We start from the raw sequence: 115,343 nt of genomic DNA, 5'->3' as shown, positions 1-115,343 counted from the left end.
CGAAGCGTGAGCTGTCCGCAACGGCCTCAATCACCTGTTCCACGTCGATGGTCTGGTTGGGGTAGAGCAGGCTCAGCTTGTCCAGCTCCTGCCGGGCGGCCAGCAGGTTGCCCTCGATCCTGCTGCCGAGCAGCTGCACCGCATCGGCGCTCAGCTCCAGTCCCAGGCCGCGTGCGCGCTGGCTCAGCCAGCCAGGCAGCTGGTCGGTTTCGATGGGCCAGATCTCCACCACCAGTCCCGCCTTTTCCACCTGTTTGAACCAGGCGCTTTTCTTGGCGCCGGCATCCAGTCGGTCGGCCATGATCAGCAGGGCGTTGTCGGGGGCAGGGTTGTCGAGGTAGCGCTGCAGCAGTCCGCTGGCCTTCTTGTCCAGCTTCTGACTGCCCAGGCGCAGTTCGATGATCTTGCGTTCGGCGAACAGGGACAGGGCGTTGGCGCTTTCCAGCAGGCTTTCCCAGGAAAAACTGGCGTCCACATGCATTACTTCGCGCTCGGTAAAACCGGCGTCACGCAGTGACTGACGGATGCGGTCGCAGCTTTCGGCGTGCTGCAAGGGCTCGTCGCCGGTCACCATGTAGACCGGCAGGTTGCCCTTGAGCTTTTTCAGCTGGCTGGCCAGCTGGTCGGGCCTGGTTTTCATGTCGCCCGCTTCACGCGTCGGTCTTGATGCTCAGGTACTGGCGCACGATCTGCTGTGCCAGGTCCTGCTGCATCTGGTGTCGAATCAGGCTTTCCTGAGACGAGCTGGCGGTGATGTTGTCACGCTGGTTGGTGTAGACACGTTCGGTCATCAGCGTGCGCTCCGGGATCAGCTCCAGGCCGTCGCGCTGGCGATCGATCACGCGGAAGCGGACTTCCGAGCGCAGCTCGTACTCGTCCGCATCGGCGTCACCGGTCAGCGTGGCGGTACGCCGGGTGTGGCGTTCGCTGAGGATTTCCAGCTGATAGCGGGTGGAGCCCAGGATGCTGATGCCGTTGATCTCCAGCGCCCGGCGCAGTTCGGGTTCGAGCTGGCTGGGCTGCTGGCTGGCAGAGACCAGCGCCACCTGACGCAGGGCTTCGGGCACCTCGTAAAGGCCACGCAGCTTGAAGCCGCAGGCACTGAGCATCAGGCTCATCATCAGGGCGAGCAGCGGCAGGGTCAGGCGTGTGCGCATGGCGGTCTCTCCTTAACCGACAACGATGTTGAGCAGCTTGTTGGGCACGACGATCTTCTTGCGAATGGTCTTGCCTTCGATGTGCTTCTGCACGTTCTCGCTGGCCAGGGCCGTGTGCAGGACCACGTCCTCGTCGGCATCCGCCGGCACGGTGATCTTGGCGCGCACCTTGCCGTTAACCTGCACCACCAGCTCGACGCTGGCACGGGCCAGGGCCGCTTCATCTACGACCGGCCAGTCACTGTGCAGCAGGTCATCGCTGTGGCCCAACTCAAGCCAGAGCTGGTGGGTCATGTGCGGCACGATCGGCGCCAGCAGGCGGATGGCGGCTTCCAGCGCTTCGCGGGTCACGGCACGGCCCTGATCGCTGACATCGACGAAGCGGCCGATGGCGTTGGACAGCTCCATCACCGCGGCGATAGCGGTGTTGAAAGTCTGGCGGCGATCCATGTCATCGCTGACCTTGGCGATGGTCTCATGTACCTTGCGGCGCAGGTCGCGCTGGTCATCGGTGAGCGCATCCAGGTCCAGTGCCGGGCGGTCGTTGCCGGTCTGCAGGTGGTCGTGTACCTGTTTCCACAGGCGGCGCAGGAAGCGGTGAGCACCTTCGACACCGGAATCCAGCCACTCCAGTGACTGCTCCGGCGGTGCGGCAAACATCATGAACAGACGTACGGTGTCGGCACCGTAACGATCGATCATGATCTGCGGGTCAATGCCGTTGTTCTTCGACTTGGACATCTTCGACATGCCGTCGTGGTTCAGCTCACGGCCTTCGGCATCGGTGGCACGGATTACACGGCCCTTGTCGTCCTTCTCGGTGTTGACGTCAGCCGGAGAGATCCAGACCTGACCGCCTTTCTCGTCTTCGTAGTAGAAGCTGTCGGCCAGAACCATGCCCTGACACAGCAGACGCTTGAACGGCTCGTCGGAGTCGACCAGGCCTTCGTCGCGCATCAGCTTGTGGAAGAAACGCGAGTAGAGCAGGTGCAGGATGGCGTGCTCGATACCACCGATGTACTGGTCCACCGGCAGCCAGTGGTTGGCCTGTTTCGGGTCCAGCATGGCGTTCGGATTCATGCTGGCGTAGCGGGCGTAGTACCAGCTGGATTCCATGAAGGTATCGAAAGTGTCGGTTTCACGCTCGGCGGCGCCACCACATTTCGGGCAGGTGGTGTCGATGAATTCGCGCATCTTCTTGATCGGTGAACCGGAGCCGTCGAACTCGACGTCAGTCGGCAGAACCACCGGCAGCTGATCTTCCGGCACCGGTACGGCACCGCAGCAGGCGCAGTTGATCACCGGGATGGGAGCACCCCAGTAGCGCTGACGGGAAACACCCCAGTCGCGCAGACGGTAGTTGATGGTGGTGCGGCCCTTGCCCTTGCTCTCCAGTTCCTTGGCGATCGCCTTGAACGCCATGTCGAACTCAAGATCGTTGAAGTCGCCGGAATTGACCAAGGTGCCTTTTTCGGTGAAGGCTTCCTTGTCCAGGTCGACCACCACGTCCGGGTTGGTCGGGGCGATTACCTGCTGGATCGGCAGGCCGTACTTGCGGGCAAACTCCCAGTCGCGCTGGTCGTGGCCCGGTACCGACATCACCGCACCTGAACCGTAGTCCATCAGTACGAAGTTGGCGGTCCAGACAGGAACGGTCTCGCCGGTCAGCGGGTGAACCGCTTCGATACCCAGCGCCATGCCCTTCTTTTCCATGGTGGCCAGGTCGGCCTCGGCTACCTTAGTGTGACGGCATTCCTCAATGAAAGCGGCCAGCTCCGGGTTGCTTTCGGCGGCTTTCAGCGCCAGCGGGTGCTGGGCTGCCACGGCCACGTAGGTCACGCCCATCAGGGTGTCCGGGCGGGTGGTGAACACTTCCAGCTCGCCGTAGCCGTCGACGTGGAAATTCAGCTCAACGCCTTCGGAACGGCCGATCCAGTTGCGCTGCATGGTCTTGACCTGCTCCGGCCAGCCATCGAGCTTGTCCAGGTCGTCCAGCAGCTGATCGGCATAATCGGTGATCTTGAGGAACCACTGCGGGATCTTCTTGCGTTCGACCAGGGCGCCGGAACGCCAGCCGCGACCATCGATGACCTGCTCATTGGCCAGTACGGTCTGGTCCACCGGGTCCCAGTTAACCTCGGCTTCCTTCTTGTATACCAGACCCTTTTCCATCAAGCGGGTGAAGAACCACTGCTCCCAGCGATAGTACTCGGGGTGGCAGGTGGCCAGTTCACGAGACCAGTCGTAACCGAAGCCCATCTGCTTGAGCTGGTTGCGCATGTAGTCGATATTTTCGTAGGTCCACTTGGCCGGCGGTACGTTGTTTTTCATCGCCGCGTTTTCAGCCGGCAGGCCGAAGGCGTCCCAGCCCATTGGCTGCAGCACGTTACGGCCCTTCATGCGCTGGTAGCGGGAGACCACGTCACCGATGGTGTAGTTACGAACATGCCCCATGTGGAGTCGACCGCTGGGGTAGGGGAACATGGACAGGCAGTAGAAAGGCTCGCCTGCGGCCTGTTCATCCGCCTTGAAGCTGTCCTGGGCTTCCCAATGTTGCTGTACCTGGGGCTCGATATCCTGGGGATTGTATTGTTCGTTCATTGTGCTCGATTGCAACTCGCTGCTAGCTGGAGGGCCGGGGTATGCAGCGTCGCCTGACAGGGACGGAGCCGGCACCATAAATAAGGATGAATGGCGCATAGCATACAATATTCGGCCAGCTGTCAACAGAGCGGGCCGTGCCTGATCAAGGTGTCATATTGGTGACATCATGATGACGTAGCTTGGTGGCAACAGCCTTATGCAGAACGCGTGTTGCAGCGGCCTGCGTCCGATCACCAGGGAAGAGTCAAAGTGAATACTACGTTTTTTGATCTGTTGTGGCAGCTCAAGCAGGAGCTGGAGCTCAAGGGGGCGGATACGATCGATATGCCGACCTTTATCGAGGATCTGGAATATCGTCGCCAAGTGCTGAAGAATATCGATCTGAAGACGCTGAACCCCGCGTACCGCCAGATACTGCCTGAACTGCTGGAAGGCAGCAAGCTCGATATTACCCGCCAGGTGCGTACCTTGCCGCCGGTCAAGAAACCGCGTGCGGGCGGCCCTGTTCATACCGTGGAGAGTGGCCGTAAGGGGCCCGGCATCATGACGGGCGTGTTCATCGTGCTGTTCCTGCTGGTGGGAGTGGCGGCCCTGGTGGAGCTGACCGGTGACAAGGTGGCCTCTGACCTGGTCAGCACGGCGGGTATCAAGGGTGGCGCGCAGGAACCTGTTGATGAGACGTCGGTGCCGACGGCACTGGTGAGTGCAGTTGCAACCTTGGCAGCTGCCGGTTCGGGCGGGGCTGAAGCGACCGTGCCGACCGAGACGCTGTTCCGCCTGCACGGTTCCAATACCATCGGGGAAACTCTTGCGCCGGAACTGCTGAAAGCCTTCTGGCGCCAGCAGGGCGCTCAGAGTGTTCGCGTCGAGCAGAGCGCTGTAGAGGTGGAGCGGGACATTCTGTTTTCACTGCCCGGCAAAACCGCACTGCAGCGGGTGGAGCTCAAGGCGCATGGCTCCAGCACCGGCTTCAAGGGACTGCTGAGCCGTGATGCGGACCTGGCGATGGCGTCGCGTCGGATCAAGGACAAGGAAAAGACCCGCCTGGCACCCTTGTACGGTGATTTGAGCAGCGTACGTACCGAGCACGTGGTGGGCATGGATGGCCTGGCCATCATCGTACACCCGCGCAATCCGATCAGCAGTCTGAGCACGGCCCAGCTGGCCAGGCTGTTCGCCGGCGAGATCCGCAACTGGAAGCAACTGGGCGGTCTGGATGAGCCGGTCCGCATCTACAGCCGTGACGAGAACTCCGGTACCTGGGACTCGTTCAAGAGCATGGTGTTGAAGAAGCATGGCGTAAAGCTCGCGGCTACGGCACGTCGTTTTGAATCCAGCATGGAGCTGTCGGACCGCGTCAGCCAGGAACAGGGCGCCATCGGCTTCATCGGTCTGCCCTATGTGCTGCGCGCCAAGGCACTGGCCGTGGCCGATGAGGAAGGTGCGCTGCCGGTATTCCCGACCACCTTTACCGTATCGACGGAAGACTACCCGCTGACGCGCCGTCTCTACATGTACGAGCCGATGACCCTGTCGCTGAACAGCCCGGCGCACCAGTTCATCAGCTTCGTCACCTCGGAAGAGGGGCAGGATATCGTGCGCAAGAGCGGTTTCATCTCGCAGAATATCCAGCGCATTCAGCCGGTGCTGAGCGACGAGCTGCCGCAGGAATATCTGGCCCTGACACAGGGCGGCAACCGCCTGTCGCTGAACTTCCGCTTCAACAGCGGAACCTTCGACCTCGATAACAAGGCGCAGCGCGACCTGGAGCGTGTGATCCGCTTCTTCGAGAAAAACCCGGGGCAGCGCGCCTTCCTGATCGGCTTCTCCGACAGTACCGGTCAGCCTGAACACAACCGCAAGCTGTCGTTGCAGCGTGCCCAGATCGTGCGTGATCAGCTGTTGGCCCGTGGCATCAATGTGGCTGAGGTACACGGTCTGGGTGCGCTGGCGCCGGTGGCCTCCAATGCCACGGCTGCTGGCCGGGAGCGCAACCGACGCGTTGAGGTCTGGGTTCGCGGCAATACCCAGGACAGGACTCAGGCGGCACGCTGATCCGCTGTCAAATCGGGTGCAGGTCACGCCCTGTTGACCTGCGCCCCTTCAGTCCCTTCAAATCGGCTATATACTGAATCATATTCAGGCTGCACCCAGCGGCCGAGGATGTTCAGGAGTCGCCGATGAGCAAGCAAGAACCCAATACCCCCAAACACTCCGAAAATGCCCCTGCGGCCTATGATCGGATACTGGAACAGTTGCGCCAGCGGCTGGACAAGGCTGGTGAAGTCAGCTGGGAATACCTGCAGGAGCAGATTGAGGAAGCCGCTGAGGTCGAACTGGCCGCCGAGGAGATGACGCGGGACGAAGTCGACCTGCTCAAGGCCTATCTGCGACGTGACCTCAAGCAGCTCGGCTACTACGCCCACGAAACCGGCGAAGGGGTCGCCGCCTGGCTGCATTTCGATCTCGATATCCTGGAGCAGAAGGTGAAACAGAGCCTGCTGGACCTGGCTGACAAAACTCGGGTGCAGCATGAGCTGCTGCGTGAGCAGCTGGCGCACTCGGAAGATCAGTATCTGGCTGGCGAGGTCAGTGCACCAGGTACCCTGCGCTGCCTGCAGTGCGGTGAACAGCAGCAGCTGAAGGCGACCGACCGGATCCAGCCCTGCTCACGCTGTGGTGCCGTGGTATTTGAGCGAGTGTCGCTGCCCTGGTCGCCAGTAGGCCAGTAACCCCAGCAGCAGCCCGAGCAGCGTCACCGGCCAGAGACCAAAACGCTGCCAGGGCGTCAGGCCGCTCATCGGTACCACTGTGTGGCGCAGCTGGGTTGCCTGATCCACCGGGGCCTGGGCTGCAATACTGCCGTCGGGACGTACGAAGGCGGTCAGCCCGTTATTGGTACCACGGATCAGCCAACGACCGTTCTCCAGCGCCCGCATGCGTGCCAGCTGCAGGTGCTGATCCGGTGCGATGGAGCGACCGAACCAGGTGTCATTGGACACCGTCAGCAGAATGTCGCTGTCACGAGCCAGTGACCGAACCAGCTCCGGATAGGCGATCTCGTAGCAGACGGCCGGTGCAATGCTCTTATTACCCAGCTTCAGCGGGGCCGTGTCCTGTGTCGGCAGGCTGAAGCTGGACATCGGCAGATCGAAGAAGGCGATCAGACCGCGTAGCTGGTCCTCGAACGGCACATACTCACCAAACGGCACCAGCCGCTGCTTGTGGTACAGATCCTGTCCGGCGCTGAACACCCCGATGCTGTTATGGAAACGCTGGCCGCGCGGATGGCTCGGGTCTGCCTCGGCGAAGGGGAAACCACTGATCAGTGCGGTGCCGCGGGCGTCAAGCAGGTCCAGGAAAGGGGTCATGATCGGCGCGGCGCGGTCGAAGGTGGCCGGGATCGCAGTTTCAGGCCAGACGATCAGGTCGGCATCGGCGAACGGCAGACTGAGGCTGATCTGGTGCTGCAGGATGCGCTGCAGGTTATCCGGCTGCCACTTGGCCAGCTGAGGAATGTTGGGCTGGATCAGCGCCACATCCAGTGCTTCAGCGTCACGGGGCTGGCTCCAGCTGGCAGGCAGTACAACGGACAGGGCTGCCATCAGTACGCCGGGCAGCAGTGCCAGCGGTTTGCGATCGACCAGCAGGCGCACAAGGCCGGTGGCCAGCAGCAGGGTCAGCAGTGACAGCAGCCAGACGCCGCCGATCGGGGCCCAGGCTTGCAAGGGCGTATCCAGCCAGACGTAGCCGAGCAGCAGCCAGGGAAAACCGGTCAGCAGCCAGCTGCGCAGCCACTCAAAGCCAACCCAGACCAGCGAGAACACCAGCCAGCGTTGCCGGGCCGGCGCGGCCAGCTTGGCAAAACACCACCCCTGCAGGGCGAACAGCAACCCCAGGGCGATGACGAACAGCGCCGTGAGCAGGCCGGCCAGTGCCACCGAGGCGTTGCCGTAGGTGTGGATGCTGACATAGACCCAGGAGACGCCGGCGCCCCAGAAGCCGGTGCCGAAGGCCCAGCCGGTGAAGAAGGCGGCACGACTGTTCTGGTGGCGTTGCAGCCAGTACAGCAGAGCGGGGCCCAGCAGGGCAAAGGGCAGCAGGTCAAAAGGTGCCAGTGACAGGGTAATGCCGGCCCCGCCAGCCAGGGCCAGCAGGGCGGTCAGCCAGCGGGGGCGTTTGGCAAGCCTGGCCACGTCAGCGGCGGGTGACCTGCAGCAGACGGAGGCGACGGTTGTCGGCAGCCAGCACCTTGAAGCTGAAGCCGTCGATATCAACCTGTTCATCCTTGGCCGGCAGGTGTCCGAAGTGTTGGGTGACGATGCCGCCGATGGTGTCGAACTCGTTATCGGAGAAGCCGACATCGAAGTAGGCGTTGAAATCCTCGATCGGGGTCAGTGCCTTGACCAGGAAGCCGTTGTCGTCGAAGGGGCGGATATTGCCGTCGTCGTCATCAGCATCGTGTTCATCTTCGATTTCGCCGACGATCTGCTCCAGCACGTCCTCGATGGTGATCAGGCCGGCAATGCCGCCGTATTCATCCACTACGATCGCCATGTGGTTACGCGTGCCACGGAACTCGTTGAGCAGCACATTGAGGCGTTTGCTCTCGGGAATGAAGGTGGCCTTGCGCAGACACTGGCGGATATCGAACTGGTCCAGAGTGCCCTCAAGCATGTAGGGCAGCAGGTCCTTGGCGAGCAGAATACCCAGCACCTCGTCGGGGTTTTCACCACAGACCGGAAAGCGGGAGTGGGCGCTGGAGATGATTACCGGCAGGAACTCGCGCGGTGTCTGGTTCACCTGCACCATGGTCATCTGCGAGCGCGGGATCATCGCATCCCGCACCTGCATCTCGGTGACCTGCATGGCGCCCTCGATAATGCCAAGGGCGTCGTTATCGAGGATGCCGGATTCGTTGGCCTGCAACAGAATCTCGCGTACGTCCTCAAGACTGCGGGGTTCGTCGGAGAAGGCCTGGGTCAGTTTATCCAGCCAACTCTTTGACGTGCCGCCCGATCGGTCTTCGCTCATAGGGGTCCTCTGAAAGGCATCTCGGCAGATCGCTGAGCCCGGTTATCGTTGCCGGCTCAGGCGTCAGCCTGATAGGGATCGGCTATATCCAGCCGGGCCAGAAGGTTGCGCTCCAGCGCTTCCATCTCTTCGGCTTCGTCGTCATTTATATGATCGAATCCGAGCAGATGCAAGGTCCCGTGCACGACCATGTGAGCCCAGTGGTGCAACAGCGCTTTCTGCTGCTCTTCGGCTTCACGGGCGACCACCTCGGCACAGATCACCAGATCACCCAGCAGGGTGACCGGCACACCCGGCGGTACCTCGAACGGGAAGGACAGCACGTTGGTGGGCTTGTCCTTGCCACGGTACTCGGCATTCAGCGCCTGGCTTTCGTCGGCGTCGACGACACGGATGCAGACTTCGCCGTCGACCTTAAGCTCCTTGAGCACGGTGCCCACCCAGAGGGTGAAATCCGCATCGCGGGGCAGGTCGGGGGCTTCAATGGCGTACTGGACATCAACGGCAATGCTCATCGCTCGTCTCCATTCTGCTGGGCTTCTTCATGACGTTCATAGGCTTCGACGATGTGCTGCACCAGCGGGTGGCGCACCACATCCTTGGAGCCGAAGTAGGTAAACCCGATCTCATTGACCCCGTCCAGCACCTCCATGGCGTGCAACAGGCCCGACTTGACGCCCTTGGGCAGGTCGATCTGAGTCTTGTCGCCGGTGATCACGGCGGTGGAGCCGAAGCCGATGCGAGTCAGGAACATCTTCATCTGTTCGCGGGTAGTGTTCTGGCTCTCGTCGAGAATGACGAAGGAGCCGTTCAGGGTGCGGCCGCGCATGTAGGCCAGCGGGGCGACCTCGATTACGTTGCGTTCGATCAGCTTGGCCACCTTTTCGAAGCCGAGCATTTCGTACAGGGCGTCGTACAGCGGGCGCAGGTAGGGGTCCACCTTCTGGCTCAGGTCTCCGGGCAGGAAGCCCAGCTTTTCGCCGGCCTCAACCGCCGGGCGTACCAGCAGGATACGGCTGACCTCTTCGCGCTCCAGCGCTTCCACGGCACAGGCCACGGCGAGGTAGGTCTTGCCGGTACCGGCCGGGCCGATGCCGAAGTTGATGTCGTGGGTGCGAATCTGCTGCACGTAGTCCTGCTGTTTGCCCGGACGCGGCTTGATCAGCACCTTGCGAGTACGGATGGCGTAGCGCTTCTCTTCCTCGCTCTGCGCCTTGTCGCTGCGCTTGGGCGGCTGTTCGATACCGCTGTCCTGCAGCTGCAGGTGGATGCTCTCCGGGCTCAGGGTGTCGCCGGCCAGTGCCTGCTGGTAGAGCTGCTCCAGCAGGCGGCCCATGGCGCGGGCGGCGGCTTCGGGGCCGACCAGCTGGAAACGGTTGCCGCGGTTGCGGATCTCGACGCCGGTACGCTCTTCGAGCAGCTTCAGGTGGGCGTCGAACTGGCCGCTCAGGTTGAGCAGGGCGGCCGGGTTGTTCGGTTCCAGAATCAGAGTGGTGGAGTGGTTAGGGGTCAAGTCACGCTCCTGTGGCGAAAATCAGGCATCCAGCTCGGAACTGACCAGTTCACCGAGCAATGAGTTGGCATAGGCTTCGACGATGCGGACATCGGCAAAGTGGCCGATCAGATCCGGATTGTCGCAGCGGAAGTTGACGACACGGTTATTCTCGGTGCGGCCGGACAGCTGGCCCGGGTCCTTCTTGGAGTAACCGTTGACCAGGATACGCTGGGTGCTGCCCACCATGCGACGGCTGATCTGGAACGCCTGTGCCGTGATACGGTCCTGCAGGATCTTCAGGCGCTGTTTCTTGGTTTCTTCGTCGACGTTGTCCGGCAGGTCGGCGGCCGGGGTCCCCGGGCGACGGCTGTAGATGAAGCTGAACGAGGCATCGAAACCGATGTCGGCGATCAGGTTCATGGTGGCTTCGAAGTCGGCCTCGGTTTCGTTCGGGAAGCCGATGATGAAGTCGGACGAGAAGCTGATTTCCGGGCGCAGTTTCTTGATGCGTCGCAGCTTGGACTTGTACTCCAGTGCCGTGTGGCCACGCTTCATCGCCATCAGGATACGGTCGGAGCCGCTCTGCACCGGCAGGTGCAGGTGGCTGACCAGCTCAGGCACTTCGGCGTAGACATCGATCAGGCTATCGCTGAACTCCACCGGATGCGAGGTGGTGAAGCGGATGCGGTCGATACCGTCGATCGCTGCCACGCAGCGGATCAGTTCGGCCAGGTCGGCGGTGTCGCCGTCATGGGTGGCGCCGCGGTAGGCGTTGACGTTCTGGCCCAGCAGGTTGACTTCGCGTACGCCCTGTTCGGCCAGTTCGACACACTCGGCCAGCACATCATCCAGCGGACGGCTGACTTCCTCGCCACGGGTGTAGGGCACCACGCAGAAGGTGCAGTACTTGCTGCAGCCCTCCATGACGGAGACGAACGCTTCGGCGCCTTCCACCTTGGGCGCGGGCAGATGGTCGAACTTTTCGATCTCCGGGAAGCTGACATCGACGATGCCGACGCCGCCGTTGCGGCTCTCGGTGATCATTTCCGGCAGGCGGTGCAGGGTCTGCGGGCCGAAGATCATGTCCACGTAAGGTGCGCGATCACGGATCGCTTCGCCTTCCTGGGAGGCCACGCAGCCGCCGACACCGATCATCAGGTCGGGCTTCTCCTCTTTCAGTTTGCGCCAGCGGCCCAGCTGATGGAACACCTTCTCCTGCGCTTTTTCACGGATCGAGCAGGTGTTCAGCAGCAGGACATCCGCTTCATCGGGATTGTCCGTCAACTCCAGCGCGTGGCTTTCGCCCAGCAGATCCGCCATGCGGGAGGAGTCGTACTCGTTCATCTGACAGCCATGTGTCTTGATAAACAGCTTTTTCGCCATGAATCACCTGTAAAACCTGTGGAAATAAAAAGAGAGCGGGTCTCGAAGAGGGGCAAAATTATACCGCAAGGGCGGGCGGTTAGGCCACAAACTGGTTAAAAATTATCCAGCCTTGTTTTCCGGCAAGTAGTCCCCATATTCGCATCAAAAGGTTTATCGGGAGAAGGGCGCCTCATGGCGAATGAAGCACGTCTGTATCGAGTCAGTTTCGTCAATCAGGACAAGGTGTACGAGGTCTATGTACGCCATGTGTATCAGAGCGACATGTGGGGGTTCATCCAGCTGGAAGATTTTGTCTTTGGCAGCCGCTCAGAGCTGTTGGTGGATCCAGGGGAAGAAAAACTGAAGCAGGAGTTTGCCGATGTGAACACCTGCTATGTGCCGATGCAGGCGATCATCCGCATCGACGAGGTCAAAACCGAGGGCGTCGCGCGGATCAGCGAGGCCAAGGGAAACATTGCTGCCTTTCCCCTGACCCCGCCACGCAAGGACAGCTGAGGCTTACTGCGCGGCCGTACGCACGCCCTTGCCGCCGCAGGAGGCGTTGCGCATGGCGCTCTGGTTCAGCATCGCAAAGCGGTCAGTGGTGTGATACTCCACGCTCTGGTCTGCGAAGATCAGCTCGGCACCTTCGATCTTGAAGCAACCCAGGTTGGGGTGCCGCCATACCTTTTGCCACACCTTGTCGCCCACGCTCTGGCCGGGCGCAAAGGGACCGGCAACCCGCAGCCAGGCATTGCGGCGGCCACTCTTCTTCGAGTTCACCGGCTTTCCTTCGCGGGTGAAAGCGCTGGTTTTGAACATCACGTATTGCAGCGTCTGGCCGGTGTTGTTGGTAAAACTGATGCTGGCATCGCTGCTGCCGCGGGTATGGTGATCACTGATCAGCAGAACCGGCTTGGGTTCGGGCTTGGGGGCAGGCTTGGCAACGGGTGGCGGTGCCGGTTGCTTCTGGGCGCAGGCAGCCAGCAGTACGCTCATGGCGAGTAGGCTGCCGAGGCGCAAGGTGGAAAAACGACCTGTGCTCTGACCTTGATTCAACATGGATATCCAAATCCTTTCATTCTGACATGACCCGACCCGAGCTGGGGGCGGGGTGAGGCGTTAGGGTGACGCCGGCAATCTTAACGCAGGCTGACCAAAGATTCAGATACTGGCGCTCTCCCTCGGAGCAACGGGCAGCAGCAGGGTCTTGGACGGGCGGCCGGGTATTTCCCGGGCCAGACGGGGCACCAGATAACCGGGTAATACCGTCTGTAATTCGCCCACCAGTCGGCGCGCTTCGTCATCGCTGATATCGAAATGAGCGGCGCCGGCCACTGCATCCAGTACAAATAAATAATAGGGCAGGATGCCATCAGTGAACAGGCTTTCGCTGAGTGCTTTTTGTACAGCGACACTATCGTTGATGCCTTTCAGCAGTACTGCCTGATTGAGCAGGGTCACACCGGCCTGGCGCAGGGGGCGCAGACCGCGGCGAACCTGGTCGTCGACTTCCTGCGGGTGGTTGATATGCAGCACCAGCGTGCAGGCCAGGCGGCTGTTGCCCAATGTTTCAACCAGCTCAGGGGTGACCCGCTGCGGGATCACCAGTGGCAGGCGGGAGTGGATGCGTAGCCGCTTCAGGTGCGGGATGCACTCCAGATCGGCAATCATCCGGGCCAGCCGCCGGTCCGGCGTGGCCAGAGGGTCACCGCCCGAGAAGATCACTTCGCTGACCTGTTCATGGTCGCGAATATACGCCAGTGCCGCCTGCCAGGCATCGCCACCCAGCTGGTTGTCGCCATAGGGGAAGTGGCGGCGGAAACAGTAGCGACAGTTGATGGCGCAGGCGCCTGACAACACCAGAAGTACCCGGTCGGTATATTTGTGGATCAGCCCCTGAGACTTGTTGGCGGCTGCTTCGGCCAGCGGGTCGGTACCAAAGCCTGGTACTTCGAGCAATTCTTGCTGCAGCGGCAAAATCTGGCGCAGCAGGGGGTCATCCGGGTCACCCTTGCGAATACGGCTCAGATAGGGGCGCGGCACCTTGAGCGCGAACTGGCGGTCGGCCTGCAGGGCACCTGCCAGCAGCTCGGTGGGCAGTTCCAGTTCGGACAGCAGTTGGGCCGGGTCGGTAATCGAGTGGCGCAGTTCGCTCTGCCAGTCGGCATCAACGGGGTGCAGCAGGTTCATCGGGGCGTGTCGCTCGGAGGGTTGTGCGTATGTTTGCCTGCATTCTGCTTTGCAGTAGAATGGCTGTCAATTTACGGGCCGCCTGTCCGCTGGACGGTTGCCTGCCTTCGAAATTTCAGATCGCGGAACTTTCCAACTATGGCTAACTACTCCAGCAACCAGTTCAAGAACGGCATGAAAGTGATGATCGACGGCGACCCGTGCAGCATGGTCGACGTGGAGTTCGTCAAGCCGGGTAAAGGCCAGGCGTTCACCCGTGTACGTCTGCGTAACCTGCTGACCGGCCGTATCTGGGAGCGTACCTTCAAGTCCAACGAAACCGCCGAGAGCGCGGACGTGATGGATACGGATATGGAGTATCTCTACAACGACGGCGAAATGTGGCACTTCATGGACCCGAAAACCTTCGAACAGGTCGCCGCTGACGAGAATGCCGTGGGTGATGCTGCCAAGTGGCTGAAGGAACAGGACAAGATTGTTGTGACCCTGTGGAACAACAACCCGATCAGCATCACGCCGCCGAACTTCGTTGAGCTGGAAGTGGTTGAGACAGATCCGGGCCTGAAAGGCGATACCGCCCAGGGCGGCTCCAAGCCGGCAACCCTGAGCACTGGTGCCGTGGTTCGTGTGCCGTTGTTCATCGAGCAGGGTGAAGTGCTGCGCATCGATACCCGTACCGGCGAGTACGTTAGCCGCGCGAACTGATAGGCGTACGGCTGGCGTCGAATGAACCTTACGGGCATGCCGTGAATACATCCTTGTAGGCTTGACTGCGGCCGCTGACCACCAGGGCCGCAGACAGTCCGTAAGCTCCACTCGGCCCACCTTACGACCACATAATGGCAGCTTCGGCTGCCGTTTTGCGTTTATGGGCAACGTTCATTGAACAAGGCAGCTTTAGCAAGCCTGACCATCACCAGGACCATTCATTGAGTAAGATGCAAAACGACCTCTGGCGCCCCAATGCCTCGATCGAAAACTTGCGTGCCCGTGCACGAATACTGGCGCAGGTACGTCACTTCTTTGCCGAGCGTGAGGTACTGGAGGTGGAAACCCCGGTGCTGTCCAAATGCGCGGTCAGTGACCCCTTTATCGACAGTCTCGAAGTCAGCTTCGGCTTCCAGCCGGGCATCGAAGACGAGCGTCTCTACCTGCAAACCTCGCCCGAATATGCCATGAAGCGCCTGCTGGCCGCCGGCAGCGGTGACATCTACCAGATGGCGAAGGTGTTTCGTAACGGAGAATCGGGGCGCAAACACAATCCCGAATTCACCATGCTGGAGTGGTACCGACTCGGCTTCGATGATCGTCAGCTGATGGCCGAGGTGGAAGCGCTGGTCACGGCCGTGGTTCCCGAGCTGCAGGTGCGTTACCAGAGTTACGCCGAACTGTTTGAGCAGGAACTTGGGCTGGATCCGCACGGTGCCACACTGGAGCAGTTGCAACAGGCCTGTCGAGCGCATGTGGATGCGCCCTTCGAGGATGATGACCGGGATACCTGGCTCAACCTGCTGATGTCTCATGTGCTGGAGCCACGATTAAGCGGTGCGGTATTTATCCACAGCTACCCGGCCTCCATGGCGGCGCTGGCGCAGGTGCGCGAGGACGAACAGGGCCGGCGGGTGGCGGCCCGCTTTGAGCTGTTCGTGGACGGCGTCGAACTGGCCAACGGCTACCATGAACTGACTGACGCCGCCGAGCAGGCGCGCCGGCTGGACGCCGATCAGCAGCAGCGGGCTGCCTTGGGTCTTCCAAAGCGCCCGTTAGACGCCCGTCTGGTACATGCACTGGAGTCAGGCATGCCGGATTGTGCCGGTGTGGCGCTGGGCGTGGACCGGCTGGTAATGCTGGCGCTGGGCGTGGACAGCCTGGATCAGGTGGTGTCGTTCATGCATGCGCGGGCATGAGCCAGGTTCCGGCATAGTGAACCTTTGCGCGAAGAAAAAAACAAAACTTCCGCTTCCGGGGCTCGGCTAACGTGCCCCGGTACAGCCCCTTTATACCCACAGGATGTAGCTTTTTATTCAAGGAGATCAATAGTGCTCAAAAGCATGATGGCTAAAATCGGTATCGGTGCCGCTCAGGTCGATACGGTGCCGGACAGCGTAGATGTGGCTCAGGGTGGCCAGGTGACCGGTAGTATCCGCATCAAGGGCGGAGACGTTGAGCAGCAGGTCGATCGCATTGAGCTGAAGCTGATGACCGAAGCCAAGGAAGAGGTGGATGATTCCACGGTACGTATCAACCATGTGCTGGCGCACTATGTGATCGACGAGCCGTTCACACTGGCTCCTGAAGAAGAGCGCTCCATCCCGTTCGCCATTGAGTTGCACCCGGAAACTCCGATCACCGTGGTCGAGGAAGGTCTCAGCGAGAGCAAGGTCTGGCTGGAAACCAGCCTGGATATCGACTTTGCCATCGACCCGCGTGACCAGGACTTCCTGCGGGTTCACCCGGCGCCGGTTGTTGCGGCCTGTATTCGCTGCATGCAGGAAGCGGGTTACCGTCAGGTCAAGGCTGATGTGGAAAAGGGCTTCCTGAATGGGCAGGGTTTTCGCTCTACCAGCGGTATCTACCAAGAGCTGGAATACAAGCCCGGCGGCTTCGGCCCGGGCTGGAACCGGATCAAGGAAGTGGAACTGTCGTTCATCTGTCGTCCGGATGCCATTCACCTGATTGTCGAGCTGGACCGTTCCTTTTCCGGCGATGGCTTCCGCTGCCTGACGTTGAGTCCTGAGGCGGGTGAAGACGAAGTGCGAGGTCTGCTGGCGGGGTTATTGCAGTAAGCATGTTGCTCAAGGATGCCGGCCGTAGAGGGTCGGCATCCTTGTATAGCCTCAAAGTTACAGGCTTTCGAGCATATCTGCCAGTTGGCTATCCCGAGTCAGATCTAATGTGCGATGTACTTCCTTCCCGCCTTTAAACACGATCAATGTGGGGTAGTGTTTAACATTATAATTAACGAATGCTTTATTACTGGTGTCAATCAGGCCTTTAATGGGGATGTCATATTTTTGCACATAATCGTCCAAATCGGATTGGGCCGTCCACAGCCTGGATACAACCAGTACCCAATTAACCGAATCATACTTTCTGACGAGCTTATTAAACTCGACTTGAGACCTCGAACAGTTTTCAGAAACTTCGGGCCTTGTATCCTTCAGGTACCAGTCACACCATGTGGAAGTGAAATATATGGCTGTTGGTTGCGGAGCGTGAATCGGCAGATCAAGTGCTTGCTCTTCTTCTGAAAAAACGGCGTGTGAGGCATGTTCCGTGTCTGACTGGCTGGCCAGCAACTGAAGCTTGTTTTCCAGGGACTCATCAGCCTTATGTCCCCTGTGTACCAGATTCATGTGCCTATCAAATAAAAGATGGTAAGGCGTACCAATAAACTTGAATGCCTGAGCAACCTCGCCATCGCTATCATAAGCGGAATCCATTGTAAGTCCGTACTTCAGGGCTACCTTATTCATATCCTCAATGGTGTCATTGATGCCAATGTTAATGCTGATAATCTTGATTTGATCTCCATACTTTTCTTGAGATTCTTGAAAATGGGGCATCTCCTTCAGACATGGCTGGCACCAGCTGGCCCAAAACTTCAGGTAAACCGGTTTTTTACCCTGGTACTCTTCTAATGTGATGGTATCGCCATTTAACAGTGAGATTGGGGTCTTGAGGATTTTGGCAGGAGTTTCTGCCATGGCTGAACATGAGATAAATACCAGAGCAGCAAGCATTAGTCTGAGTCTTAACATGTTTCAATCTCCCGGGGTAAATGACGTCTGTATGGGGGCAGGTCTTACACAGCATCTGACATTTTCATCAGGCTGAACCGGTCGTCTCCATAGGCCTTCCACAATGGCTGGCCAGGCTGCGCCACGCGTAATCGCCATCAACAGCAGCAACCCGCCGGGTATCAGTACCAGAGCCAGCAGGGGTCTTAGCACATAGCAAAATATGACGAGTGTGGGTCCCATGATCACCCACGCCCCGGTTTGGTGAATTATCGTTTTCATCATCGAGTCCTGTTAAAATTGAGCGCGCTCATAAAATATATTGAGCGCGCTCAATTTTCAACCTCTGACGGGTTACAACCGACATGCCGCCTGATAGGATCTGCCAGCGGAGGAAAAAACAGCATGCAGTCGAAGAGAGAGCGAACACGAGCCCGAATTTTAGAGGCCGCCTGGAATCTGTTTCGGGAAAAAGGCTATCAGACCACCAGTACGCGTCAGATCGCGCGCGCAGCTGGGATTGCGGACGGTACGGTATTCAGTCACTTCAGTACCAAGCTGGAGATACTGAAAGCCGGGATCCAGACTCAGATAGAGCAGGTAATAAAGCAGGCAGATGTGAGTCTCAAAGGCTGCACAGCTGAAGATCGTTTGCTGCATTATGCCGAGCACCTGTACCCTTTTTATGCCGCGCAGGCCGAATTCAGCCGTGAGCTGTTCAAGGAAATCCTGTGGCATCAGGATGAGTTGCGCCCACAGATAGAAGCATTCATTTTCAAGCTGTTTGACGCGCCTGTGTGCGCAAAGGATCAGGTGTACGGCCAAGTATTGATGGATTGTTACTTCATGACGCTACTGGAAGGACTTGGATCTGAAGAGGTCAGTGCACGTTGGATGCAGGAGCGACTGACACAGAAATTGGCAGGTTTTACTTCAATATAAGGCATTTCACCCCGCGGTTATGGTTGCGGCGACAGCGCACCGCACCACTCGGCGGGTTCCACTACGCTGAATACTCCCTCCTAAGGCACCGTTCTCCCGGCGAAAAATGCAGGCGGCAGATTCAGGCCGGGCAGGGGCCAAAGGCCTGGTTTGAGTGCAACGACATCACTCCGGAGTGTTTAATCAAGCCGGCAGCTCGTTCAACAGCGCCCGCCGCATCCGATCCACCGCCTGTTCCAGCAGCGCCCGCGGGCAGCCGAAGTTCAGCCGCATGAAGCGGTCGTCGCCGAAGTCGCGACCCGGTGACATGCCGACGCCGGCCTGTTCGAAGAAGTGGGGCGGGTTTTCCAGGCAGGCGGCGGAAACGTCGATCCAGGCCAGGTAGGTGGCTTCGATGGGGTCCAGTTTCAGGCCCGGGATGGCGTTGATCGCGTCGACCAGATAGTCGCGGTTGGTGCGCAGGTAATTGAGCTGGGCGCGGTTCCACTCGTCGCCATCGCGGTAGGCGGCCAGCGCGGCGGTGTAGCCGAGCAGGTTGACGTCGGGGACGATCCCCTTGCGCACGCGCTGGAAGCGCTGGCGCAGCTCCGGGTTCTGGATCACGGCAAAGGAGCAGCCGAGACCGGCGATGTTGTAGGTCTTGCTCGGTGCCATCAGGGTGATGGTACGGGCGGCGATCTCGTCGCCCAGTGAAGCGATCGGGGTATGAATCAGCCCCGGTTCCAGAATCAGGTCGCAGTGGATCTCGTCGGAACAGATGATCAGGTCATGGCGGATGATGATCTCGGCCAGGGCTTCCAATTCTTCACGTCGATAGAGGGTGCCGCCCGGGTTGTGCGGGTTGCAGAACAGCAGCAGTTTGGCCGCGGGCGTGATCGCCGCTTCCAGTGCTTCCAGGTCGATGACCGTACGGCTGTCCTCACCCCGCTTGAGCGGCACCTTGATCAGGCTACGGTCGGACAGGCGCGGCGCCGACATGAACGGCGGGTAGACCGGGGCGGGGGTGATCACGGTGGAGCCGCTTTCGCCCACCGTACGGCAGGCCAGGTTGAGCCCGCAGACCAGTCCGGGCAGCCAGACCAGGTCGTTGGCCTCGATCTGCCAGTCGTACAGCGCCTGCATCCGTTCGATCACCAGCCGGTTCAGTTCAGGCGGGGTGCAGGTATAGCCGAAGACGCCGTGGTCGATGCGCTGGTGCAGGGCCTCGATCACCGGCTGAGGGGCCATGAAGTCGGTATCGGCCACCCACATCGGCAGGATCTCGCTGTCGGCATATTTCTCCCATTTCTCGCTGGAAGTGGCGCGGCGATCGATCAGCTGGTCAAATCGGGTGGCAGTCATGTCCCTGGCTCCTTATCGGCGATGGCGTGTTTGGTGTTGCGGCTTGATGATACAATAGGACGATCTGTATCTGCCTTCCAATTTGTGTACCTTCAAGGCAGGCATTTTTATCGCCGGACAGGAGAGGTCCGGACCTGACGGGAGTAGTGAGCATGAGCCGCAATGATGACCGCGTGATTATTTTTGACACCACCCTGCGTGACGGTGAGCAGAGCCCGGGCGCGTCGATGACGCGTGACGAGAAGCTGCGTATCGCCAAGCAGCTGGAAAAGCTGCGCGTGGACGTGATCGAAGCGGGTTTTGCCATCGCCAGTCCAGGTGACTTCGAGTCGGTCAAGACCATCGCTGATACCATCAAGGACAGCACCGTCTGCTCGCTCTCTCGTGCGCTGGATGCCGATATCGACCGCGCCGGTGAAGCGCTGAAAGGTGCCAACTCCGGTCGTATCCATACCTTTATCGCGACCTCGCCGATCCATATGCAGTACAAGCTGCAGATGGAGCCGGATCAGGTGGTCGAGAACGCGGTGCGTGCGGTCAAGCGTGCGCGCAACCTGATCGACGATGTCGAGTTCTCGCTGGAAGATGCCAGCCGCTCCGAGCTGGATTTCATGTGCCGCATCATCGAGAAAGTGATCGATGCCGGTGCCCGTACCATCAACATCCCGGATACCGTAGGCTACGCGGTGCCTCAGGAGTACGGCAACACCATTGCTCAGCTGATTGCGCGCATTCCCAATGCCGACAAGGCGATCTTCTCCGTGCACTGCCACAACGACCTGGGGCTGGCGGTAGCCAACTCTCTGGCCGCGGTCAGCGCCGGAGCCCGTCAGGTGGAATGTACCATCAACGGTCTGGGTGAGCGTGCCGGTAACGCCTCGCTGGAAGAGATCGTCATGGCGCTGCGCACCCGTCAGGACGTACTGGGGCTGACCACCGGTATCGATACCACCCAGATCGTGCCGGCGTCGCGTCTGGTCTCCAGTGTGACCGGTTTCCCGGTACAGCCGAACAAGGCGATCGTCGGCGCCAACGCCTTCGCGCACGAGTCCGGTATCCACCAGGACGGCGTGCTCAAGCATCGCGAAACCTACGAAATCATGACTGCCGAGGATGTGGGGTGGAACACCAACCGCATGGTGCTGGGCAAGTTGTCCGGCCGCAACGCTTTCCGTACCCGCATGGAAGAGCTGGGCACCACCTTTGCGTCCGATGCCGAGCTGAATACGGCGTTCTCCCGCTTCAAGGAGCTGGCCGACAAGAAGAGCGAGATCTTCGACGACGACCTGGTGGCGCTGGTCAGCGATGCCCGTGCTTCGGCCGACCACGAAAAATACAAACTGAGCAGCCTGAATGTGACCTCCCAGACCGGTGAAACTCCGGTGGCCAGCCTGGTGGTTTCGGTCAACGGTGAAGAGCATGCGGTTGAGTCTTCCGGCAGTGGCCCCGTCGATGCCGCGTTCAAGGCACTGGAACAGGTGGCCAACTCGGGTGCCAACCTGCAGCTGTACTCGGTCAACGCCATCACCAGCGGCACCGACTCCCAGGGTGAAGTGACCGTGCGTCTGGAAAAGGCTGGTCGTATCGTCAACGGTCTGGGTGCCGATACCGATATCATCATCGCTTCGGCCAAGGCGTACATCCACGCGCTGAACATGCTGGATGCCAACATCCAGAAAGCACACCCGCAGGTGTAACGGACGTTGATGTCAGTACAGGCTCAGGAGCAGCAACGCCACCAGTGGCTGGAGGCGATCGGCATCGACAGCTGGTTGCCGCGCGCGCCTCTGCCCGGAGCCGCACCCTCGCCCGACTGGGTCGAGGCGTTCAGCTATCCCGAGGCCGAGGCGCAGTGGCAGCAGGACAGCGGTTTCGATGAGGGGGGCGATCAGCCGCCGTCGTCGCGGCCTTCCCGGCCTGCAGGACCACGCATCGATACGGCCGCGCTGCTGGATGAGCCCAAACAGCCCGTGGCCCAGACGCCGGCCGAACGTAGTGCGGCCGAGCCGACGCTGGCGGAGCCGCGTACGGCAGAACCGCAAGTGCATGCACCGGTCCGTGCGACCAAGCCTGAACCGGCACCCCGGTTCAAGCTGGCTTTCCTGGTACGCGGCGACCTGCTGATCGTCGATTCTCTGCCGCCGCATCAGGCGGACGGCTTCAGCCGCCAGCACCGACGGCTGCTGCAGGGCATCACCAATGCCCTGGGCTTGCCGGCGGATGCGGAACTGTCATCCCCGTTCATGCTGCCCTGGCCGATGCTGGCCGGTAAAACGCTGAACCAGGGGCCAGACGAAGCGCGCAAGGCGGTGCAGCGCAAGCTGAATAATACGCTGGCATTCACACCGGAGATCCGCCAGGTGCTGCTGCTCGGCGACGCGGCCAGTCAGTGGACGATTGAGCAGGAAACCGAGTTTGATGCATTGCAGGGCAAACAGTTGGAACTGGGTGAAGGGCGGCGTGCGCTGGTGACCCTGAGTCTCAGTGAACTGCTGCGCCTGCCGGAACGTAAGGCTGAGGTGTGGCGAGATCTGCAGCCGTTCAGGCGCGATCCGGGTTCGGACCTTGCTTGAACTGCGTACCCTGATAGCCGCTGATCTGGTGGCGGTACAGTCGCTGGACGCGGTCTGCTTTGCGGGTGAGCCTTTCGCGGCGAGCTGGTGGCAGAAGGCGACTTTCGGTCAGGGCGCCTGTGCCTGGCTGGCCTGGCAGGGCGATGAGCTGCTGGGTTACTGCCTGTTCAGCCGGGTGCTGGACGAGGCTGAGTTGCTGCGCATTGCCACATCACCCGCGGCACGGCAGCAGGGTGTGGCGGCGGCTCTGCTGCAGCACGCCGAAACGGCACTCCAGCAGGCCGGTGTTGAGCAGCTGTTTCTGGAGGTCAGGCTTTCCAACCTGCCCGCGCAGCGGCTCTATCGCCGTACCGGCTGGCAACAAAGCGGACGCCGCAAGGATTACTATCCGCTGGCGGATGGCCGTGAGGATGCGCTGATTTTCTGTCGCGCACTTTGAATTTTGGTCTGAACTGAACGGGTATTGCTATGAGTCTGACGCAGGGACTGATCAGCGGAGGCTGGCTCTGGGCCTCCACCCTGTTTTCGGCACTGGCCCTGTTGCTGGCACTGAGAGTTGCACCCTGGGGGGTACTGGTGCAGGAGCGGCGACTGCAGCATCTGCTGTTCGGCGCCACGGTGGCATTGATGCTGATGTGGACCATGCGCGCAGGCATCTCGCCCGGACTGGGCATTCATTTCCTTGGCATGACCACGCTGACGCTGATGTTTGGCTGGGATCTGGCGATCCTCTCCGGCACTTTGGCGATGCTGGGTATGACGCTGATCGGTCAGGAGAGCTGGGATACCTTCAGCGTTAATGTGCTATGTTCGGTGATTGTGCCGGCACTGGTCAGCCTCGGTGTGCTGCGTCTGGTTGAGGCACGGCTGCCACGCAACTTCTTTGTCTATCTGTTTCTCTGTGCCTTTTTTGGTGCCGGTGTGGCGACGGCGCTGGCGGGCATGGTGATGGCACTGCTGCTCTGGGCCGACGGCGTCTACCCCTGGGCCAAGATCTATCTGGAATATGTTCGCTTTCTGCCGTTGATCATGTTTCCGGAAGGGCTGCTCAACGGCATCATCATGACCGGCATGATGGTGTTTCACCCCGACTGGATCCGTACTTTCGACGCACGCCTCTATATCGACGAACAGTAGCACATGCCCACGGTTGCTCAGCGCCGAACCGGGTGCTTGGCCAGCTTGCGCTGCAGGGTACGCCGGTGCATCCCCAGCGCCCGGGCGGTGGCGGAGATATTGCCGTCGTGTTCGTGCAGTACCTTTTGGATATGTTCCCACTCCAGCCGGTTGACCGACATCGGCGTTTCGGGAATCTCGGTCGGCATTTCCTCGCTGTCGGCGTCGCTGTCCAGTGCGCGCAGGATCTGGTCGGCATCGGCCGGCTTGGGCAGATAGTTGTCGGCGCCGGACTTGATCGCATCCACCGTGGTCGCGATGCTGGCATAGCCGGTCAGTACCAAAATCTTCATCGCCGGGTTCAGCGCTCTTAATTCGGGAATCAACGCCAGACCTGACGGGCCCTCCATCTTCAGATCCACGGTAGCATAAGCCGGCGGCTGCTCGCTGGCCTGCCGGAGCGCATCGGGAACGTTGCGAGCCACGGCGACTTCGAAACCGCGCCGGGTCATAGCCCGAGCCAGTACCCGGGTGAACGTGGGATCATCATCGACAATCAGAAAGTGTTCGGGCATCCGTGGATTCCTTTTGCAGGGTGGCTACTGAGGCGGCAGCAGAGGCAGGCAGACCTCGGTCAGGGTGCCGCCGTCCGGGTGGTTGTACAGGCGTACCTCGCCGTGATGTCGAGCCAGGGTGGAGGTGGTCAGGAACAGTCCGATACCGAGGCCTCGTCCCTTGGTGGTGACAAAGGGCTTGCCCAGCTGATCGGCCTGTTCCAGCGGCAGGCCGGGACCCTGGTCACGGATACGCAGCTGAGCCTGTTCAGGAGATGGGTAGCTCAGCTCGACCTCAATGGCATCGGGGCAGGCATCCGCGGCGTTGTTGAACAGGTTCAGCAGTGCCTGGCGCAGCGCGGTCGAGTCCTGCACCCGTGCCTGATCATTGGCCGCGATCGCCTGCGTATGGCTGACCTCGGGGCGCATCAGCGTCCATTCCTCGATCACCGCCGCCAGCAGTGTACTGAGCGGGACCGCCGGGCCGCTGTCCTGCTCATCCCTGACCTTGTGTGCCAGCTGGCGCAGGCGCTGGCTGCACAGCTGCACCTGCTCCTGCAGCAGCGCGATATCCTCCTGCAGCTGATCATCGTCGGGATGATCGAGCGCCATCTCCTTCAGCGTTACCTGCATCGTCGCCAGGGGGGTACCCAGTTCATGGGCGGTGCCGGCGGCCATGGTCGCCAGTGACAGCAGTTGCTGGTCCTGAATGCGCTGGTCCCGCTCTTGTTGCAGCACCTGGGTTTGTACCTGCAGTGAGAGCTGCATCCGGGTGATGAACCAGCTGATCAGCAACACGGTAAACAGGAAGTTGATCCACATGCCGATGACATGCAGGTCGAACAGGTTAAGTAACTGGTGCTGATGGCTGCTGCCCGGTTCGATCAACGGCTGGAAATGACGCAGCAGAATGCTGTACAGGGCCACCACCATCAGTGCCATCAGCAGGGTAAAACGTTTGGGCAGAGTGGCGGCGGTGATCAGCAGTGGTACCAGCAGGGTGAAAATGAACGGGTTGGTGGCGCCGCCGGACTGGTACAACAAACAACCGTAGAGCGCCATATCGGCACAGACCTGGCTGAACAGTTCCCAGTCGGTGACCGGCAGTGGTGAATGCAGCCGGGCGAAGGTCATCAGGTTGAGCAGCAGCAGGGCCACGAGTACCGAGCCGAGCAGCCAGGCATTGAGGTTCAGATGCAGAAAGAAAAGCGCGAACATCAGGGCTGCGCTCTGCACGAACAGCACCAGCGTTCGGATATAGCTCAGTTGTAGCAGTGAAGCATGGTAGCCGTTCAGGGGATGCTCTCCATCATGCTCTTGATCAAGGGGGCGTCAGTATAGCGCTGTGTCAGGGGTTGAGCCCTGCGACCCAATGCCGCAGGTTGATTGTCGCATATATGCAACTTGATTAACCTGCAAAGGATCAAACATACTATTAAAGGAAGTGCCGGGGTCCGCCAGCAAGGGGGCACCGGCGAAAACCTTCTGCACTACCAACCTGAGGGAGACAGTCCATAATGGCTGACAATAAAGATCCTATGATCCCCGATGGTGATGTCAATCCTATCGATACGGATTACCAGATCGGTCAGGATAACATTGTTGTCAACGTGGGCCCGTTCGGGCTCGATATTCACAACCGCGTCTTTGCGATTTCCGGCTTTGCCGTCGTCGCCTTCGTATTTCTGACGCTGGCTTTTCAAAATCAGGTCGAGCCTCTGTTTACCGACCTGCGCAACTGGCTGACCACCAGTCTTGACTGGTTCTTCATCAGCGCAGCCAATATCTTCGTGGTGCTTTGCCTGGTGCTGATTTTTACGCCATTGGGGCGGGTGCGCCTGGGCGGCACCGAAGCGCAGCCGGACTACAGCTATCTGGGCTGGTTTTCGATGCTGTTTGCTGCCGGCATGGGTATCGGTTTGATGTTCTTCGGGGTGTCCGAGCCTCTGTCGCATACACTCAGTTCTTTTGGCGGCACCAGCCTTGAAAACGGTGTCCGTACCGACTGGGCGCCACTGGGCGCCGCTGTCGGTGACGAGGCCGCGGCTCGCCAGCTGGGTATGGCGGCCACCATCTACCACTGGGCGCTGCACCCCTGGGCGATCTATGCGGTGATGGCGCTGGGACTGGCGCTGTTCTCGTTCAACAAGGGGCTGCCGCTGACCATCCGTTCGGTGTTTTACCCGCTGCTGGGGGAACGGGTCTGGGGCTGGCCGGGCCATATCATCGATATTCTGGCAGTGCTGGCGACCCTGTTCGGCCTGGCGACTTCTCTCGGCTATGGGGCCTCTCAGGCAACCGCGGGACTTAACTACCTGTTCGGTATCCCGTTGGGCGATACCACTCAGATCCTGCTGGTGATCGGCATTACCGGCATCGCGCTGGTGTCGGTGCTGGCCGGCCTGGATGCGGGGGTCAAGCGACTGTCCGAGATCAACATGATTCTGGCGGTGCTGCTGCTGGCCTTTGTGATACTGGTTGGTCCCACGCTGCTGCTGCTGACCGGCTTCTTCGATAACCTGGTGGCTTACCTGCGCTATCTGCCCGAGCTGGCCAATCCGGTCGGCCGTGAGGACGTTAACTTTGCCTCCGGCTGGACCGCCTTCTACTGGGCCTGGTGGATCTCCTGGAGCCCGTTCGTCGGCATGTTCATCGCCCGTGTATCCCGCGGTCGCACCGTACGCGAATTCATCATCGCGGTGCTGCTGGTACCCTCGACCGCCTGCGTGCTCTGGATGACCGTGTTCGGCGGTACGGCAGTCAATCTGTACTTTGCTGAAGGTTATGCCGCAGTCAAGGAAGCGGCACTGCCGTTGCAGCTGTTCACCATGCTGGATGTGCTGCCGCTGGCGGAGATCACCTCCTTTATCGCTATCGTGCTGGTGGTGGTGTTCTTCGTCACCTCGTCCGACTCGGGCTCGCTGGTGATCGATGTGATCGCGGCTGGCGGCAAGGTGGATGCACCTACGCCGCAGCGTGTCTTCTGGTGCACCTTCGAAGGGCTGGTGGCGATTGCGCTGATCCTGGGTGGTGGCCTGGCGGCACTGCAGGCAATGGCGGTGTCGACCGGCCTGCCATTTACGCTGGTGCTGCTGATGGCGGCCTTCTCGATGATCAAGGGGCTGGCTTCCGAGCCACGCGCCTGATATTACCAGCGGCACAGCAGGCGGGGTCGGTGCAAGGCGGACCCCGCCTGTTTTCGTTTTGGCTTTGATGAGAGCGTTGTGATGCAAGCGGAGCATATAGAAATTGCCGAGTTTCTGGGGCGGCATCAACCGTTCAGTGAGCTGTCCGAAGAGCAGCTTGCGCAGATGGCGGCGCAGGTTGAGATCGCCTATTTCAAGGCCGGCAGCCAGATCCTCGAGTTCGGCGAGGAGATTCACGACTGGTACGTGATCCGCAGTGGTGCGGTGGAGATCTACCGGCGTAATGGTGATTTGTACAACCGCCTGAGTGAGGGCGGCTTCTTCGGCGAATTCGGTTTGCTGCGTAACGGGCGTGTCCGTTTTCCGATTAAGGCACTGGAAGATACGCTGGTCTATCTGATCCCCGAGGCGGTGTTCAACGAGCTGTTCGACAACAACGAAGCCTTTGCCGATATTGTCGAAGTGGAGGACCGCACCCGACTGCGCCAGGCCGTGGCTCGGCGGAGGGAAGATGCTAACGAGTTGATGACGGCCAAGATCGAGACCCTGGTCAAGCGTCAGGCGGTATGCCTGCCGATGACGGCGACGGCCCGGGATGCCGCGATCCGCATGAGCGAAGAGGGCGTCTCCTCGGTGCTGGTACTCGATGAGCAGACCGAAGGCCAGCCGGTGGCCGGGATCATCACTGACCGGGACCTGCGTAACCGTCTGATTACGCCGGGGTTGGGTTTCGATACGCTGGTCACCGAGATCATGACCGCCGAACTGATCGCCGTGGAGCACAACCAGTTTGTCTTCGAGGCGATGCTGCTGATGCTCAGGCACAATGTGCACCACCTGCCGGTACTCAAGCGGCAGCAGCCAGTGGCCGTGATCGCGCTGTCCGATATCATCCGCTATGAATCACAGAACAGCCTGTTCGTGGTCAGCAGCATTTTTCGTGCCCAGAGTGTCGATGAGCTGGTGGCGTTGCGCACTGATGTCAGTGCTTGCTTCAGTCGCATGGTCAACGAGGATGCCAACTCGCAGATGATCGGCACGGCGATGTCGGTGATCGGTCGCAGCTTCAAGCAGCGCCTGCTGGAACTGGCCGAGGAACAGCTGGGGCCGCCGCCGGTGCCCTACTGCTTCCTGGCACTGGGATCGATGGCGCGGGAAGAACAACTGATCGTGACCGACCAGGACAACGCCATGATCCTGGATAACCGGTTCGATCCCAAGCAGCATGATGACTATTTCAAGGCGTTGGCGACGTTTGTTTGTGACGGTCTGGATGCCTGTGGTTACAGCTACTGCAGCGGTGACATCATGGCGACCAATGCCCGCTGGCGACAGCCGCTGCGGGTGTGGGAGCAGTACTTCACCGACTGGATCGAAAAGCCGACGCCGGAATTCCTGCTCAACAGCTCGATCTTCTTCGACCTGGAGGGCGTCTGGGGTGAAGTGCGCTGGGCCAACATGCTCAACGACCTGATCCGGCGCAAGGCGCAGCGCAATCCGCGCTTCCTTGCCTGCATGGCACGAAATGCTCTGCAGCGCACGCCGCCGCTGGGCTTCTTCAAGGACTTCGTAATGGAGACCGACGGACGCCACAGCAACTCGATCAACATGAAGCGCCGGGGTACGGCGCCGCTGGCGGACCTGGTGCGCGTGCATGCGCTGGCTATCGGCTCCCGCGAGCACAACACCTTCGACCGGCTCAAGGAGATCACCGAGACCGATATCCTGCCCAAGGGGCGCGGGCCTGACCTGCGCGATGCGCTGGAGCTGATCGCCATGGTACGTATCCGTCACCAGGCGCTGGACCTGGAAGCGGGCAATGAACCGGACAACAACATCGAGCCGGAAAACCTGTCCGACTTCGAGCGCAAGAACCTCAAGGATGCGTTCCAGATCCTGTCCAATGCGCAGAAATTCCTCAAGTACCGCTACCAGCCGGGCCGGAGCAACTGATGTTCTACCTGGACAAGGAAAAACTGCAGAACGAGCCCTCTCTGGAGCAGCAGGACAGCGGTGTCAGCGACTGGTCGCTGCGTTTCCGGGAGTTGGCCGAGTCAGCCCGCTACCCGGCACTGAGGGCTTTCTATAGCGCCGGGGCAGTTGCTCCCGAGACGCCGCTGGCTGAAGTACCGCTGGTGGCGGTGGATTTTGAAACCACCGGCCTGGATCCGCGCAAGGGCGGCATCGTCAGCATCGGACTGGTACCGATGTCCATCAACCGCATTTACTGTTCGCAGGCACGGCACTGGGTGCTCAAGCCCCGGGCGGCGCTGAGCAGCGAGTCGGTAGTGGTGCATGGTATCACCCACTCCGAAATCGAATCGGCGCCCGACCTGTCACGTATTCTTGATGAGCTGTTGATGCAGCTGAGAGGCAAGGTGGTGGTGGTGCATCATCGGGGCATTGAACGCGCCTTCCTTAATGCTGCCCTCAAGGCGCGCTTGCGGGAAGGCATCGAATTCCCGGTGATCGATACCATGGAGCTGGAAGCTCGCCTGCATCGATGCAAGCCGCCGGGATTCTGGGCACGCCTGCTGGGACGCAAGCCGGCTTCCATCCGCCTGGCGCAGAGTCGGGAGCGTTACCATCTGCCGTTCTACCGGCCACACCATGCCCTGACCGACGCCATCGCCTGCGGCGAGCTGCTGCTGGCACAGGTGGCTGATCGTTTTGGACCGGAGACACCGGTATCCGAGCTGTGGAAGTGAATGGGGCGGTGCATTGTTTAACGCCGCCCGATCAGCGAAAATAGGCGCCATTTCCGATTAACATCGGGCGCGCGGTCTTGCCGTTCAAGCGCGCACCCTTGTCCATAACAGAAGATCCCGAATCCATGTCCATAGCTCAGGAAGTTTCCAAACGCCGCACCTTTGCGATCATCTCCCACCCCGACGCCGGTAAGACCACCATCACCGAAAAGCTGTTGCTGCTCGGTCAGTTGATTCAGGTCGCCGGTACCGTCAAGGGGCGTGGCAGTGACCGCCACGCCACCTCCGACTGGATGAGCATGGAGCAGGAGCGTGGTATCTCCATCACCTCGTCGGTGATGCAGTTCCCCTACAACGACCGTACCGTTAACCTGCTGGATACCCCGGGGCACGAGGACTTCTCCGAGGACACCTACCGCACCCTGACCGCCGTGGACTCGGCGTTGATGGTGGTCGACGGCGCCAAGGGTGTCGAGGAACGCACCATCAAGCTGATGGATGTCTGCCGTCTGCGTGACACGCCGATCTTCTCCTTCGTCAACAAGCTGGACCGTGACATCCGCGATCCGATCGAGCTGCTCGACGAGATCGAGGAGGTGCTGAAGATCGAAGCGGCGCCGATCAACTGGCCGATCGGTTCCGGCAAGTGGTTCAAGGGTGTATATAACCTCTACACCGACACCATCCACCAGTTCACGCCGGGGCAGGGGCACAAGCTGCCGGAAGACAAGCGGATCCAGGGTCTGGACTCCGACGAGGCGCGTGCGCTGCTGGAAGATGACTACGACGAATTCGTCGATGAGGTCGAACTGGTCAAGGGTGCCTGTCACGAGTGGGATCAGCAGGCCTACCTGGAAGGCAAGATGACGCCAGTATTCTTCGGCACTGCGCTGGGCAACTTCGGTGTCAAGGAGATGCTCGATGACTTCGTCGAGTGGGCGCCTGCCCCGCCTGCCCGTGCTACCGAGACCCGTGAAGTCGAGTCCGGTGAGGAAGCGTTCAGCGGCTTCGTATTCAAGATTCAGGCAAATATGGACCCGAAACACCGAGACCGTATCGCTTTCATGCGCATCTGCTCCGGTTCTTACACCCGTGGCATGAAGATGAAGCACGTGCGTATCGGCAAGGATGTGCGTATCGCCGATGCGGTGACCTTTATCGCAGGCGACCGTGAAAACGTGGAAGAGGCCTGGTCCGGCGACATCATCGGCCTGCACAACCACGGTACCATTCAGATCGGTGATACCTTCACCGCTGGTGAAACGCTCAAGTTCACCGGCATCCCGCACTTTGCGCCGGAGATGTTCCGCCGCGTGCGTCCGACCGACCCGCTGAAGATGAAGCAGCTGCAGAAGGGCCTGCAGCAGCTGTCGGAAGAGGGCGCGGTGCAGCTGTTCCAGCCGCTGAAGAACAATGACCTGATCCTCGGTGCTGTCGGCCAGCTGCAGTTCGATGTGGTGGTGTTCCGTCTTAAGGACGAGTACAAGGTGGAGTGCCTGTACGAGCCGATCAGCGTACAGACCGCCCGCTGGGTGGAGTGCGATGACCAGAAGATGCTGGATGACTTCCGTCGCAAGGGGCATGACAACCTGGCCCTCGATGGTGCCGGTTTGCTGACCTACCTGGCACCGACCCGCGTTAATCTGTCACTGACCGAGGAGCGCTGGCCGGACGTTCGCTTCCGTGCCACACGCGAGCACTGATTGCTCACCGGCACAGGCCGTTCAGGCCTGTGCCATACTGCCCTCATGTTGATCGATACCCACTGCCATCTCGACTTCCCGGATTTTGATGCGGACCGCGCAGCGGTCATTGCGCGGGCGCGCTCTGCTGGTGTTGAGCAGATCGTGGTGCCGGCGATTAATGTGGATAACCTTCAGCGCGTTATCGATCTCTGTGCCTCTTCGCCCTGTTTCCATCCTGCACTTGGGTTGCATCCCTGTTTTCCTCATGACACCGATGCCGCCCTGAATTCTCTGGCACAGGCGCTGGAAGTGAATAAGGTCGTGGCTATCGGGGAGATAGGACTGGATTTTCGTCCCGGGCAGGCTGAAGCTGAGGTGCAACAGCCACTGTTCGAGCAGCAGCTGCAACTGGCCCGTAAATATGACCTGCCGGTGCTGCTGCATGTGGTCAGAGCACATGATCAGGTGCTCAAACTGTTGCGCCGTTATCAGTTGCCACGGGCGGGTATCGTGCATGCCTTTTCCGGCAGTGAGCAGCAGGCGCGGGAGTATGCAAAGCTGGGGTTCAAGCTGGGGTTTGGCGGCGCGATCAGCTACGACCGAGCGCAGAAGCTGCGCCGTCTGGTGCTGGAGCTGCCGCTTGAGTGGCTGGTGCTGGAGACCGATGCGCCGGATATGCCGCTCGAACAGCATCGTGGACAGCCCAACGAGCCGTCCCGGGTTGCGGAAGTTGCGCAACTGATCGCCGCGCTGCGAGGCCGGCCGATCACGGAAATAGCCGCGATCACGACGGCAACGGCGCAGCAGCTGCTGCGCCTGCCGGCTTACTGATAGATGCTGTTGTACGCCTTGTCGACGGTATGCCAGACGGTATCGGTGTGGCGGTTGATCGGCACACGGAAGTAACGACCATCAGTGCCTACCGCTTCGCTGCTGTAGCTGCCATCCGGCGGGGTGAGAATCATCCGGGCCAGATCCGTTGGGTAGTTGGGACCCTGTATCTTACGACCGTAAATTTCTTCGATCGGCGTCAGCTGGGCACGAACCGAGACGATGGAGGTCAGGTCCTGGCAGCTTGAGGTTTCGCCGCGGCAGAAACGGTAGTAGCGGCTATCCAGCGTGTAGAACTGGTCGGCGGTGGGGTCTTCCTTCAGTGCCCCGGACAGGTTGACGCACCCTCCCAGGGCCAGTACGGCGGCCAGCAGACTCAAACGCTTCATGACAACGTCCTGTTTCAATCGATGGTTTGCGTGCGAGTGTAGCAGAAAACCGGCTTCAGCCTCAGCTGTTGTCTGAATTCACTCGTTGCGCTGCTTGCCGCCGCCGTAGATCTGGTCTTCCTCGAGCTTGAGGTAGCGGAACACCGTATCGGTAGCGCTGTTGGCGGGCAGGCGGTAGACACCCTGATCCAGCTGCTGTACCGGATACAGGTTATTTGGGGGCGCCAGCATCAGCCCGGTCAGCTGCTCCACAGACCAGCCTTGGGGTGTCACCTTGATGCCATACGCCTGGGCGATGCGCGGTTCATTGTAGGACGGACCGATCAGCTCAAGGTTCTGGCAGATGCCGGTTTCGCCCCGGCAGAGGCGGGTGGTATTGAGATCGAGGGTATAGAAGCGCGGCTGGTCAAGGACCGCACATCCGCCCAGCGTCAGCAGCAGGGCGGAGATGGGCAGGGCTTTCATCACGGGCCTCCTGAGCGAAGGCCCGCGCGTTCAGCACAGGTCTTCGTAGGGATTTTCGACTTTCAGCGAAATCGGATTGGCGTAACCCGGCAGGCGGATTTCGTCCGCACTGATCTGCAGGTCTTCACCGGTGAGTACATTATAGTCGTAGCGGTAGATCGGGCGAGCTTCGCCATTGATCGCAGACTGGTTGTAGGCCTCGGCCTGTTCACGCACCTGTTCGCGACGCTGGCGCCAGGCGTTCATGGCATTTTCGCCGTGACGCTTGCTCAACATCTGCTCGACCACGTGCGGGGCCAGGATGGCGGCGCTGGCGTTATTGCCGCCGAAGCCCTTGGCGTTGATCAGCACCGAATCCATGCCCTCGACGCCCACGTCCAGATGCTCGAGCGGCAGATTCAGGTTGGATGTATGGACATCTTCGGCCACTTCAGGGGTGGTAGTCAGACCTGGAATGATGCCGTACTTCCACACGCCCAGAGAGGCGAACAGCTGGTCACCACCGGCGGTGCCCTGGGAATGTCCCAGGTAGGCTTTCACGGCGCTGACCGGCCAGGCCGGGATATCGAACGCCTTGGCGGTTTCGTTGATCACGTGCGATTCGGTGACACGGTTCTGCGGCGTGCTGGTACCGTGTGCCTGCACGAAACTGCGCTGGCGCAGGGACTCTTCGCCGAGCAGGCTGGCCACCAGAGAGGCCGCCTTGCCCAGGGTCATGTAGTTGCCGATGCCCGGGGCCGAGATCGACTTCTTGTGGCCATCGGCATGGACGAACACATCGGCCACGGCGCCGTGTATATCTGCACCCAGCTCCAGTGCCAGGTCGTCACTCATCAGTACCAGGAACTGGCTGGATTCACCCATGGTGAAGCCGCAGTTGTTGCCGAACGGGCGGCAGGCCTGGCGGTAGTGCTCTTCAGCCAGCTCGGTCAGGTTGTCCAGCGCGGCCAGCTGTTTGTCTTCGGCCAGCGCGCCCATGGCACGGAAGCCTTCGATGATTTCCGGCGTAACCGGGGCGTCACTGCCACCCACCAACACCAGCTTGCAGCGGCCGCTGCGGATTGCATCGACACCGCTTTTCATGTTGTACAGGAAGGTAGCACAGGCACCCAGGGCACCGCCGGTGGTGCCGACGTTACCCAGCAGATAGGCGTTGATGAAGTCGGCCGGCATCTGTGCGTAGCCCAGCGGCATCTGCTTGGAGGTGGTGCGCTTGCCCAGCGCCGGGAACTTGGTCAGGCCGCCGAAGCCCAGGTCGTCCAGCTGGCCGATGGAGTTGCTGGCAAAGACGGCGATCTGATCCGGTGCCAGACGGTCTAGAATGCTGTCGTAGTCGATGCCGACTGAACGCAGGGCGTCAGAGGCGGCATATACGGCCATTTGCAAACCACGCGGATGGTTACGCGACTGGTACAGCTTGCCCGGCTCGAAACCGGTCGGCAGCATGCCGGCGCTCTGTACCAGCGCGGTCTTGCTGTCCGGGAAAATCAGTTCACAGCTGCCGTCCACGGTCACTTCGGTCTGGCCGCCGCCGATGTCGGTCAGGGTCCAGTTGTCCGGGATGACCTGGGGCAGGTGGCGGTTGCGCAAACGGAAGCGCAGCGGCTCGTCACCGCTCTTGGCGGTGGCGGGGCGATTGAACATCACCGCATTGACGTCAAACCAGTCCGGGTGAATGCGGCGAATCAGCGTGCGATCGCGGACTTGCTGCTCCACGGCTTCGGCCAGGGCGTCACGGCTCGGCAGGGTCTCTTCACCAAGCTGAAACTGTCCCTCTTCGTAGCGAGCCAGTCCCGTCAGGGTAGCCAGGTCGGTGAGGGTTTCCTGTCGACTGCGAGTATCCAGCTGATCGAGAACCAGACGGCGGTAGCCATGATGAAAAGAGGAACGACCAGCGGGGCTGATACCACCAAAACCGACAATGACAGGCAGCTGAGACAAGAGAAACTCCTCGGGATGGTGACGCGGGTGACAGAAAAAGATAACAGTGCATTTTATCGCCTGAGTGCAAGGCTGGCCAGCGCTGTGCACGGTTTTAATCCAGTGAAGTCGAACTGTTTTTCATCCACTATTCAGCTATTCTGGGTTACATAGACGACGTTTTGCCGGTGCCGACCAAGGAGCCGGGTATCCGAATTCAGGAGGGAAGTATGAAAAAATTGATGCTGGCAACCGCGATGAGCGCTCTGGTGCTGAGTGGCTGTACAACACTGGATCCCTATACGCAGGAATCCAAGACTTCCAACGCGACAAAGGGGGCGGGTATCGGTGCCTTGGCTGGGGCGGTGCTGGGAGCAGCGGTAAACGATGATAATCGTGGCAAGGGCGCGCTGGCCGGTGCCGCGATCGGCGGTGCTGTTGGCGGCGGTATCGGCTATTACATGGATCAGCAGGAGATGCAGCTGCGCCAGGAGCTGGAAGGCACTGGCGTCAGGGTCGAGCGTGTCGGCGACGACATCCGCCTGATCATGCCGGGCAACATTACCTTTGCCACTGACAGCGATCGCGTAGCACCGTCGTTCTATCCGGTGTTGGACTCCGTGGCCAAAGTACTGATGAAGTTTGATCGTACCCAGGTGGCGGTTGAAGGCTTCACCGACTCCACCGGTTCCTTCGAATACAACCAGCAGCTGTCCGAGCGCCGAGCCAGCAGTGTGGCCCGTTACCTCTCGTCAGTGGGCGTGAGCCACTTGCGCCTGGATGCCCGCGGCTATGGCGAACGCTACCCGATCGCGAGCAACGATTCGGCAGCCGGTCGTGCCGCCAACCGTCGTGTTGAGATCAAGATTCGTGGTACTCAGCGCTGATCAGCGCTGCTTGCCACGAAAACCAAAAAGGGGCGCCCACTGGACGCCCCTTTTTGTATCCCGACAGGTGCCAGACTTCAGAGATTCTCACTCTCCTGCAGGCGTTCGAACTTGCCCAGCAGGCGCTGCAGGCTCTGTTCGTTCTGGGAACGATCCTCTTCCAGGCTCTGCTTGGCCTGGCGCAGCTCGCTGACTTCGAGACGCAGCAGCTCGACCTCTTCGATCAATCCCTCAATTTTGCTTTCCAGTTCGGTAAAGAGTCCGCTCTGCATGGTGACTTGCTCCTGTGGCGCTAGATCAAAGGGCTCAAGACTAAGCCGGTCAATGCGCAATTACAATATCGTCCTGTTGAATGTTCAGCGTCTCGCTGTCCACTTCCAGTGTTCCCCGCGCCAGGGTGGGCTGGGTACGAGTGAGGGTGAGGCTGTGTTCGGTATTGATCAGCTCGTATTCGGGGCGCATCTGGCTGTCGTAGTGGGTCAGACGGCGATAGACGCTGAGGCGGTCGCCGGGCTTGAGACCGTCGAGGCTGCCGGCACTGATCCACACCTCCTTGTCGCGGGTGCGTGTGATGCGTGCGGTAAAGGGCTCGCAGGTCAGCTGCAGCTGGATATCGTTGCTGACCGCCCGAATGACCGCTCGCAGTTGCTGGCCAAACGGCTGGCGCCAGAACTCGGGCGTACCGAAACCGACCTTGGCGTGGCTGTCGGCATTCCAGTCGGCGCTCATGTGATAGCGTTGCTGGTGCTTGAGTGCGCCGGTGAAGGCGTCATGGATAAACAGGTCGAGTACGAAGTCGCGCTGGTGGTAGCGCTTTTCCAGGTCGGTCTGCCGATAAAGGTCGATCAGTACATTGGGCTCGCGCGGACCGGTGGCATGGTGCGGGGCCAGGCTGCGGATGACGCCGCTGACCAGGTACTGTACCTGGTGCTGTTCGCTGTTGTGCAGCAGGGTAGTCAGGGTACCCTCGGGCAACAGGCGAACGGGTGCCCGGGTCGGATCGCCGATGATGTTGAGGCTACCGGCATCCAGGGCGGCGAAGGTACTGCTCTGGCGCAGTTCATAGGCCAGCAGGGTGGCGAATCCCTGCTGGATATCCTGCAGGTGACCGTTACTGGCGTCGGCCGGATTTTCCAGCGGGAAGTGGGTAATCGCCAGTGACTTGCGATAAGCCGTTTCCGGCAGGCTGTCCTTGCAGCCCTGGGCGATGTCGACGTCGGCGATAATGGTGACGCTGATCTGGCCACCCTTGATCTGTTCGTCGATTACCCGCACGTTGCTGACTTTACCCAGGGTGTTCAGGCGCAGGGTATCGATCTCCAGTACCCCGTTGCGTGCCTGACGGCTGCCGCTGAGCCAGGCAGAGGCGCGGATCGAGGCTTGCTCCATGGCGCGCTGCAGCGCCTGCTGACGTGACAGTCCTGGGTCCTCATTCTGGTAGGGGGCCTGCCCGGTGGCTTCGACTGCCAGTGCCGATGCCTGGCTGGGCAGCAGGAACAGGGTCAGCATCAGGAGATGGCACAGGGCAGCAAAGTGTTTCATGAAGTCGAGTCCGGGCGTGGCTGGATGAGTGTCTCTGGATTGTAGCGGGGAAAAACACCATATTACAGGCTGCAGGTCAGGATGGATTAAGTGGATGACGAGGATGCTCAAGGTGCTGTTGTGGGGGTTGTTGCTGTTGCCGCTGGGCAGTGCTGCACAGGACAGTGCTCAGGTTGAGCGGCTGCGGCAGCAGATCAACACCGGCGGTGGAGCACCTGCGTCATCAGCGCTGGAGCAGCTCTGGCGTGAGTTGCAGCAACTGCCGGCGTCGCACCTGATCGAGTTGAGCCGCCGCGAAGATAACAACTACTTCGAACAGGGCTGGTTCGAGTTGGCGCGCGACGTTCGGCTGGCACCAGCCGAGCAACGTCAGAGCCAGCTGAATGCGTGGCGCCTGCGCTGGTTTCATCACCCGGCCACGGCCTGGTTGCCACACTTGCAGCAGGCGGTGCCCAGCCTGGCCGTGCCAGAAACGGTGCAGCGGCTCGGGGCGCTGTTGCCACTCAGTGGCGAGTTTGCCGAACAGGGGCGGGAAGTGCTGGCGGGCATGCGCGCGGCGCTGGACTGGGACCGCCGTCAGGGATACCGGGTGCCGCAGCTGCAGGTGTTCGACAGTGCGGCTGTGGATAACCTGCCGGTGTTTGTGCAATCCCTTGTCGGAACCGAAGGGCCGGACCTGCTGGTGGGTCCGCTGCGTGCGCCGCTGACCCGACAGCTGACATCGGCACAGCCGCTGCCGGTGCTGGCCCTGAACCGGGTGGGTGGCGGAACCTTCAACGGCTACCAGCTGGATCTGGCATCGGATCAGGAATTGCGCCAGCTGGTCGAGCGTATTCGGCTCGACGGTCATCGCCGTGTACTCTTGCTGGCGCCGGCTGGCGAAGCCTGGGTGGAACCACTACTGGCCTGGCTGGAACCGCTGAGCCGGTCGCAGGGGTTGGTGATTCAGGCGCGCCTGCGCTACGAGGCCGTCCCGGAGCGTCTGCGCTGGCAGCTTGGACAGGTGTTGGGTATCAATGCCAGCCGCCAGCGGGGGCAACAGCTGGCGGGTTTGCTGGCTGAACCACCCGAGCAGCAAGTGCGGCGGCGCCAGGATATCGACGCAGTGCTACTCATTGCCCGGCCTGAAGCGGCGCGGCTGATCAAGCCGGTACTCAATTACCATCACGCCGATGAGCTGCCTGTTTATGCCGGTTCACACCTGTTCAGCGGCAAGGTGGACCCGGTACGTGATCGTGACCTTGAAGGCATCCTGTTCTGCGACATGCCCTGGCGGTTGCGCAAGCGCCCGGGAAGCACTCCGTCCAGCAGCTTTTTTGCGCTGGGAGTCGATGCCGGGTCGGTTTATCGCGCCCTGCCTGAAATGGGCGCCGGGACACCGGGCTATTTCGAGGGGGAAACCGGGCATCTGCGTTTGCTCGAGGGGTGGCGGCTGCAGCGGGCGCTGCCCTGCGCCCGTTTCGTGCAGGGTCAGCCGCAGCTGATCAAGCCGGCGGAGTGAGACGGGGGTCAGCGAACGCTGTCGCCAACCGCCGGGATCTGCCGAGCCTGAATCACCAGCGCCAGGCTGGCATCCTGGCTGGTGTCGATCACCAGCACCCAGCCACCTTCCTGTGAGGGCCGTTTGGCTGGGAAGGCGGTGGGTGCAGGACTATTCGCCTTGCTGTAGTGAAGCAGTTGGCCGGGCTCGACGCCGGACTGGCGGCCCTGGTCCAGCAGCAGCAGGTAGCCACCGGGTTGCTCGTAGAGCGCCTTGATGATGCGGGCATTGACGGGTGAGCCAGGATACCCGGGTTTAACCTTCAGCGGTTGCCGGTACAGGGGCAATACTTGCAGGTTGGCCAGCGGCGGCTGGCGGTTTTCGGTGATTCTCAGGCGGGCCTTGTCGCCCTGTTGCAGCACGAGCCTGGCCTGGCCGATACGGGTCAGTTCGATAAAGCTGGTGCCGGCGGGTTCGGGGCTGGACTTGAACAGCCCATACATCGTCCCGTCGGCGGCAGCGTTGGAGAGACCATGGATGTAGAGGAAATCTCCATCGGCTTCGGAGCGCCGGCTGTGGAGACGGATCCGGTTTTCAGGCGCGTGAGTGTCCAGCAGCCGGTAATCGGTACGCATCCGGTCGATATGACCGCTACGGATCAGGTCCTCTGCCATGACCTGGATGGGGTCTAAAGCGTCTGTGTGATGCACTGCTGCGGTCTGGCGCGGCTCCGGGCGGCTGTCTGTGTTCGGCAGTCGCAGTCGGGTGCCCGGTTGCAGCTGCTTCGGTGTGCGAATCTGGGGATTGAGTGACCAGATCTCGCGCCAGCGGTCGGCCTTACCCAGCAAGCGGGCGGCGATGGAGGAAAGGCTATCCCCCCGTTGCACGGTATAGGTGTCTGCGGCCGAAGCGCTAAGCGGGGTCGTAGTCAGTGTCAGGGCAAGCAGCAGCGCGGCCCACCGGGATGACGTCAGCATGCAGACTCCTTGCAGTGTCGATCAGGCGGGGCCATGCCGGAGCAGGCCCCTGCGAGGCTCAGTAGCGCGGTGCAAAAGTATGATCGTGATAGGCTCCGCCCGGCGGCAGGTGGCCGCCGGCTGCGTGCCAGCGGCGTTCCTGTTCCAGCTGCTGTTGCATCTGGCGGCGACTGATCTTCAGTGACATGGTGGTTACCGCCATGCCGTCGGCTTCGAATTCCTGATTGGTGATCGCCGCACCCTGTACGAAACTGTTGAGGTAGGCACGCAGACGGTCGCGATCGGCGATGAAGTCATCCATCCGGGTGTCGCCGACGATATGCAGTCCCGAAACCTGCTCGGCGATCTTGCGGTAGGCGTCCAGCTCCGAGGCGCGCAGTGCCATCAAGCGGCGCTGAGCCAGGTTCTCAAAGGTGCTCTTGGGCGCGCCGTAACCGGTGACGTTGATGACCAGAATGTCTTCGACTGCCGGGTCGTGATAGGTTTTCTGAGGTGTCGGCTGGACCGGCGCCGGCTGAGGTACAGGCGCCGGGGCTGGCTGAACATAGGTGTAGCTACGTCCCTGGCAGGGGTCACAGTAGGGCGAGTACTGGGCGCAGCCGGTGATGGTCAGGGCCAGGCCAGCGGTAGCAGTAAACTTGAAAAGGGTGTTCATAAGCCAAAAAATCCTTGTCGACATCTGAAATGGCTGTAGCCGAGACGGTATCCAGCTCTCTGTATCGGTTCTCAGCGGCGCTACTTTAGCAAAAAACCTTCAGTGTCATCTATTGGCGACGTGATCAAGAGCGCGGCCGGTTGCAATTAATGTACATGCTGGTCCAGCTGGTCACAGATCGCCTGCTGCAGGCGGCGGCACAACTCGGGGTCGCTGATCGGTTGATTTTGATCGTCGGTGATGAAGAAAAAGTCCTCGACCCGCTCGCCGATGCTGGAAATTTTGGCCTTGCGCACCGAAATGTCGAACTCGACGAAGATACGGCCGATACGGGCCAGCAGGCCGGGACGGTCCGGTGTGATCACCTCCAGGACTGTCTGCTGAGCCACGGGGTCGTTACTCAGTGTCAGCCGCGTCGGGGTGGTGAACAGCTTCAGCTGACGCGGCACGCGACGTTGAATGATTTCCGGGTAATCCTCGGGGTCATCCAGTTCTTCGGTCAGGTGTTGCTGGATGTGGGCCAGGTATTCGGGGTTTTCCGACAGCGGCTGGTTGTCGTCGGTCAACACCGTGTAGGTGTTCAGCGTGCGGCCGTGGTCGGTGAGGATGATGCGGGCATCCTGGATGTTGAGGTTGAGTTGATCCATCGCCGCCACGGTGGCCGGGAACAGGGTGGGCAGGTCTTCACTGTAGATGAAGATCTCGGTGGCACCTTCGAACACCCGGTAGGAGGTCTTGCGGATCAGGATCAGCGGCAGCGGGCTGTCGCCATGCTCAAGGATCGCCTGGGTATGCCAGGCGATATTGTGCGCATCCTCACGCAGGAAATAGTCGTCGCCGAGCAGTGACCAGTAATCGAGCACATCCTGTTCACGCATGCCCTTGCGAGCCAGCAGCAGCATCGCTTCGTGCTGTACCTGTTCGATCCGGTCTTCCTTGTTGATCGGGTTCTCGAGGCCGCGGCGCAGCGCACGTTTGGTCTCCATGTACAGCTGGCGCAGCAGGGTGGCGCGCCAGTTGTTCCACAGGGTGTTGTTGGTGGCGTTGATGTCGGCCACGGTCAGCACATAGAGGTAGTCCAGGTGCACGAGATCGCGCACTTCCATGGCGAAACTGTGGATAACTTCAGGGTCGGAGATGTCGCGGCGCTGGGCGGTCATCGACATCTTCAGATGGTTGCGCACCAGCCAGGCGACCAGGTGGGTGTCCCATTTGCCCAGATGGTGACGGCGGCAGAAATCCACTACATCTTCGGCACCCAGCTCCGAGTGGTCACCGCCACGTCCCTTGGCGATATCGTGATAGAGACCGGCGATGTAGAGCAGCTCGATCTTGGGCAGCTGGTTGACGATCCGGTGCGCAATGGAGAACTGCTCGCGGTATTCCCGGTGGCGGAACTGGCGCGTCTTCTGGATCACCTTCAGTGTGTGTGCGTCCACGGTATAAATGTGGAAAAGGTCATGCTGCATCTGGCCGACGATCCTGCCGAATTCGGGCAGGTAGCGGCCGAGGATACCGTAGCGGTTCATCCGCTTGAGCTCGGTCGACACCCCCTCGGGGGAGCGCAATAGCTCCATGAACAGCGAGGTGTTGCGAATATCGTGGCGGAACTCATCATCGATCAGATAGCGGTGGTTACGCACCAGGCGGATCGTGGACGCGCGTACTCCCTTGATTTCCGGGTGCTGGGCCATCAGTACGAACAGTTCCATGATAGCAAAGGGGTGGTGTTCGAACACCTTGTCGTAGACCGTTTCCAGGTAGTCGTTGCGAACCTGGAAGCGGTTGTTCAGCGGGCGGATGCTCTGTTCGTCATCAATGCGCAGGATCGCTTCGTCGAAATGCTGCAGCAGCATATCGTTGAACTCGGACATCGCCATGGCGACGCGGTAGTACTTGCTCATGAACTGTTCGACAGCCAGGGCGCCTTCCTGGTCTTCGTAGCCGAAGTAGGCGGCCAGAGTGCGCTGGTGGTCGAACAGCAGTCGGTCCTCGCGGCGCTTGCACAGCATGTGCAGGGCGTAGCGCACGGTCCACAGGTAGAGTTCGCCCTTGTTCAGGGTATCCAGCTCGGATTCGGTGACGAAGCCGTGGTCGACCAGGTCGCGGATATAGGTCGCACCAAAGTGACGTTTGGCCACCCAGCCGATGGTCTGGATGTCGCGCAGGCCGCCGGGAGAGGTCTTCAGATTGGGCTCAAGGTTGTATTCGGTGTTGTTGGTCTTCTCGTGTCGTTCCTTCTGCTCCGCCAGCTTGGCCTTGAAGAACTCCTTGTCGGTCCAGGCCCCTTCCGAGGTGACACGGTCATACATCTCCTGCTGCAGGGCTGGGGCGCCGCAGATGGTGCGTGACTCGATCAGGTTGGTGGCGATGGTGATGTCGTTGCGCGCCTCGTCATAACATTCGCCGATGGTGCGCACGCTGGAGCCCAGGTCGAGGCTGATGTCCCAGAGCAGGGTGAGGAAACCGCTGATGCTGTCCTGCCAGTCAGCCGGGTCAACCTGGTCGAACAGCAGCAGGATATCCACATCGGAGAACGGGTGCAGTTCACCGCGGCCATAACCACCGACCGCGACCAGAGCCGCCTGCTCGGCCGGAGGCCAGGTGAACTGATCCCAGGCAAGCTCCAGAATGCTGTCCAGAACCCAGGCACGTCCGTAGATCAGGCGACGGATGTCCTCACCCTGGCGAAAGGCCTCGTCCATGCGGGCCTGGGCATCCCTGAGTGCCTGTTTGAGTACCTTGATGACCGGTTGTTGGCCGGCATCGAGGCTGGCCTGAACCTCCTCGCTGTCGAACAGTTCGGGAACGGCTGCAAGCGGTTGAACAGTACGGGTCATGCCAGTGCTCTCGGTCAGTATGCTGGGATCAGTTGGACATCTCTTCCTGGCGCAGGGTCAGGATTTCGTATCCGTCGGCGGTGACCAGCACTTCGTGCTCCCACTGCGCGGACAGGCGGCGGTCGGCGGTATCCACGGTCCAGCCATCGCGCTTGTTCAGTTTTACATGGCGCTTGCCGGCATTGATCATCGGCTCGATGGTAAAGATCATGCCTTCCTTGAGTTCTTCACCGGTTCCGGCCTTGCCGTAGTGCAGTACCTGGGGATCTTCGTGGAACTCGGCGCCGATGCCATGGCCGCAGTATTCGCGTACCACCGAGTAGTGATGGCTCTCGGCGTGCTGCTGGATCACGGCGGCGATATCGCCAAGACGGGCGCCCGGGCGAACCTGCTCGATCCCCTTGAACATGCACTCACGGGTGACTTCGCAGAGGCGCTGGGCATGGGGTGCTACATCACCGACGTAGAACATCTTGCTGGTATCACCGTGGTAGCCATCCTTGATCACGGTGATATCGATATTGATGATGTCACCATTTTTCAGTTTCTTGTCGTTGGGAATGCCGTGGCAAACGGTATGGTTGACCGAAGTACAGATCGATTTAGGGAAGCCGTGGTAGTTCAGCGGCGCCGGGATGCAGCCCTGCTCGTTGACGATATAGTCGTGGCAGATCTGGTTCAGCTCGTTGGTGGTGACGCCCGGCTTGACGTAGGGCTCGATCATCTCGAGCACCTCGGCCGCCAGGCGACCGGCTACGCGCATCTTTTCGATTTCTTCGGGGGTCTTGATCTTGATAGTCATAAGTACTCGGCTTGTCGAAACGGGGTGAGTCGCACGCAAACAGCGTGAGGGTCAGCTAGACTGACATTGTATCGAAAGCGGGCGTCGGGCGCCAAAGGACGCTTCAAAAAGGAGCGCTGCTGTGGTATAAATCGCGCTCCCGAAAGAGGCGCTCGTGCGGCTCTGAATTTTATCAACTGAAAACACACACATATCGTCACATGCGTCCTGGGTGCCGCCATGCGGTTGGGCGATGGGATATGTGGAGGTTATAACCCGTTAGAGGAAAGACCACAATGGCTAAAGTTTCTATGCGCGACCTGCTGAAGGCAGGTGTTCACTTCGGTCACCAGACCCGTTACTGGAACCCGAAAATGTCCAAGTTCATCTTCGGTGCGCGTAACAAGATCCATATCATCAACCTGGAGCACACCCTGCCGGCGCTGAACAACGCCCTGGACGTGGTTCAGAACATGGCCAGCAACAAGAACAAGATCCTGTTCGTCGGCACCAAGCGTGCTGCGAGCAAAGTGATCAAAGAGGAAGCCGCTCGCGCTGGCATGCCTTACGTTAACCACCGCTGGTTGGGTGGTATGCTGACCAACTACAAGACCATCCGTCAGTCTATCCGTCGTCTGCGCGACCTGGAGACTCAGTCTCAGGACGGTACTTTCGACAAGCTGACCAAGAAAGAAGCTCTGATGCGTACCCGTGAAATGGAGAAGCTGGAGCTGTCTATCGGCGGTATCAAGGAAATGGGCGGCCTGCCGGACGCACTGTTCGTAATCGACGTTGACCACGAGCGCATCGCGATCAACGAAGCCAACAAGCTGGGCATCCCGGTTATCGGCGTAGTTGATACCAACAGCAACCCGGACGGCATCGACCACGTTATCCCGGGTAACGACGACGCTCTGCGTGCGATCCAGATCTACGTGAAGTCCGTTGCCGACGCTTGCGCGGAAGGCACTGCAGCGAACGCCGGCGACAAGGGCGAGTTCGTTGAAGTTGACGCTGAAGAAGCAGCTCAGTAATCGAGCTGACAACTTGAGTCGATAGTCTTGACCGGATTTTGAAAGGGGGGCCTGGCTCCCCTTTTTTGAATTTGAATTAGAGCATTAATAGAGAGGAATGCGACATGGCGAACATCTCTGCAGCAATGGTAAAAGAACTGCGTGAGCGTACCGGCCTGGGCATGATGGAGTGCAAAAAGGCACTGGTTGAAGCTGAAGGTGACATCGAAAAAGCGATCGACGATCTGCGCAAGTCTTCCGGCATGAAAGCTGCCAAGAAGGCTGATCGTACCGCTGCTGATGGTGTGGTTGCCGTCAAGGTTGCCGACGACAACAGCTATGCACTGGCTGTTGAAGTGAACTCCGAAACCGACTTCGTTGCTCGTGATGACAACTTCCTGGGCTTCGTTAACACCGTGCTGGAAAAGGCTTTCGCTGATAAGGCGACCGACGTTGCTGAGCTGATGGCTGGCGAACTGGAAGCGGCCCGTGAAGCGCTGGTACAGAAGATCGGTGAAAACATCTCCGTACGTCGTCTGATGCTGGTTGAAGGCGCTAACGTTGATGCATACGTACACAGCAACAACCGCCTGGCTGCTATCGTAGCGCTGAACGGTGGTGAAGCTGAAGTGGCGCGTGATGTCGCCATGCACGTGACCGCGGTTAACCCGCGTGTTGCCCGTCCGGAAGACATGCCGGAAGAAGAGCTGCAGCGTGAGAAAGAAATCATCATGGCGCAGCCGGATATGGAAGGCAAGCCGCAGGAAATCAAGGAAAAGATGGCTGGCGGTCGTGTCAAGAAGTTCCTGGCTGAGAATAGCCTGGTTGAGCAGGCGTTCGTCAAGAACCCTGAACAGACCGTTGGTCAGATGACCAAGGCTGCAGGTGCGGAAGTGGTATCTTTCGTACGTGTTGCTGTTGGTGAAGGTATCGAAGTTGAACAGAAAGACTTCGCTGCTGAAGTTGCAGAACAGCTGAAGAAGTAATCAGCTGCTGCCCTTTCGACTGGGCATCATCCTGTGCCCAGTCGCCTGCTTTCCTGCTACACTTTTTGCCATTTCGTCTGCGCGGAGACAAATCATGCCAGCCCCTGAAAAACAATCCAGATACAAGCGGCTCCTGCTGAAACTGAGCGGTGAGGCCCTGATGGGTGATGAAAACTTCGGGATCGATCCCAAGGTTTTGAATCGTATGGCGCTCGAGATCGGGCAGCTGGTGGGGATCGGCGTTCAGGTTGGAATGGTGATCGGCGGTGGCAACCTGTTCCGTGGTGCGGCGCTGAGTGCGGCCGGCCTGGATCGGGTGACCGGCGATCATATGGGGATGTTGGCCACGGTGATGAATGCGCTGGCCATGCGAGACGCCCTCGAACGTTGTAATATCGCTACCCGTGTCATGTCGGCCATTCCGATGAGCGGCGTAGTCGACCAGTATGACCGCCGCAACGCCATGCGTTATCTGAACCAGGGCGATGTGGTGATTTTTGCCGCCGGTACCGGCAATCCCTTCTTTACCACTGACTCGGCCGCTTGCCTGCGTGGCATCGAGATCGAGGCTGACGTGGTGCTGAAGGCAACCAAAGTGGATGGTGTGTATACCGCTGATCCGGTGAAGGATCCGACCGCCACCCGCTATACCCGCCTGAGCTTTGATGAGGTACTTGAAAAGCAGCTGGGCGTGATGGATATGACAGCGATCTGTCTGACCCGAGATCATGACATGCCGGTGCGTGTGTTCAACATGAACAAGCCTGGTGCGTTGGTCAATCTGGTGGTTGGCGGTGATGAAGGAACTCTGATTGATAGCGGCTCTACAGCTGGAGAACTCGATGATTAATGAGATTGTGAGCGATGCGGACAGCCGCATGCAGAAAAGTGTCGATGCCCTGGTAGAAAACTTCAAGAAGATCCGTACCGGGCGTGCTCACCCGAGCCTGCTGGATGCGATCACCGTGTCCTACTATGGCTCTGATGTGCCGATTCAACAGGTTGCCAACGTCTCGGTTGAAGATGCGCGGACACTGACCATCATCCCCTGGGAGAAGAAGGTCGTGGGCGATATCGAGAAAGCGATTTACAAGTCTGACCTGGGTCTGAACCCGAGCACCAATGGTGATGTCATTCGTGTGCCCATGCCGCCGCTGACTGAAGAGACGCGTAAGGGTTATATCCGTCAGGCACGCACCGAAGCGGAAGGCGCCCGTGTGGCGATCCGTAATATTCGTCGTGATGCCAATGGCGATATCAAGGATCTGCTGAAGGAAAAAGAGATCACTGAAGACGATAACCGTCGTGGTGAAGATCAGGTGCAGAAGCTGACCGACAAGTTTGTGGCCGAGGTCGACAAGCTGTTGGCGCAGAAAGAATCGGACCTGATGGAAATCTAAACTGACAAGCGGGGCCTGGCCCCGCAACGGATCTGCATGACTTCTGAGCACCAGCTGATTATCCCTCCGGGGCGTGCGATGCCGCGCCATATCGCAATCATCATGGATGGCAACAACCGTTGGGCCAAAGAGCGGCGCTTGCCTGGGCTGGCGGGCCACAAGGCGGGCGTTGACAGCGTGCGGTCGGTGATCGAGGGGTGTGTGGAGCAGGGGGTCGAGGCGTTGACCCTGTTCGCGTTCAGTAGCGAAAACTGGAAGCGTCCTGCGCTCGAAGTCAAAGGGTTGATGCAGCTGTTCATGCGAGCGCTGGAGCATGAAGTTCGCAAGCTGGCACGGCACAATATTCGTCTGCGAATCATCGGTGACCTGGGTCGCTTCAGCCCTGAATTGCAGCAACGGATTCGTGAGGCGGAGGAGCGTACCGCCGGCAACACGGGTCTGGCACTGAATATTGCAGCCAACTACGGTGGTCGCTGGGATATCGTCCAGGCTGCCCGCACTCTGGCGCAGCGTTGTGTTGACGGTGAGCTGGATCCTGCCGATATCAGCGAAGAACTGTTCAATGAGCAGGTATCCCTGGCTGAATTGCCGCCGCCGGACCTGTGTATCCGTACCGGCGGAGAGCAGCGAGTCAGCAACTTCCTGATCTGGCAGTTCGCCTATACCGAATTCTATTTCAGTGACCGTTTCTGGCCTGATTTTGACAAGGCTGAACTGTTCGCCGCGCTGCAATCTTTCCTGACCCGTGAGCGCCGTTTCGGACGTACCAGTGAACAGTTGGAGGCCGATAAGCGGTGTTGAAACAGCGAATCCTGACAGCTCTGCTGCTGGCGCCTGTGGCGCTGGCAGCTCTTTTCCTGCTGCCGCAAAAGCCCTTCGAGTTGGCTGCTGCGGCAGTTTTTCTGTATGGAGCCTGGGAGTGGGGCAATCTTTGCCGGCTGCAGCCCGGTGCGCGTGTCGCCTATGTGCTTGCGCTGGCTGGCATGATGGCTTTGGTGGGCACTCAGTTGCTGTTGCAGCCCTGGGCGCTGGGTGTCGCTTTGGTCTTCTGGCTGGCGGCGCTTTTCCTGGTGCGCGGCTATCCGGATTCGGCCCGCTGGTGTCGCAGTCTGGCCGGCATGCTGATGGGCGTGCTGGTGCTGGTGCCCTCCTGGTTCGCATTGACGGCCCTGCGTGCTCAGGAGCAGGGGCTGACGCTGCTGCTGATGCTGCTGATGCTGGTGTGGGGCGCTGATATCGGCGCCTATGCGGCCGGCAAGACCTGTGGTCGTAACAAGTTGATGCCGGCGGTGAGCCCGGGCAAGACCCGTGAGGGACTTTGGGGTGGCTTGTCTGTCTGTGCGCTGGTTGGCGTGGGCTTTTCCATCTGGCTGGAACTTGGGCTGGTAGCATCGGTCTATCTGGTGTTGCTGTCGATCATGACCGGTCTGGTGTCCGTGCTGGGCGATCTGCTGGAAAGTCTGTTCAAGCGTGAGCGCGGGATCAAGGACAGTGGCAAGCTGTTGCCGGGGCATGGTGGTGTGCTGGACAGGATCGATAGCCTGACCGCCGCCGCGCCGATATTCCTGGCAGGTCTCTATTTTCTTCAAGGAGCCTGATTCTTCCCATGGAGCTGCTGCAGACCCTGTTGGCCACGCTGGTGGCGCTTGGCGTACTGGTGACCATTCACGAATGGGGACATTTCTGGGTGGCGCGGCGCTGTGGTGTCAAGGTCCTGCGTTTCTCGGTTGGCTTTGGTAAGCCGCTGTGGATGCGGACTGCCGCTGATGGCACCGAGTATGCCGTAGCGGCCATCCCTCTGGGTGGCTACGTGCGCATGTTGGATGAGCGCGAAGGTGATGTGCCCGAGTCGCTGCGCGACCAGGCGTTCAATAACAAACCGGTGCTGCAGCGAATTGCTATCGTGGCGGCGGGTCCTCTGGTTAACCTTATCTTTGCCGTCGTTGCCTACTGGTTTCTGTTCATGTCCGGTATCAGTGCGGTGGTGCCCGTTGTGGGCAACATTACGCCGGACTCTCCAGCGGCGCAGGCGGGTGTGGACAGCGGTTATGAAGTGCTGCAAGTGGACGGGCACAAGGTGCGTTCCTGGAGTGATGTTAATCTGCGCCTGGCGGCCCGGGTCGGTGAAAGTGGCACTATCGAACTGTTGATGGGGGAGCCGCAGCGTGGCTTTGCACACAGTTACCAGGTGCCAATCAGTGACTGGAAGGTGGATCTTGAGCGGCAGTCTCCGCTGGCGGCGCTTGGGCTGGAGCCCTGGCAGCCTGAGTTCCCGGCGGTAATCGGGCAGGTATTGCCGGATGGGGCGGCTCAGCGCGACGGTCTGATGGTCAGCGACCGGGTGCTCGAGGTCAACGGTGAGCCGGTGCGGGATTGGCTGCACCTGGTAGAGCTGATCCAGCAGTCGCCTGGCCAAGCACTGAGGCTGGTCGTCGAACGGGAGGGGCGTCATCAGGCACTCCAGCTGACCCCGGGAACGCGTACGTTGCAGGATGGCAGCGTTCAGGGCTACATCGGCGCTGGCGTGGCGCCGGTCGAGGTGCCCGAGACGATGCAGCGTACCCTGAGTTACGGCCCGGTCGATGCGCTGGTCAATGGTTTTCACAAGACCGGTCAGATGATCGGTCTGACACTGGATTCCATCGGCAAGATGATCGTCGGGGTGATCTCGGTAAAAAACTTGAGTGGCCCGATAACCATTGCTAAAGTGGCGGGGACTTCGGCTGCCTCGGGGCTGGAGTCATTTATCAGTTTTCTGGCCTATCTCAGTATCAGCCTGGGCGTGCTTAACCTGCTGCCGATTCCGATGCTGGATGGAGGACATCTGCTGTATTACGTGGTCGAGCTGGTGCGCGGACGCCCGGTGAGTGAGCAGGTGCAGATGCTGGGTCTCAGGATTGGGATGGCCTTGCTGTTCAGTCTGATGGCATTGGCAATCATCAATGACATCGCCCGGCTCTTTTGATCTGAGCCAGTTTTCCTATCAGTCAGCCATTTAAACGTAAGAAGTAGTGCATGAAACGCAAGCTGGGTCTGTTTTTCGTATCGATGCTATGGATGGCGCAGGCGCAAGCTGCCACGCTTCCGTTTGAAGTCAATGACATCCGCCTGGAAGGGTTGCAACGGGTCGAACCCGGCATCGTGTTTCGCAATTTTCCTGTCACCGCGGGTGATCAGCTGACACGAAGTCAGCTGTCTGACGCCGTGCGCGAGCTGTTCAAGTCCGGTTATTTTGCAGACGTTCAGGCCGAGCGGGATGGCGAGGTGCTGGTGCTCAAGCTGCAGGAACGCCCCTCGGTCGCACTGATCAACATCGAAGGCAACGATGTGATCAAGGAAGAGGACCTGCTCAATGGCCTGAAACAGTCCGGCCTGCAGGAAGGGGACGTCTTCCGCCGCTCGGCACTGGATCAGATCAGCCTGGACCTGCTGCGTGTCTATACCTCACAGGGACGCTACGGTGCGGATATCCACACCGAGGTGGAGCCGCTGTCCGGCAACCGTGTGCAGTTGAACATCACTATCAACGAGGGCCAGGTTGCAACCATTCAGCACATCAACATTGTTGGCAACACCGTTTTCAGCGATGAAGAGCTGAAAGATCTGTTCTCGCTGAAATTGCCCAACTTCTGGTCGTTCTATACCAAGAGCGATCGTTATGCCCGTGAAAAGATGACCGGTGATCTGGAACGCCTGCGTTCCTGGTACCTGGATCGCGGCTACATCAATTTCAATATCGACTCGGCCCAGGTGTCGATCACTCCGGACAAGCAGCACGTTTACATCACGGTCGGCATTACTGAAGGTGAGCAGTACACCGTGCGCGATGTCAGCGTGGCGGGCGAAATGGTCGTGCCCCAGGATGTGATGCAGCAGGCGCTGCCCATCGAAACGGGTGAGATCTTCTCGCGCAAGGATATGACCCAGGGACAGGACCGACTGGTGCGATTGCTGGGCGATGAGGGTTACATGTTCGCCAATGTGAGCCCGGTTCCCGAGCCGCATGATGACAATACCGTGTCGATCAAGTATTTCGTCGAGCCCGGCAAACGCACCTATGTTCGCCGGATCAACATCAAAGGCAACACGCGCACGGCAGACGAGGTGATTCGTCGCGAGCTGGAGCAGATGGAGGCGGGTATTGTCTCCAGTCAGGATATCGAACGCTCCAAGACGCGTCTGGACAAGACCGGCTACTTCAAGTCAGTCAATGTGGAGACACGACCAGTACCGGGTACCGATGATCAGGTGGATCTGGAGTACTCCGTTGAGGAGCAGCAGTCCGGTCAGTTTACCGCCAGTGTCGGTTTCTCCCAGAACGACGGCCTGATCCTGGATCTCGGGGTGCAGCAGGACAACTTCATGGGCAGCGGCAAGAAGGTCGGCTTCAGCATCTCCAACAGCTCGACCCGAACCGAGTACAGCTTCAACTATCTTGACCCCTACTTCACGGTCGATGGCGTAAGCCGCGGCTTCAATGTCTACTACCGTGAGCGTGACTACGAAGAAGACGATATCAGCTCCTACACCGCCGATGAGGCAGGCGGTGGCGTGACCTTCGGTTACCCGATCGATGACTACCAGCGACTGAGCTTCAGTGGCGATGTTGAACTTATCCAGCTCAATACCTTCACCGGCACCGCTGAGGAGGTGAAGAGCTTCATCGATGAAGAAGGTGACAGCTTCGTCAACTGGAAGCTGACCGCCGGCTGGAGTGATAACCATCTCAACCGTGGTTTCTTCCCGACCCGCGGCTACGCCCAGGGTGCGAGCATCGAGATGGCCGTGCCGGGCAGTGATCTTTCCTATATCCGCGCCCAGTACAACAGCAAGTTGTATCGTCCGCTGAACGATGACGAAACCTGGGTCATGAGCCTGCGTGGTCGCGCCGGTTACGGTGACAGCCTGGGCAGCAACAACTATCCGTTCTTCAAGCACTTCTATGCCGGTGGTCTGAAAACGGTGCGCGGTTATGCCAATAACTCTCTGGGTCCACTGGACTCCAACGAGGATCCCTTTGGCGGTAACCTGATGCTGACCGGTAGTGCCGAGCTGATCTTTCCGATGCCGTTCATGGCCGACAAGAGTGCCTGGCGTAGCCTGGTGTTCCTTGATGCCGGTAATGTTTACACGACAAACTGTCTTGCCAGTCAGGTCAACTGTTCCGAGGATGTGGACTTGGGTGAACTGCGGTACTCGGTGGGCATGGGGATCAGCTGGCTGACACCAATTGGGCCTTTGTCTGTATCGCTTGGCATGCCGTTGAATGACAAGGAAAACGACGATACCGAAGTGTTCCAGTTTGCGCTCGGTCAGACTTTCTAAGGAGATATGATGAAACGTTTTACTCGAGTGGCGGCCATGGCGGCAATGATGTTCAGCGCGCCGGTCTGGGCTCAGAAAATTGCTGTGCTGAGCGTGGAAGAGGCATTGCTGACGTCATCGGCGGCCAACAGCTTTCGTGAAGAACTGAAGAAAGAGTTTGCCGATGACGAGAAGCAACTGGTAGCACTGGAGAAGCAGGCGCGCGAACTGCGTGACAAGCTGCAGAAGAATGCGGGTCTGGCTTCCGAAGAAGATATCAAGCAGATGCGTCTGCAGTTCCAGAAAGCCTTCGCTGAATATCAGCGCCGCGGTCAGGCAATGCAGCAGCAGCGTGCCGAGCGTGAGCAGGCCTTCATCGCCGAGATGCGTCCGCGCCTGGACAAGGCGATTCGCGAGCTGATTGAGAAAGATAAGTTCGATATCGTTATTTCCAAGCAAGCGACGGTTTATACCGCTGACAGTGTTGACCTGACATCACGTGTGACTGAACTGTTGAACAAGCAATAATCTGATGAAAGCGTCCGCCTGTTATACACTGGCAGAGCTTGCCGGCATTCTGGGCGGTGAGCTTCACGGTGATCCCGAACTGGAAATTCGTTCGCTGGCGACACTGAAGTCGGCCGGCGAACACCAGTTGTCCTTCTTTGCCAATTCCCGCTACCTGCAGCAGTTGCGTCAGACCCGGGCTGAAGCGGTGCTGGTGTCCGCGGCGCATCAGAGCGATTGCCCGCAAGCTGCAATCGTCGTCCCCGACCCTTATCTGGCCTTTGCGCGTGCGAGTCAGCTGTTTGACTGGCGCGAGGTGGCCCGCTCCGGTGTCCATGCGTCGGCGGTCATTGCCGAAGATGTGCAGGTGCCGCCTGATGCACAGATCGGTGCCCAGGTGGTGATCGAGACCGGTGTGAAACTGGGACAGAGCGTCGTGATCGGTGCAGGTTCCGTGATTGGCCAGGACTGTGTCCTCGGTGACCGTTCACGCCTGGAAGCCAATGTTACCCTCTATCCGAACGTGCGCCTCGGGTGTGACGTGCTGATCCACAGTGCGGCAGTGCTGGGCAGTGACGGTTTTGGTTTCGCGCCCACTCAGCAGGGCTGGGTAAAAATCTGCCAGCTGGGTGGTGTCGTGGTGGAGGACCGGGTCGAAATTGGTGCCGGCGTGACCATCGATCGAGGAGCGCTGGATGATACCCGTATTTGTGCCGGCGTTAAGCTGGATAACCAGATTCAGATCGCTCACAACGTGGTGATCGGGCGGGATAGCGCTATTGCGGGCTGTACCGCAGTGGCGGGAAGCACTAAAATTGGCGAACGCTGTACGATTGCCGGGATGTCCGGGATTACCGGTCACCTTGAGATCGCCGATGACACCCATGTGACCGCCATGTCACTTGTCAGCAAGTCGATCAGGCGCCCCGGTGTTTACTCCTCGGGTACTGGCCTGGAACCACACCAGCAGTGGAAGCGTAACGTGGTTCGTTTCCGTCAGCTCGACGAGCTGGCGCGCCGGGTGCGTAAACTCGAACAGGCTGTCGAACTATACTCTACAGAAGGTCAAAAAGATGATGGACGTTAAAGAGATCCGGAAATATCTGCCCCACCGCTATCCGTTCTTGCTGGTGGACCGGGTCTTGGCTCTGGAGCCGGGTGAGTCGATCACCGCAATCAAGAATGTAACCGTGAACGAGCCCTTCTTTAACGGCCATTTTCCTGACCACCCGGTAATGCCGGGCGTGCTGATCGTAGAAGCGATGGCACAGGCAGCGGGTGTACTGGGCTTCAAGACCATGGATAAGGGTCCGGAAGACGGTTCCATCTACTACTTCGTCGGTGCCGACAACCTGCGCTTCAAGCGTCCGGTGGTGCCGGGTGACCAGCTGCAGCTGGATGCCAAGGTGATCTCCGAGCGTCGTGGTATCTGGAAGTTTGATGTCCGCGCCAGCGTCGACGGTGAAACCGTCAGCAGCGCGACTATTCTGTGTGCAGATCGAAAGGTGTGACATTGATTCACCCGCAAGCCATAGTTGATCCTTCGGCCCGCTTGGCCGAGGATGTCGAAGTAGGCCCATGGACCCTGATCGGACCGGATGTGGAGATCGGGGCAGGAACCCGTATCGCCTCGCATGTGGTGATCAAGGGGCCTACGCGTATTGGTGAAGGGAATCAGATCTTTCAGTTCGCCACCATCGGCGAGGATTGCCAGGACAAAAAGTATGCTGGCGAACCGACCCGTCTGGAGATTGGTGATCATAACGTCTTCCGCGAGGGCTGCACCGTCCATCGCGGTACCGTCCAGGATGAAGGCATTACCCGTATCGGCAGCCACAATTTGCTGATGGCCTATGCCCATGTTGCCCATGACTGCGTCATGGGGGACAACATCATCCTGGCCAACAATGCGGCTCTGGCCGGCCATGTCCACGTGGGTGATCACGCGATTCTGGGCGGTTTTACCGCAGTGCATCAGTTCTGCCGTATCGGTGCCCATGTGATGTGCGGTGCGGGCACTGTGGTGCTTAAGGACATTCCGGCTTACGTGATGGCGACCGGCAACAGCGCTCGCCCACACGGTATCAATCTCGAAGGCCTGCGCCGTAGAGGCTTTGATGCCGAAGCCCTGGGCGCCCTGCGCCGTGCCTATAAAACCATCTATCGCAAAGGTCTGACCGTCGATCAGGCGCTGCAGGAACTGAGGCTGCTGGCTCAGGAACAGCCGGCTGTACAGCTGCTGATCGAGTCGCTGGAAACCTCGACCCGCGGCATCGTTCGTTGAGGTTGGCATGCAATCTCTGCGAATAGGCATCGTTGCGGGCGAAGCTTCCGGCGATATTCTGGGGGCTGGTCTGATTCGGGCACTGAAACAGCGTTATCCACAGGCTGAGTTTGAAGGGATCGCCGGCGAGTTGATGCTCGCTGAGGGATGCCGATCACTTTACCCTCTGGAGCGCCTGTCAGTGATGGGGCTGGTCGAGGTGCTCGGCCGGCTGCCCGAGTTGCTGCGGGCTCGCAAGCGGCTGATTCGCCATTTCATCGACAACCCCCCTGATGTGTTCATCGGCATCGATGCGCCGGATTTTACCCTGGGTATGGAGCGTGCGCTCAAGGATGCCGGTATTCCTACCGTGCATTATGTCAGCCCTTCGGTCTGGGCCTGGAAGCGCAAGCGGATCTTCAAGATCAAGCAGAGCACTGACTTGTTGCTGACCCTGTTTCCGTTCGAGGCCGAAGTCTATCAACCGACCGGACAGAACCTGCGTTTTGTTGGTCATCCGCTGGCGGATGTGATTCCGGCTCAACTGGATCTGAACGCCGTGCGCCAGCAATTTCGTCCAGACCCTGTTTCAGGGCCTGCTTCAGAGCCAGGCAAGGAACTTGTTGCCTTGCTGCCGGGCAGTCGCGGCAGCGAGATCAAGTATCTGGCACGCCCGTTTCTGGAAACGGCGCGCTGGCTGCAACAGCAGCGACCTGGGGTGCGTTTTATCCTGCCGGCGGCCAACCAGCGTCGTCATGAGCAGCTGCAGCAGCTGATAGAACTGGAATTTTCCGATCTCACTCTCGATCTGGTGTTGCAGCATTCACGGGAAGTCATGGCGGTGGCTGATGCGATCCTGATCGCCTCGGGCACGGCTACGCTGGAGGCCTGCCTGCTGCAGAAACCGATGGTGGTCGCCTACCGGATGGCCGGGCTGACCTACAGTATCTACTCAAGAATGATCAAGAGTCGCTGGATCTCGCTGCCCAATGTACTGGCGGATGAGGAGATGGTGCCGGAAGTGCTGCAGCAGAATGTCACGCCCGACGTGATGGGGCCGCTGCTGCTGAAAGCGCTGGAGGATGAGCCCTACCGCAAGCGGCTGCAGCGGGTGTTCGGTATCATCGGCGAGCAGCTGCGCCAGAATGCCAGTGAGCGGGCCGCCGATGCGGTCGTCGAGCTGTTGGAGAGCCGTTGTGCAGAGCGTTGAATTCGATTTTCGCCCCGCAGGGCTGGTTGTCGGAGTCGATGAAGTGGGGCGCGGGCCATTGATTGGCGATGTGGTCGCGGCTGCGGTCATTCTTGACCCGAACAACCCGATCGAAGGGCTGGGTGACTCCAAGGCGATCAGTGAAAAGAAACGTGAACAGCTGTACCCGCTGATCATGGAAAAGGCGCTGGCCTGGTGCATCGCCTCGGCGTCGCCGGCCGAGATCGACGAACTCAATATCCTGCATGCGACCATGCTGGCGATGCAGCGCGCCGTGGCCGGGCTGGGCATGGCACCAGATTACGCCTTGATTGATGGTAACCGATGCCCGGCTCTGCCCTGTCCGGCGGAACCGGTGGTCAAGGGTGATGCCCGGGTCGCCGAGATCGGTGCGGCCTCGATCCTGGCCAAGGTGGCGCGTGACCGGCAGATGATCGAGCTGGATCAGCGCTTTCCCGATTACGGTTTTGCCCGCCACAAGGGCTACCCTACGCCTGAACATCTGGCCGCACTGGACAAGCTGGGCCCTCTGCCCGAGCACCGCCGCAGCTTTCGTCCGGTAAGAGAGCGCCTGGCACGAGAAGAAAATGTCTGATTCTGGTTTCATTCACCTGCGGGTGCATTCCGAGTACTCCCTGTTTGACGGTCTGGTACGGATCAAGCCACTGGTTTCTACCGCGGCTGCTCAGCAGATGCCGGCGGTCGCGATCACTGATCAGACCAACCTGTTCGCCCTGGTCAAGTTCTACAAGGCGGCACTGGGTGCCGGGGTCAAGCCGATCTGTGGTGTCGATCTTTGGGTGCAAAACCCGGATGACCCCGAAGGTGAGCCCTTCCGACTGACCCTGCTGGTGCGCAACGGCCAGGGCTATCGCAACCTGATGGAGCTGGTCTCCCGGGCCTACGCCGAAGGACAGAACATCATCCCTGAATGGGCGCTGGTGAAGAAGGAGTGGGTCAAGGAGAAGGCAGAAGGCCTGATCGCGCTTTCCGGCGCCCGTTTAGGTGAAGTGGGGCGGGCACTGCTGGCCGATCAGTTCGACTATGCGCAAGAGGTGCTGGCCGAGTGGCAGGCGATATTCCCTGACAGCTTCTATCTGGAGATCCAGCGTACCGGTCGTCCCGGTGACGAGGCACTGGTGCATGCCAGTGTTGAGCTGGCCGCCCGAACCGGTTGTCCGCTGGTGGCGACCAATGAGGTGATGTTCCTCAAGCAGGACGATTTCGAGGCGCATGAAGCCCGCGTCTGTATCAACTTGGGTCGCACCCTGGAAGATCCTCAGCGGCCGCGCAACTACTCCGACCAGCAGTACTTCCGCTCAGCCGAAGAGATGGCCCAGCTGTTCAGCGATATTCCCAGTGCGCTGGAGAACACCGTTGAGATCGCCCGTCGCTGCAATATCGAGATCGAGTTAGGCACCTACTACCTGCCGCGCTTCCCGGTACCGGAAGGGGTGCTGATGGACGATTTCTTCCGTCAGGTGTCATGGGAAGGTCTGGAAGAGCGTCTCGATTTTCTGCTCGACAAGGATGCTCCGGACTATCAGGAAAAGCGCAAGCCCTACGAAGAGCGACTCGAGTTCGAGCTCGATATCATTATCCAGATGGGCTTCCCCGGCTACTTCCTGATCGTAATGGACTTCATCAAGTGGGCCAAGGATAACGGTATTCCGGTGGGTCCGGGACGTGGCTCGGGTGCCGGTTCACTGGTAGCCTATGTATTGAAGATCACTGATCTGGATCCGCTCGAATACGACCTGCTGTTCGAACGCTTCCTCAACCCTGAACGTGTCTCCATGCCTGACTTCGATATCGACTTCTGCATGGATAACCGTGACAAGGTGATCGACTACGTGGCACGGACCTACGGCCGCGATGCGGTATCGCAGATCATCACCTACGGCACCATGGCCGCCAAGGCGGTGGTGCGTGACGTGGCGCGTGTACAGGGCAAGCCCTTTGGTCTGGCCGATCGCCTGTCCAAGCTGATTCCGTTCGAGGTCGGCATGACCCTGAACAAGGCCTGGGAACAGGAAGATGCCCTGCGTGATTTCGTTAACGGCAGTGAAGAAGCCCAGGAAATCATGGAGATGGCGTACAAGCTGGAGGGGGTCACCCGTAACGTCGGCAAGCACGCCGGCGGTGTGGTGATTGCACCCACCAAGCTGACCGACTTTGCCGCCACCTACTGTGATGAGGAAGGTCAGGGCCTGGTGACCCAGTTCGACAAGAACGACGTCGAAGAAGCGGGTCTGGTGAAGTTCGACTTCCTCGGCTTGCGTACTCTGACCATCATCGACTGGGCGCTGGATACCATCAACCGCAAGCGTCAGAAGGTGGGCGAGGAGCCGCTGGAGATCGAGAGTATCGATCTCGAGGATCCGGCGACCTTCAAGATGCTGCAGAGCGCCCAGACTACGGCAGTGTTCCAGCTTGAGTCCAGCGGCATGAAGGACCTGATCCGCCGCCTGCAGCCGTCGCGCTTCGAGGATATCGTCGCACTGGTAGCCCTGTTCCGCCCGGGGCCACTGCAGTCGGGCATGGTAGACGACTTCATCAACCGTAAGCACGGCCGCGCCCCGTTGGCCTGGCCGCACCCGGATTACCAGCTCGACAGTCTGCAGCCGGTACTGGAGCCCACCTACGGCATCATCCTGTATCAGGAGCAGGTGATGCAGATTGCCCAGGTGATGGCAGGTTACACCCTGGGCGGCGCGGACATGCTGCGCCGTGCCATGGGTAAGAAAAAGCCCGAAGAGATGGCCAAGCAGCGCGCCGTCTTCCTAGAGGGGTGCGCCAACCAGGGGATCGACCAGGGCCTGGCCGGTAACATCTTCGACCTGGTGGAGAAATTCGCCGGTTACGGCTTCAACAAGTCGCACTCGGCGGCCTATGCGCTGGTGTCCTATCAGACTGCCTGGCTGAAGGAGCATTACCCGGCAGCCTTCATGGCGGCGGTGCTGTCCTCGGACATGCAGAATACCGACAAGGTGGTGATCTTCATCGAGGAATGCCGCCAGATGGGGCTCAAGGTACGCCTGCCCGATGTCAATGACGGTGAATACATGTTCACCGTCAACGACGCCGAAGAGGTGGTGTACGGCCTGGGGGCGGTCAAGGGCGTCGGTGAAGGCCCGGTGGACGCCATTGTTGAGGCGCGTCGCGAAGGCGGTCCTTTCAAGGATCTGTTTGATTTCTGCGAGCGGGTCGGCGCGGGCAAACTGAACAAGCGTGTACTGGAAGCGCTGGTCCGCTGTGGGGCGCTGGACAGCCTGGGGCCGTCCCGTGCCATCCTCTGGGAAGCGATCGCCTCGGCGCTGAAAGCGGCCGATCAGAGCGCGCGCAATGCCGATGCCGGCATGATGGACATGTTCGGTGCCGTGGAAGCGGAAAGTCCCTCCGACCCCTATGCCGAATTCGGCAAGGCGCGTGACTGGACCGACAAGGAACGCCTCCAGGGGGAGAAAGATACGCTGGGACTGTACGTCACCGGCCATCCGATCGACGAATATGAGGCCGAGCTTAAGCATCTGGTCAGCCGCAAGCTGGTAGAACTGCAGCCCAGTCGTGGCAGTACCCAGAAAATGGCCGGCCTGGTCGTGGACATGCGCCTGAAAAAGACCAAGAAGGGCGATAACCTCTGCTTCCTGACCCTGGATGACCGCAGTGCCCGCATGGATGTCACCCTGTTCGGGGATACCTATGAAGAGGCGCGCAACCTGATCAACAAGGATGCGGTGCTGGTGGTCGAAGGCGAGGTGGCGCAGGATGACTACAATGGTGGTCTCAAGGTACGTTGCAGCAAAGTGTCGAGCATGGCACAGGTGCGTGCCCAGTCGGCCCGCTGTGTCGAAGTCCGTTGTGAACGCAGTCAGCTGAATCCGCAACGCCTGCGTCAGTTCACGACGACCCTGAGCCAGAACCGCAGCCCCCTGATCAGCCTGGCGGTGGCGTTGCGTTATCATCGCGAGGATGCTGAAGCGCGGCTCTGGCTGGGCAGCCAGTGGGCCGTGGCGCCGACCGATGAGCTGCTGCTGCAGCTCAAGGAGCAGTTCGGCAATGAGGCGGTCCGGCTCTGTTACGACTGAACAGGGTGGTGATCCGAGCCGGCAGACGGTAGAATCGTGCCATTATTTTTCGTGCCTTTGGGCCCCAAGTTACTGAACAGAAGCAGACACGCATGAATCCGAACTATCTGGATTTTGAACAGCCGATTGCCGAGCTGGAAGCCAAAATCAGTGAGCTGCGCCATGTCAATGAGGACACGGCGGGGCTCAACCTGGGTGACGAACTGGAAAAGCTGCAGGAAAAAAGCCGCAGCTTGACCGAGTCGATTTTCAAGGATCTGTCCGCCTGGCAGATCTCCCAGATCGCCCGTCACCCTCAGCGTCCCTACACCCTGGATTACGTCAAGCATATCTTCGATGACTTCGACGAGATCCACGGCGACCGTCACTTCTCCGACGATCAGGCGATTGTCGGTGGTCTGGCGCGCCTGGAAGGCCGTCCGGTGATGGTGATCGGTCACCAGAAAGGCCGTGAAGTGAAGGAAAAGGTACGCCGCAACTTCGGCATGCCGCGTCCCGAGGGTTACCGCAAGGCACTGCGCATGATGGAAATGGCCGAGCGCTTCAAGCTGCCGGTACTGACCTTCATCGATACTCCGGGGGCTTACCCCGGCATCGACGCCGAAGAGCGCGGCCAGTCCGAGGCGATCGCCTTTAACCTGGCCAAGATGTCCCAGCTCAACACGCCGATCATCTCCACCGTTATCGGTGAGGGTGGTTCCGGTGGTGCGCTGGCGATCGGTGTCTGCGACGAGTTGCTGATGCTGCAGTACGGCACCTACTCGGTGATCTCGCCGGAAGGCTGTGCGTCCATTCTGTGGAAGAGTGCCGAGCGTGCCTCTGATGCAGCCAAGGCGATGGGGATCACCTCCGGACGTCTGCACGAGCTGGGTCTGGTCGACCAGGTGGTCAGCGAGCCGCTGGGTGGTGCGCACCGCAACCCCGAACTGATGGCGGCCAACCTGAAAAAGCATCTGCTGGAAACTCTGGATCGCCTGTCCGGTCTGGAATCAGACGAGCTGATCGAGCGTCGTTATGATCGCCTGATGTCCTACGGTGTGTTCGAGGACTGATCGGCCTCGGGCAGCATCCGAGCTACCTGTCCTGCTGGAAACTCTGGCGGCCTCTCTGGCCGCCGAGTCCGATGTCCGCCGCTGGGTTTTGGCTTTCAGTGGCGGTCTCGATTCCTCCCTCCTGCTTGAGCTCTGTGCTCGCCTTGAACTGCCGCAGCCGCTGGTTGCAGTGCATATCGATCATCAGTTGCAAGCGGCATCTGCCGACTGGGCCGAGCATTGCCGACAGCATTGCCAGCGCCTGCGGGTGCCCCTGACTTGCCTGCAGGTCATACCGGGTTCTGCCTCTGAAGCCAGTGCTCGTAATGCCCGTTATGCCGCTTTCGAAAAGTTTCTTGAACCCGGTGATTGCCTGCTGCTGGCGCAGCATGCCGATGATCAGGCCGAGACCCTGTTGCTGCGCCTGTTGCGTGGTTCAGGTGTGGCGGGACTGGCGGCCATGCCGGTACGTCGCGCTTTGGGCAGGGCTCGTTTACTGCGGCCTTTGCTGGATCAGTCGCGTGAGCAGCTGGAGCGAGTAGCCGCTGAACTTGAGCTGGTTCCGGTACAGGATCCGACCAATGCACAGGACCACTATGATCGTAACTGGTTGCGGCTGCATATCCTGCCCCGATTGAAACAGCACTGGCCGGCTCTGCTGCAGCGCTGTCGAGATACGGCGTCGGTGATGCGCGATGCCGACGAAATGCTGCAGGAGCGTGCACTGGACGATCTGGCCCAGTGTCGGCTGCCCAATGCGGGCTTGAGTGTGATGCGCATCCAAGACTTGAGCGCGGCGCGCCAGCGCAACCTGATGCATTTCTGGATTGCCCGTCAGACGGGGCAGCGGTTGAGCCGCCAGCGGCTGCAGAACCTGCTGTCCACCCTGTTGTCGCCACGGGCGGATGCCGAACCGGTTGAGCGCTTTGGCGGGCAGCAGCTCAGGCGTTACCGTGACGGGCTCTATCTGCTGCCGGACCCTCTGCCTGAGAACCTTGCCGGGTGCACCCCTGTGATCGCCGGCCAGCCTCTGTCGCTGCCCTGTGGGGAGTTGACCTGGCAGCGAAGCGCGCAAGGTTTTCCCGATGGCATGACGCTGACGCTGGGGTATCGACAGGGAGGGGAGCGCTTGCGACCGCTGGGGCGGGGCGGATCGGTCAGGCTGAAACAGCTGCTGCAGGAGGCTGGTGTGCCGCCCTGGTTGCGACCGCTGCAGCCAATTCTGTGGTCTGACGACCATCTTCTGGCGGTTCCGGGAATCTGTCTCTGTGAATACCCATGGGTCGAAAACGGCTGGATGCCTCAATGGAGTGGTTTTGGTTTGTCCTGAGGGGCGGTTTTTGCTAAGCTGCAACCCCATCTTGAGTACGTTTTCTCCTCCCCAACATCTCGATCTGACAGGTTCCGCATGACGCGTTATATTTTCGTCACAGGCGGTGTTGTGTCCTCATTGGGCAAAGGCATCGCATCAGCTTCTCTGGCGGCTATTCTCGAGGCCCGTGGCCTCAAAGTTACAATGCTGAAGCTGGACCCGTATATCAACGTGGATCCGGGCACCATGAGCCCCTTCCAGCATGGTGAAGTCTTCGTGACCGACGACGGCGCCGAGACCGACCTGGATCTGGGTCACTACGAGCGCTTCATCCGCACCACGATGAGCAAGCGCAACAACTTCACCACCGGTCGTGTTTATCAGCACGTGCTGAGCAAGGAGCGTCGTGGCGACTACCTGGGCGGCACCGTACAGGTCATTCCGCACATCACCAACGAGATCAAGCGTCGTGTGATCGAGGGAGCGGGTGATGCGGATGTGGCTCTGGTTGAGATCGGTGGCACCGTGGGTGACATCGAATCCCTGCCGTTCCTGGAAGCGGTACGTCAGCTGAAGGTGGAAGTGGGTGCGTCCCGTGCCATGTTCATGCACCTGACGCTGGTGCCCTACATCGCCACCGCCGGTGAGACCAAGACCAAGCCGACCCAGCACTCTGTGAAAGAGCTGCGTTCCATCGGTATCCAGCCGGATATCCTGGTGTGCCGTTCCGAGCAGCCGCTGGACGAGTCCTCACGCAAGAAGGTGGCCATGTTCACCAACGTGGACGAGCGTGCCGTCATCTCCCTGCCTGACGCCGACACCATCTACAACATTCCGGCGATGCTGTGGGAACAGCACCTGGACGAGATCGTCACCGAGCGCTTCCGTATCAACTGCAAGGCAGCTGATCTGAGCGAATGGAACCGTGTGGCCGATGCTTTCCTGCACCCGGAAGGTGAAGTGACCATCGCCATGGTCGGCAAGTACATGGAACTGCTGGACGCCTACAAGTCACTGATCGAAGCGATCTCTCACGCGGGCATTGCGCTGCGCAAGAAGGTTCGCATCGAATATATCGACTCCGAGCGTGTTGAACGCGAAGGCAGCCAGATCCTGGAAGGCTACAGCGCCATTCTGGTTCCGGGCGGTTTCGGTGAGCGTGGTGTCGAGGGCAAGATCCAGGCGGTGCGTTTTGCCCGCGAGAACAAGGTACCGTACCTGGGTATCTGTCTGGGCATGCAGGTTGCCGTGATTGAATATGCGCGTCATGTGGCGGGCCTGGAAGGCGCCAACTCCACCGAGTTTGACCAGCAGTCCAAGCACCCGGTCATTGGCCTGATTACCGAGTGGACCGACCGCACCGGTGAAGTGGAAGTACGTGGCGAAAACTCCGATCTGGGCGGCACCATGCGCCTGGGCGCGCAGACCTGCCATCTGGCCGAGGGCTCCAAGGTCGCTGAAGCTTACGGCAACACCGAGATTCGTGAGCGCCACCGTCACCGTTTCGAAGTGAACAACAACTACGTGCCGTTGCTGGAAGAAGCCGGGTTGCAGATTACCGGGCGTTCCGTTGACGGCGAGCTGGTAGAAGTCGTGGAAGCACCGGACCACCCCTGGTTCGTGGCTTGCCAGTTCCACCCGGAATTCACTTCTACCCCGCGCGACGGGCACGGCCTGTTTACCGGATTCATCAAGGCCGCGCTGGAACGTCAGGCGCAGCAGTAACCTTTTTACGAGTTAACTGGAGACACATACACAATGGCTCAGATTGCGAATATCAAGGCACGTGAAGTTCTGGATTCCCGTGGTAACCCGACCGTTGAAGCGGACGTTATCCTGGCTTCAGGCGTGATCGGTTCTGCTTGCGCTCCTTCTGGTGCTTCCACTGGTTCCCGTGAAGCGCTGGAACTGCGTGACGGTGACAAGTCCCGTTACCTGGGCAAGGGCGTACAGAAAGCGGTAGCAGCGATCAACGGTGTCATTCGCGAAGCTCTGGTAGGCATGGATGTAACCGATCAGCGCGCGCTGGATGACAAGATGCTGGCGCTGGACGGTACCGAGAACAAGTCCAACCTGGGTGCCAACGCCATTCTGGCGGTATCCCTGGCAGCTGCGAAAGCGGCTGCAACCGAAAAGGGCATCCCGCTGTACGCGCACATCGCTGAAATCAACGGTACCGCCGGTCAGTTCTCCATGCCGGTACCGATGATGAACATCCTCAACGGTGGCGAGCACGCCGACAACAACGTTGATATCCAGGAGTTCATGGTTCAGCCGGTGAACTTCGACAACTTCCAGGACGCGCTGCGTTGTGGCGCCGAGATCTTCCACGCGCTGAAAGCCGTGCTGAAGGCTCGTGGTCTGAACACGGCCGTTGGTGATGAAGGCGGCTTCGCGCCGAACCTGGGCTCCAACGAAGAAGCCCTGGTGGTGATCAAGGAAGCGATCGACAAGGCTGGTTACAAGCTGGGCACTGACGTGACCCTGGCACTGGACTGCGCCTCTTCCGAGTTCTACAAGGACGGCAACTATGACCTGGCCGGCGAAGGCAAGGTATTCGACGCTGAAGGCTTCGGTGACTACCTGGCGCAGCTGTGTGAAAACTACCCGATCGTCTCCATTGAAGACGGCATGGACGAGTCTGACTGGGATGGCTGGGCCAGCCTGACCCGCAAGATCGGTGACAAGGTGCAGCTGGTCGGTGATGACCTGTTCGTGACCAACACCAAGATCCTGAAGGAAGGTATCGACAAGTCGATTGCCAACTCCATCCTGATCAAGTTCAACCAGATCGGCTCCCTGTCCGAAACTCTGGATGCGATCAAGATGGCCAAGGACGCCGGTTACACCGCCGTGATCTCTCACCGTTCCGGTGAAACAGAAGACACCACCATCGCCGATCTGGCGGTGGGTACTGCGGCTGGCCAGATCAAGACCGGCTCTCTGTGCCGTTCTGACCGTGTTGCCAAGTACAACCGCCTGCTGCGCATCGCTGAAGAGCTGGGCGCTGGTGCGGCCTACAATGGTCTGAAAGAGATCAAAGGTCAGGCCTGAGTCCTGAAAATGTGATAAAAAGGGGGCTTTAGGCCCCCTTTTTTGACCCTGGGCCCTGCAGGCAAGAGGTAAATGCGTGTACCGCTGGTTGTTGTTGATTTTGCTGGTGATGCTCGCCGGGTTGCAATATCGGCTCTGGTTTGGCGAGGCCAACCTGCGCCAGGTGTGGCAGCTGGAGCAGCAGATACTGGACCAGCAGCAGGTCAACCAGCAGCTGACCGAACGCAACAAGCGTCTCGAGGCTGAGGTGCAGGATCTCAAGCAGGGGCTGACCGCCCTGGAGGAGCGTGCTCGCAGTGAGATGGGCATGATCCGTGAAGGTGAGACCTTCTTCCAGTTAATCGAACCCGAGCCGGAGACATCCCGACGTTGAATCTAGATCTCGCCTGTAAGTGGCTGTATGGCGAGCCATCATCCCACGCCGTATTACGTACCACCGCGGACGACTTTCAGGTCTTCGAGCGCTTGCCTTTCGAGCCGGATGGCGAAGGTGAGCATCTGTTCCTTTACATCCGCAAGACCGGGGAAAACACCGACTGGGTGGCGCGTCAGCTGGCACGTTTCTGCCAGGTCAGTCCGCGTGATGTGGGTTATGCCGGCAAAAAGGACCGCCATGCGGTGACCGAGCAGTGGTTCAGTGTACGTCTGCCGATCGGACGAACGCTGAACTGGCAGCAGTTCGGCGGTGATACCATCGAGGTACTGAAAACCGCGCGTCACAGTCGTAAACTCAGGCTGGGAGCCTTGTCTGGCAACCGCTTCGTGATTCGCTTGCGTGATGTCACGGATCCGGCTGCCTTTGCCGCGCGTGTGGAGCTGGCGCGGGCCGGTGTGCCCAACTACTTCGGCGAGCAGCGTTTCGGCCGTGAAGGTGGCAACCTGGTCAAGGGGCAGGCACTGTTGGCCGGTACCCTGAAGGAACGCCAGCGGCACAAGAAGGGTCTGTATATCTCTGCACTGCGTTCCTGGCTGTTCAACCAGGTGATCAGCGCCCGTATCGGGCAGGGACTTTGGCACAGCATACTGCCCGGCGATGTACTCATGCTGAATGGCTCTCAGAGCTGTTTTCTGGCCGGGGATGAAGCAGACCTGGAGCAGCGCCTTGAGCAGGGTGACCTGCATCTGACCGGCCCCATGTGGGGACGGGGCGAGCTGATGACCCAAAGCGAGGCGCGGGCCTTTGAGAGCGCTGCTCTGGCGCCCTGGCAGGAACTCTGCACAGGTCTGGAAGGGCTCGGCCTGAATCAGGAACGGCGCTCCCTGCGCCTGGTGCCTCTGGGGCTGAAAGCTGAAGCCGAGGCAGAGGGCATGTGGCGGCTGGAATTCGAGCTGCCGGCCGGCGCCTTTGCCACCAGTGTATTGCGTGAACTTTGTCAGTGGCACAACGCCGCCACCGAGCAGACATAATCAAGAAGAACTGACATGCTGACCCTGATTTCTAATGACGACGGTGTATATGCACCGGGACTTGCCACCCTGGCGGAACGCCTGGCGCAGGATCATCAGACCTGTGTGGTGGCGCCAGATCGAAACCGCAGCGGTGCCAGCAACTCGCTGACGCTGGACCGTCCGCTGGAGGCCCATCGACACAGCAGTGGCTATTACGGTATCAACGGTACACCGACCGATTGCGTGCACCTGGGTGGATCGGGGCTGTTTACCGACGGCAAGCGGCCGGATATTGTCGTCTCCGGCATCAATGCCGGCGCCAATCTCGGTGATGATGTGCTCTATTCCGGTACCGTGGCAGCGGCGACCGAAGGGCGCCATTGTCGGTTGCCGCCGATCGCCGTATCCATGCACAGCTTCCATCCACAGCACTACGAAACGGCGGCGGAAATCGTAGCGTCTCTGGTGCAGCACCTGGAAAGCCTGGTCGTAGCGCCGCGCACGGTACTCAACGTCAATGTGCCCGATCTGCCTCTCGATCAGATCAAGGGCATTCATGTCACTCGTCTGGGGCATCGACATGGCGCCGAGCCGCCGGTACAGGTGGAGGACCCGCGTGGCCGCACCCGTTACTGGATAGCCGGAGCGGGTGCGGCAGCCGATTCTGAACCCGGGACCGATTTTTATGCTGTGGATAACGGCTTTGTCTCGGTAACGCCACTGCAGATCGACATGACCCACTATTCCGGCATGGATAACCTGGCGGACTGGCTGGAGGGGATGATGTGATCGACAGGGATCTGCAGGGTATCGGCATGACCTCCCGGCGTACCCGGGAGCGCCTGGCGCAGCGGCTGCGTGACCAGGGCATTGCCAATGAAGAGGTGCTGAAAACGCTGATCGACACGCCGCGCCATATTTTTATTGATGAGGCGCTGTCGCATCGGGCATACGAGGATACGGCGCTGCCGATCGGTTTCAACCAGACCATCTCCCAGCCCTATATTGTGGCGCGAATGACCGAGCTGTTGCTGGAGGCGGGTCCGCTGGACAAAGTATTGGAAGTGGGTACCGGGTCCGGTTATCAGACGGCTATTCTGGCTCAGCTGGTGGACCAGGTTTTCAGCGTCGAGCGGATACGCCCGCTGCAGGAAAAGGCGCGCAAGCGGCTGCAGCGACTCAAGCTGCACAATGTCATGCTGCGCCATACTGACGGCGGCATGGGCTGGCCGGACAAGGCTCCCTTTGATGGCATACTGGTGACGGCGGCGCCACGCGAAGTGCCGCCGGAACTGCTTGAGCAGCTTGCGGTTGGTGGGCGGCTGGTCATTCCGGTGGGAGATGAACATCAGGCTCTGAAACGGATCACCCGTGTCAGCGAGACCGAATACAACACCGAAGTGCTGGAAAGCGTCCGTTTCGTGCCGCTGCTGGGCGGCACGGTACGTTAATTGATGAGGAACAGGCGTGCGAAGTAAAAAGGACTACCTGCTGCTGTCCGGCAAAGGGATGATGATGGGGGCTGCTGATGCGGTGCCTGGCGTGTCCGGTGGCACTATTGCGTTTATTACCGGTATCTATGAAGAGCTCATTGATACACTGAAACAGTTCAACCCCGAAGCGGTTCGTGTGCTGTTCAGCGAAGGTTTTCTATCCTGCTGGCGCTATGTCAACGGCAACTTCCTGCTGGCACTGTTCAGCGGGATATTGTTGAGCCTGATATCAGTCTCGCACGCGGTGCTCTACCTGTTGGACCAGCACCCGATCCTGCTCTGGTCATTCTTCTTTGGCCTGATTCTGGCCTCCACCTGGAGTGTAGTGCGCCATATTCGAGGCTGGAACAGCAACCTGATCGCGATGTTCGTCAGCGGGGCATTGCTGGCCTATATCATTACCGAGCAGGCGCCCGGTGCGGTCGAGCCTACCTTGATGATGATCTTCCTGTCCGGCATGATCGCTATCTGTGCGATGATTCTGCCGGGTATTTCGGGCAGCTTTATCCTGCTGCTGATGGGGATGTATACGCCGATACTCAGTGCGATCAAGGGCCTTGAATGGCTCACGTTGGGCCTTTTTGCCAGTGGCTGTGTACTGGGCCTGCTGAGCTTTTCCCGGGTGTTGAGCTGGGCGTTCCACCACCATCGCATGCTGACCCTGGCCCTGCTGGGCGGTTTCATGTTGGGCTCGCTGAACAAGGTATGGCCGTGGAAATATACTCTGGCCTATACCATCAATCGGCACGGTGAAGAGGTGCCTCTGTTGCAGGATAATCTGCTGCCGGGCAGCTATGAAGTCCTGACCGGGTTGAGTGCCTGGTTCTGGCCTGCCGTAGCACTGATGTTGTTGGGTGCGCTGCTGGGAGTGGTGATGGACCGCCAGCAGCACTGAATTGGGAGGCCGGAGTGCCCTATCGTCTGCTGCTTGTGCTGACCTGCCTGAGCCTTCTGCTTGGCGGCTGCTCGACCGGTTATGCACCGGTCAGCGAGCGTTCGCTGGGGGCTCGGTCCAGCAGCAAGGGGCCGGCTCCGGCCCGTTACCGGGTGCAACGTGGCGATACCCTTTACTCCATCGCTTTTCGCTATGGTCTCGATTACCGTCGAGTTGCCCGCTGGAACAATATCGATAGCCGCTATTTCATCTATCCCGGGCAGAAGTTGCGCCTGAAGCCTCCTGTTGCTGCCAGCTCACAGTCCCGCCCAACCTCCCGTTCCAACTCCCCGGCGACAGCGCCGGCAACCTCGACTTCATCCCGAACGGTTGCTGCGGCCGGTTCGACAGGCAGTGCCGCGACAACCCGACCTGCCAAACCCGCCAAACCCGCCAAACCCAGTGCAGCGACGACGGGCAAAACCTCGACCGCCACTGCGCCTGTCCGCTGGCACTGGCCCCATTCGGGTAAAATTATCCTGGCCTTCGGGCGTGGTCAGCCGGCCAATAAGGGGCTCGATATCGCCGGTCGGTCGGGTGAAACCGTGAAAGCGGCTGCCCATGGCGAGGTGGTCTACGCCGGCAACGGGCTGCTCGGTTATGGCAATCTGGTCATCATCAACCACGATAAACGTTATCTGAGTGCGTATGCACATAACAGTCGCATCTTTGTACGAGAGGGTGATAAGGTTAAAGCTGGTGAAAAAATAGCCGAAATAGGTAAGACCGGTGCCACGCGTTCGATGCTCCATTTCGAAATACGTCGCGATGGTGATCCGGTTGACCCGTTACGCTATCTTCCCAAGCGATAACAACAATAAAAATCATAACAAGCCGGGACAGGGTAGTTGCCCTCCCGAACCCTGGGGGTGAAGAATATGGCAATCCTAGGAGAAGAGATTCGTTATTCCGCGCAGAGTGGGGATAACGACTTGGATGATGAACGTCGACTGGCGACGATGGATGAGGATGACCAGGACGATGATACCGACAGCAGTGACGAGGAAGAGTCCTCTGAAGAGCTGCCCGAGTTCATCAACAGTGGTCGTGGACGTGGCTCCATGGCACACAAGGATCTGGTCAACGCTCGCTCGCTGGATGCGACTCAACTATATTTGAACGAAATCGGTTTTTCGCCACTGCTGACCGCAGAGGAGGAGGTGTACTTCTCCCGTCTTGCCCTCAAGGGGGAGGAAGCGGCACGCAAGCGAATGATCGAAAGCAACCTGCGCCTGGTGGTCAAGATCGCCCGTCGCTACATCAACCGTGGCCTGACCCTGCTCGACCTGATCGAAGAGGGTAACCTGGGCCTGATCCGTGCGGTAGAAAAGTTCGACCCCGAGCGCGGCTTCCGTTTTTCGACCTACGCCACCTGGTGGATCCGACAGACCATCGAGCGGGCGATCATGAACCAGACCCGTACCATCCGCTTGCCGATTCATGTGGTCAAGGAACTCAATGTCTACCTGCGTGCCTCCCGCGAACTGGCGCAAAAGCTGGACCATGAGCCCACGGCGGAGGAAATCGCGGCGCTGGTCGACAAGCCGGTAGCCAACGTGGAGCGGATGCTGGGCCTGAACGAACGGGTCAGCTCGGTCGATGTGCCGGCTGGTCAGGGCGCCGACAAGCCGCTGCTGGATACCATTGCCGACCAGGATGCGGCGGATCCCGAAACCCTGCTGCAAAGCAACAACATCAGCGGTAACCTGAATCGATGGCTGGAGATGTTGCCGGAGAAGCATGCTGACGTGCTGTCGCGCCGCTTCGGGCTGCGCGGGTATGAGATGAGTACCCTTGAGCAGGTCGGGCAGGAGATCGGTCTGACCCGTGAGCGGGTGCGACAAATCCAGGTTGAAGCTTTGCGCAAACTGCGTGAAATCGTCGAGAAAAACGGCCTGACCGGCGAGGACCTGTTGCAGTAACAGGTCTCGTCGGACAGAGGGCCGGATCAGCGCTCAAGATACTGCAGCTTGTCCGGCACCCCATCCCACTTCTCGGCATCGGGCAAGGGTGCCTTGCGTTCGGTGATGTTGGGCCAGGTCTCGGCCAGTTCGGCATTGAGCTGGTAGAACTTGTCCTGCTCCGGGCTCAGGTCATCCTCGTGCAGAATTGCCTCGGCTGGACATTCCGGCTCACAGAGGCCGCAGTCGATACACTCGTCCGGGTGAATCACCAGAAAGTTCGGTCCTTCGTAGAAGCAGTCCACCGGGCAGACCTCGACACAGTCGGTGTACTTACAGCGGATGCAGTTCTCGGTCACGATGTAGGTCATCGTTCAGCCTCCCATTGGCTCAATTCTGAGTGCAGTATAGTGCGCCATCGATTCTTTGCTCAGGACAACAGCGCCTTGAGCGCATAGAGCTGCTCCAGTGCCTGTTTGGGCGTCAGCTCGTCCGGGTCCAGTTCACGCAGCTGGCGTTCGGCGGCCGAAGGTTGATAGCTGACAAACATGTCGGTCTGCATCGGCTCCTCTGGTGTCTGCACGAACACCGGCTCCGGGTTGCGCGTTACCTTCTCTCCCTGATCACGGCTGTCCTGCTCCAGCAGTACCAGCTTGTCACGTGCATTACGGATCACGTCGGCCGGGATGCCCGCCAGCTGAGCCACCTGCAGGCCGTAACTCTGGCTGGCCGGGCCTTCCTGAACCTCATGCATAAACACGATATGGTCGTTGTGCTCGACGGCGGTCAGGTGCACGTTGGCAACCCCTCTTTCCCGTTCAGGCAGGCTGGTCAGTTCGAAGTAGTGGGTGGCGAACAGGGTGAAGGCCTTGACCTCACGGGCCAGGAATTCGGCGCAGGACCAGGCCAGTGACAGGCCGTCGAAGGTGCTGGTGCCGCGTCCTACCTCGTCCATCAGCACCAGGCTGCGATCGCTGGCGTTGTGCAGAATGTTGGCCGTTTCGGTCATCTCGACCATGAAGGTGGAACGACCGCCGGCCAAATCGTCGGAGGATCCCATACGGGTAAAGATGCGGTCCACAATGCCGATGGTGGCCGCTTCTGCCGGTACATAGCTGCCGATGTGAGCCAGCAGGGTGATCAGCGCTGCCTGGCGCATGTAGGTGGATTTACCGCCCATGTTGGGGCCGGTGATCACCAGCATGTGGCGCTCGCTGTCCAGCACCAGGTCGTTGGCGACGAAGGGGCCGTCCAGCACCGCTTCCACTACCGGGTGGCGGCCCTGGGTGATCTGCAGGCAGGGTTCATCGACCAGTTGCGGGCGCTGGTAATCCAGCGACAAGGCGCGTTCGGCAAGGGTGTTGAGTACGTCCAGCTCGGCCAGGGCGGCGGCCGACTCCTGCAGCGGCGCCAGCTCGGCCGCTAACAGTTCGAGCAGCTCGTCGTACAGCTGCTTCTCGCGCGCCAGTGCCTTGCTCTTGGCACTCAGTGCCTTGTCTTCGAACTCCTTGAGCTCCGGTGTAATGTAGCGCTCGGCGTTTTTCAGTGTCTGGCGGCGGATATACTCGGCCGGCATGTCGATCGCCTGCGCCTTGCTGACCTCGATGTAGTAGCCATGCACCCGGTTATAACCCACCTTGAGGGTCGAGATGTCAGTCCGGGCGCGTTCGCGCGCTTCCAGTTGCAGCAGGAAATCGCCGGCGTTTTCGCTCAGGCCACGCAACTCATCGAGCTCGGCATCATAGCCAGCGGCGATGACACCGCCATCGCGGATCACCACCGGGGGCGCGTCGATGATGGCGCGGGCGAGCAGGTCAGCCAGTTCCGGGAAGGTGGTGATGGTTTTGGCCAGGGTGCCGATGCGGCGTGAGTCGTTGCGTGCCAGCTGCTGCTGCAGCTCCGGCAGTGATGCCAGAGCGTTGCGCAGCCGCTCCAGGTCGCGTGGGCGAGCCGAGCGCAGGGCGACGCGCGACAGAATACGCTCCATGTCACCGATTGGCTTGAGCTGCTCGGCGATATTGTCGCTGCAGTCCGGGCGCAGCAGCCAGCGGATCGCATCCTGACGCGCTTCAAGGGTGGCGCGATCACGCAGCGGACGGTGCAGCCAGCGGCGCAGCAGACGGCTGCCCATGGGGGTTTTGCACTTGTCCAGCACCGAGGCCAGGGTGTTACTGCGGCCGCCGGACAGGTTCAGATCCAGCTCCAGGTTGCGTCGGGTTGCGGCATCGAGAATCACCGCTTCATCGTGCTGTTCTACCTGCAGACGACGGATATGCGGCAAGCTGCTGCGTTGGGTGTCGCGGGCATACTGCAGCAGGCAGCCGGCCGCGCAGATGGCCAGACCCAGATGGTCGCAGCCGAAGCCGCTCAGGTCACGGGTATTGAACTGATCGCATAGCAGGCGTTCGGCGGTATCGGCCTCAAAATCCCAGGGCGGACGGGCATGGGCACCCGGGCGCTTACTCAGCGCTTCAGGCACGGCAACATCATCAGGATAGAGCAGTTCCGCCGGGCGCAGACGTTCAAGCTCCGCCAGCAGGGCTTCATCGTCGTCCACCTCGAACAGGCTGAAACGACCGGAGCTGATATCAATCATTGCCAGGCCGTAACGGTCGCCCTGCCGAGCCACGCCCATCAGCAGGTTGTCCTGATGCTCGTCCAGCAAGGCTTCGTCACTGAGCGTGCCCGGGGTGACAATGCGGACCACCTCGCGCGCCACGGGGCCCTTGCTGGTCGCCGGGTCGCCAACCTGTTCACAGATCACTACTGACTCGCCTGCCTTGACGATACGGGCGATGTAGCCTTCGGCCGAATGGTAGGGGATCCCCGCCATGGGAATGGGTTCGCCGGCAGATTTGCCGCGCGCGGTCAGCGAGATATCCAGCAGTGCCGCCGCTTTCTTGGCGTCGTCGTAGAACAGTTCGTAGAAATCACCCATGCGGTAGAACAGCAGCTGGTCCGGGTGTTGGGCCTTGATGCGCAGGTACTGCTGCATCATCGGAGTGTGCTGGGTGCTCTTGCTTGCTGAAGACATAGTTGACGCGGTCATCCTGTTGGCGGGGATTGAATCGGGTTCGGCTCGAGGTTTTAATGGAAGAATTGTACGTCAAACACGGCACGCTGCGTAGTCGCGGCTTTGGAGTAACACTATGAAAAACCTGGCACAGAAAGTAGGTGAAACCCTGTTGGCAAAGGGTATGAAACTGGCTACGGCCGAGTCCTGCACCGGAGGCTGGGTGTCCCAGGCGGTAACGGCGGTTCCCGGCAGCTCCGGTTGGTTCGATTGCGGCTTCGTGTCCTATTCCAATACCGCCAAGCAGAAAATGCTGGGCGTCGATCTGGAGGTGCTGGAAACCAAGGGAGCGGTCAGTGAGTCCGTGGTGGCGCAGATGGCTGAAGGCGCGCTGCGCAACAGCGATGCCAATATCGCGGTGGCAATCAGTGGTATCGCCGGGCCGGACGGCGGCAGTGAAGACAAACCGGTGGGTACGGTCTGGTTTGCCTGGGCGATCGATGGTCACCCCACTGTGACTTGTCTTAGCTTCTTCAACGGCGATCGCGACGAAATCCGTCTGCAGGCGGTGGAGCAGGCGCTGGAAGGGGTGATGGCCTACCTGCCACATTGATGTTAGAGAGGTTGCAATCTGATCAGGGTGTGAAATAATACTGTCCAGATATACAGTATTTAACCACTCGGCCAATGAAAGGTTTCCCGATGGACGCAAACAGAAAGAAAGCGTTGGATGCAGCACTGTCACAGATTGAACGTCAGTTCGGCAAGGGCGCCGTCATGCGCATGGGCGATCAGCCCCGTGAAGCCATTCCGGCGGTTTCCACTGGCTCTCTGGGTCTGGATATCGCGCTGGGTATTGGCGGTCTGCCGTTCGGTCGAGTGGTTGAAATTTACGGCCCGGAATCCTCCGGTAAGACCACGCTGACCCTGCAGGTCATCGCCGAGGCGCAGAAACAGGGCAAGACCTGTGCCTTTGTTGATGCCGAGCATGCGCTTGATCCGGTTTACGCGGAGAAGCTGGGCGTGGATGTGGATGCGCTGCTGGTGTCCCAGCCGGACACCGGTGAGCAGGCGCTGGAGATCACCGATATGCTGACCCGCTCCGGTGCGGTAGACGTGATCATCGTCGACTCCGTGGCGGCGCTGGTGCCCAAGGCGGAGATCGAGGGTGAAATGGGTGACTCCCATGTCGGCCTGCAGGCGCGTCTGATGTCTCAGGCACTGCGTAAGCTGACCGGCAGCGTCAAACAGTCGAACTGCCTGCTGGTGTTTATCAACCAGATCCGCATGAAGATCGGCGTCATGTTTGGTAACCCGGAAACCACGACCGGCGGTAACGCGCTCAAGTTCTACGCCTCTGTGCGTCTGGATATTCGCCGCACCGGTGCGGTGAAGCAGGGTGACGAGGTGGTCGGCAACGAAACCCGCGTCAAGGTGGTCAAGAACAAGGTGTCGCCGCCGTTCCGTCAGGCCGAGTTCCAGATCCTGTATGGCCAGGGCATCTACCACATGGGTGAAGTCGTTGACCTGGGGGTACAGCAGGGTCTGGTCGACAAGTCCGGTGCATGGTACGCCTACAAGGGTGACAAGATCGGTCAGGGTAAGGCCAATGCCGCCAAGTACCTGGAAGAGCATCCGGAAGTGGCGCAGGAGATCGAAAGCGAGATCCGTGCCCAGCTGCTCAACGTGCCCAAGCCGAAAGAAGCGGCGGCGGCCAGCGAAGAAGCGGGTCAGCTGGATCTCTGATCCAACGCGATACTATCCACAGGGGCCTCAGGGCCCCTGTTTTGTTTGGGAGTCAGTGATGGCCAAAATGCTGGAAAATGAGGCTGACATTCGTAATGCGGCCATCGCCTTGCTGGCGCGGAGGGAATACAGCCGGGCGGAACTGGTCCGGAAACTGGGGCCACGAGTCGAAGCTGAGACGATGCTGGCCAGTGTACTGAACCAGCTGGAGCAGGACGGTTATCAAAGCGACCAGCGCTTTGCCGAGGTGTTTGCACGCAGCCGGCTGGGGTCGGGCTATGGCCAGATGCGCATTCGTCAGGAGTTGCAGCGCAAGGGCATCGCCCGCGAGCGGATCGAGCAGGTGTTGCTGGAGCAGGAAACCGACAGCCGTCAACTGGCGCTGGAGTGCCATCAACGCCGCTTTGGTGAAACCAGTCCCGCAGATCAGAAAGAGTATGCCAGGCGGATGCGCTTTCTGGTCAACCGGGGCTTTTCCTTTGAGGATGCCCGTTATGCGATCACGCATACAGGGGCCGAAGAGGGCTGATATCAGCGGGTTCGGGGCGAAAAGCGAACGCAAAAGCTATCGTACATTTTTTGCCCGCGTTATATACTTGTCGGCTAATTTTTGCGTACAAATGCCCGCTTTTTATCCTGTAAAAAGTGGCCTGTCGTGCCAATCAGTACAGACGCAACGGACCTTATATGAATTACATGACAAGTGCGGAAATCCGCCAGGCATTTCTCGATTACTTCAACCAGCAAGGGCATGAGGTTGTCGCTTCCAGCCCGCTGATTCCGGGTAACGATCCGACGTTGCTGTTCACCAACGCCGGTATGGTGCAGTTCAAGGATGTGTTCCTGGGCTCTGACAAACGCGCCTACAGCCGTGCGACAAGCTCGCAGCGCTGTGTGCGCGCCGGCGGCAAGCACAATGACCTGGAAAATGTCGGCTACACCGCACGTCATCACACCTTCTTCGAAATGCTGGGCAACTTCAGTTTCGGCGACTATTTCAAGCGCGAAGCGATCAAGTTTGCCTGGGAATTCCTGACCCAGCGTCTGGGGCTGCCGGAAGAGCGTCTCTGGGTAACCGTTCACTACACCGACGACGAAGCCGAGAAGATCTGGAAAGAGGAGATGGGCGTCAACCCCGAGCGCTTCTCCAAGCTGGATGAAGACAACTTCTGGGCCATGGGTGATACCGGTCCCTGCGGCCCCTGTACGGAAATCTTTTTTGATCACGGCCCTGATGTGGCCGGTGGGCCTCCGGGCAGCCCGGATGAAGATGGCGACCGTTACATCGAGATCTGGAACCTGGTATTCATGCAGTACAACCGTTCTGCTGACGGTACCATGGAGCCGCTGGCGGCGCCGAGCATCGATACTGGTATGGGCCTGGAGCGTGTTGCAGCCGTCATGCAGGGCGTCCACAGCAACTACGAGATCGACCTGTTCCAGAACCTGCTCAAGGCGACAGCGTCGGTACTGGGGCTGGACAGCCTCGACAGCAAGTCACTGCGCGTCATTGCCGATCACATCCGTTCCTGCTCCTTCCTGATTACCGATGGCGTGCTGCCCTCCAACGAAGGTCGCGGCTACGTGCTGCGTCGTATCATGCGTCGTGCCATCCGTCACGGTAACAAGCTGGGGGCCAATGAGCCCTTCTTCCACAAGCTGGTGGCCCCGCTTGTCAATGAGATGGGCGAAGCCTATCCGGAACTGGCCAAGATGCAGGCGCAGGTTGAGCGCATCCTGCTGAAGGAAGAACAGCAGTTTGCCAAGACACTGGATCATGGCATGCAGCTGCTTACTCAGGCGATCGCGGAACTGGATGGCAAGGTCATCCCGGGTGAGACCGTTTTCCGCCTGTACGATACCTATGGCTTCCCGGTGGATTTGACCGCCGATGTCGCGCGTGAGCACGAGCTGAGCCTAGATATGGACGGCTTCGAGCAGGCGATGGAGGCGCAGCGTGAGCGTGCTCGCGCCTCTGGCCAGTTCTCCGTTGACTACAATGATCAGATCAAGCTGGACGGCAGCACCGCCTTCACCGGCTATGATCGCCTGGAAGACCGCGCTGAAGTGGTTGCGCTCTATCGTGAGGGTGAACAGGTCAATCAGCTGTCCGCTGGCGAGACTGGCGTGGTAGTACTGAAGAATACCGCCTTCTACGCTGAATCCGGTGGTCAGGCCGGCGACCAGGGGGTACTGCGCTGGGATCGTGGCCAGTTCGAGGTTAGCGACTGCACCAAGGAAAGCGGTCACCACCTGCATCACGGCAGCCTGAGCGAAGGTGTGCTGCAGGTGGGCGACCAGGTGGTCACTGAAGTGGATATGGCCAAGCGTCAGGCGACGGCACTGAACCACTCCGCGACTCACCTGCTGCACGCGGCCCTGCGCAAGGTACTGGGCGATCACGTGCAGCAGAAAGGCTCTCTGGTAAATGCCGAGCGTCTGCGTTTCGACTTCGCCCATTTCGAGGCGATGACCGCAGAACAGATCGCTGAAGTTGAGGCGATGGTCAACCATCAGGTGCGCGCCAACTCGACGGTGGAAACCGAGCTGATGGAGCTGGATGCGGCCAAGGAAAAGGGCGCCATGGCGCTGTTCGGCGAGAAGTACGATGCCGAAGTGCGCGTGCTGAGCATGGGCGGTGACTTCTCGGTCGAGCTGTGCGGTGGTACCCACGCCAAGCGTACCGGTGATATCGGCCTGCTGAAGATCGTCGCCGAGAGTGGTATCGCCTCCGGTGTGCGTCGTATCGAGGCTGTAACCGGTGCCGGGGCTCTGCAGTGGATCAACGCCAATGAGCTGGCGCTGGGCGAGATCGCCTCGCTGGTGAAGGGCTCTCGTGACTCTGCGCTGGACAAGGTCCGTGGCCTCAATGAGCGCAACCGTCAGCTGGAGAAAGAGATCGAACGCCTGACTGCGAAACTGGCCAGTGCCCAGAGCGGCGATCTGTTGAGTCAGGTTCAGGACGTCAACGGCATCAAGGTGCTGGCGGCCAAGCTTGAAGGGATCGAGCCGAAAGCGCTGCGCGATACGCTGGATCAGCTGAAGAACAAGCTGGGCAGCGGTGTAGTGGTACTGATGACGGCTCAGGAAGACAAGGTCAGCCTGATTGCCGGTGTGACCAAGGATCTGACCGGTCAGATCAAGGCGGGCGATCTGGTACGTGAACTGGCATCACGTCTGGGTGGTAAAGGGGGCGGGCGCCCCGACATGGCACAGGGTGGCGGCACTGATGTGAGTGCCGTACCGGCTGCGCTTGAAGCGGTGCCCGAACTGGTTGCGGCAAGCCTGTAAGTAAAACAGGCGCTGCCGGTGCCACCTGGGCGCCGGCAGCCGAATGGAAGCTGGAAAATGGCGTTATACGTACAGAAATACGGCGGCACCTCGGTGGGCTCAGTGGAGCGTATCCAGGCCGTTGCCGAGAAAGTGAAAGGCTTTCGCCAGCAGGGACATGACGTCGTCGTCGTGGTGTCCGCCATGAGCGGTGAGACCAACCGTCTGATCGCGCTGGCCAACGAAATGCAGGAACGTCCCGATCCCCGGGAGATGGATACTTTGGTGTCCACCGGTGAGCAGGTGACCATCGCCCTGCTGTGTATGGCTCTGAAGCAGCGTGGTGTTGATGCCCGCTCCTATACCGGAGCGCAGGTGCGCATTCTGACGGATCAGTTCCACACCAAAGCACGTATTCAGGATATCGAGACCGAGCGCATGCGTTCGGACCTGGATCAGGGCCGGGTCGTCGTCGTGGCCGGTTTCCAAGGTGTTGATCCTGAAGGCAATATCACCACGCTGGGGCGCGGCGGTTCCGATACCACCGGTGTAGCGCTGGCGGCAGCCCTGAAGGCGGACGAATGCCAGATCTATACCGATGTGGATGGGGTGTATACCACTGATCCACGCGTGGTCGAAGGCGCTCAGCGTTTGGAAAAGATCACCTTCGAAGAAATGCTGGAGATGGCCAGTCTGGGCTCGAAGGTATTGCAGATCCGTTCAGTCGAGTTCGCAGGCAAGTACAAGGTCCCGTTGCGGGTTCTGTCCAGCTTTCAGGACGGACCGGGCACCCTGATTACGATAGAGGATGATGAAACTGTGGAAAAGCCGGTTATCTCAGGTATTGCGTTCAACCGTGACGAGGCCAAGCTGACCGTTGTCGGTGTGCCGGACATTCCGGGGGTGGCTTCACGGATTCTGGGGCCGATCAGCCGTGCCAACATCGAAGTGGACATGATCGTGCAGAATATCGCCGCCGATCAGACCACCGATTTTACCTTTACCGTACATAGAAACGACTATGATAAAGCGGAACAGGTGCTGCAGCAGGTCGTGAAGGAACTGGGCGCGCGTGAAGCGGTCGGAAACAACAGGATTGCCAAGGTGTCGATTGTCGGCGTAGGCATGCGCTCCCATGCGGGCGTGGCCAGCAAGATGTTCGATGCTCTGGCAGCCGAAAATATCAACATTCAGATGATCTCCACTTCCGAAATCAAGGTGTCGGTGGTGATCGCCGAGAAGTATCTCGAGCTGGCCGTGCGTGCGCTGCATTCGGCGTTCGATCTGGATGCATCTGATACAGTCCGCGAGTAACGACAGTATCAGATGACGGGGGCCAACAACTGTTCTATAGTAACGTTCTAGGCCCCCCTGAAAAGCGGTTTGAAGCGGTCTGGACCCACCCGTATTTAACCTGGATGTTCTAAGGACGTAGGGGGGGTGGGTAGAAGTTCGCTTCAGTGAACAAGAATTCAGCGCCCAACAGGACAATTTAAGGAGAGCCACAAATGCTGATTCTAACCCGCCGTGTCGGCGAAACACTCATGGTTGGTGATGATGTCACCGTTACCGTTCTCGGTGTCAAAGGTAACCAAGTCCGCATCGGTGTGAATGCGCCCAAGGATGTTTCTGTTCATCGTGAAGAGATTTATCAGCGTATTCAGCGTGAAAAGTCACAAGACGGCGAGCAAGAGTAATTTTTTTTAAAATATCTCTTTCCTTTTAAAAATCAGTCTTGTAACATACGCGCCGTTGTTGACGAGGTGAGTTGGCCGAGTGGCTGAAGGCGCGCCCCTGCTAAGGGCGTATACCGCAAGGTATCGAGGGTTCGAATCCCTCACTCACCGCCATTTGATGTGCGCCCGTAGCTCAGCTGGATAGAGTACCTGGCTACGAACCAGGCGGTCAGAGGTTCGAATCCTCTCGGGCGCGCCATCTCATGACACAAACGTTAACAGCACGTAGAAATTATGTGTGCGCCCGTAGCTCAGCTGGATAGAGTACCTGGCTACGAACCAGGCGGTCAGAGGTTCGAATCCTCTCGGGCGCGCCATCTTTTCTTCACTTTTGGGTAAGCGCCCGTAGCTCAGCTGGATAGAGTACCTGGCTACGAACCAGGCGGTCAGAGGTTCGAATCCTCTCGGGCGCGCCATCCCTCCCTCCTGATTTATTTTGCATCATCGTAAGCCGGACGCTTCGTCTGATTTCCATCTATCCGGAACTACTATGAAATTCATCGCCAAGCTGTTTCCCGAAATTACGATCAAGAGTCGTCCCGTTCGCCGTCGTCTGATTCAGCGGTTGCAGAGCAACCTGCAGATTTTGCTCAAGCGTCTTGACGAAGAGATCAAGGTCAGTGGCTTCTGGGACAAGGTCGAAGTCAGTTTTCCGGGCCAGAATGACAAGCTTGGTCGTCAGATTGTTGATGAAATGCAGCGCGTGCCGGGTATCCAGAACTTCCTGGAGGTGCAGGAGTATCCGCTGGGCAGCTTCGAAGAAGCCTTCCAGGTAACGCGTGACGCCTATGCCGAGCGCCTGAAGGGCAAGACCTTCAAGGTGCGTGTCAAGCGCACCGGCAAGCATGACTTCACCTCCGTGGAGATGGAGCGCTATGTCGGCGGCGGTCTGCGCCAGCATACCGAGGCAGCCGGTGTCGATGTACGCAAGCCGGAAGTCTGGGTTGATCTGGAAGTGCGCGACGACAAGCTGTTCGTGGTTACGGCCAACCATCAGGGCCTGGGCGGCTACCCGCTGGGCACCCAGGACGATGTGCTGTCACTGATCTCCGGTGGTTTCGACTCCGTGGTGGCCTCCTATATGACCATGCGTCGCGGCTGCAAAACCCATTTCCTGTTCTTCAACCTGGGTGGTCATGCGCACGAGATCGGCGTCAAGCAGGTCGCACTCTACCTGTGGAAGCGTTACGGCGCTTCGGCACGGGTCAAGTTCATCACCGTACCGTTTGAAGAAGTCGTGGGTGAAATCCTGCAGTCGGTGCATCACTCTCATATGGGCGTCGTGCTGAAGCGGATGATGATGCGTGCGGCCGACAAGGTGGCTGATCGCATGAAGATCGACGCGCTCGTCACCGGTGAGAGCGTGGCGCAGGTGTCCAGCCAGACCCTGCCCAACTTGCGCCTGATTGACGAGAGCTGTAATCACTTGGTGCTGCGCCCTCTGGTGACCATGGACAAGCCTGAGATTATTGATATCTCGCGCCAGATCGGCACTTTCGAGTTTGCCAGTGCCATGCCGGAGTACTGCGGAGTCATCTCCGACAAGCCGACAACCTGTGCCCGCCGTGAACGTGTCGAGGAAGAGGAGAGCAACTTCGACTTTGATACGCTGGATCGTGCTCTGGAGCAGGCTGAAGTGATCCGGATTGATGAGATTGTGGAAAATCAAAATATCAATTCCGAGATTGAAGCGATGACGCGTGTAGCCGAGCACCAAACGCTGGTGGATATCCGTCCGCCGCGTGAGCAGGAGCGCAAACCGCTGAACATGCCGGGGTGTGATATCCGGGTCATTCCGTTTTATCAGCTCGAAGCCGATTTCCCTGAACTGCCGCGGGAGCGGGAGTATCTGCTCTATTGCGACAAGGGTGTGATGTCCCAAATGCACGCCCAGCATCTGCATGAGCTCGGTTACGAAAATGTGAAAGTGTTCCGTCCAGCCACTCCTTGAGTGGCTTTTTTGTGTCGCAATTTTGTAAATTAGCCAAAAGGCTAATGCGACATTGTTGTTTTAATCGCCTCCTTCTGTGCTAATGTCGACACTATTGTCGCAGGTAGCGCGATCTGTTTGATGATCTGTAAAAAAATTACAGATTGTCGACAATCTTGCATTTGCCCCCTGAGTTTGCGTTAGAATAGATTCGCTCGATTATGTTGTGCCGCCTGATAGCTTTTATTAGGTGCTCAACCTAGTCTGAACGTCTGTCTGTCGTCCCGGCTCTGAAACCAGGAGAGTCGAGTGCGGCCAAAAGTCGCCGGCAGACCCCAGGGTTTCGAATTACAACAGGAGCACCCACAAGATGGATAATCTGTTCTCGGAAGGCCTCACACTCATGGCCTTCGGCATGGGTTTCGTCTTCGTCTTTCTGACGTTATTGGTGTTTGCTACCGGCATCATGTCACGACTGGCCAGTCGTTACCTGCCGGAACCGGCTGCTAAGGCGCCCAAGGCTCGTCCCCAGCCGGCAGCTGCTGGTACAGCATCCAACAATGATGAGCTGGTCGCGGTTATCACAGCGGCGGTACACAAGTACCGTAAGTGACGCGGTTAACAACAAGAACTTCTGATAGGAAAGGCTAACTCATGTCTGACGTAAAAAAACCGCTAGGAATTACCGACGTCGTCCTGCGTGATGCGCATCAGTCTCTGTTTGCGACCCGCCTGCGACTCGACGATATGCTTCCGATCGCCGAAAAGCTGGACAAGATCGGTTACTGGTCCCTGGAAAGCTGGGGCGGCGCGACTTTCGACTCCTGTATTCGTTACCTGGGTGAAGATCCCTGGACCCGCATCCGCGAGCTGAAGGCTGCGATGCCGAACACCAAGCAGCAGATGCTGCTGCGCGGTCAGAACCTGCTGGGTTACCGCCATTACGCTGACGACGTTGTCGACAAGTTTGTCGAGCGTGCAGCGACCAACGGTGTCGATGTATTCCGTATCTTTGATGCGATGAACGACCCGCGTAACCTGGACCGTGCCATCAAGGCGGTGAAAAACTGCGGCAAGCACGCTCAGGGCACCATCTCCTACACCACCAGCCCGGTTCATACCATCGAAACCTGGGTGGATTACGCCAAGACACTTGAGGATCTGGGCGCCGACTCCATCGCCATCAAGGACATGTCCGGTATCCTGACGCCGTACAACGCCTTTGACCTCATTTCCCGCCTGAAGGCGCAGACCGGCCTGGAAGTTCAGTTCCACGCCCATGCGACTGCAGGTCTGTCCGACATGACCATCCTGAAAGCCGTTGAAGCGGGTGTGGATCGTGTCGACACGGCCATCTCTTCCATGTCCATGACCTACGGTCATACCGCGACTGAATCCGTCGTAGCGGCACTGGCCGGTACCGACCGCGATACCGGTCTGAACTTGGAAGCGCTGGAAGAGATCGCGGCCTACTTCCGTGAAGTTCGCAAGAAGTACGCCAAGTTCGAAGGTTCCCTGCGTGGTACCGATTCCCGCATCCTGGTGGCTCAGGTGCCGGGTGGCATGCTGACCAACATGGAAAGCCAGCTCAAGGAGCAAGGCGCCGCCGACAAGTTCGACGAAGTGCTGGCCGAGATTCCGCGTGTGCGCGAGGACCTGGGCTACATCCCGCTGGTAACACCGACCTCTCAGATCGTGGGTACCCAGGCGGTGATCAACGTGCTGATGGGTGAGCGTTACAAGACCATCTCCAAGGAAGTACAGGGCGTACTGAAGGGCGAATACGGTGCAGCACCGGCGCCTTACAACGCTGAACTCCAGGCGCGTGTCCTGGATGGCAAGGAGCCGCTGACCTGTCGTCCGGCCGATCAGTTGCAGCCGGAAGTTGACAAATTGACTGGTGAACTGAAGCAGCTGGCAAGCGAGAAGGGCATCCAGCTGGAGCAGGGCGAGAAGGAGATCGATGACGTTCTGACCTACGCGCTGTTCCCGCAGATTGGCCTGAAATTCCTGGAAAACCGCGGTAACCCTGACGCCTTTGAACCTGTACCGACTCTTGAGGACGCAAAAACCATGGCAACCAAGAAAAATAACGGACCGGAAGTCTACACCATCAACGTCAACGGCCAGAACTACGTGGTTCAGGTAACCGAAGGCGGCGACGTTTCCTCCATCCAGTCTGCACCGGCTGCAGCGCCGGCGGCCGCGGCTCCGGCAGCAGGTTCCGGCGAGCCGGTTCCGGCACCGCTGGCAGGTAACATCTGGAAAGTTCAGGTGGCAGCGGGCCAGGCCGTTCAGGAAGGTGACGTGCTGGTGATCCTGGAAGCGATGAAGATGGAAACCGAAGTGCGTGCGGCCCGTGCCGGCACCATCGTGTCTGTTGATGTCAAAGAGGGTGATGCCGTACAGGTCGGCGATTCCCTGGTGACTCTGGCCTAAGGTAACCCCGCATGGAAAAGCTACTAGAACTATGGCAGGCGTCGGGGATCTACAACATCTCCTTCGGCCAGCTGACCATGATGATCATCGGTCTGGTGCTGCTCTTTCTTGCTATCCGCAAGAACTTTGAGCCGCTCCTGCTGGTTCCGATCGGCTTCGGCGGTATTCTGGCGAACATCCCTGAAGCGGGTCTGGCAATGTCGGCGGTGGAAAATGCGATCCATTTTGCCAAGCCGGAAGTGCTGCAGAATCTGGCGCACGTACTGGGCGTGAGTGGTACAGATGTGCATGAACTGGCACACGTGTATCACAACTCCAACGCCAGCACTCATGCAGCGGCCGCGTTGGTGGCTCAGGATGCCGGATACAGCAATGGTATGCTGTACAACTTCTACACCATCGCCATCGCTTCAGGTGCAGCACCGCTGCTGATCTTCATGGGCGTGGGCGCGATGACCGACTTTGGTCCGCTGCTGGCTAACCCGAAGACTCTGTTCCTCGGCGCGGCGGCACAATTCGGCATCTTCGCGACCGTGCTGGGTGCTGTGGCACTGAGCGCTTTCGGTATCATGGACTTCAGCATTCAGGATGCGGCGGCCATCGGTATCATCGGTGGTGCAGACGGCCCGACGGCGATCTACGTGGCCAGTATGCTGGCACCGCATCTGCTGGGTGCGATTGCTGTAGCGGCCTATTCCTACATGGCGCTGGTACCGCTGATTCAGCCGCCGATCATGCGCGCGCTGACCACTGAAGCCGAACGCAAGATCAGCATGAGCCAGCTGCGTCACGTGTCCAAGGTCGAGAAGATCATGTTCCCGATCCTGCTGTTGATCCTGGTAGCCCTGCTGCTGCCGGATGCGGCACCGCTGCTGGGCATGTTCTGCTTCGGTAACCTGATGCGTGAGTGTGGTGTGGTCGACCGTCTGAGCGATACTGCCCAGAACGCGCTGATCAACATCGTCACCATCTTCCTGGGTCTGTCCGTGGGCTCCAAGCTGTCTGCCGACAAGTTCCTGGATTTGCAGACACTGGGCATCCTGGTACTGGGTATCGTGGCCTTCGGTATTGGTACCGCCTGTGGCGTACTCATGGGCAAGCTAATGAACAAGATGCAGGGTGGCAATGCCATCAACCCGCTGATCGGTTCGGCCGGTGTATCGGCGGTACCGATGGCGGCGCGTGTTTCCAACAAGCTGGGTCTGGAAGCCAACCCGCAGAACTTCCTGCTGATGCACGCCATGGGCCCGAACGTGGCTGGCGTAATCGGTTCGGCGGTTGCCGCGGGTGTGATGATCAAGTTTGTTGGCTGACCAACTGTTTGATCGAAACAAAAACGGAGCCCAAGGGCTCCGTTTTTCGTCAGGGGGCAAGCAAGGTCACAAGGGCGTCCAGAGTACGTTCGATGGCGACACTGCTGTCCTGAACCCTCGCCAGGGTCAGCAGCCCCTCATACATCGGCAGGAGTACCAGCGCTTTGTCGGTACTGAAGCCCTCCTCTTCCAGCAGGCGTTCGAGAAAGGCCTGCATCCAGCGCATATGTTCCCCGGCCAGTGTTCGAATGGCCGGATTCGAATACATGAACTCGGCGGCGGCATTATTGAACAGACAGCCGTTGAAGTCGTTCTCCTCGCAGATACTGTGCAAATCCTCGAAAAGCGCCAGAATGCGTTGGATGCCCGTGCCTGCCTGTGCTGCGGTCCGTGTCTCCAACTCCTCACGAATCCGGGTACTGGCCCGTTCGAGCACGGCCAGGATCAGAGCATCCTTGGACTGGAAGTGCTTGTAGAGGGTTGTCTTGGCGACGCCGGACTCAGCCTGAATACGGTCGATTCCGGTGGCATGGAAACCATCCCGGTAGAACAGTTGCTCGGCGGTATCGAGAAGGTGTTCGCGTCTGGGCGTTGGCATGGTAGAGGCGGTCTCGCTGGCAATGGACGGAGCACCATCTTAACAGGTCAGGAAAATGATTGACGCTACAGATCTGTACACTTATCATTATTGAGGTGTACAGATCTGTTTCTTTTTGCTTTGAGGAGATTTTCCATGTCACGTTTGCCACTGCTTTGTCCTGATACTGCCTGTGACCAGGGAGCGCCCACACTGGCGCTGATCCGTCAGCAGCTGGGGATGTTGCCGAACTTTTTTGCCGGTCTGGCCAATCATGGCGGCGCTCTGAATGGCTATCTGGCATTCGAGCAACAGCTGTCAGAACACAGTCGTTTGAGCAAGGCACAGCGCGAAATGATTTCACTGGCAGTCGCCAACGCCAATGGCTGCCACTACTGTGTCAGCGGGCATACCTTGTCGGCCAAACATGCGGGCGTGGATGCTGAAGCGGCTCGGATGGCGCAGCAGGGCAAGGCTCAGGACCCGAAAGATCAAACGATTCTGGCTTTTGCGTTGGATGTACTTGAGCAGCGCGGCCATCTGCCGGATGAAAGCCTGGCCGCAGCGCGTCAGATGGGGCTGGATGATGCAATGCTGGTGGAAATCATCAGTTGGGTCGGTATCAACAGCTACAGCAACTGGATCAACAACCTGATCCAGCCGAAAATTGACTTTCCTGAAGTGCCTTTGATCTGAGAACTCGCGGTGTCTGGCCGGCTTAGAAACCGGCCAGAACCTCCAGATGGGCCTGCACACTGAACGCCAGCGGAACGGGGTTGTAGCCCCCTTCCAGTACCGAAACGATACGCCCCTGGCAGTGCTGATCGGCGTACTGCTTGATCACTTTGGTGACCTGACGGAAATCTTCCTCTTCCAGGTTCAGATCCGCCATCGGGTCTTCCTTGTGGGCATCGAACCCGGCCGAAATAAAGATCATGTCCGGCTTGTGCTCGTGCAGTGCCGGCAGCCACTTTTCTTCAATGGCACGGTGGAAAATGTGGGGCTCGGTATGCGCTGCGATCGGACAATTGATGATGTTGGGTCGGTCGATCTCGTGGTAGCGCTCCGGGTAATAGGGGTGCTGAAAGGTTGAACATACCAGTACCTCGGGGCGGTCCTTGAAAATATCCACGGTACCGTTGCAGTGGTGCACGTCGAAATCGAGAATCGCGACGCGCTGAATGCCCGGTTGCAGCAGTGCGTGGGCCGCACCGATGGCGACATTGTTGTAGAGGCAGAAGCCCATCGCCAGATTGTATTCGGCATGGTGACCCGGTGGACGAACGGCACAGAAGGCGTTGTCGGCCTTGCCGGCCAGCACCCGGTTGGTGGCAAGAATGACGCCACCCGCAGCGAGACTGGCGGCATGCAGGGAATCGGGGCACAGGGCGGTATCATCATCGGTATACACGATGCCTGTTGTAGGCTGTTGCGCTTCCAGGCGCTTGTGATGCAGCTTGTGGTGAGCCAGGGAAATCTGTTCGTCCGTGGCTGGTACGGCGGTGAGCTGATCCAACTGGTCGATGAGGCCGGTGCGTTGCAGTACCTTGTGGATGGCTGCCAATCGAATGGGGCTTTCCGGATGTTCGGGGCCCATGTTGTGCAGCATGCAGTCCTTGTGAGTGATAAATGCCGTAGTCATATCGCTTGCCTGCTCCTCTATTGTCGACATTCTAGAGGAAAAAAGTGTGACATAGGCTTAGGCGAAGGTATTAATTGTCCTAAAACCACTGTCGGAAGGATGGTTTTTGACCTCGGTCATGAGTCCCGTGTACAAGGTCTTTTATAGTGATCGGACAGCATAGAACTGTCTTTGGCGCCGAGTATCCCCCCGATACTCGGTGTTTTTTTATCCCTTTCACTTCGTTCCTGTTCTTCTTGCGGCTTCTCTGGCTCTGTATACTGAATGTAATCTACGAATAACAGTATCAGACTCGAAGGTAGGCCGGCCACGGTGGCTTCTCGCAATATCGACTACACGCATAAAAAGGTGCTGCTGATCGACAGCAGTGGCAACCTGCGCTCGACCATTTTTTACATGCTGCGTGAGCTGGGTGTGCGTAATGTCAAAGCCACGACGGTCAACGAGAAGGTACTGGAGCAGGTTCAGGAGGAGGCGTTCGACATCATTCTGCTGGGCCACAACAGCAGTGATGCCGTCACCGGTCTGCAGCTGCTGGAGGAAGCGCGCTTTCGGGGATATATTCGCCCGACGGCGGGCTGGATCTTCATGACCAGTGATGCGTCTCAGGAAGTGGTGCTGCATGCAATCGACAGTCGCCCCGATGATCTGCTGACCCGTCCGTTTTCGATTGATGAACTGAAAAGCCGTCTTGATCAACTGGTGCTGCGCAAGGAGGTCATGGCGCCGGTAGAACAGGCGATGGAAGCAGGGGATCTTGAAGGCGCGGTTCAGGCCTGTGACGATCTGCCGCGTCAGGATGCCAACCGGGACTATGCTCGGCGGCTGAAAGCCAGCCTGTTGCTGCAGCTCAACCGGCCAGACGAGGCCTACGCCGTACTGGAGCCCGCCTTTTGGCAGACGCCCGACAAGGAGCTGGGGTTATGCATGGCGCAGGCTCTGGTCGCGATGCGGCGACTGGCGGAAGCCCAGGATCTGCTGGAAAGCCTGATTGAACACTACCCGCTGCTGATAGCCGCTTATGATCTGATGGCGCAGGTCTGTGAACAGAGCGGTGATCTTGAAGGCGCACGAGACATGCTGCAGCTGGCGACAGCCAAGGCGCCGATGGGGATTCCTCGTCAGATGGAACTGGGCCGGGTGGCAACCCAGACGCGGGTGCTTGAGGTGGCCGAAGGCGCCTATCGCAAGTCGATCGTCCTGGGTCGCAACAGTTGTTACCGCTCACCTGAACCCTACCTGAGACTGGCCAATATTCGTCGTCTGGAGATGCAGGGGGCCGATATCCGGCGCCAGATAGAACTGCGAAATGATCTCGATGCTCAGCTGAACAAGGCCGAGTACAACTTTCCCAAGGATATGGCGCTGAAAGTACGCACTGCGCTCGTGCGCGCGAGTGTCTGCCAGGACCTGGGTGAGGTACAGGAGGCACGCAAATATCGCATGGATGCTGAGCGCCGCAATACCGAGCTGGATCAGCCGCTGCCGCTGGAGCGTGAGGCATTGATATTGGCGGGTGACCAGGTGCCGCTGATTGAGCCGGAAACTGAGATGGTTGAAAGCGGCGGCCGTCGTGATCAGAGCATGAGTGACAAGGTGAACCGTTTGGGTGTGAAGCATTACCTGGCGGGTAAAATGTCCCAGGCGATGCGCTATTTTGGTCTGGCAATTGAGTACGATCCGGGCAATGCCGCTGCGTTGCTGAACCTGGCGCAGCTGTTTCTGGAAGCAGCCCGTGACAGCGATGGCAAGCGACAGCAGCGGCTGAAGATGGTCGATCGCTACCTGCGCCTGACCGAACGCTTGTCTCTGGGGACGGCTGAGTCGCTGCGACAGCATCAGCTGCTGAACTATCGGCGTCAGCCGCTGGATGAGCTGCCCGCGGGCAGTCTTGGGGTGTTACTGCGCTAGCCGCAGTCGAGTTGCTGCAGAAAAATACGCGCACTTTCCCTGATGGCTTGCCGCTGTGCCGGTTTCATCCGCGCCAGGTTCTGGTACGCAAGTCCCAGGCGCGGGTTATCGCTCAGGCGCTTGTGCTGCCGATCCAGAAAATCCCAGTACAAGTAGTTGAACGGGCAGGCCCGGGGGCCGGTTTTCCGCCCGACGTCATAAGAACAGTGCTCGCAATAGTCCGACATTCGGTTGATGTAGGCGCCGCTGGCAGCATAGGGCTTGCTGGCCAGGCGGCCACCATCGGCAAAGAGGATCATACCCTGCACATTGGGCATCTCCACCCACTCGTAGGCGTCCACATAGACCAGCAGATACCATTCATTGACTGCGGCGGGACTCAGGCCGGCCAGCAGGGCAAAGTTACCCAGTACCATAAGGCGCTGAATATGATGGGCATAGCCGTGTTGGAGGGTATCCGACACGCACTGGTGCAGGCAGTTCATGGATGTCTCGGCGTCCCAGAAAAAGCCCGGTAACGGGCGTTCAGCCTGCAGGGCGTTGGTGTCGCGGTATTCCGGCATCCATAACCAGTACAGACCACGCACGTATTCACGCCAGCCGAGAATCTGGCGGATAAAACCTTCGACAGCATTGAGCGGCGCCTTGCCATCGCGGTACGCCTGCTCGGCGCGTCGGATGACCAGGCCGGGGTCGAGCAGCCCCAGATTGATGCTGGCGCTGAGGTGAGAATGGTACAGCCAAGGGTCACCCTGGCGCATGGCATCCTGATAGTCGCCAAAGAGTGGCAGGCGTTCGCGGATGAAGGTGTCCAGCACCTGTTCGGCCTGCTCCGCTGTCACTGCCCAGCCAAAGTGTTCCAGCGTACCGAAATGGTCGGCAAAACGGGCTTCGACCAATGTGATGACATCGCGGGTGATCCTGTCCGGTGCAAAGGTCAGGGGCGCCGTCGGTTGTCGTTCCGCGGGCAGTGGGTTGCGGTTCTGTGCATCCAGATTCCAGCGACCACCTTCGGGCTTGTCCCCCTGCATCAGCAGATCATGCTTGCGCCGCATCCAGCGGTAGAAATATTCCATTCGCATCTGCTTGCGGCCCTTAGCCCACTGGCGGAAGTCGGCATGGCTGCACAGAAAGCGGTCGTCCTCGCGGACCTCCAGCGTGTACTCGGAATGAGTATCCTGCCAGTGTGCAAATTGCTGTTGCAGGCGGTATTCGCCCGGTTCGGTCAGGATGCAGTGGGTACAGCCGCTGCGCCGAAAAACCTGTTCTATTTCCTGGGTGAAGCTGCCGCTGTTATCGGGATCATCCAGGCGCCTGTAATATACCTTGAAACCGCATTCTTTCAATGTGCTGGCGAAATGACGCATGGCCGACAACACCAGCACCAGCTTCTGCTTGTGATGACGCACATAGGTGGTTTCTGCCTGTAGCTCGCACATCAGGATAATGTCCTGTGCGAGATTGGCATCACGCAGACTCGATAGATTGAGGCTTAACTGATCGCCCAGAATCAGGCGCAGACAGGGGGAGGCGGGCATGTGCATTTTTCCTGAACACTTTGCCGCTGTTACGCAGGTTGGCGGTGACCGGATTGGCCACAGGACCATAAAAAAACCCGCAAGGAAAGCCTTGCGGGTCTAAACAACAAACAACAGATTAGGTATCAACACCCTGAAGGTGTCAGGCGGTCTTGACCGACTCCATATGGCGAACCACATGGGCACCGATACGGTGACCACTGACAGCAATCTCACCCTTCCAGCGCATCCAGGTCAGCAATTCGCCAGCCTTTTTGAGCAGTCGGGCAAAAGCACCAGGACCTTGCTCCTCGGAACATTCGGTATAGCCCATAGCAACCAGCTCCAGGTGGATACGACGATCCTCGTTTGGAAATCCGGTGTAGTGCTTCTCGTTCATAACAACACTCCCCAATATGTGTGTTAGACCTTAGTAGTATATATCGGCGATTGCTGCAATACAACGGGGCTGTATGATATTTGGTCTGTTGGGGAAGGTTGTCGGTTTTAAGCAACGGCAGTATTCTTGTATGCTGAACAGGTATTTCGTTTACCTGTATATCTGCGGGAGTGTCTGTTGCGCAGGCTGACCATTATCAATTTTCTGATCGTGTTGGGCTGTGCTCTTGCCGTTGGGTTGTCCTGGCAGATCAACCACGAAGCGATCGAAGCGGTAGCGTTGAAGCTGTTCCGTGCAGAGGGGCGTTCAGCGTTTACGCTGATTCAGACGGCTCGTCACTGGAATGCGATTCAAGGCAAAGTGTATGTGCCGGTATCGGCTGATACGCCGCCGAACCCTTATCTGCGTACCCCTGATCGTGATATTACCGATAATCTTGGCCGCAGGCTGACGCAGGTTAATCCCGCCTATATGACGCGACAGATATCGGAGCTGCTGCAGGATTCAGATGTGCAGATGCGCATCACCAGCCTTGATCCGATCAATCCGCTCAACCGCCCCGATGGCTGGGAAGCAGCGAGCCTGAGACAGTTCGAGATCAGTGGCGAGCTGGAACGGGTTGAGCGAGTTCAGGATCGCTATCGCTATATTTCCGGCCTGATCGTCCAGCGCGAGTGCATGCAGTGCCATGAAGATCAGGGGTATCGCGTTGGGGATCTGCGTGGTGGCATCAGTTTCAGTGTGCCCGCCGAACAGGTGGACCTGCTGGTCAGCGAGATGCAGCAGGGTTCCAGCAGAGTCCATGCCCTCGTATTGATGTTGCTGTCTCTAATCGGAGTGAGCCTGTTCAGCCTGTTTTATCTGGTACGAGGTCGCTTGCAGGCCAGTGTGATGGCGCAGGCTGAACTGCAGCAGTTGGTGGAGCGGGATGAACTGACCGGGGTGCTGAGTCGAAGAGCCCTGATGGAGCGTTTATTCACAGAAATGAAGCGCCGTTCCCGCTATGGTCAGCCCCTGAGCCTGTTGATGCTGGATCTCGATCACTTCAAGCGGGTCAACGACCGCTATGGTCATCAGGCGGGTGACCTGGTACTGAAGGAACTGGCACAAATGCTGGAGCAGCACCTGCGTGAAGTCGATATCATTGGTCGCTATGGCGGTGAGGAGTTTACCGTGCTGCTGCCGAACACTGCCCGGTTGCAGGCTGAGCGGCTGGCGCAGCGCCTGTGTCAGGCTGCGGCCGAGTATCGTATCCGTCTTCATGGGGGAGATCTGGTTCAAGTGACCCTCAGTATCGGTCTGGCCAGCTGTGACACTGACCTGTTGAGTGCAGAAACGCTGCTGGCGCGTGCCGACGAGGCGCTTTATGTTGCCAAGCAGCGGGGGCGCAACCGGGTATCGGTATACGGTCAGGATTGATGGAGGGAGGGGGAAGGTTGTCTGCCCTCAGGTCGGGACGGCGGCAGGCTGCGCGCTCGCCAACATGGTTTGATTACGGCCCGTGCGCATGGCTTCGTAAAGTGCCTGATCCACTCTGCGGAAGCTGCTGGCCTTCCTTGCTCAGGATGTTTTCCTGCGTACGCTGGTCGCCCGGAATACTGCTGTTTTCATGTCAAACGAGGCCAGTTTCAGGCATCAGCGGTGTGGAATGGACGCCAGAGGTTCGCGACTGCAGCTCTGTTGTTGCAGCAGGCGGGCCAGTTCGGCCAAAGGTACCGGCTTGCTGAACAGGTAGCCCTGCACCAGGTTGCAGTGGTGGCGTTTGACGAACTGGTACTGCTGTTCGGTTTCAACGCCTTCGGCAACCACTTTGAGATTCAGGTTGTGTGCCATGTCGATGATGGTACGCACGATAACCTCGTCATCCTGGTCACTGCCGATATCCTGAATAAAGGAGCGATCGATTTTCAGGGTATTCAGCGGCAACTGCTTGAGCCGACTCAGGGAAGAGTAGGCCACACCGAAGTCATCAATGGCGATTTCGACGCCAAGCTGGCGGATCTTGCTCAGTTGCTCATGCACCGAGGCGACCTCGGATACTACCAGGGTTTCGGTGACTTCCAGCTCCAGTTTGTGTGCCGGGAAGCCGGTCTGCTCGAGGGTGCCGGCGATGCGGCGATAAACATCCTCGTTAACGAACAGTGCCGGGGAAAGGTTAACCGCCAGTGACAGTTCGGGCTCGGCACCTTCATACAGCGAGAGAATGTCTCGGCAGGCCTGCCGGGCGACCCAGTCGTCGATTTCGCCAATCAGGCCGCAGTCCTCGGCCAGGGGGATGAATTCCGCCGGCGAGATGAAGCCCTCCTCCGGGTCGAACCAGCGGATCAGGGCCTCGACACCGGCGATTCTGAGACTCTGGGTGTTCCATTTGGGCTGGTAACAGAGCGTGAAGGCCTGCTTGCTCAGGGCATCGCGCAGCTTGCTTTCCAGCAGCATGCGGCGTTCGGTGCGCTGATTCATCTCGGTGACATAGAAATTGAACTGATTGCCGCCCAGCTCTTTTGAATGGTACATGGCTGTATCGGCGTTTTTCAGCAGAGCTGAGGCTTCGGTACCATCACAGGGATACAGGCTGATACCGATGCTGGTGGTCACCTGCAGGTTATAGCCATCAATTACGGCGGGATGGTCAATCGCCTGTACCAGCTTGTGTGCCACTTCCGCAGTAGCGTCCACGTCCGCATCCATCAGCAGCACGGCGAACTCGTCGCCGCCCAGGCGGGCGAGGGTATCGCTCTGGCGCAGGCAGTTGTGCAGACGGGTCGACATCTCGACCAGAAGCCTGTCGCCAACGCCATGTCCCAGGGTGTCGTTGACCTCTTTGAAACGGTCCAGGTCAAGAAACATCACGGCGAGCTGACTGCCACGGCGTTGTGCATAGTGAATCGCCGTCATCAGGTTGTTGTCGAAGGTGGCGCGGTTGGCGAGCCCTGTCAGGGTATCGTGGAAGGCCTGGTGTTCAAGCTGGCGTGTCAATTCCTCCAGCTCGGCCGTGCGCTCCTGCACCTTTTCTTCCAGTTGGGCCTGGATGCTGCGCAGCTCCTCATCACGCGACTGGATCTGGTGCAGCATTTCGTTGAAATCATCAGCCAGCTCACCGATTTCGTCCCGCGACAGTTTCTCTGCTCTCAACTGATAATTGCGGGTTTTGGTGATGCGGCGGGCGGTATTGGCCAGGTTGAGAATCGGGCCTGTTACCACACCCTGCGCCACATCGGAGAGAATGCTGGCAACCAGTACCGAGACCAGAAACAGCCCCAGCACCACGGACATTCGTTGTACCTGTTGTTGCTGCCAGTTGCTCAGCTCGGACAGGATCATGATCTGGCCAATAGTCTCGTGATCATGGACGATTGGCTGCACGATATAGAGGGCGCCCTCATGTTCCCCGGTTGCCTGTGCCGGCGGCGTGGCGGGGAGGGCCAGGGGGCCTTTCCGGTAAGCGGCAAAGCGCTGACCGGCATGGTCGTAGAGTGCAGCGGCGACAACATTGTCTTCGCTGCTCAGGGTCGACAACGTTTGTCGGGCGGCCGCCCGATCGCCGAAGGTCAGTGCCGCCAGACTGTTGTTGCCGATCAGGTTACCCTGGTAACGCATACGGTCGTAGAGGTCGCCTCGTGAACTGATCCAGTCACTGGCTGCGAACCCCACTGTGGCAAGCAGCAATACGGAACAGCTGATGATCATCAGCAGTGCCAGCAGCTTGCGTTTGAGGGGTTGTGTTTTGAATAAACTTTTCATGTCGGCATCGATCAGGGGGTGATGGCTCGAGCCAGTTTCAGCAGCTCAGAACTGATCGCCAGTCCACTTTGTTTGGCATGGTTGAGATTAACCTCAAACCCTATACCCCGACCATCACGAACCAGATTGATTATGGCCTTGTCGTGGACACTCTCTCGGGTGCCCGGTTGCGTCAGGTCGGCAATGGTCAATGCAGGATCGAGACGGCTCAAAGCGCGCTCATGTTGAAAGCGATCCAGTTGAGATTCGGGAATCAACATCACGTCGCAGGCCGGAGCATCCTTGATGGCTTCGACGACCCGTTTCTGCACGGAGCGTTGCTGAACCTGCTTGCCCAGAATGGAGTCGAATCCTCGTCCCAGAAAGTCTTCCCGGTAATAGCAGAAAACAAAATGGCTCGAGCGGCTGGCCGTTACCTCGGCGGGCCAGTCTACGAATTTTGCGATGTTATATACGAAGGCGGCCTTGATATGACTGATCTTTTCCGACTGGGGATCGGCCAGTGCCCTGTTGCACAGCACCAGGCAACAGGCACACAGCAACAGCCAGAACGCAAGCTGCTGCGGGCGCCTGCTGGAGCCGGAATTACATGATGGAGCCCCGATCAAAAGTCACCACTCCAGCTGAGCCGCAGCCAGATCACCCTTTCACTGCGCTCATTATTGTACTGGGTACCGAAATCGGCGGCCGGGTCAAACACCTGCTCATCAAACAGGTTGTCGATCCCGGCGGTATAGGAAAGGCCGGGGTTGATCTGTCCGAAGGCATAGAGGTTGGTGACGACAAAGCCGTCGGCGTTGTCCTCGATGAAGCTGTTGGTGTCATCCCGGCTGCTGTTATGCAGCAGGCTGAGACCCAAGCCATGTTCGGGGCGGTAGCGGTAGTCGAGCTTCAGGCTGCTGCTCCAGGTCGCCAGGTAGGGCAGTTCTCCATGGGTCGTGTCGGCCTGCAGGTAGGCCAGTCCCAGGCGCAGGTTGAGGCGATCACTGAGCCGGGTATTGAACAGTGCTTCGGCGCCGTACATCGTGCAGCGTTCGTCCCGGTTGGAAAAGTACTCGTCGGCAACATCCGGCGTGGGGGTTTCCAGAATGAAATTGTCCAGCTGGCTACGGAACAGGTTGAGGCTGAGATTGGCTTCATCCCACTGGTAGGCGTATCCCAGCTCCAGCGAGCGGATCTCTTCGGCGTCCGCTACCGGCGGTACGAAGCTGGTGCCTTCCATCACCTTGAGGTATTCACGCAGGGTGGGGGTACGTATGGCGGTACCGTACTGGGCCTTCAGGGTCTGTCGAGTATCCGGCGTAAAGACCAGTGCCGCGCGATAGTTGAAATAGCCGCCAAACTGGTCAAAGTCATCGTAGCGTCCCCCCAGGGTCAGGTTCAGCTCGGGGCTGATGTCCCAGACATCCTGTGCAAAGAGGGCGTAATCGTTGTTGGTGATGCCCGGCTGCGAGAGCAGATTGCCGGTACGTGCCGGGTCCAGAAAGCCATCGCGGTAATGGAAGAAGCGCTTGAAGTCGGTCGCATCCGCCTGTTCATGCTGCCAGCTCACACCGGCGGCCAGGGTATGATCGCCGTAGCGTTTCAGGCCCGTTAGCGAGGCACCTGCCTTGGTCGCGTTCTGGTGTTCGATATAGCCCAGCGCTCGGCTGTTTTGCTCGATTTCGTATTCCTTGATGCGGTCACGCTGGAAGTAGAGCGTACTTTCGAGACGCCCGGTATCGAGGGTTCCCTGCTCGTAGTTTGCTGCGACCGTCAGCAGTTGCTCGTCGACGAAGGCATCCTGGCTGCTGGGGATAAAAAGAAACGGGGTCGAGTTGTCACTGTAGTTCAACGACAGGGTCAGCCCCGGCATGGGCTGGCCCTTAAGCATGATGTTGCTGAAATCTTCGTCCAGTGGCTGCAATACATCGGTGCCGATGAAGCTCTGGCGATCAGAACTGAACGGTGCGTCCTGTTCGGTATAGCTGGCAAAAGCCTGAAATGCGGGGCTGTTGTAACTCAGCGTGCCTTTTCTGCGCTGGTGGTCGGCCAGCTCACCGGTCAGGGTGTACTCGGGAGTGGCTGAAAAGGCACGCGTGGTGATGGAAATGAGGCCGCCGAAGGCGTTGGCACCGTACAGGCTGGAGGCCGGTCCCAGAATCACTTCGACCTTTTCGATGTTTTCCAGCGGCAGGTTGTCACCCAGCGAAAAGTGGCCGTAGTAGAGACTGCGCATTCGCACACCATCCACCATCAGCACCATCTTGTCGTTGTAACGGTCCAGCAGCCCTCGTGCCCAGATCGAGCGGTGACGCTTGCGGTACTGGTTCAGTTGCAAACCGGGGATAAAGGCCATGAGGTCATCAAGGGTGCGTACGCCGAACTGGTCGAACTCCTTCCGGCTGAAGGTGTAGGCCGTACCCGGTGCCTTGCTGGTCTGGGTGGGTAGCAGTGAAGCCGAGGTGAAGACCTCAAGAGAGACCAGCTCCTTGAGTGAAAGCGAAGTGAAATCGGCCTCATCCAGTTCCCCGGCTTGAGCTGCTGCAGAGGCAACACAAAGTGCAGCCGCACAGGTTGCTGAGATGAAGTGTGCCCGATGTTTGATCATTCTTATTATCCTCAGACAGGGCTCGTCCCATCGGCGTGGTGACAGCTGATGACTTGCCGATGACTGCCAAACAAGGGGAGATCCTGTCCCTGAATATCCCGCCGCTGCCCTGTGACCAACAGCGGGCAGTGTAAAAAGGCTGACCCCATATTCCAAATTTTATCCAGTTAAAACAAGTCTCTTACCACTAAGGTTGACCAAGGGCAGGGTAAAAAAGGAGGGGGACGACAGGACAAGCGGGGCATTTCGACGGGGTGTGTCCGGTATTCTGATCAGAGCTGGCAGGAGGAAAACAGGGATATCTGTTCGGGAGCGGCAACGGAAGGGCGTTCGCGCGGGGGGCGGCGGAAAGGGCTTTCGCCCTCTCCTGGTACATTAGGCCTTTTTCAGGTTCGGGTTGGTCTGCGTCAGCTGGGACGCCTTTTCGTAGGCATGAGCGATCTGCAACACCTTGAGGTCTTCCTTGTTGCGACCGATCAACTGAATCCCCATCGGGCGTCCCTGGTGATCGAACCCGGCGGGTACATTGACCACCGGGCAGCCGCTTAGCGTGCCGGAGTTACAGCTCGTCGGGAGCGCTGTGGGGAATGCCGAAGCGCAGCTCTTCGTCGCTCAGGCCTTCGTTTACCTCGTCAATCAGGTGGCCGACCTGTCTGACAACATGTTTGTCCTCTTCTTGGAAGTACGCCAGGTTGAAGACAGCATCGCCCTCGTTCACCAGTGGCAAGGTGAGCTGGCCGATGACGACCCCGCTTTTGGGGGCTTCGATGGTACCTTCATTGAGGCCCAGCGGCGCGCTGACGTACGCCAGAACCTGCCCTTTGGTGACGCGGTCTCCCAGCTGTACTTGGCTGCGCAAGATGCCGTTTTCATTGGCCCGGACCCAGCTGGTGGAGTGGGCGATAACCGGGTTGATCAGCCCCTTCTTGCGGGTTTTGCGGATCATGCCCAGCTCACGCATGACGCCCAGAATGCCGTTTACGGCCGCGCCGATGGCGAGCCTTTCGAAGCGCAGGGCTTCCCCGCCCTCATAGGTGATGGTGGGTATGTCCAGTGACTCGGCGACTGCACGCAGGGAGCCATCACGCAGGCCGGCATCGATGATGACCGGAGCGGCAAAGGCACGCACCATCGCCTCAGTCGCCGGATTGCTGAGATCGGCGCGTATCTGCGGCAGGTTTGAGCGATGCAGGGCGCCGGTATGCAGGTCGATGATATGGGTGCAGTGGCGTACCACCTGGTTCAGGAACTGGTAGGCCAGGCGGGATGCGATAGAGCCGCGTTCAGAACCGGGAAAGCAGCGGTTGAGATCACGCCGGTCGGGCAGATAGCGTGACTTGTGGACAAAACCGAACACGTTGACCACTGGTACCGCGATCAACACCCCCTTTAACCGCTCCGGCTTGATCCGGTTCAACAGTTGGCGGACCGCTTCCACACCGTTCAGCTCATCGCCGTGAATGGCGGCACTGACCAGCAGGGTGGGGCCGGCATACTTGCCGTTGACCACTTCGATTGGCGTGCCCAACGGTGAGTGTGTGTACAGCTGCGACACTTCCAGGTCGATGATGCTGCGCTGTCCGGGCAGTACGGTTACTCCCGCCAGTGTAATCGGTTCGTTCGGTTTAGCCCTTGCCACGGGTGCGCGTCCTCTGCGGCTTGGCACTTTTCTCGATATGCTGGATGATCATGCCTGCGATATCCTTGCCGGTCGCGTTCTCAATGCCCTCAAGCCCGGGCGAGGAGTTGACCTCCATCACCAGCGGCCCACGGGACGAGCGTAGCAGGTCGACACCGGCAACGCCTAGCCCCATGGCCTTGGCGGCATTGATGGCGGTTCTGCGTTCTTCCGGGGTAATACGGATCAGCGAGGCCTGGCCGCCGCGGTGCAGGTTGGAGCGGAATTCGCCCTCGGCTCCCTGGCGCTTCATGGCAGCGATAACACGCTCGCCAATGACAAAACAGCGGATATCGGCGCCACCGGCTTCCTTGATATATTCCTGCACCATGATGTTGGCCTTGAGGCCCATGAAGGCTTCGATTACGCTCTCGGCCGCCTTGCGGGTTTCGGCCAGTACCACACCGATGCCCTGGGTGCCTTCCAGCAGTTTGATCACCACAGGGGCGCCGCCTACCATGTCCAGCAGGTCCTTGACGTCGTCCGGCTTGCTGGCAAACCCGGTGACCGGCATGCCTATCCCCTTGCGTGAGAGCAACTGCAGCGAGCGCAGCTTGTCACGGGAACGAGTAATGGCGACGGATTCGTTGACGGGATATACACCCATCATTTCAAACTGGCGCAGAACCGCGCAGCCATAGAAGGTGACCGATGCGCCAATGCGCGGAATGATGGCATCAAAATCCACCAAGTCCTCCCCCTTGAAGTGGATGGACGGCAGTTCAGAGTTGATATTCATGTAACAGCGCAGCACGTCGATCACTTTGACTTCATGGCCACGCTCCTTCCCGGCCTCGATGAGACGGCGCGTGGAATAGAGTGACGAGTTGCGCGACAGGATACCGATTTTCATAGTGCCTCTTATTTGATTGAAAGCTGATAAGAGAGAGAGGGGTCAATGGCCAGCCGTCCGTTCATGGTGGTTCTGCCTACCAGCATGCGAAACTTCATGGTGTCACGGTTGGTCAGGGTGAATTCGGCTGGCCATCGCATGTTATTGAATTCAATGATGGTTTTGATGACATAACGCATCTCGCGATGGCCCCCGGAGTCAGTTACCGGGCGGAAATCGATCACTTCGGCTTCACAGGTGATGACGTGTTCGGAACAGCCCTGCACCGGGTGGACGCTGAAGCGCACCCACTTGGCGCCATCCTTGTCGAACGGCTCTACCTCGAAGGCATGGATACAGGAGGTGCGAGCCCCGGTGTCCATTTTGGCTTTGATACGGGGGATGCCCAAGCCTGGAAGGGCAACCCATTCTCGCCATCCGGCGATATGCAGTTTTTGCTCTACAGTCTCAGCTGGTGAGCGCTCATTCGTACAATCCATGCGGTTCTTCACTACCGTCCGAAGAAATGTCCAAAGTGCCAGATACTGGCACGGTTCGCCAGGAAACTTGCGGTGTAACCTTGAGGTGTTCAGCGGGTTACCGCAGCCTGTTTGTTAAGAATAGTCCATGTGGTCGCTGCTGGTGTCCTTAACGGTATGCAGGACCATCCTCGTGATGCATCAACGGGTGCGCCACCCGTGTGGCTTCACCGGTGCATTAGGCTTCACCGCTGCTCATGACTTCTACTAAGCTCAAGAACAGGTCCAGGGGCGAACAGCGGTAGACATTGTTCTACCCGGTGTACATGAAGAAGTGGTTAATGCAGCCGGTATTGAACTACCGGGTTCAGGGCGGCCGTGAAGGCGGCCTGAAGTGAAACACTGGTGAATGCGGAGATTGTCATGCTGACCGTTATCGCACTCGGCGGTAATGCGTTGCTGCAGCGAGGCGAGCCCTTGACTGCTGACAACCAGCGCCACAATGTCGGTCTGGCGGCGGACGCTATGGCCCCTTTAGCGCCCCGGCGGCAACTGGTGATCACCCATGGCAACGGCCCTCAGGTCGGCCTGCTGGCGCTGCAGGCATTGGCGGCACCGGACAGCGGCACCTATCCGCTCGATATCCTCGATGCTGAAACCGAAGGCATGATCGGTTACCTGATTGAGCAGGAGTTGCAGAACCGCCTGCCCAGCGAGCAGCAATGCGTAACCCTACTGACTCAGATTGAGGTCGATCCGTGCGACGCGGCCTTTTACAACCCGAACAAGCCCATAGGGCCTGTCTATGAATGCGCAGAGGCGGCTCGGCTGGCTCGCGAGCGGGGCTGGGCGGTCGCCCTTGATGGGCCGCACTACCGACGTGTCGTACCTTCTCCGCGTCCCGTGCGGATACTGGAACTGCCGGTGATCCAGCTGCTGGTGCGCCAGCAGGTATTGGTCATCTGTGCCGGCGGTGGTGGCATACCGGTGGCGCGACAACAGGATGGCAGTCTGCTGGGCATCGAGGCAGTGATCGACAAGGACGCGGCCAGCGCCTTGCTGGCCCGACAGCTCGGGGCCGGTGAACTGCTGATGCTGACCGATGTCGATGCTATCTATGATAACTGGCAGCAGTCGGATGCCAGGGCAATCCGCCGGATCACGCCAGATGATCTCAGGCGGCGTCAGTTCGCCGAAGGATCGATGGCGCCCAAAGTGGCGGCCGCCTGCGATTTCGTCGAGCAAACCGGAGGCGTCGTTGGTATCGGGCGGCTTCAGGACGCTGCAGCGATACTCGACGGCAAGGCCGGTACTCGGATCAGCCGGGATGTAACGGAAACACTCTGGTGGCCAGGCCATTGACGTGGTTGTGAAACAGGCACTCCTATCTTTTTAATTCTTGCGTGAGGAATGCCTCGACCAGATCACTCAGCCCAGGCTCGCCGGTCTCCTCAAATTCGTAGCGGGCGCGTACCACCGGCTTGTCGATCTCGATCAGCGCCGCCAAGTCACAGGGGGTTGCCGCCACCACCAGATCGGCATCGCAAGCGTTGATCGTCGCGCGCAGCGCCTGCAACTGCCGTTGGTGATATCCCATCGCTGGCAATACGGCACCGATGTGAGGGTGGTTGGCATACATCGTGGCGATATCACCCCCGGCCGCCGGACGCGGGTCGATGATTTCTGCCGCCTGGGCGGCAGAAGCGGCAACGTAGCCGGCCCCGTAGGGCATGCCGCCGTGGGTGAGGGTGGGGCCGTCCTCCACCACGAGCACGCGCTTGCCGGTCACCGCATCCGGGTCGTCGAGCCGGACCGGCGAGGCTGCGCGCACGATGGGCGCCCCGGGGTTGAGTCGGCGCACGCTTTCCGACACCGCCTGAATATCGGCCTCTGCGGCCGAGTTCACCTTGGCGATCACCACCAGATCCGCCGCCCGCAGCACCGCCTCTCCCGGGTAATGACTGGATTCATTACCCGGACGCAGGGCATCGACCAGCACGATGTGCAGATCGGGCCGGATGAACGAGAAATCGTTGTTGCCGCCATCCCAGAGGATAATGTCCGCCTCCTCCTCGGCTTGTGCCAGTATGCGAGCATAATCGATACCGGCATAGACCCTATTGCCGAGTGCAATGTGCGGTTCGTACTCTTCTCGTTCTTCGACGGTGCAGTTGGCCGCATCCAGATCCGCGAGAGTGGCGAAGCACTGAACCGCCTGGGATGCAAGATCGCCATAGGGCATCGGATGGCGGATTACGGCGACTCTCAATCCCCGGGACTTGAGCAGCAGCGCCAGGTAACGGGTGGTTTGCGACTTTCCGCAACCGGTGCGTACGGCACAAACGGCGATGACCGGCACCCGCGCTTCGAGCATGGTGCGCTCAGGCCCCAATAGCAGAAAGTCCGCGCCCTGCGACAGCGCGATGGAGGCGCGGTGCATCAACTGTGCATAGTCTATATCGCTGTAGGCGAACACGACCTGATCGACCTGTTTGTCGCGACAAAGCTCGGCGAGCTGCCCCTCATCGACAACAGGAATACCCTCGGGGTAGCGACTGCCGGCCAGCGATGCGGGATAGCATCGCCCGGCGATATCTGGAATCTGGCTGGCGGTAAAGGCGACCACCCGACTATCGGGATCATCGCGGTAAACCCTATTGAAATTATGGAAGTCCCGCCCCGCCGCGCCCATAATCACCAGGCGCCTGACCCTATGTCCAACGTGCTTTTCGACTGACATGCGTGCTACCTGTCGCGAGGTTGAATCTTATCGCAAGCCTAGCTCAGTCGGTCAGCATCTGCCTGAAGGGGACAAGGGGCTGCTGTCACAGGGTTTCAACAGTCCCCAAGGCGTGCTCAATGTTCGGTACGCAACAGGTCGAGGAACTCAGCCACCGGCATGGGCCGGTGGTAGAGGTAGCCTTGCCCTGTGGTGCACTCCATGCTCTGTAGCAAATCGGCCTGCTCCTCTGTCTCAATGCCTTCAGCGATAACCCTAAAATCCATTTCGTGCAACATTCGTATGACGCCCCGCAGTAGAGTGGCCGCACGCTTGTTACGGCAGCTGTCAGTCACGAAGCTGCGGTCTATCTTGACGACATCCAGCGGCAAATGGCGCAGGTAGGTGAGGCTGGAATACCCGGTGCCAAAATCGTCCAGTGCCAACCGGAAGCCAACTGCTTTCAGGTCTAGCAACTGCTCCAGCACTGTGGCGGACAGGTTGATGCAAGCGGTTTCCGTAATTTCCAGCTCAAGCATGCCAGGAACGAGGCCGTAACGTTCGACGGTCGCCGTGCACCAGTTAACAAGGTCTGTTTGCTGCAGCTGGCGGCCTGACAGATTGATGCTGAGCAGGGGTAACGGCCAGCCTTGCTGCTGCCAGTGGGCAAGTACCCCTTGCTGTTGCCACTGATTGAGCAGCTCGCAGGTACGTTCAAAAACCCAGCGATCCAGCTGTACAATCAGCCTGCTTTCCTCCGCCAACGGTATGAAGTGGGCCGGCGGTATCATCCCCTTCTCCGGGTGTTGCCACCGCAGCAGAACTTCGGCACCGGCAAACCCCGGCCGTCCCAGGTTGACTTTGGGTTGGAGGTAAAGCTGCAAGCCCATACGTGCGCCGGACTCGATTGCCAATCTCAGCTCCTGCTCCAGCATCAGGCGCTGACGCAGCTCACTGCTGAGGGCCTGATCATAAAACTGGAAGCAGTCGCGCCCACTGTGCTTGGCTGCCAGCATCGCGGTCTGGGCGTTGGCCAACAACACATCGCTTTCGCATGTGTCCTTTGGGCTGAGTGCGATCCCTATCGATGGGCTCATGCGAATGGATTCACCATTCAGAAACACGGGCTCCTGAAGGTGCTTGATGCATTCGCCCGCATAGCGGGCAATCTCGGATGGGTCGGAAAAATCGACCCTCAGTGCCACCAGTTCATCACCCGTGACACGGTAGAAGTGCAAGTGCTGTCCCATACGTTGGCTCAGTCGCCTGGCCTGATATTTGATCAGCTGGTCGCCTCCTTTCATGCCGAAACGGTCATTGATGGGATACAAGTGGCCAATATCGATACACAACAGTGCTAACCCTGTGCACTGGTCGGCACGACCATCTCTAAGCTGGTGTTTCAGAACCTGGTTGAGTTTGTACCGGTTACCCAGTCCGGTGAGCGGATCACGAAAAGCAAGTTGCTCAATCTCGGCTTCCTTGGCGCGGATTTCAGTCAGGTCATGGAAAATGGATACAAAATGTGTGATCTCGCCACCTTCGTGTTCGTGCAAGGCACTGACCGACATCCACTGCAGATAAAGTTCACCGGACTTGCGTCGGTTCCAGATCTCGCCTTGCCAGTTGCCTGCCTGCAGCAGGGCGCGGTTCATCAGGTCGTAAAAGGACTGTTCGTGATGGTTGGAGCGCAGAAATTTGGGGGTTTTGCCGATCACCTCCTCGGCGGTATAACCGGTAATCTGGGTAAAGGCGGGATTGACGCGCTGAATACGAGCCCGGGCATCCGTCACCAGAATGCCCTCAATGGTGCTGTTCATGATGCGCTCGGCCATCGCCTCTTGGGTCTTTAATGTCTGGCGTAGCCTCAGGTCTTCGCCGATTCCGGTCAGGCCGCAGATATCCCCCTGTTGGTCCAAATGGGGCAGCATGCGAAATTGCATCGGTACCCGCCGACCGTCCAGTCCATGTAGCAAGAGTTTGCCGCTCCAGCATCCACTTGCGAGTGCCTGCGGAAAAATTTCATCAGCCAGTGCTTGCCAAGTATTCGGATCATGGAGCTGGTGAAGATACAGCGGCTGCGCCTCAAGGTCATGCTCCTGCGCGATGCCAAGCATTTGCCGTCCAGAGCGGTTGATAAACTCGATACGGTATTCCTGGTCGAAGCAGGCGACAAAATCACCAGTCAGATCCAGATACTGCCTTTGTCTTTCCATTTTTTCATCTACGGTACTAAACCGCTCCGTCTGTCCATAGAAACTCGCCACTAAGGAAACCCTGCCAAAGGGATTAGTGGCCCTGTTTAGCCCAGAACTGGTTTGCCAGGTCCCTGAAGCCAGTAGCAACGCTCTGCAGGTTGCAACTGGTCGTGCCTGTTTCTGCAGCGGCCTCCAGATTCTGTTCCGACATATCCCGTATGGTTACCACGCTGCGGTTGATTTCTTCTGCCACGCTGCTTTGCTGCTCGACAGCAGCGGCGGTTTGTATGCTCATCTCGTGAATCTGGCTGATCGAGTTCCAGATTTCCTTCAGCGCGGTAACGGTCAAGCTCCCCTGATGCACACACTGCTCAGCCTGATGCTGGCCAGCCTCCATCGCCTCTACCGCCAGGCTGGAGTTTGTCTGCAACTGCTCAATGATCTTGCGAATCTCGCCAGTGGAATTGCTGGTACGGCTGGCCAGAGAGCGTACTTCGTCTGAGACGACCGCAAAGCCCCGTCCCGCTTCACCCGCACGCGCCGCTTCGATAGCGGCATTAAGCGCCAGTAAATTGGTTTGCTCGGCAATTTCATTGATAACATTGAGCACCGTTGAAATTTGGATGCTGCTGTCTTGTACCTGGTGTATTACCTGGGCCGTCTGTTTGATCTGCTCTTCGAGAGAGGCAATCTGGTTGACCATATCGGTTACTGCATTGCGCCCCTGTTCAACCTGGCTGCGGCCCGTGTTAGCGGTTAGCGAGGTGCTTTGTGCGTTATCAGCCACTTCCTGGATGCTGGCTGACATTTCGTTCACAGCAGTGGCAACCTGGTCCGTCTCTTCAAACTGGCTCTGGATTCCCTTCCTTGAGCGGTCAACCGTTTCGCTCAGTATGCTGGAGCTGTGTCTCATGTTACCGGCGGAGTCAGCGATTCGGCCAACCAGTCCCGCTGTTTCAGATTCAAGCGCCTTCATGGCCAGCAGCAATTGGCCCACATCATCGCGTCTCCCGGTGTAGATGTAACGAGCTACAGGGTTGTCAATCACTCTCCAAGCTTTATTCACGGCTAGCCTGAAGGGTTTCAGTGTCAGCGTTTGACCAACTCCCGCCAATACCACCGTACTCAATGCCACGAGCAGCTGTAACATGCCCTGTTCAGGAAATAGCCACTCGGACAGGCCGATGCTGAGTAGTGGCAGCAGCAGCCACAGCAGGGTTTTCGTATTGAGAGAAAAGGTGCTCTTCAGTGAACGGGGCGTCTTGCTGTTCATCAGGTGCGGATAGACTTCCTCGGCACGCTGTACGTATTCTCGAGTGGGTTTTCGGCGGACCGACTGGTACTCGGCCACAGCGCCATCTTTCTTGATAGGGGTCACATAGGCGTCTACCCAGTAATGATTGCCATTCTTGCAGCGGTTTTTGACCATTCCCATCCACGAATCACCGGCCTTCAATGTCGTCCATAGCTGGGCGAAGGCCGCTGGGGGCATGTCTGGGTGGCGCACCAGGTTGTGGTTTTTTCCAAGCAGCTCATCATGACTAAAGCCGCTGACCTCAACAAAGTCCTTGTTGACGTATGTGATTGCTCCCTTCAAGTCGGTTGTCGAAAGAATGTTTGCGGATGCCGGGTAGTCTTCCTCTACCTGTGTTACGGGCAGGTTTTTCTTCATGTTTTAACGCCTATCACACAGTAATGATGCTATTGAAGTTTGTTTTTTACGGGGGCATCTGGTTGTCTCAATACTGTCACTTGCCCAGGCTTGGCATCAGGCTTGGATAAAGCCTGATTAGGGCGCTTAGAAGCTTTTGGCATCAAATGTCACAATAAAAATGTGTATTTGTCGTGCAACTAAAACAGCCACTCTGACACGTGTCAAGTTCGTAATGGCAATACTTCTTTAGCCCTAATTTAGGGCGTGTCTATGTATATTTCGCAGATTGCACTTTTGCTCACGCTTAACCAGGTAACTCCCATTTCGAGGTTGAGTTCATTGTTTGGGGAAAATCATGGGATAACGCGGTGCGTGATGAAGGAAAGTTCAAGTGCTGTGAGGCTGGTTGCCATCATAGAGGTGTGATTGACTGCTGCTTCCGGCCGGGAGCCAAGTGGGAGGTGGTCATCTGTATGGCGGGATAGCTTTTTTCCTCATTTGGGAATGAGAGCCAGAAGCGAAAATGGATGTTGCGGGGCCTTGAGGAATATCGCTGGGCGTCAGGACGTACAGAAACGACATCGACGACGGACCGGAAAGGTGACGGAGGAAGGGCACTCGGGCACAAAAAAAGCGGCCACCTTTTGGTCCCGCTTGCCTGTAAGAGCCATTGATTTAAAGGCTTTTTCTGTGTTTCCTCAAAGGCTTTAGGAAGGTGGTACCAGCGGCCGGACTCGAACTGGCACACCCGTTAAGGCGGGGGATTTTGAATACGGCTGGCTCGATGAAAGCTGGTTATATCGAGTGTCATTTTGTGGCAAAAAAAATGGCTGAATCGGGTTAGTGCCTTGTAGCAGCTTGTGGCAGCTGCTGGTTTGTCTTCTTGCTGAGATATTGAATAGATCGGAATGCTGGAGTCTTTCGGCTGAAAGACCCTTGGCATGTGCATCATAGCCTTGTCGGCTGCAGAAAAATGAATTTATCGCAGTGTGGTCGCGCTAAAAAATCATGTATATCAACGTGATAGAAGATGGTGGGGGTTCTCATTGGGGAGGATACACCAACTACATTTCTTTTAACCTCCTCATGTCTCGTGTCACACGAAGCGATCAAGTTGTTCCAGTGCATGCACCGATCACGGCACTACTGAAAGCGTTACCCGGGCTTCCAGAATGAGCGCGCCTTTTGCCGCTCCTGTGGGTTTGAAGACGAAGTCGCGAAGAGCGCGTGATAGCCCCCCCTGAGGGCGAAGCCTTCAGGGATGCTTCTGTGCTTTGCGAATCAGTAGTGTGTGCGGGCTGAGAGTGTGGGCTTTCAACTGGCTGCGAGCATCTGATTCCCAAGTGGCAACAATCGATGTGGCGTGTTCATACTTGGCGCTCGGATTCAGTCAGCCAGGGAAACCTCAGCGATTCACTCAATGTTTTTCGCATGAGTTCTTTCCGCTCCACCCTGCTATGGATCATGCCTTCAATCATCAAGCTTGCCAGCCCATGAACCAGGGCCTGGGATAAAATTTTAGTGCTTTCAGCCTGCAACGAGTCCGGCTCAGCGTCGGGGTCGCGCAGTCGTCGCAAAGCCGCCGAGTTAAGGGCTGAATATTTGAATGCCTGCCGTCGGGCATCGGCAAGCGCGGTGTATCGTTGATTATCAGCAATCGAGGAATCGAACATTAACCGATAGAGGTTAGGGTTTTCAGCTGCAAAGTCCAGATATGCCATGCCAACCTCGATTGTTCGCTCTATCAGGTCGCTATGATTATCGAATGCCTGCTGACTCTTTTCGCTTAAGCGAAGAAACCCCTGCTCCGCAATCGCCGCAAATAGCTCCTCTTTATTGGCAAAGTGCCGGTATAGAGCGGTTTGTGAAACGCCTACCTGTTGTGCAATTTTACGCAGGCTAAAGCCGGCTTGCCCCTCCGCTGCAATCATCTCCGTTGCGACAGAAATAAGGGCTCCTTTGAGGTCGCCGTGGTGGTAGGTCAATTTTGCTCGGCCCATTCTGTTTTTCGTCGTTCATGTTGATTGGATAAAGCCCCCATCGAAGGGGCTGGCACTGGTGCACAGTTTACATGACACCTCTCGATGTTGACAGTGTTAACTTTCGCATGTAGCCTCATGTTATCGCTGTTAACATGTATTGCCCGGCGTCATGAGTGGTAATCGTGGAGACATCAATCCCCAGTTGATATAACCAGTTGAGAAGAATAGTCATGGCCTTACCTTCTTCATTTCAGAACCGCTTATCCTTACCATTAATCGGTTCACCGCTGTTTATTATTTCAAACCCGCGCTTAGTCGTTGAGCAGTGTAAAGCGGGAGTGATTGGTTCCTTCCCCGCACTCAATGCCCGGCCTGCCGAGTTGCTGGACGAGTGGCTAACAGAGATCAACGCAGAACTTGAGCGTTATCAAAAAGAAAATCCCGATAAACCGGTGGCACCCTTTGCGGTCAATCAGATCGTTCATCGCTCCAACGATCGGTTGCAGCACGATATTGCAATGTGCGTGAAGCACAAAGTACCTGTGGTTATTACCAGTTTAATGGCACCTACTGAAGTCGTTGGGCCTGTACATTCCTATGGCGGCCTGGTCTTTCATGATGTCACCAATATCCATCATGCAAAGAAAGCTATTGAGGCCGGTGTCGATGGTTTGATCCTGGTGTGTGCTGGTGCCGGTGGTCATGCAGGAAACCTGAGCCCCTTTGCCTTGGTATCCGAAATTCGCGAATTTTATGATGGCACCATTATTCTGTCGGGGTCGATATCGTCTGGCCGCGATGTTCTGGCGGCTCAAGCCATGGGGGCCGACATGGGGTATATGGGTACGCGCTTCATTGCGACTCAGGAAGCACAAGCTGATGACGCCTACAAGCAAATGCTGATTGACTGCACCGCTGATGATATCGTGTATTCCTCACTGTTTACGGGTGTACACGGTAATTACCTGAAACCGAGTATTAAAGCGGCTGGTATGGACCCGGATAACCTGCCGGATGCGGACAAGTCGACCATGAACTTTGGCAGCGGCGGCAACACTTCTGCCAAGGCATGGAAAGATATCTGGGGGGCCGGCCAGGGTATCGGTCGTATTAAGGACGTTCCAACAACGGCAGAGTTGATTGCACGTTTTGTTGAGGAGTATGAATCGGCCAAGCATGAGCTGGTGGCTTCACCTTTTCCTGTCAGGCAAATGTAATGGCTCTGGCTGGCTCGTACTCCTGAAGGTCAGATAGATCAGCCTCATGCCAAACAATGCCCCGTGAGTCGGGGCATCTTCAATACCATATCTCAAGACACTCATTAACATGACAAAGTACCCGGGTACTATCCAGATGTGAATTTTGAACACGTTGTTCACAATTAGCGCTTCTGGCTGGGAGCTGGGGTAAGTGTGGCTTGATATGCAGGGTGGGCCGTCACTCATCCTGACATTCAGTTCAACCTCCAATATTGGATAGCGTTACCTTTCGATGGATACCGTTGGATGTCACGACGCACAGAAACCGCACAGACGGTGGACAGGATATGGACCGGGTGGGGCATTCAGGCACAAAAAAAGCGGCCACCTTTCGGTCCCGCTTGCTTGTCAAAGCCTTTGACTTACAGGCTTTTTCTGTGCTTCTTCAAGGGCTTGAAGAAGTGGTACCAGCGGCCGGACTCGAACCGGCACACCCGTTAAGGCGGGGGATTTTGAATCGTCTGCAAAGACTTTGAGAAGCAGATATATCGATAGATATCGATTGATAATCCCGAACTGAGCGATATACATCGATGTATATCTCTGATGATTCATAGAGCATAGCAAGCACAGAATCCGCATATGGTGCACTGGGTAGCTATTACAATGCGCGGTAGGCATGCCCATATGGGATCAGCTTTGTGAACTGCCCACGCCCTGACTTCTTCAGGACATTATGCTGTTCGAGGTGCTGGAAGAAATCCCATAAAATCTTAAAGGTGCTAGGGACAAGTTCAGGATCAAAGTTCAGTCTATAGAGGACATCTTTCTGGAAAGTCAGCGTTCTGACCGGCTCAATTGCATCAATGCCGTGACGCTTCCTCAGCTCACTTGCATAGTACTTCACGTTAACCCCATCGTTGTTCACAGAGCAGATCATGCGAATTAACAGGATTTGCCAGTACTCATTGGGACATCCGAAAATCCACCCTTCTCTATAGTTTTTAGTCCACTGATGAACCGGAATACCTTTGTTGACTAGTTCTAGGAGGGCTTGATTATAGTCACGTTGGATTCGCTCAAGATTCACAAATACAGGCTGCTGAGCCCCACTGCGAATGTCATTGAACCACTCTATTCTCTGCTGTAAGTCGTTTCTAATTTTATCGTTGGCTTCTTTCAGTGCATGTTGCCGTGCGGAGCGCACTGTAGAGATATACTTGTCCATTGTGGTGGACTTCCCCCATGCCAGATGCTGTTCCAGAGTCGTTGGTTCTGGCAGCTCTTCAGTATCTACCTTTAGGTGTGTTTCTTTCAGGATGCGGGGACGGGCTCCTGGAAGCTGAATGGATATGTGTAGTCGAAATTGATGTATGCCATCTGAGCACATCATTGTAAGAATTGCTTTGTCGAGATCGGCGACGTCCCTCACCTGTAACTCCGTTGGCAAGTTGGGCATCACAGGTATCCGAAGGCGAATAGGCTTTCCTGTCCAGTCTCTGTCCTCTTGTGTCAGTATTCGCGGTAGTAAATACCGGGGTAGTGTTATGGCTCCAATGGTTTTGAAGTGATTACGGACTCCGTCAAGCCAGATGGATAATTCATGATTCCGCTTGTCTCGCTCATCAACAGATCTGGCATGGCAAATGCCATTCAAGTGCTGTCGGAGAACCACACTCTCACTTAACCATGACAGACGAGCCTTTTCAGAGAGTGCCTGCTCTATATCCTTAAAAGTCAGTTGTGGTGCGTTAGTTAGGTCAGATAGGTCAATTTCGAAGGATGTTAGATCAGCTGCTGCAATCTTGCGGGCTTTGTCTTCATCGACTTCATGCGTCACAGCGACCTCTATAGCCACCTCAAGCTCCAGACCTTCGACCACTGTAGAGCACATGACATCGGGCTTTATCTGGTGTTCTGATAGATAAACCTCTTCTCGGCCATTGCTAACCTCCAGCGGTTCTAAAAAGAATTCACGGGCTGAACCAAAAGGCTCCCGTAAATATGAGTACACCTCCTTTGATTGGCATCGGTAGGTAGGGAAGAGGATCGTGGTGGCGTTTGATAGGACATGCTTAGCCATCAGGTGCACAGCTGTTTCCCGACATGCCTGCTGCTCGGTGGCTTTATAGTGAGAGAAATGGTCAGCTTTGATTGGACCCTTCTTAGCGATCAGTGGTGAACCACATTCCGGGCAGACACAGTTACACTTTAAACCGCTTTCGACGTCGTCAATTAAGCGAATTTCACCAGTATTAGCATCTATACCAATAGGGGTCTTCATTCCTTAAAAACCTTCTGAACACAACTGCTTAAGTCTAGGTTCTGCTTGGTCGGTCATCTAGTCTAAGTGATAGCAGTACTGATGAGATAGACATGAGTGGCGAATCCGATCAGGATGCTTTGCTAATATCGCTGCCTCTGAATGGACACCTATATGGATATCGATGACCCGAAGCTGGCTGAGCTGAT

At 58.7% G+C, this 115,343-nt stretch carries 101 protein-coding genes and 4 tRNA genes (2 of these 105 only partly in view); 64 read left to right on the top strand and 41 right to left on the bottom strand.

From position 1 onward, the window contains the following. The 3 genes in view from holA to leuS are tightly spaced (at most 12 nt apart) and all read right to left on the bottom strand, a layout consistent with a single transcriptional unit that may run on beyond the window. On the bottom strand, positions 1-640 hold the 5' portion of the coding sequence (gene holA / locus ABD013_RS12585; protein ID WP_343806393.1) for a DNA polymerase III subunit delta. It extends 398 nt beyond the left edge of the window; only the first 640 of its 1,038 coding nucleotides appear in the window; the start codon lies at positions 638-640; the stop codon falls past the left edge of the window. Between the two features lie 10 nt (positions 641-650). Then, entirely contained in the window at positions 651-1,157 is a 507-nt protein-coding gene (locus ABD013_RS12580; protein WP_343806391.1) for an LPS-assembly lipoprotein LptE, read from the bottom strand. 12 nt (positions 1,158-1,169) lie between these two features. After that, positions 1,170-3,758: a leucine--tRNA ligase gene (gene leuS / locus ABD013_RS12575; RefSeq protein ID WP_343806389.1), complete on the bottom strand. Its 2,589-nt coding sequence runs from the start codon at positions 3,756-3,758 to the stop codon at positions 1,170-1,172. Between the two features lie 252 nt (positions 3,759-4,010). Between leuS and ABD013_RS12570 the strand changes: the two genes are divergently transcribed. After that, positions 4,011-5,816, top strand: a complete 1,806-nt coding sequence (locus tag ABD013_RS12570; protein WP_343806387.1) for a substrate-binding domain-containing protein — start codon at positions 4,011-4,013, stop codon at positions 5,814-5,816. A gap of 125 nt (positions 5,817-5,941) precedes the next feature. Further along, the gene (locus ABD013_RS12565; RefSeq protein WP_343806385.1) at positions 5,942-6,493 is read left to right on the top strand and encodes a zinc ribbon-containing protein; all 552 of its coding nucleotides are present in this window, start codon (positions 5,942-5,944) and stop codon (positions 6,491-6,493) included. Here ABD013_RS12565 and lnt read toward each other — a convergent pair. The 5 genes from lnt to miaB are packed head-to-tail and all read right to left on the bottom strand — an operon-like array spanning position 6,431 to position 11,673. Next, positions 6,431-7,957, bottom strand: coding sequence for an apolipoprotein N-acyltransferase (lnt, locus tag ABD013_RS12560; protein WP_343806383.1), 1,527 nt, complete (start codon positions 7,955-7,957; stop codon positions 6,431-6,433). The genes ABD013_RS12565 and lnt overlap by 63 nt on opposite strands. 1 nt (position 7,958) lies before the next feature. Then, the gene (locus ABD013_RS12555) at positions 7,959-8,795 is read right to left on the bottom strand and encodes a CorC family transporter (RefSeq protein WP_343806381.1); all 837 of its coding nucleotides are present in this window, start codon (positions 8,793-8,795) and stop codon (positions 7,959-7,961) included. Positions 8,796-8,851: 56 nt separating this feature from the next. Then, on the bottom strand, positions 8,852-9,310 hold the full coding sequence (gene ybeY / locus ABD013_RS12550; protein WP_343806380.1) for an rRNA maturation RNase YbeY: 459 nt from the start codon (positions 9,308-9,310) through the stop codon (positions 8,852-8,854). Next, positions 9,307-10,308, bottom strand: coding sequence for a PhoH family protein (locus ABD013_RS12545; RefSeq protein WP_343806379.1), 1,002 nt, complete (start codon positions 10,306-10,308; stop codon positions 9,307-9,309). Before ABD013_RS12545 ends, ybeY begins: the two co-directional genes overlap by 4 nt. 21 nt (positions 10,309-10,329) lie before the next feature. Continuing rightward, positions 10,330-11,673 carry a tRNA (N6-isopentenyl adenosine(37)-C2)-methylthiotransferase MiaB gene (gene miaB, locus ABD013_RS12540; protein WP_343806377.1) on the bottom strand — a complete coding sequence of 448 codons (1,344 nt, stop codon included), beginning with the start codon at positions 11,671-11,673 and terminating at the stop codon, positions 10,330-10,332. A 174-nt stretch (positions 11,674-11,847) separates the two neighbouring features. Between miaB and ABD013_RS12535 the strand changes: the two genes are divergently transcribed. Continuing rightward, the gene (locus ABD013_RS12535; protein WP_343806375.1) at positions 11,848-12,171 is read left to right on the top strand and encodes a DUF1820 family protein; all 324 of its coding nucleotides are present in this window, start codon (positions 11,848-11,850) and stop codon (positions 12,169-12,171) included. A gap of 3 nt (positions 12,172-12,174) precedes the next feature. Here ABD013_RS12535 and ABD013_RS12530 read toward each other — a convergent pair whose 3' ends face one another. Both ABD013_RS12530 and epmB read right to left on the bottom strand, forming a co-directional pair. Further along, positions 12,175-12,717 carry a hypothetical protein gene (locus ABD013_RS12530; RefSeq protein ID WP_343806373.1) on the bottom strand — a complete coding sequence of 181 codons (543 nt, stop codon included), beginning with the start codon at positions 12,715-12,717 and terminating at the stop codon, positions 12,175-12,177. Between the two features lie 102 nt (positions 12,718-12,819). After that, positions 12,820-13,848, bottom strand: a complete 1,029-nt coding sequence (epmB, locus tag ABD013_RS12525; protein WP_343806371.1) for an EF-P beta-lysylation protein EpmB — start codon at positions 13,846-13,848, stop codon at positions 12,820-12,822. A 138-nt stretch (positions 13,849-13,986) separates the two neighbouring features. Between epmB and efp the strand changes: the two genes are divergently transcribed. The 3 genes from efp to ABD013_RS12510 all read left to right on the top strand — a co-directional run bounded on the left by efp (position 13,987) and on the right by ABD013_RS12510 (position 16,634). After that, positions 13,987-14,553, top strand: a complete 567-nt coding sequence (gene efp, locus ABD013_RS12520; protein WP_343806369.1) for an elongation factor P — start codon at positions 13,987-13,989, stop codon at positions 14,551-14,553. 233 nt (positions 14,554-14,786) lie between these two features. Next, positions 14,787-15,755: an EF-P lysine aminoacylase EpmA gene (gene epmA / locus ABD013_RS12515; protein WP_343807414.1), complete on the top strand. Its 969-nt coding sequence runs from the start codon at positions 14,787-14,789 to the stop codon at positions 15,753-15,755. Positions 15,756-15,887: 132 nt separating this feature from the next. After that, positions 15,888-16,634, top strand: a complete 747-nt coding sequence (locus tag ABD013_RS12510) for a sporulation protein (RefSeq protein WP_343806367.1) — start codon at positions 15,888-15,890, stop codon at positions 16,632-16,634. A 57-nt stretch (positions 16,635-16,691) separates the two neighbouring features. Here the strand turns inward: ABD013_RS12510 and ABD013_RS12505 are convergent, their stop codons facing one another. Beyond that, positions 16,692-17,591: a TlpA family protein disulfide reductase gene (locus tag ABD013_RS12505; RefSeq protein ID WP_343806365.1), complete on the bottom strand. Its 900-nt coding sequence runs from the start codon at positions 17,589-17,591 to the stop codon at positions 16,692-16,694. A 402-nt stretch (positions 17,592-17,993) separates the two neighbouring features. Here ABD013_RS12505 and ABD013_RS12500 point away from each other — a divergent pair, with 402 nt between their 5' ends. Then, a complete protein-coding gene (locus ABD013_RS12500) occupies positions 17,994-18,530 on the top strand; it encodes a TetR/AcrR family transcriptional regulator (RefSeq protein ID WP_343806363.1) in 537 nt (178 codons plus the stop codon). 183 nt (positions 18,531-18,713) lie between these two features. On the opposite strand, the gene ABD013_RS12495 is transcribed toward ABD013_RS12500, so the two are convergent. After that, complete coding sequence (locus tag ABD013_RS12495) at positions 18,714-19,871, bottom strand: MalY/PatB family protein (RefSeq protein WP_343806361.1); 1,158 nt, start codon at positions 19,869-19,871, stop codon at positions 18,714-18,716. Between the two features lie 152 nt (positions 19,872-20,023). Between ABD013_RS12495 and ABD013_RS12490 the strand changes: the two genes are divergently transcribed. The 4 genes from ABD013_RS12490 to ABD013_RS12475 are packed head-to-tail and all read left to right on the top strand — an operon-like array spanning position 20,024 to position 23,581. Beyond that, a complete protein-coding gene (locus tag ABD013_RS12490) occupies positions 20,024-21,568 on the top strand; it encodes a 2-isopropylmalate synthase (RefSeq protein ID WP_343806359.1) in 1,545 nt (514 codons plus the stop codon). A 9-nt stretch (positions 21,569-21,577) separates the two neighbouring features. Beyond that, a complete protein-coding gene (locus ABD013_RS12485; protein WP_343806358.1) occupies positions 21,578-22,444 on the top strand; it encodes a uracil-DNA glycosylase family protein in 867 nt (288 codons plus the stop codon). Then, a complete protein-coding gene (rimI, locus tag ABD013_RS12480) occupies positions 22,437-22,883 on the top strand; it encodes a ribosomal protein S18-alanine N-acetyltransferase (RefSeq protein ID WP_343806356.1) in 447 nt (148 codons plus the stop codon). The genes ABD013_RS12485 and rimI overlap by 8 nt, the downstream gene beginning before the upstream one ends. Before the next feature lie 29 nt (positions 22,884-22,912). After that, positions 22,913-23,581: an energy-coupling factor ABC transporter permease gene (locus ABD013_RS12475; protein WP_343806354.1), complete on the top strand. Its 669-nt coding sequence runs from the start codon at positions 22,913-22,915 to the stop codon at positions 23,579-23,581. Between the two features lie 17 nt (positions 23,582-23,598). On the opposite strand, the gene ABD013_RS12470 is transcribed toward ABD013_RS12475, so the two are convergent. Then, on the bottom strand, positions 23,599-24,135 hold the full coding sequence (locus ABD013_RS12470; protein ID WP_343806352.1) for a response regulator transcription factor: 537 nt from the start codon (positions 24,133-24,135) through the stop codon (positions 23,599-23,601). Between the two features lie 24 nt (positions 24,136-24,159). Next, entirely contained in the window at positions 24,160-25,350 is a 1,191-nt protein-coding gene (locus ABD013_RS12465) for an ATP-binding protein (RefSeq protein WP_343806350.1), read from the bottom strand. 281 nt (positions 25,351-25,631) lie between these two features. Here ABD013_RS12465 and ABD013_RS12460 point away from each other — a divergent pair, with 281 nt between their 5' ends. From ABD013_RS12460 to ABD013_RS12440, 5 genes are all read left to right on the top strand, one after another. Then, a complete protein-coding gene (locus tag ABD013_RS12460) occupies positions 25,632-27,260 on the top strand; it encodes a BCCT family transporter (RefSeq protein WP_343806348.1) in 1,629 nt (542 codons plus the stop codon). 81 nt (positions 27,261-27,341) lie between these two features. After that, positions 27,342-29,213, top strand: coding sequence for a DUF294 nucleotidyltransferase-like domain-containing protein (locus tag ABD013_RS12455; RefSeq protein WP_343806346.1), 1,872 nt, complete (start codon positions 27,342-27,344; stop codon positions 29,211-29,213). After that, the gene (locus ABD013_RS12450; protein WP_343806344.1) at positions 29,213-29,968 is read left to right on the top strand and encodes a 3'-5' exonuclease; all 756 of its coding nucleotides are present in this window, start codon (positions 29,213-29,215) and stop codon (positions 29,966-29,968) included. Before ABD013_RS12455 ends, ABD013_RS12450 begins: the two co-directional genes overlap by 1 nt. A 125-nt stretch (positions 29,969-30,093) precedes the next feature. Continuing rightward, positions 30,094-31,671, top strand: coding sequence for a peptide chain release factor 3 (locus tag ABD013_RS12445; RefSeq protein ID WP_343806342.1), 1,578 nt, complete (start codon positions 30,094-30,096; stop codon positions 31,669-31,671). Positions 31,672-31,716: 45 nt separating this feature from the next. Continuing rightward, the gene (locus ABD013_RS12440) at positions 31,717-32,484 is read left to right on the top strand and encodes a TatD family hydrolase (protein WP_343806340.1); all 768 of its coding nucleotides are present in this window, start codon (positions 31,717-31,719) and stop codon (positions 32,482-32,484) included. Here ABD013_RS12440 and ABD013_RS12435 read toward each other — a convergent pair. From ABD013_RS12435 to ABD013_RS12425, 3 genes are all read right to left on the bottom strand, one after another. Next, positions 32,478-32,873: a hypothetical protein gene (locus tag ABD013_RS12435; protein ID WP_343806338.1), complete on the bottom strand. Its 396-nt coding sequence runs from the start codon at positions 32,871-32,873 to the stop codon at positions 32,478-32,480. The two genes, ABD013_RS12440 and ABD013_RS12435, sit on opposite strands and share 7 nt — an antisense overlap. Before the next feature lie 78 nt (positions 32,874-32,951). Next, the gene (locus ABD013_RS12430) at positions 32,952-33,338 is read right to left on the bottom strand and encodes a hypothetical protein (protein WP_343806336.1); all 387 of its coding nucleotides are present in this window, start codon (positions 33,336-33,338) and stop codon (positions 32,952-32,954) included. A gap of 30 nt (positions 33,339-33,368) precedes the next feature. Beyond that, entirely contained in the window at positions 33,369-35,279 is a 1,911-nt protein-coding gene (locus tag ABD013_RS12425; RefSeq protein WP_343806334.1) for a beta-ketoacyl synthase, read from the bottom strand. A 209-nt stretch (positions 35,280-35,488) separates the two neighbouring features. Between ABD013_RS12425 and ABD013_RS12420 the strand changes: the two genes are divergently transcribed. Next, on the top strand, positions 35,489-36,145 hold the full coding sequence (locus tag ABD013_RS12420) for a YiaD family glycine zipper/OmpA-like lipoprotein (protein WP_343806332.1): 657 nt from the start codon (positions 35,489-35,491) through the stop codon (positions 36,143-36,145). Between the two features lie 77 nt (positions 36,146-36,222). Here the strand turns inward: ABD013_RS12420 and zapB are convergent, their stop codons facing one another. Then, positions 36,223-36,417, bottom strand: coding sequence for a cell division protein ZapB (gene zapB, locus ABD013_RS12415; RefSeq protein ID WP_343806330.1), 195 nt, complete (start codon positions 36,415-36,417; stop codon positions 36,223-36,225). Between the two features lie 49 nt (positions 36,418-36,466). Next, positions 36,467-37,687: a flagellar assembly protein T N-terminal domain-containing protein gene (locus ABD013_RS12410; RefSeq protein ID WP_343806328.1), complete on the bottom strand. Its 1,221-nt coding sequence runs from the start codon at positions 37,685-37,687 to the stop codon at positions 36,467-36,469. A gap of 94 nt (positions 37,688-37,781) precedes the next feature. Between ABD013_RS12410 and ABD013_RS12405 the strand changes: the two genes are divergently transcribed. After that, entirely contained in the window at positions 37,782-39,188 is a 1,407-nt protein-coding gene (locus tag ABD013_RS12405) for a penicillin-binding protein activator (protein ID WP_343806326.1), read from the top strand. 8 nt (positions 39,189-39,196) lie between these two features. Here ABD013_RS12405 and ABD013_RS12400 read toward each other — a convergent pair whose 3' ends face one another. The 4 genes from ABD013_RS12400 to map form a co-directional block, all read right to left on the bottom strand. Beyond that, positions 39,197-40,144 carry a LysM peptidoglycan-binding domain-containing protein gene (locus ABD013_RS12400; protein ID WP_343806324.1) on the bottom strand — a complete coding sequence of 316 codons (948 nt, stop codon included), beginning with the start codon at positions 40,142-40,144 and terminating at the stop codon, positions 39,197-39,199. Positions 40,145-40,202: 58 nt separating this feature from the next. After that, complete coding sequence (locus tag ABD013_RS12395) at positions 40,203-40,799, bottom strand: LPP20 family lipoprotein (protein WP_343806322.1); 597 nt, start codon at positions 40,797-40,799, stop codon at positions 40,203-40,205. Between the two features lie 146 nt (positions 40,800-40,945). Next, the gene (locus ABD013_RS12390) at positions 40,946-43,639 is read right to left on the bottom strand and encodes a [protein-PII] uridylyltransferase (protein ID WP_343806320.1); all 2,694 of its coding nucleotides are present in this window, start codon (positions 43,637-43,639) and stop codon (positions 40,946-40,948) included. A gap of 28 nt (positions 43,640-43,667) precedes the next feature. Further along, positions 43,668-44,441: a type I methionyl aminopeptidase gene (map, locus tag ABD013_RS12385; RefSeq protein ID WP_343806318.1), complete on the bottom strand. Its 774-nt coding sequence runs from the start codon at positions 44,439-44,441 to the stop codon at positions 43,668-43,670. 275 nt (positions 44,442-44,716) lie between these two features. On the opposite strand from map, the gene rpsB reads away from it, so the two are divergent. From rpsB to rpoS, 26 genes are all read left to right on the top strand, one after another. Continuing rightward, complete coding sequence (gene rpsB / locus ABD013_RS12380) at positions 44,717-45,454, top strand: 30S ribosomal protein S2 (RefSeq protein WP_343806316.1); 738 nt, start codon at positions 44,717-44,719, stop codon at positions 45,452-45,454. A 104-nt stretch (positions 45,455-45,558) separates the two neighbouring features. After that, complete coding sequence (gene tsf / locus ABD013_RS12375) at positions 45,559-46,419, top strand: translation elongation factor Ts (protein WP_343806314.1); 861 nt, start codon at positions 45,559-45,561, stop codon at positions 46,417-46,419. A gap of 94 nt (positions 46,420-46,513) precedes the next feature. After that, entirely contained in the window at positions 46,514-47,269 is a 756-nt protein-coding gene (gene pyrH / locus ABD013_RS12370) for a UMP kinase (RefSeq protein ID WP_343806312.1), read from the top strand. Then, a complete protein-coding gene (gene frr / locus ABD013_RS12365) occupies positions 47,262-47,819 on the top strand; it encodes a ribosome recycling factor (RefSeq protein WP_343806310.1) in 558 nt (185 codons plus the stop codon). Before pyrH ends, frr begins: the two co-directional genes overlap by 8 nt. Before the next feature lie 36 nt (positions 47,820-47,855). Further along, a complete protein-coding gene (gene uppS, locus ABD013_RS12360; protein ID WP_343806308.1) occupies positions 47,856-48,620 on the top strand; it encodes a polyprenyl diphosphate synthase in 765 nt (254 codons plus the stop codon). Beyond that, positions 48,614-49,417, top strand: a complete 804-nt coding sequence (locus ABD013_RS12355; RefSeq protein WP_343806306.1) for a phosphatidate cytidylyltransferase — start codon at positions 48,614-48,616, stop codon at positions 49,415-49,417. The genes uppS and ABD013_RS12355 overlap by 7 nt, the downstream gene beginning before the upstream one ends. Positions 49,418-49,425: 8 nt before the next feature. After that, positions 49,426-50,784, top strand: coding sequence for a sigma E protease regulator RseP (gene rseP / locus ABD013_RS12350; protein ID WP_343806304.1), 1,359 nt, complete (start codon positions 49,426-49,428; stop codon positions 50,782-50,784). A gap of 50 nt (positions 50,785-50,834) precedes the next feature. After that, positions 50,835-53,144, top strand: coding sequence for an outer membrane protein assembly factor BamA (bamA, locus tag ABD013_RS12345; RefSeq protein ID WP_343806302.1), 2,310 nt, complete (start codon positions 50,835-50,837; stop codon positions 53,142-53,144). 9 nt (positions 53,145-53,153) lie between these two features. Further along, positions 53,154-53,651 carry an OmpH/Skp family outer membrane protein gene (locus tag ABD013_RS12340; protein ID WP_343806300.1) on the top strand — a complete coding sequence of 166 codons (498 nt, stop codon included), beginning with the start codon at positions 53,154-53,156 and terminating at the stop codon, positions 53,649-53,651. 4 nt (positions 53,652-53,655) lie between these two features. Continuing rightward, positions 53,656-54,717, top strand: coding sequence for a UDP-3-O-(3-hydroxymyristoyl)glucosamine N-acyltransferase (lpxD, locus tag ABD013_RS12335; RefSeq protein ID WP_343806298.1), 1,062 nt, complete (start codon positions 53,656-53,658; stop codon positions 54,715-54,717). Beyond that, positions 54,704-55,141, top strand: a complete 438-nt coding sequence (fabZ, locus tag ABD013_RS12330) for a 3-hydroxyacyl-ACP dehydratase FabZ (RefSeq protein WP_343806296.1) — start codon at positions 54,704-54,706, stop codon at positions 55,139-55,141. Before lpxD ends, fabZ begins: the two co-directional genes overlap by 14 nt. A 2-nt stretch (positions 55,142-55,143) precedes the next feature. Then, a complete protein-coding gene (gene lpxA, locus ABD013_RS12325; protein WP_343806294.1) occupies positions 55,144-55,914 on the top strand; it encodes an acyl-ACP--UDP-N-acetylglucosamine O-acyltransferase in 771 nt (256 codons plus the stop codon). 7 nt (positions 55,915-55,921) lie between these two features. Further along, entirely contained in the window at positions 55,922-57,103 is a 1,182-nt protein-coding gene (lpxB, locus tag ABD013_RS12320) for a lipid-A-disaccharide synthase (RefSeq protein WP_343806292.1), read from the top strand. Further along, positions 57,090-57,698, top strand: a complete 609-nt coding sequence (gene rnhB / locus ABD013_RS12315; RefSeq protein ID WP_343806291.1) for a ribonuclease HII — start codon at positions 57,090-57,092, stop codon at positions 57,696-57,698. Before lpxB ends, rnhB begins: the two co-directional genes overlap by 14 nt. Further along, complete coding sequence (gene dnaE, locus ABD013_RS12310; RefSeq protein WP_343806290.1) at positions 57,691-61,191, top strand: DNA polymerase III subunit alpha; 3,501 nt, start codon at positions 57,691-57,693, stop codon at positions 61,189-61,191. The genes rnhB and dnaE overlap by 8 nt, the downstream gene beginning before the upstream one ends. Before the next feature lie 92 nt (positions 61,192-61,283). Beyond that, entirely contained in the window at positions 61,284-62,243 is a 960-nt protein-coding gene (accA, locus tag ABD013_RS12305) for an acetyl-CoA carboxylase carboxyl transferase subunit alpha (RefSeq protein WP_343806289.1), read from the top strand. After that, a complete protein-coding gene (gene tilS / locus ABD013_RS12300; protein ID WP_343806287.1) occupies positions 62,227-63,552 on the top strand; it encodes a tRNA lysidine(34) synthetase TilS in 1,326 nt (441 codons plus the stop codon). The genes accA and tilS overlap by 17 nt, the downstream gene beginning before the upstream one ends. Before the next feature lie 78 nt (positions 63,553-63,630). Next, a complete protein-coding gene (gene pyrG, locus ABD013_RS12295; protein WP_343806285.1) occupies positions 63,631-65,259 on the top strand; it encodes a CTP synthase in 1,629 nt (542 codons plus the stop codon). Between the two features lie 33 nt (positions 65,260-65,292). Then, on the top strand, positions 65,293-66,588 hold the full coding sequence (eno, locus tag ABD013_RS12290; protein ID WP_343806283.1) for a phosphopyruvate hydratase: 1,296 nt from the start codon (positions 65,293-65,295) through the stop codon (positions 66,586-66,588). A gap of 76 nt (positions 66,589-66,664) precedes the next feature. After that, on the top strand, positions 66,665-66,961 hold the full coding sequence (gene ftsB / locus ABD013_RS12285) for a cell division protein FtsB (RefSeq protein ID WP_343806281.1): 297 nt from the start codon (positions 66,665-66,667) through the stop codon (positions 66,959-66,961). Continuing rightward, positions 66,958-67,995: a tRNA pseudouridine(13) synthase TruD gene (gene truD / locus ABD013_RS12280; protein ID WP_343806280.1), complete on the top strand. Its 1,038-nt coding sequence runs from the start codon at positions 66,958-66,960 to the stop codon at positions 67,993-67,995. Before ftsB ends, truD begins: the two co-directional genes overlap by 4 nt. 15 nt (positions 67,996-68,010) lie before the next feature. Continuing rightward, positions 68,011-68,766 (top strand): 5'/3'-nucleotidase SurE, encoded by a 756-nt coding sequence (gene surE / locus ABD013_RS12275; protein WP_343806278.1) that lies wholly within the window; start codon positions 68,011-68,013, stop codon positions 68,764-68,766. Between the two features lie 26 nt (positions 68,767-68,792). Then, a complete protein-coding gene (locus tag ABD013_RS12270) occupies positions 68,793-69,428 on the top strand; it encodes a protein-L-isoaspartate(D-aspartate) O-methyltransferase (protein WP_343807411.1) in 636 nt (211 codons plus the stop codon). A gap of 16 nt (positions 69,429-69,444) precedes the next feature. After that, positions 69,445-70,365 (top strand): polyprenyl-phosphate transporter, encoded by a 921-nt coding sequence (locus ABD013_RS12265; RefSeq protein ID WP_343806276.1) that lies wholly within the window; start codon positions 69,445-69,447, stop codon positions 70,363-70,365. A 14-nt stretch (positions 70,366-70,379) separates the two neighbouring features. Then, on the top strand, positions 70,380-71,216 hold the full coding sequence (locus ABD013_RS12260; RefSeq protein WP_343806273.1) for a peptidoglycan DD-metalloendopeptidase family protein: 837 nt from the start codon (positions 70,380-70,382) through the stop codon (positions 71,214-71,216). Between the two features lie 66 nt (positions 71,217-71,282). Beyond that, positions 71,283-72,326, top strand: a complete 1,044-nt coding sequence (rpoS, locus tag ABD013_RS12255; protein ID WP_343806271.1) for an RNA polymerase sigma factor RpoS — start codon at positions 71,283-71,285, stop codon at positions 72,324-72,326. A gap of 26 nt (positions 72,327-72,352) precedes the next feature. Here the strand turns inward: rpoS and fdxA are convergent, their stop codons facing one another. Next, positions 72,353-72,676, bottom strand: a complete 324-nt coding sequence (fdxA, locus tag ABD013_RS12250) for a ferredoxin FdxA (RefSeq protein ID WP_343806269.1) — start codon at positions 72,674-72,676, stop codon at positions 72,353-72,355. 59 nt (positions 72,677-72,735) lie between these two features. Continuing rightward, positions 72,736-75,339 (bottom strand): DNA mismatch repair protein MutS, encoded by a 2,604-nt coding sequence (mutS, locus tag ABD013_RS12245; RefSeq protein WP_343806267.1) that lies wholly within the window; start codon positions 75,337-75,339, stop codon positions 72,736-72,738. Positions 75,340-75,454: 115 nt separating this feature from the next. Here mutS and ABD013_RS12240 point away from each other — a divergent pair, with 115 nt between their 5' ends. The 14 genes from ABD013_RS12240 (at position 75,455) to ABD013_RS12175 (ending at position 87,752) form a co-directional block, all read left to right on the top strand. Then, a complete protein-coding gene (locus ABD013_RS12240) occupies positions 75,455-75,931 on the top strand; it encodes a CinA family protein (protein ID WP_343806265.1) in 477 nt (158 codons plus the stop codon). Between the two features lie 89 nt (positions 75,932-76,020). Next, positions 76,021-77,064, top strand: coding sequence for a recombinase RecA (gene recA, locus ABD013_RS12235; protein WP_343806263.1), 1,044 nt, complete (start codon positions 76,021-76,023; stop codon positions 77,062-77,064). Between the two features lie 58 nt (positions 77,065-77,122). Then, positions 77,123-77,593: a regulatory protein RecX gene (locus tag ABD013_RS12230; RefSeq protein ID WP_343806261.1), complete on the top strand. Its 471-nt coding sequence runs from the start codon at positions 77,123-77,125 to the stop codon at positions 77,591-77,593. 167 nt (positions 77,594-77,760) lie between these two features. Continuing rightward, complete coding sequence (gene alaS, locus ABD013_RS12225) at positions 77,761-80,355, top strand: alanine--tRNA ligase (RefSeq protein WP_343807408.1); 2,595 nt, start codon at positions 77,761-77,763, stop codon at positions 80,353-80,355. Between the two features lie 57 nt (positions 80,356-80,412). Continuing rightward, entirely contained in the window at positions 80,413-81,648 is a 1,236-nt protein-coding gene (locus ABD013_RS12220) for an aspartate kinase (protein ID WP_343806259.1), read from the top strand. Positions 81,649-81,842: 194 nt separating this feature from the next. Beyond that, complete coding sequence (csrA, locus tag ABD013_RS12215) at positions 81,843-82,031, top strand: carbon storage regulator CsrA (protein WP_343806257.1); 189 nt, start codon at positions 81,843-81,845, stop codon at positions 82,029-82,031. A gap of 65 nt (positions 82,032-82,096) precedes the next feature. Next, positions 82,097-82,184: transfer RNA gene (locus ABD013_RS12210), tRNA-Ser, on the top strand. Positions 82,185-82,192: 8 nt separating this feature from the next. Continuing rightward, positions 82,193-82,269: transfer RNA gene (locus ABD013_RS12205), tRNA-Arg, on the top strand. Positions 82,270-82,310: 41 nt separating this feature from the next. Further along, positions 82,311-82,387, top strand: a tRNA-Arg gene (locus tag ABD013_RS12200). A 22-nt stretch (positions 82,388-82,409) separates the two neighbouring features. Continuing rightward, a tRNA-Arg gene (locus ABD013_RS12195) sits at positions 82,410-82,486 on the top strand. A 74-nt stretch (positions 82,487-82,560) separates the two neighbouring features. Continuing rightward, positions 82,561-84,021, top strand: coding sequence for a tRNA uracil 4-sulfurtransferase ThiI (gene thiI, locus ABD013_RS12190; RefSeq protein ID WP_343806255.1), 1,461 nt, complete (start codon positions 82,561-82,563; stop codon positions 84,019-84,021). Between the two features lie 349 nt (positions 84,022-84,370). After that, the gene (locus tag ABD013_RS12185; protein ID WP_343806254.1) at positions 84,371-84,613 is read left to right on the top strand and encodes an OadG family protein; all 243 of its coding nucleotides are present in this window, start codon (positions 84,371-84,373) and stop codon (positions 84,611-84,613) included. A 41-nt stretch (positions 84,614-84,654) separates the two neighbouring features. Then, on the top strand, positions 84,655-86,439 hold the full coding sequence (oadA, locus tag ABD013_RS12180) for a sodium-extruding oxaloacetate decarboxylase subunit alpha (protein ID WP_343806252.1): 1,785 nt from the start codon (positions 84,655-84,657) through the stop codon (positions 86,437-86,439). Between the two features lie 11 nt (positions 86,440-86,450). Continuing rightward, positions 86,451-87,752: a sodium ion-translocating decarboxylase subunit beta gene (locus ABD013_RS12175; protein WP_343806250.1), complete on the top strand. Its 1,302-nt coding sequence runs from the start codon at positions 86,451-86,453 to the stop codon at positions 87,750-87,752. 49 nt (positions 87,753-87,801) lie between these two features. Here the strand turns inward: ABD013_RS12175 and ABD013_RS12170 are convergent, their stop codons facing one another. After that, positions 87,802-88,350, bottom strand: coding sequence for a TetR/AcrR family transcriptional regulator (locus ABD013_RS12170; protein WP_343806248.1), 549 nt, complete (start codon positions 88,348-88,350; stop codon positions 87,802-87,804). A 135-nt stretch (positions 88,351-88,485) separates the two neighbouring features. On the opposite strand from ABD013_RS12170, the gene ABD013_RS12165 reads away from it, so the two are divergent. After that, entirely contained in the window at positions 88,486-89,025 is a 540-nt protein-coding gene (locus ABD013_RS12165; RefSeq protein WP_343806246.1) for a carboxymuconolactone decarboxylase family protein, read from the top strand. A 22-nt stretch (positions 89,026-89,047) separates the two neighbouring features. Here the strand turns inward: ABD013_RS12165 and ABD013_RS12160 are convergent, their stop codons facing one another. After that, positions 89,048-89,971: a histone deacetylase family protein gene (locus ABD013_RS12160; protein WP_343806244.1), complete on the bottom strand. Its 924-nt coding sequence runs from the start codon at positions 89,969-89,971 to the stop codon at positions 89,048-89,050. 312 nt (positions 89,972-90,283) lie between these two features. Here ABD013_RS12160 and ABD013_RS12155 point away from each other — a divergent pair, with 312 nt between their 5' ends. Next, positions 90,284-91,882 (top strand): response regulator, encoded by a 1,599-nt coding sequence (locus ABD013_RS12155; RefSeq protein ID WP_343806242.1) that lies wholly within the window; start codon positions 90,284-90,286, stop codon positions 91,880-91,882. On the opposite strand, the gene ABD013_RS12150 is transcribed toward ABD013_RS12155, so the two are convergent. Beyond that, the gene (locus ABD013_RS12150; RefSeq protein ID WP_343806240.1) at positions 91,879-93,420 is read right to left on the bottom strand and encodes a cryptochrome/photolyase family protein; all 1,542 of its coding nucleotides are present in this window, start codon (positions 93,418-93,420) and stop codon (positions 91,879-91,881) included. The genes ABD013_RS12155 and ABD013_RS12150 overlap by 4 nt on opposite strands. 142 nt (positions 93,421-93,562) lie before the next feature. After that, a complete protein-coding gene (locus tag ABD013_RS12145) occupies positions 93,563-93,799 on the bottom strand; it encodes a hypothetical protein (protein WP_343806238.1) in 237 nt (78 codons plus the stop codon). Between the two features lie 177 nt (positions 93,800-93,976). Between ABD013_RS12145 and ABD013_RS12140 the strand changes: the two genes are divergently transcribed. After that, on the top strand, positions 93,977-95,218 hold the full coding sequence (locus ABD013_RS12140) for a diguanylate cyclase (RefSeq protein ID WP_343806235.1): 1,242 nt from the start codon (positions 93,977-93,979) through the stop codon (positions 95,216-95,218). Positions 95,219-95,434: 216 nt separating this feature from the next. On the opposite strand, the gene ABD013_RS12135 is transcribed toward ABD013_RS12140, so the two are convergent. The 7 genes from ABD013_RS12135 to ABD013_RS12105 form a co-directional block, all read right to left on the bottom strand. Next, on the bottom strand, positions 95,435-97,540 hold the full coding sequence (locus ABD013_RS12135; RefSeq protein ID WP_343806234.1) for a putative bifunctional diguanylate cyclase/phosphodiesterase: 2,106 nt from the start codon (positions 97,538-97,540) through the stop codon (positions 95,435-95,437). 11 nt (positions 97,541-97,551) lie between these two features. Next, complete coding sequence (locus tag ABD013_RS12130) at positions 97,552-98,061, bottom strand: YfiR family protein (protein ID WP_343806232.1); 510 nt, start codon at positions 98,059-98,061, stop codon at positions 97,552-97,554. Between the two features lie 83 nt (positions 98,062-98,144). Then, on the bottom strand, positions 98,145-100,130 hold the full coding sequence (locus tag ABD013_RS12125) for a TonB-dependent receptor plug domain-containing protein (protein WP_343806230.1): 1,986 nt from the start codon (positions 100,128-100,130) through the stop codon (positions 98,145-98,147). Positions 100,131-100,505: 375 nt separating this feature from the next. After that, positions 100,506-100,664 (bottom strand): hypothetical protein, encoded by a 159-nt coding sequence (locus ABD013_RS12120; protein WP_343806228.1) that lies wholly within the window; start codon positions 100,662-100,664, stop codon positions 100,506-100,508. A 25-nt stretch (positions 100,665-100,689) separates the two neighbouring features. Further along, positions 100,690-101,769 carry a succinylglutamate desuccinylase/aspartoacylase family protein gene (locus ABD013_RS12115; protein WP_343806226.1) on the bottom strand — a complete coding sequence of 360 codons (1,080 nt, stop codon included), beginning with the start codon at positions 101,767-101,769 and terminating at the stop codon, positions 100,690-100,692. Next, on the bottom strand, positions 101,756-102,661 hold the full coding sequence (gene rimK / locus ABD013_RS12110; protein ID WP_343806224.1) for a 30S ribosomal protein S6--L-glutamate ligase: 906 nt from the start codon (positions 102,659-102,661) through the stop codon (positions 101,756-101,758). Before rimK ends, ABD013_RS12115 begins: the two co-directional genes overlap by 14 nt. Positions 102,662-102,669: 8 nt before the next feature. Further along, positions 102,670-103,140, bottom strand: coding sequence for an ATP-dependent zinc protease family protein (locus ABD013_RS12105; protein ID WP_343806222.1), 471 nt, complete (start codon positions 103,138-103,140; stop codon positions 102,670-102,672). A gap of 402 nt (positions 103,141-103,542) precedes the next feature. Between ABD013_RS12105 and arcC the strand changes: the two genes are divergently transcribed. After that, entirely contained in the window at positions 103,543-104,481 is a 939-nt protein-coding gene (arcC, locus tag ABD013_RS12100; RefSeq protein WP_343806219.1) for a carbamate kinase, read from the top strand. 22 nt (positions 104,482-104,503) lie between these two features. Here arcC and ABD013_RS12095 read toward each other — a convergent pair whose 3' ends face one another. The 4 genes from ABD013_RS12095 to ABD013_RS12080 all read right to left on the bottom strand — a co-directional run bounded on the left by ABD013_RS12095 (position 104,504) and on the right by ABD013_RS12080 (position 111,690). Next, positions 104,504-105,859, bottom strand: coding sequence for a cyclic 2,3-diphosphoglycerate synthase (locus tag ABD013_RS12095; protein ID WP_343806217.1), 1,356 nt, complete (start codon positions 105,857-105,859; stop codon positions 104,504-104,506). Positions 105,860-105,975: 116 nt separating this feature from the next. Continuing rightward, a complete protein-coding gene (locus ABD013_RS12090; protein WP_343806215.1) occupies positions 105,976-108,054 on the bottom strand; it encodes a putative bifunctional diguanylate cyclase/phosphodiesterase in 2,079 nt (692 codons plus the stop codon). A 73-nt stretch (positions 108,055-108,127) separates the two neighbouring features. Then, complete coding sequence (locus ABD013_RS12085; RefSeq protein ID WP_343806213.1) at positions 108,128-109,708, bottom strand: methyl-accepting chemotaxis protein; 1,581 nt, start codon at positions 109,706-109,708, stop codon at positions 108,128-108,130. Positions 109,709-111,057: 1,349 nt separating this feature from the next. Continuing rightward, entirely contained in the window at positions 111,058-111,690 is a 633-nt protein-coding gene (locus tag ABD013_RS12080) for a TetR/AcrR family transcriptional regulator (RefSeq protein WP_343806211.1), read from the bottom strand. 212 nt (positions 111,691-111,902) lie between these two features. Here ABD013_RS12080 and ABD013_RS12075 point away from each other — a divergent pair, with 212 nt between their 5' ends. Next, complete coding sequence (locus ABD013_RS12075; protein ID WP_343806209.1) at positions 111,903-112,889, top strand: NAD(P)H-dependent flavin oxidoreductase; 987 nt, start codon at positions 111,903-111,905, stop codon at positions 112,887-112,889. A gap of 643 nt (positions 112,890-113,532) precedes the next feature. On the opposite strand, the gene ABD013_RS12070 is transcribed toward ABD013_RS12075, so the two are convergent. Continuing rightward, positions 113,533-115,155, bottom strand: a complete 1,623-nt coding sequence (locus ABD013_RS12070; protein ID WP_343806206.1) for a competence protein CoiA family protein — start codon at positions 115,153-115,155, stop codon at positions 113,533-113,535. A gap of 153 nt (positions 115,156-115,308) precedes the next feature. On the opposite strand from ABD013_RS12070, the gene ABD013_RS12065 reads away from it, so the two are divergent. Continuing rightward, positions 115,309-115,343 carry the start of a hypothetical protein gene (locus ABD013_RS12065; protein WP_343806204.1) on the top strand. It continues 2,704 nt past the right edge of the window, so 35 of the gene's 2,739 nt are visible here — the first part of the coding sequence; it begins with the start codon at positions 115,309-115,311; its stop codon lies off the right edge, out of view.

Source organism: Marinobacterium maritimum (genome assembly GCF_039523155.1).
In the GTDB taxonomy this organism is placed as follows: Bacteria; Pseudomonadota; Gammaproteobacteria; order Pseudomonadales; family Balneatricaceae; genus Marinobacterium; species Marinobacterium maritimum.
Note: the sequence above shows the minus strand (reverse complement) of the source record. Positions and strands in the feature narration are given on the sequence as shown.

Excerpts from the sequence above, each read along its gene's own strand:
- ABD013_RS12580 (WP_343806391.1), bottom strand. The coding sequence starts at position 1,157 with ATGCGCACACGCCTGACCCTGCCGCTGCTCGCCCTGATGATGAGCCTG.
- leuS (WP_343806389.1), bottom strand. The coding sequence starts at position 3,758 with ATGAACGAACAATACAATCCCCAGGATATCGAGCCCCAGGTACAGCAA.
- ABD013_RS12565 (WP_343806385.1), top strand. The coding sequence starts at position 5,942 with ATGAGCAAGCAAGAACCCAATACCCCCAAACACTCCGAAAATGCCCCT.
- ABD013_RS12555 (WP_343806381.1), bottom strand. The coding sequence starts at position 8,795 with ATGAGCGAAGACCGATCGGGCGGCACGTCAAAGAGTTGGCTGGATAAA.
- ybeY (WP_343806380.1), bottom strand. The coding sequence starts at position 9,310 with ATGAGCATTGCCGTTGATGTCCAGTACGCCATTGAAGCCCCCGACCTG.
- miaB (WP_343806377.1), bottom strand. The coding sequence starts at position 11,673 with ATGGCGAAAAAGCTGTTTATCAAGACACATGGCTGTCAGATGAACGAG.
- ABD013_RS12535 (WP_343806375.1), top strand. The coding sequence starts at position 11,848 with ATGGCGAATGAAGCACGTCTGTATCGAGTCAGTTTCGTCAATCAGGAC.
- ABD013_RS12530 (WP_343806373.1), bottom strand. The coding sequence starts at position 12,717 with ATGTTGAATCAAGGTCAGAGCACAGGTCGTTTTTCCACCTTGCGCCTC.
- epmB (WP_343806371.1), bottom strand. The coding sequence starts at position 13,848 with ATGAACCTGCTGCACCCCGTTGATGCCGACTGGCAGAGCGAACTGCGC.
- efp (WP_343806369.1), top strand. The coding sequence starts at position 13,987 with ATGGCTAACTACTCCAGCAACCAGTTCAAGAACGGCATGAAAGTGATG.
- epmA (WP_343807414.1), top strand. The coding sequence starts at position 14,787 with ATGCAAAACGACCTCTGGCGCCCCAATGCCTCGATCGAAAACTTGCGT.
- ABD013_RS12505 (WP_343806365.1), bottom strand. The coding sequence starts at position 17,591 with ATGCTTGCTGCTCTGGTATTTATCTCATGTTCAGCCATGGCAGAAACT.
- ABD013_RS12500 (WP_343806363.1), top strand. The coding sequence starts at position 17,994 with ATGCAGTCGAAGAGAGAGCGAACACGAGCCCGAATTTTAGAGGCCGCC.
- ABD013_RS12495 (WP_343806361.1), bottom strand. The coding sequence starts at position 19,871 with ATGACTGCCACCCGATTTGACCAGCTGATCGATCGCCGCGCCACTTCC.
- ABD013_RS12490 (WP_343806359.1), top strand. The coding sequence starts at position 20,024 with ATGAGCCGCAATGATGACCGCGTGATTATTTTTGACACCACCCTGCGT.
- ABD013_RS12485 (WP_343806358.1), top strand. The coding sequence starts at position 21,578 with ATGTCAGTACAGGCTCAGGAGCAGCAACGCCACCAGTGGCTGGAGGCG.
- ABD013_RS12475 (WP_343806354.1), top strand. The coding sequence starts at position 22,913 with ATGAGTCTGACGCAGGGACTGATCAGCGGAGGCTGGCTCTGGGCCTCC.
- ABD013_RS12470 (WP_343806352.1), bottom strand. The coding sequence starts at position 24,135 with ATGCCCGAACACTTTCTGATTGTCGATGATGATCCCACGTTCACCCGG.
- ABD013_RS12460 (WP_343806348.1), top strand. The coding sequence starts at position 25,632 with ATGGCTGACAATAAAGATCCTATGATCCCCGATGGTGATGTCAATCCT.
- ABD013_RS12455 (WP_343806346.1), top strand. The coding sequence starts at position 27,342 with ATGCAAGCGGAGCATATAGAAATTGCCGAGTTTCTGGGGCGGCATCAA.
- ABD013_RS12450 (WP_343806344.1), top strand. The coding sequence starts at position 29,213 with ATGTTCTACCTGGACAAGGAAAAACTGCAGAACGAGCCCTCTCTGGAG.
- ABD013_RS12445 (WP_343806342.1), top strand. The coding sequence starts at position 30,094 with ATGTCCATAGCTCAGGAAGTTTCCAAACGCCGCACCTTTGCGATCATC.
- ABD013_RS12440 (WP_343806340.1), top strand. The coding sequence starts at position 31,717 with ATGTTGATCGATACCCACTGCCATCTCGACTTCCCGGATTTTGATGCG.
- ABD013_RS12435 (WP_343806338.1), bottom strand. The coding sequence starts at position 32,873 with ATGAAGCGTTTGAGTCTGCTGGCCGCCGTACTGGCCCTGGGAGGGTGC.
- ABD013_RS12430 (WP_343806336.1), bottom strand. The coding sequence starts at position 33,338 with ATGAAAGCCCTGCCCATCTCCGCCCTGCTGCTGACGCTGGGCGGATGT.
- ABD013_RS12420 (WP_343806332.1), top strand. The coding sequence starts at position 35,489 with ATGAAAAAATTGATGCTGGCAACCGCGATGAGCGCTCTGGTGCTGAGT.
- zapB (WP_343806330.1), bottom strand. The coding sequence starts at position 36,417 with ATGCAGAGCGGACTCTTTACCGAACTGGAAAGCAAAATTGAGGGATTG.
- ABD013_RS12410 (WP_343806328.1), bottom strand. The coding sequence starts at position 37,687 with ATGAAACACTTTGCTGCCCTGTGCCATCTCCTGATGCTGACCCTGTTC.
- ABD013_RS12405 (WP_343806326.1), top strand. The coding sequence starts at position 37,782 with ATGACGAGGATGCTCAAGGTGCTGTTGTGGGGGTTGTTGCTGTTGCCG.
- ABD013_RS12400 (WP_343806324.1), bottom strand. The coding sequence starts at position 40,144 with ATGCTGACGTCATCCCGGTGGGCCGCGCTGCTGCTTGCCCTGACACTG.
- ABD013_RS12395 (WP_343806322.1), bottom strand. The coding sequence starts at position 40,799 with ATGAACACCCTTTTCAAGTTTACTGCTACCGCTGGCCTGGCCCTGACC.
- ABD013_RS12390 (WP_343806320.1), bottom strand. The coding sequence starts at position 43,639 with ATGACCCGTACTGTTCAACCGCTTGCAGCCGTTCCCGAACTGTTCGAC.
- map (WP_343806318.1), bottom strand. The coding sequence starts at position 44,441 with ATGACTATCAAGATCAAGACCCCCGAAGAAATCGAAAAGATGCGCGTA.
- rpsB (WP_343806316.1), top strand. The coding sequence starts at position 44,717 with ATGGCTAAAGTTTCTATGCGCGACCTGCTGAAGGCAGGTGTTCACTTC.
- tsf (WP_343806314.1), top strand. The coding sequence starts at position 45,559 with ATGGCGAACATCTCTGCAGCAATGGTAAAAGAACTGCGTGAGCGTACC.
- pyrH (WP_343806312.1), top strand. The coding sequence starts at position 46,514 with ATGCCAGCCCCTGAAAAACAATCCAGATACAAGCGGCTCCTGCTGAAA.
- frr (WP_343806310.1), top strand. The coding sequence starts at position 47,262 with ATGATTAATGAGATTGTGAGCGATGCGGACAGCCGCATGCAGAAAAGT.
- uppS (WP_343806308.1), top strand. The coding sequence starts at position 47,856 with ATGACTTCTGAGCACCAGCTGATTATCCCTCCGGGGCGTGCGATGCCG.
- rseP (WP_343806304.1), top strand. The coding sequence starts at position 49,426 with ATGGAGCTGCTGCAGACCCTGTTGGCCACGCTGGTGGCGCTTGGCGTA.
- bamA (WP_343806302.1), top strand. The coding sequence starts at position 50,835 with ATGAAACGCAAGCTGGGTCTGTTTTTCGTATCGATGCTATGGATGGCG.
- ABD013_RS12340 (WP_343806300.1), top strand. The coding sequence starts at position 53,154 with ATGAAACGTTTTACTCGAGTGGCGGCCATGGCGGCAATGATGTTCAGC.
- lpxD (WP_343806298.1), top strand. The coding sequence starts at position 53,656 with ATGAAAGCGTCCGCCTGTTATACACTGGCAGAGCTTGCCGGCATTCTG.
- fabZ (WP_343806296.1), top strand. The coding sequence starts at position 54,704 with ATGATGGACGTTAAAGAGATCCGGAAATATCTGCCCCACCGCTATCCG.
- lpxB (WP_343806292.1), top strand. The coding sequence starts at position 55,922 with ATGCAATCTCTGCGAATAGGCATCGTTGCGGGCGAAGCTTCCGGCGAT.
- dnaE (WP_343806290.1), top strand. The coding sequence starts at position 57,691 with ATGTCTGATTCTGGTTTCATTCACCTGCGGGTGCATTCCGAGTACTCC.
- accA (WP_343806289.1), top strand. The coding sequence starts at position 61,284 with ATGAATCCGAACTATCTGGATTTTGAACAGCCGATTGCCGAGCTGGAA.
- pyrG (WP_343806285.1), top strand. The coding sequence starts at position 63,631 with ATGACGCGTTATATTTTCGTCACAGGCGGTGTTGTGTCCTCATTGGGC.
- eno (WP_343806283.1), top strand. The coding sequence starts at position 65,293 with ATGGCTCAGATTGCGAATATCAAGGCACGTGAAGTTCTGGATTCCCGT.
- surE (WP_343806278.1), top strand. The coding sequence starts at position 68,011 with ATGCTGACCCTGATTTCTAATGACGACGGTGTATATGCACCGGGACTT.
- ABD013_RS12270 (WP_343807411.1), top strand. The coding sequence starts at position 68,793 with ATGACCTCCCGGCGTACCCGGGAGCGCCTGGCGCAGCGGCTGCGTGAC.
- rpoS (WP_343806271.1), top strand. The coding sequence starts at position 71,283 with ATGGCAATCCTAGGAGAAGAGATTCGTTATTCCGCGCAGAGTGGGGAT.
- fdxA (WP_343806269.1), bottom strand. The coding sequence starts at position 72,676 with ATGACCTACATCGTGACCGAGAACTGCATCCGCTGTAAGTACACCGAC.
- mutS (WP_343806267.1), bottom strand. The coding sequence starts at position 75,339 with ATGTCTTCAGCAAGCAAGAGCACCCAGCACACTCCGATGATGCAGCAG.
- ABD013_RS12240 (WP_343806265.1), top strand. The coding sequence starts at position 75,455 with ATGAAAAACCTGGCACAGAAAGTAGGTGAAACCCTGTTGGCAAAGGGT.
- recA (WP_343806263.1), top strand. The coding sequence starts at position 76,021 with ATGGACGCAAACAGAAAGAAAGCGTTGGATGCAGCACTGTCACAGATT.
- ABD013_RS12230 (WP_343806261.1), top strand. The coding sequence starts at position 77,123 with ATGGCCAAAATGCTGGAAAATGAGGCTGACATTCGTAATGCGGCCATC.
- alaS (WP_343807408.1), top strand. The coding sequence starts at position 77,761 with ATGACAAGTGCGGAAATCCGCCAGGCATTTCTCGATTACTTCAACCAG.
- ABD013_RS12220 (WP_343806259.1), top strand. The coding sequence starts at position 80,413 with ATGGCGTTATACGTACAGAAATACGGCGGCACCTCGGTGGGCTCAGTG.
- csrA (WP_343806257.1), top strand. The coding sequence starts at position 81,843 with ATGCTGATTCTAACCCGCCGTGTCGGCGAAACACTCATGGTTGGTGAT.
- thiI (WP_343806255.1), top strand. The coding sequence starts at position 82,561 with ATGAAATTCATCGCCAAGCTGTTTCCCGAAATTACGATCAAGAGTCGT.
- ABD013_RS12185 (WP_343806254.1), top strand. The coding sequence starts at position 84,371 with ATGGATAATCTGTTCTCGGAAGGCCTCACACTCATGGCCTTCGGCATG.
- oadA (WP_343806252.1), top strand. The coding sequence starts at position 84,655 with ATGTCTGACGTAAAAAAACCGCTAGGAATTACCGACGTCGTCCTGCGT.
- ABD013_RS12175 (WP_343806250.1), top strand. The coding sequence starts at position 86,451 with ATGGAAAAGCTACTAGAACTATGGCAGGCGTCGGGGATCTACAACATC.
- ABD013_RS12170 (WP_343806248.1), bottom strand. The coding sequence starts at position 88,350 with ATGCCAACGCCCAGACGCGAACACCTTCTCGATACCGCCGAGCAACTG.
- ABD013_RS12165 (WP_343806246.1), top strand. The coding sequence starts at position 88,486 with ATGTCACGTTTGCCACTGCTTTGTCCTGATACTGCCTGTGACCAGGGA.
- ABD013_RS12160 (WP_343806244.1), bottom strand. The coding sequence starts at position 89,971 with ATGACTACGGCATTTATCACTCACAAGGACTGCATGCTGCACAACATG.
- ABD013_RS12150 (WP_343806240.1), bottom strand. The coding sequence starts at position 93,420 with ATGCCCGCCTCCCCCTGTCTGCGCCTGATTCTGGGCGATCAGTTAAGC.
- ABD013_RS12145 (WP_343806238.1), bottom strand. The coding sequence starts at position 93,799 with ATGAACGAGAAGCACTACACCGGATTTCCAAACGAGGATCGTCGTATC.
- ABD013_RS12135 (WP_343806234.1), bottom strand. The coding sequence starts at position 97,540 with ATGAAAAGTTTATTCAAAACACAACCCCTCAAACGCAAGCTGCTGGCA.
- ABD013_RS12125 (WP_343806230.1), bottom strand. The coding sequence starts at position 100,130 with ATGATCAAACATCGGGCACACTTCATCTCAGCAACCTGTGCGGCTGCA.
- rimK (WP_343806224.1), bottom strand. The coding sequence starts at position 102,661 with ATGAAAATCGGTATCCTGTCGCGCAACTCGTCACTCTATTCCACGCGC.
- ABD013_RS12105 (WP_343806222.1), bottom strand. The coding sequence starts at position 103,140 with ATGGATTGTACGAATGAGCGCTCACCAGCTGAGACTGTAGAGCAAAAA.
- arcC (WP_343806219.1), top strand. The coding sequence starts at position 103,543 with ATGCTGACCGTTATCGCACTCGGCGGTAATGCGTTGCTGCAGCGAGGC.
- ABD013_RS12095 (WP_343806217.1), bottom strand. The coding sequence starts at position 105,859 with ATGTCAGTCGAAAAGCACGTTGGACATAGGGTCAGGCGCCTGGTGATT.
- ABD013_RS12090 (WP_343806215.1), bottom strand. The coding sequence starts at position 108,054 with ATGGAAAGACAAAGGCAGTATCTGGATCTGACTGGTGATTTTGTCGCC.
- ABD013_RS12085 (WP_343806213.1), bottom strand. The coding sequence starts at position 109,708 with ATGAAGAAAAACCTGCCCGTAACACAGGTAGAGGAAGACTACCCGGCA.
- ABD013_RS12080 (WP_343806211.1), bottom strand. The coding sequence starts at position 111,690 with ATGGGCCGAGCAAAATTGACCTACCACCACGGCGACCTCAAAGGAGCC.
- ABD013_RS12075 (WP_343806209.1), top strand. The coding sequence starts at position 111,903 with ATGGCCTTACCTTCTTCATTTCAGAACCGCTTATCCTTACCATTAATC.
- ABD013_RS12070 (WP_343806206.1), bottom strand. The coding sequence starts at position 115,155 with ATGAAGACCCCTATTGGTATAGATGCTAATACTGGTGAAATTCGCTTA.